Below are 115,343 nucleotides of genomic sequence, written 5' to 3'. Positions count from 1 at the left end.
GCGAGCTCGCGACGCTCAAGGAAGCGCGCGTCGTGACGCAGCGTTCGGGGGTCGTGGGGGACTTGGATGCTCTGGACGCGGCGGGCGTTGCGCTTCGCTGGCTTCGTCATGTCTGTCCGCCGCGAACGCCAGAGCCCCGCGCGTGGGACACGATGAATACCTTGCTCGATGTGCTCGACGCACGGGAGCAGCCGCCACGTTCGGCATTGGCCGCCGCCGCATTGCGCCTTCTCGCGGACGTGGGCTACGCCCTCGAGCTCGAGCAGTGCGTGCGCTGCGGAAGGCCCTGTCCGGCCGGCAAGGCGGCCTTCGTCGATCCATCGCGCGGCGGCCTCGTGTGTCAGTCGTGTGGCGGAGCGCGCGTTCGGCTCGGTGGCGAGCTACGTTCGCGCGCGTTGGAGATTGGCGCTGGGGGCAACCCTGCGTTGACGAAGGAAGAAGCGGAGGAGCTGCTCGTGTTGGTCGATGCCGCGATGGCCGTTCATGCCCCAGGACTCGAATGAAAGCACCTTATGACGTCATCACCTTTGGCGAGGTGCTCTGGGACCTCTTCGACGAGGGAGAGGACAATTACCGCCGCTTCGTGGGCGGCGGCTCGTCCAACGTGGCCGTGGCGCTGGCCCGCCAAGGACGCCGCGTCGCGGTGGTCGCCGGCGTCGGGCGGGATCGCTTCGGGGACGAACTGATCCGACGTCTCGACGAATTCGGTGTCGACACGCAGTTCATGGTTCGCCTGGCCGACCGCACCGCGCTCACCTTCATCGCGCGCAACCCGAACGGCGAGCCGCACTTCATGAACTACCGGCATGCGTCGGCCAACCTGGCGCTGGCGGCGCGGCACATCACGTCGTCGATGGCGCGCGCGCGGTGGGTTCATCTTGGAACGTGCAGCCTGATCGCCAACGGCAACGGCCTCGTCGAGGCCACGCGCGCCTTCGAGACGCACGCTGGCCGGCACCGCGCGTACAAGTCCATCGACCTGAACGCGCGACCGAACCTCTGGGCCAGCCAAAACGCGGCCCTCGACGAGCTGGAGCGGCTTCTGCCCGGGTGTTCGCTCATCAAAGCGTCGCTGGGCGATCTGGTTGCGTTCGGCATCGGCATCGGCGACCTGCGCGACATCGCGCCCGACGCCGTCGTTCTGGTGACCCGCGGCGCGGAGGGGGCGACGGCCTACTTCGGCAACGGCGGTCGCGTCTCCATCGCCCCGACGCCCACGACCTGTGTCGATGCGACCGGGGCGGGGGATGCCTTCGTCGCTGGGGTGCTCGCGCACCTCGTCGAAAAGGACGTGGGGCCAGGCTCTGCGGGCTGGGGCGACGCAAATCTCTGGACGGAGGCGCTTTCGCGTGGGCATAGCCTTGGCGCGATCGCCGTTTCCAAGCTTGGAGGGACCTGAACGTGGCCGACCCGAAAATCAAATGCCTCAAGGTGCGCTCGCCGCGCGGTGCGACGGTGACCGAGATCGACTGGGGCGACGGCCACAAGGGCATCTACCCGCACGACGTCCTGCGCGGTTACTGCCCGTGCGCCGGCTGCCAAGGCCACTCGGCGACCATCCGCTTCATCGAATGTTCGGGCGTGCAGATCGAGTTGGACGACCTCGAGCCGGTGGGCAACTACGCCCTCGCGCTCAAGTGGTTCGACGGCCATAACACCGGCCTGTACTCGTACCGGTACCTGCGCGCGCTCTGCCACTGCAACGAGTGCCAACCGAACTACGCCGAAAAAGAGCGTCTCGAGCTCACGCGGATGTAAAACGCGGACTCATGCAGGGGCAGCGCGAGGAGGGCCGCGAGGAACGGAAGAAGCTGGTCGCGCGGGCCGGCATCGTGGGGGCGGGGACCTTGGTGTCGCGGGTGCTCGGCCTGGCGCGCGACATGTCGTTCGCGGCGCTGTTTCGCGTGCAGGAGACCGACGCCTTCTTCGTGGCGTTCACCATCCCCAACGCGCTTCGACAGCTCTTGGGCGAGGGCGCGATCTCCAGCGCCGTGGTGCCCGTGCTCAGCGGAAAGCTGGCGACGGAGGACGCCGAGACGACCGGCGAGAAGAATGCGCGCGCCTTCTTTGCCAATGTGCGCGGCGTTTCCCTGATTGCGCTGCTGGTGACGACGGTGCTGGGCGTCGTGTTCGCGCGCCCGCTGACCGAGCTTTTCGCCGGCGGGTACCGGACGAGGCCCGTCGACTTCGAGCGAACCGTGCAGTTTACACGGGTCGTCTTCCCGTACATCTTCTTCATGGGCACGGCGGCCCTGGGCATGGCCGCGCTCAACGCCAAGCGACGCTTTGCCGTCGCCGCCTTCGCGCCGGGGCTGCTCAACGTCGCGTTTCTGCTCACCGTGTTCCTTCTTCCAGGGCCGTTCGAGCGGGCGGGGATCGATCCCGGGCATGCGATGGTCGTGGGGGCGCTTTTGGGCGGCCTGCTGCAGGTGGTCGCGCAGTGGCCTGCGCTCCGGGCCATTGGGTATGCGGGGTGGCCGCGGTTCGATTTTTCGGATCCGGGGGTGCGCGAGGTCTTTCGGCGCATGGTGCCCATGACCTTCGGCATCGGCGTCTATTACATCGACCTGATCGTGTCGCGTCGGTTCCTCTCGGAGCTCGGTCCCGGCGCGCAGAGCTATTTCTCGTGGGCCATGCGCCTGTGCGAATTTCCGCAGGGCATCTTCGTGTTGGCGCTGTCCACCGCGGCGTTGCCGTCGCTGTCGGCGTTTGCTGCCCGCGGCGATCTGGAGGAGCTCGGAAAGACGTACGCGCACGGGATGCGGTTGTCGCTGTTCGTGACCATCCCGGCGAGCTGCGGGCTAGCGTTTCTCGCGGAGCCCATCGTGGCCACCTTGCTTCAGCGCGGCGAGTTCAGCGCGTTCGCCGCGAGCGAAACGGCGCGCGCGCTGATGTGGCAGGGCGGGGCGATCTGGACGGTGGCCGCCGTGCGGCAGCTCGTGCCGGTGTTTTTCGCCCTGGGAAACACGCGCACGCCGGTCATCGTGAGCGCGCTCGATCTGGTCGCGTTCATCGCGTTGGCCGTGGTGCTGCGCGGCCCGCTGGGGCACGCGGGCATCAGCGCGGCGGTGGCTGGCTCGAGTGCGGTGCAGATGGTGCTGCTGTTCGTGGCCTTGCGCTGGCGTCTGCCGGATCTGCACCTCGGGGAAATCGGGCGATCGGCGGTGCGGACCTTGGCGGCGTCGTTGGTGGCGGCGGCGGCCGGGGCGCTCGCGGCGCGGGGGACGGCCATGCTGGGCCCGGTGGGCGGGGCCTTCCAGCGCGCGGCGCCGGGGGTGGTGGCCATGGTGGTCTTCATGGCGGCGTTTCTGGTCTGGGCGCACCTCTTTGGCTCGCCGGAGCTCGCCCCGCTCGTGTCGGGGGTCCGCCGGCGGCTCGCCCGTGGTAAGGCTGCGCGATGACCGAGCCACGCATCGTCTCCGCCGCCTTCGTGGCCGCGTCGAATGACCCCGGCAAGCTGCCCGCGCCCACGCTCGCCGAGGTGGCCTTCGCCGGCCGTTCCAACGTTGGAAAATCCAGCCTGCTCAACGCGATGATGCAGCGCAAGAGCCTGGCGCGCACCAGCCGCACGCCCGGCTGCACGCGGCAGGTCAACATGTTCGAGGTGGCCTTCACCGATGGCCTCCATGTGCACCTCGTCGACCTTCCGGGCTACGGCTACGCGAAGCGATCGCGAAGCGAGAAGGCGAGCTGGGGCCCATTGCTCGAGGGCTACCTCTCGACGCGCTCCGTTCTGCGCGCGGTGACGATCCTCGTCGACGTCCGCCGTGGTCCGGAGGAGGACGATCTCGATCTCGTCGAGTTCCTGCAAGCGCTCGAGACGCCGCCGCGCATCCTTCTCGCCGCGACGAAGATCGACAAATTGTCACGGGCGCAACAGAAGCCCGCAATAGAGAAAGTGAAGCGCCAATTCAAGGGCCCCATCATCGGTTTTAGCTCGGTGACGGGCGATGGCCGCGACGCCCTCTGGCAACGTCTTCGTCACGCGATCGCCAACGAACGAAGCGACAAACCCGAGTGACCATCGCAGAGTTGCACGACGTGATCTCATTGTTGGAAGAATGCGGGCGACCCACAGTTGCGATCTCTCGAGAAAACGAAGCGTCAGCCGTTGGCACCATCTTAGCAATGACGTTGGACGGGCATCGCGCAGACGGCTCTCCCCCCCCGGGCCTCTGAGTGGTGCCTTTTTTCATTTTGTCGATCTCGTGATCCTCTGCGTCGGTTCGATCGAACCGGCCCGTGCGATGCTGAGGAAATGCGATGGCGTTTTCAGGATCCGAACGACGCCCGTGAGGCCGCGGAGCGCGCTTCGGTCCGCGCGAAGATCGATGCGTGGTGGCGCGCGTTCGGCGAGGTCTCCGGCGAGGTGTCGGCCCGTTTCACCAAAGGGGGAGCCTTCGATGTTCTCGCCTTCATGCAGACGTACTTGCAGCCCATCGACGCGAATCTCATGTGGGAGTTCGGGCCGGCACGCAAGGCAACGAACCGCCATCGCTTGGTGATGACTCCGGAGTCGCGTCGGTTTTTGCGACCCCTGGTCAGCGAGATCCTCGAGCGTGCGCCGTCGCTTCCGCAGTGGGAATTCTACCCGTATCGACTGGCCGAGGAGCTTACAGATGCCGTTCGAACGGTGGAGGGGCGTGCGAACGTGGACGTCACGCCGTTCGAGGTGGACGTTCACCGTGGTGAGCTTCATGCCGTCGATCTCACGTGGCTCATACCACCCGGCATCGACCGCAACGTCGCCCGCGGTGCTGCGTTCGTGGCCACGGAAACGATCCTGGGCGAGGAAATGCTCGATACGTGGATTGGCGAGATCTCCGTCGAGGTTCGCCCGCGCCCTGGCTTGTTCGCGCGCATGTTCGGTGGCTCGAACGGTAGTTCCACGGCCGATCGCTCGATCGGCTCGCTGCGGACCCGTGTCGAATCGGCCATCGAGCTCGTTCGAAACGGACTTCCCACTGCGCCCCGAGCGCTGCTCGACAACGAGGGAGAAAGCGTGGTCTTCGAAGTGAAGCCCACCGAGGCCGACGATTATCCGCGCCAGAAGGATCTCTTCGTGGGGGTATCCCATGGCATGAAGGAGATGTGGCAGGCCGCTCATATGGCCGCGCCGTTCTCGTCCCAGCGCTTTTCGAGGCACGGTGAAACGTTTTGCTACTTGAAGCTCGACGGAGCCGAGGAGCTCGAAGGGTCGAAATTCGCCGATCGCGGCGCCATCGAAGAGGCGTTGGACGCCGCGCTCCGCTCGCGCGGATTGGGGATCGCCGTCGGCGGCGGGACGGGGCTGCGCTACTCGTACATCGACCTCGCACTCGCTCGACTCGACGAAGGTTTGGCCGAAGTTCGTCGGGTTGCGCGCGAGGGCCGACTGCCCAAGCGCTCGTGGCTGCTCTTCTTCGACGACATCTGGCGCGACGAATGGCTGGGAATCCACGAGGATACCCCTGCGCCGTGTCTCGAGTGACGCTCGTTAAGAGAAACGTAAGATCTCGCGATGCATGCTCGTGATCCAAAGGAGGTCACGAGATCATGTTTCACTCACTGTCGTTTCTCGCGGGCACCGCGATGCTCGGGTTCGTTCTCGCGTCGGGTGACGCGCCGCCACCGCCCCATCATGGCCCCCCGCCCGAAGCCTTCGATGCGTGCACGGGCAAGACCGAAGGGGACGCGTGCACCGTCACCTTCCGCGACAAGTCGCTCGAGGGCAAATGCCTCGCACCGCCCAAGGACGCGGGCGAGCCGAGGCTATTTTGCGCCCCCCCGCATCCCCCGCCGCCGCCCGATCACACGTAAAAGCAGAGGAACGGCCAGAGAATTTCACAGGAAGACGGGAAGAAAGGAAGGGCTAACGGCGTGATGCGGCGTGGAACGCGTTCTTGCTGGTTTCCAACTTGCCCACTGGGCGGACTGGAAACTCAAAAACTTCCCGTCTTCCCGTCTTCCTGTGAATTCTCCTCTCAGGTGGAGCACCCGCACGATTGGCGGTGCATGAACGTCGGGGCCAAGCGCACGATCTGCGGCGGGATGGTGGGATCCTCGATGCGGGCGAGGAGCATGCGCACGGCGGTGCGGCCGATTTCGCGGATGGGTTGCGCCATCGTCGTGATGGGCGGCTCCACGAGATCGGCCCATTCGACGTCGTCGTAGCCGACCACGGCGAGGTCTTTGCCAATGCGCAGCTTGCGCTCGCGGACGGCGTGGAGGACGCCCACCATCATGGCGTTGTTCGCGGCGACCACCGCGGTCGGCGGCTTCGGCGTATCCAGCAGACGATGGAGCGCGGTGGCGCCCAGCTTGGAGACGGATTTGCCGGAGACCACGAGCTTCGGATCCCAGGGGAGGCCCGCGCGCTCGAGACCGAGGCGGTAGCCGTTCACGCGCTCGGTCGACGTGCTCAACCCCGAAGCTCCGCGCACCAGACCGATGCGCCGATGGCCGCGATCCGCCAGGTGTTGCACCAACGTGGCCGTCGATTCCACATTTTCAGGACCGATGCAGTCGAAGGGCGAATCGTCCGGGATGCGGTCGACCAGCACCACGGGCAGCCCGAGGCGCGGTAGCTCGGGCAGCACCGTGCTTGCGCGTGAAGGAAGCAGGAGCAACCCGTCGACGCGGCGCGCCTTGAGCATGCGCACCGCGTCTTGCTCCGTGTGCGCCTCATCGTGCGTGTCGACCAGCAGCAGGGTGTGACCCGCCGCCGATGCCGCGCCCTCAATGGCCTTAATCAGCTCGGCGAAGTACGGATTGGCTACCAGCGAGATGGCCACCCCGAGCGAGCGCGTGCCACCGCCGGTGACCAGCGAGCGCGCAATGGCGTCGCCCGTGTAGCCGGTGCGGGCCACGGCCTCCAGCACGCGGGCGCGGGTCGACTCCGAGACGACCCGCGTGTCGTTCACGACGTGCGATACGGTCGTAATCGAGACGCCGGCCAACGCGGCGATGTCCTTCATGGTTACCAAGGGAGCGCCCGTCGTTCCTTCCTAGCGTTGCGCAAACGTTTGCGCCAGCATATAACGAAAATATCGTGCCCGAGAAGCCCTGTCGCGACCCGATTCGCGAACGGAGCACGAGGGCCCTCAGCGAGGAGGTAACGATGGAACGGTGTTCTCGGTTCGCCATGGCGTTGACGATGGCCCTGGCCGCCTTCGGATGTACCAAGGAACGCACCGGCGGTGATACGGCCCCCGCTGCCGGAGGGTCCGCCAGCGCAGAGGCCAAGCCGCCGGCGCGCGCCAAGGTGGGCCTGGTCACCAAGACGGATAGCAACCCATTCTTCGTGACCTTGCGCGAGGCGGCGAGGGCGGAGGCCGGCAAGCTGGGGGCGGATTTCGTCGCACTGGCCGGTAAGTTCGACGGCGACAACGATGGGCAGGTTACCGCCATCGAGAACCTGGTTCAGCAGGGGGTCACCACGATCCTCATCACGCCGAACAGCTCCACGGGCGTGCTCGGGGCCATCAAAAAGGCGCGTGACAAACAGGTGCTGGTGATCGCGCTGGACACGGAGACCGATCCGCCGAGCGCGGTGGATGCCACGTTCGCCACGGACAACACCGCGGCGGGGCGCAACCAAGGTGCGTACGTGAAGGCGGCCCTGGGCGCGAAGGCGCCCGACCTCATCATGCTCGATGGCACGCCGGGATCGTCGGTCGACACGCAGCGGCATACCGGCTTCTTGCAAGGCATCGGCATGGCCGACGGCGATGCGCACATTCGCGGACGTCAGTCGGTGAACGGCGACCAGAACAAGGCGCAACAAAGCATGGAGAATTTGCTCCAGCGCTCTCCAAAGATCAACGCGGTCTACACGCTCAACGAGCCGACCGCTCGTGGCGCCAATGTGGCACTCAAGGCGAAAGGGCTCGCCGACTCCGTGGTCGTCGGTTCGATCGACGGCGGCTGCCAGGGCGTGCAGGACGTCAAAGAGGGCAAATACGCGGTCACGGTGATGCAATTCCCCAAGAAGATGGCCGAACTCGGCGTGGACGCTGCCGTGGAATTCGCAAAGAGCGGCAAGAAGCCGAGTGGCTTCCAGGACACCGGATCGATGGTCATCACCGACAAGCCCGTCGCGGGCGTCGAGAGCAAGGACACCGCGTGGGGACTGGAAAACTGCTGGAAGTGAAGCTGGAACGCGATCGCGGGGGCGTGCTCGAGTTCGTGCTGCGCACGCCGGGGGTGGGGCCGGCGTTGGCGCTCGTGGTGGCCATCGTCGTCTTTTCGCTCACCACGAGCACGTTCCTCGCGGTGGACAATCTGTCGCTGGTCATCGAGCAGTCGCTGGTCGTGGCCACGATGGCGCTGGGGCAGACGTTGGTCATCCTCACCGCGGGGATCGATCTCGCCAATGCGGCGACCACGGTGCTGGCCACCTTGCTCATGTCGAAGCTCGCGCTCTCCAGCGGAGGGGGCGTTGGCGCGTTGCTGGCCGGGTTCGCGCTCGCGGCCGCCATCGGGGGCGTCGCCGGCTCGTTGGTGACGCGGGTGAAGCTTCCGCCGTTCATCGTCACGTTGGGGCTTTTGACCATCGTGACGGCCGTCGGGCGCATCTATTCGCGCGGGCAGAGCGTGCGGGTCACCGATCCGGTGCTCGGCTTTCTGGGGACGCGGCAGTTTCTCTTTGGGCGCATCGAGATCACGTATGGCATGCCCGTGGCACTGGGGATGTTCGTGCTTCTCTGGTACGCGCTGACCCGCACGGCATGGGGCCGCCACGTGTACGCGATTGGCAACGAGCCCGAGGCGGCGCGACTCTCGGGCATCCACGTCCCGCGCACGGTGCTCAGCGTGTACCTGATCGCCGGGCTCGTGTACGGCGTGGCCGCGTGGCAAGCGCTGGGGCGCGTGCCCAATGCCGATCCCAATGCGTACCAAACGGGAAATCTCGATTCGATCACCGCTGTGGTGCTCGGCGGCACGAGTCTCTTCGGTGGGCGGGGGAGCGTGTTCGGCACCTTGGTGGGCGCGCTCATCGTCGCCGTGCTCCGCTCCGGCCTCACCCAAGCGGGCATCGACGATCTGTACCAGGATGTGGCCACCGGCGTGCTGGTCATCGCGGCGGTCGCCGTGGATCGATTCTCCCGCACCACGAGGCAGCGATGAGCGCCGCACGGGAGAGCGTGCTCTCGGCACGCGGGCTGGTGAAGCGCTATGGGAACGTGACGGCCATCGACGGGGCGGATTTCGATCTGTTCCCCGGAGAGGTGCTCGCGGTGGTGGGCGACAACGGGGCAGGGAAGTCCAGCCTGATCAAGGCGCTCTCCGGCGCGCTCGTGCCCGATGCGGGCGAAATCCGCGTCGGTACCGAGCGTGTGCACTTCCGTGGTCCGCTGGATGCGCGCAAGCACGGCATCGAAACGGTGTACCAGGACCTCGCGCTGACGCCGGCGCAAGACATCGCATCGAACTTGTTCCTGGGGCGCGAGCGGCGGTTGCCGGGTTTGCGGGGATCGGTGCTGCGCATGCTCGACGTCGGGGGGATGCGCGACGAAGCGGAAAAGGTGCTGCGCGATCTGGGCATCGGCATCCGCTCGATGACGCAGCTCGTGGAGACGCTGTCCGGCGGCCAGCGGCAGGGCATCGCCGTGGCGAGGGCCGCGGCCTTCGGCACGCGCGTGGTGATCATGGATGAACCCACGGCGGCCTTGGGGGTCACGGAGTCGGGCAAAGTGCTCGAGCTCATCGGGCGCCTGCGCGAGCGCGGCCTTCCCGTGGTGCTCATCAGCCACAACATGCCGCACGTCTTCGAGATCGCCGATCGCGTGCACGTGCACCGATTGGGCAAGCGCATCGCGGTGGTCTCCCCGCGCACGCACACGATGAACGAGGTGGTGGGGCTGCTCACCGGTGCGGTGCGCCCCGACGACGACCACCGGCTTCAGCCTTCGAACCCCGGCTGACGGTCTGGTCCCCCGAGCGGGGCATGGCCGATGCCTTGCCATGCCGTGTGGAGGTTTCGCATGGTGGATATCAAGGTCATCGGCGCCCGTTCGGGCAACCTCGAGATCGCAGTGCGTGTGGCGGGGCATCCGGACCGTCCTGCCATCGTCCTGATCCACGGGTGGCCCCAGAGCAGCCGCGCATTTTCGCGGGTGATGCAGCATCTCGCGGACGAGTTCTACGTCCTGGCCCCGGATCTCCCCGGTGTGGGCGCCTCGAGGGTACCTGCTGCATCGGGCAGCAAGAGTCTGCTCGCGCGGCACGTGCGCGATGTCGTTCAGGCGTGCGGCGCGCGTCGGGTCGTCGTTGCGGGGCATGACGTCGGGGGCATGATTGCATTCGCGTACGTGCGTGGCTTCGCCGCCGAGCTGGAAGGCGTCGTTATCGTCAACACGGTCATCCCTGGCCTCGAACCGGCGTGGTCGAAGGTTCTCTCGAATCCCTATGTCTGGCACTTCGCGTTCCACTCCATCCCGAAAATGCCCGAGGTTCTCGTGTCCGGGCATCAACGTCCGTACTTCGATTTCTTCTTCGATGCGATTTCGCGAACCCCCAAGGCCATCACCGACGAGGCGCGCGATGCCTACGCGCGCGACTACGGGCACGTCGAGGCTCTTCGCGCCGGCTTCGATTGGTACCGCGCCATGTCCAAGGACGCCGAGGAGAACGCGAAGCGAATCGAGGTGACGACGCCCGTTCTAAACGTCCGCGGGGACGCCGATCCTGGCCCGATGCGCGATTACCTCGAGGGGCTATCGGCGAGTGGACTCACGCACGTTCGGGGCGAGACCCTCGAGGGCTCCGGCCACTTCGCCGCTGAGGAAGCGCCGGAAGCGCTCGCCCGGCTCCTACGCATATTCGCGCGTGACTGCGTCGGAGCCGTTTGACCCTTCAGCCCTCGAGGTGCTGCGCGAGCATCGCCGCGAACCACTTGCGAAACTCCCGCCCGCTGCGCGTGCGATCGCTGAAACCGGCGGCGCCCAGGGTGGAGTCGCCGACGATGGCCTGACCGAACAGCGCGAGCGCCGAGAGCACCACGGTGAAGCGTGTGTCGCGGTAGCTGGGCGCGTCGCCACGTTTTCGCCCGCGCGTGCGCAGCGTGTGGGTGATCTCGGCGATTTTTTCCCAGCCCGAGCGGGCCGCCTCGGAGTCGAACGGATCGTAGCCGGATAGAACGAGCCACGCGATGAGCCGCGCGTGGCCGCGCTCGTAGAGCACCTCGAAGACGCGGTCGAACAAGGCCATGCCATTGGGCACGTCCTTCGTCTCGGCAAGCGTCGCCAGAAGATCGCTTTGCAGCCGCTCGATGGCGCGCTCGACGACGGCCCGAACGAGCCCCTCGCGGTTGCCGAAGTGGTGAAGGACCGCAGGGTGCGAAATGCCCACGTCGGCCGAAACCTCTTGCAGGCGGATGCTCGCGGGGCCGGCTTCACGCAGGCGTCGCTCGGCGGCATCGAGGATCATCTGACGCGCTTCGTCGGCGCTTCGTCGGGGTCGTGGCATTCGCTGGGTCCGTTATTGACAATCTTGTAAGTGGAGCTACTTACAAGATTGTAACAAGGAGGACGTCATGATGGATGCCATTGCGCGCCTGTACCTCGGGCGCCTTTTGGGCTCGCCGCGAGGTCGGGCCTTCATGCTGCATTTCATGGTCCAAGCGGAGGAGGGCGACGAGTTGGGCGTCTTCGACACGCTTCTCTCGCGCGTGGACGATCCCGAGCTGAACAAGCTCGTGCGCGTGCACCGCGACGACGAGACGCGCCACGCGGCCATGCTGCGCGAGTGCCTCCAGAGGAACGGGGTGGACCCCGAACCGGTTCCGCCGGAGCTCCATGTGGTGGCTCGCATCGGGCATCACGCCGGTGGTACCGGGGAGTCGTTCGTCGACGGCCGCGCGACCGTGATGCAGATGTACCTGCTTCTGCAGGTCATCGAGGAACGGGGCGTGCGGCAGTTTCCCAAAATTGCCAACGCGATGCGCCCCTTCGATCCCGAGAGCGCGGCGGTGATCGACCGCATCACCCGCGACGAAGAGCGCCATGTGAAGTACGCCAAAGCGATCAGCCGCCGCTACGCACCGGACGACGCGACCCTCGAGCGCGAGCTCGCGCGCTTCCGTGCCGCCGAACGGCGCGCCTTCGAGGAAAACGGCCGCGCATTGCTGGCCTTTTCCCTATCGCGCGGCCTCGACGCCACGCGCGGGCTCGAGCGCCTCGCATGGCGGTTGCTCATTTCCCGTAACGCGCCGGCGTCGTTCCGACCAGCCGCCGAAAATGGCGCGTAAACTGCGCTTGATCGTAGAAGCCAACGAGGAAGCGTAGTCCGCGAGGCTAGCCAGGGCTACGGCTGCCCCGTTGCGAAGGGAATCGACGTCGATCCTGGCTCCGAGCTTTCCGTCTTGATGGGGTGCGCCTTCCGCCGCGAGAATCGGTCCATGTACAGGTAGATGACCGGGGTCGTGAACAGGGTGAGCATCTGCGAAATGAGGAGGCCACCCACGATGGCGATGCCCAGGGGCCGCCGCAATTCCGACCCCATGCCGTGCCCCAATGCCAGCGGCAAGCCGCCCAGCAGCGCGGCCAACGTGGTCATCATGATGGGGCGAAAGCGCAAGACGCACGCTTTGTAGATCGCGTCGTGCGGGGACAGATTTTCGTCGCGTTCGGCTTCGATGGCGAAGTCGATCATCATGATCGCGTTCTTCTTCACGATGCCAATCAGCAAGATGATGCCGATCAGCGCAATCACGCTGAGCTCCGTCTTGAACGCCAACAGCGCCAGCAGCGCACCCACGCCGGCCGACGGCAAGGTCGACAGAATCGTCACCGGGTGAATCAGGCTCTCGTAGAGCACCCCCAGCACGATGTAGACCGTGAACAACGCGGCCAAAATGAGAATCGGCTGGCTCGAAAGGGACGCCTTGAAGGCTTGCGCCGTGCCTTGGAAATCCGCGTGCACGCTGGGCGGTAGCCCGATTTCGAGTTCGGCGCGATGAATCGCGTCCACGGCTTGGCCCAAGGCGATGCCCGGCGCCAGATTGAAGGAAAGCGTCGTCGCGGGGAACTGGCCCTGGTGCGGAATGGACAGCGCCGTCGGGCGCGAGGCCCGCTTGGTCAGGCTGCTCAACGGAACTTGGCTACCGTCGGCCGCCCGGATGAACATGGATTCGAGGCCGTCGAGGTTCTTCTGCAGCTCCGGCTTGATCTCCAAAATGACGCGATTCTGATTCAGCTGCGTGTACACCGTGGCGACCTGCCGCTGGCCGTACGCGTCGTACAACGTGTCGTCGATGTTCTGCGGCGAGATGCCCAGGCGCGAGGCCGTGTCGCGATCGATGTCGAGCCCCAGCTCGATGCCCGCGGTCTGCTGGTCCGATGCGACGTCGCGCAGCTCGGGCAGCTTCTTCAGGCGCTCCACCATCTTCGGACCCCACTCACGCAGCTCCTGCAGGTTCGCGTCCTGCAGCGAATATTGGTACTGCGTGCGGGTGGACCTTCCGCCCATGCGAATGTCCTGCACCGACTGCAGGTAGAGATTGACCCCGGGGATCTGCCCCAGCTTGGGGCGAAGGCGCGCGATGACCTCGTCGGCCGTGGACTTGCGCACGCCAAGCGGCTTCAACTCCACGAACGCGCTGCCCGTGTTCACGGTACCGCCGCCGCCGATGAAGGAGAGCGCCTGCGCCACGTCGGGATCGGCCTTGAGGATCGCGTTGACCTGCGCTTGCTTGTCGCGCATCGTCGGAAACGAGGTATCCTGCGACGACTCCGAGAAGCCAGCCAGCGATCCGGTGTCCTGTTGGGGGAACAGGCCTTTGGGCACGAGGATGTAGAGTGCCACCGTGACGACCAAGGTCGCCAAGGTGACGAACAAAGTCAGTCGGTGGTGGCCGAGCACCCACTTGAGGCCGCGCGAGTAGACGTGGAGCATGCCCTCGAAGAGCCGCTCCGAAGCGCGGTAAAATTTCCCCTGATTCTCCTCGTGTTTGTGCCGCAGAAGGCGCGAGCACATCATCGGCGTCAAGGTGAGCGACACCAGGGCCGACACCGCGATGGCCACGCTCAGGGTCACCGCGAACTCGCGGAAAAGCCGGCCGATGATGCCGCCCATGAGCAAAATCGGAATGAACACCGCGATGAGCGACACGGTGATCGAGATGATGGTGAAGCCGATCTGCTTGGCGCCTTTCAGCGCCGCGGTCATCGGCGAATCGCCCAGCTCGATGAACCGCGTGACGTTCTCGGTCACCACGATGGCATCGTCGACGACGAAGCCCGTCGAAATGGTCAGGGCCATCAGCGACAGATTGTCCAGGCTGTAGCCGAGCAGGTACATCACGCCGAACGTGGCGACGATGGAGAGCGGCACGGCCGCGGTGGGAATGGCCGTCGCGCGGAGATTGCGCAAAAAGGCAAAGACGACCAGCACCACCAGCCCGACGCTGAGCACCAGGGTTTGCTCGACGTCGCGCACGGAGGCGCGGATGGTTTGGCTTCGATCGAGGGTCACCGCAATGTTCACGGCGGGCGAGATCGAATCCGCAAGATGCGGAAGGATGGCCCGCACGCGCCCGATGACGTCGATGATGTTCGCGCCCGGTTGCCGCCGGACGATCATCAACACCGCGCGCTCATTGTTGGCCCAGGCTGCAACGCGGTTGTTCTCGACATCGTCGACCACGCGCGCCACGTCTTTGAGACGCACCGTGGCGTTGTCTCGGTAGGTGACGACCAGCTCCTGGAACTGCTTCGCGCCGAAGAGTTGGTCGTTCGCCGACAGCGAGTGCGACTGATCCTCGCCACTGAGTCCGCCCTTGGGCTGGTCGACGGTGGCTTGCGAAATGACCGTGCGCACGTCCTCGAGGTTGAGGCCCATCCCGGCCAAGGCCGCCGGATCGACTTGTACGCGCACCGCAGGTTGCTGGCCACCGCCCACGAAGACCTGCCCCACGCCCTGCACCTGCGAGATCTTCTGCGCGAGGATGCTGTTCGCCGTGTCGAAGATCTGCGAGAGAGGAATCGTATCGCTCTTGAGCGAGATGATCAGAATCGGTTGGTCCGCCGGGTTGATCTTGCGGTAGTTCGGGCGGAAGGGAAGGTTGCTCGGCAGCTCGCCCGCGGCGGCGTTGATGGCCGCTTGCACGTCCCGCGCAGCCGATTCGACGTCGCGATCGAGATCGAATTGCAACTGTATCGAGGTCGTACCGAGCGAACTGGTCGACGTGATCTCGTTCAACCCGGCGATGCGCCCGAAGCGCCGCTCGAGCGGTGTGGCCACGGCGGAGGCCATGGTCTCCGGGCTCGCGCCCGGCAGCGACGCCGACACGTTGATGCTCGGCATGTCGACCCGCGGAAGCGGGGCCACCGGCAGAAAGAGGTACGCGGTGATCCCCGCGATCAACACCGCCGCCGCCAGCAGCGACGTGGCAATGGGGCGCTGAATGAACGGGGCCGAGATATTCACTCTGGCCTCCGGCCGTCGTAGGCCTCGGTTCGGGGGTTCCCAGTCTGCGGGCGGTTCATCGCGCCTACTCCGCCGCCGCCTCGGCCGCCGGGGCCCGACTGCCCTTCACGAAGCGCGCGAAGCGCTCCATGTACAGGTAAATCACGGGCGTGGTGTACAAGGTGAGCACCTGCGAGATGAGCAGGCCGCCCACGATGGCGATGCCCAGCGGCCGCCGCAGCTCGGAGCCGGTGCCTTGCCCCAACGCGAGCGGGATGCCTCCGAACAAGGCCGCCAACGTGGTCATCATGATGGGCCGGAACCGCAAAAGGCACGCCTTGTGGATGGACTCCTGCGGCGACAGACCTTCGTCGCGCTCCGCCTCCAAGGCGAAGTCGATCATCATGATGGCGTTCTTCTTCACGATGCCGATGAGCAAGATGATGCCTATCAGCGCGATGACGCTGAACTCGACCTTCATCAGCATCAACGCGAGCAACGCACCCACGCCGGCGGAGGGAAGGGTGGACAGAATCGTGATGGGGTGGATGTAGCTCTCGTAGAGAATGCCCAGCACGATGTAGACGGTGATGAGCGCCGCCAAGATGAGAATGGGCTCACTGGCCAGCGATTCCTGGAAGGCCGCGGCCGCACCCTGAAACTCCCCGTGGATGCCCGGCGGCAGACCGAGGTCGTGCGTGGCCTTCTCGATGGCCTCGACGGCGTGCCCGAGCGACGATCCGTCGGCCAAGTTGAACGAAAGCGTCGCCGCCGCGAACTGCCCCTGGTGCATGATGGAGAGCGACACCGGCTTCGGCTCGAAGTGCGTGAACGCGCTCAGGGGTACTTGCACCCCGCTGGCGGCCTTCACGTAAATGCGGTCGAGCGCCTGCGGGTTGGCCTGGAACTCCGGCTTCACCTCCAGAATGACGCGGTACAAATTGAGCTGCGTGAACACCGTGGAGATCTGCCGCTGGCCGAAGGCGTCGTACAGAACGTCGTCGATGGCCTGCGGCGAGACGCCGAGGCGTGATGCGGTGTCGCGGTCGATGGTGAGCGCCACCTGGAGGCCGGACACCTGCAGATCGCTGGCCACGTCGCGGATTTGCGGCAGCGTTTTCAGCTTGGCCAGCACCTGCGGCGTGTACGTGCGCAGCTCCTCGATGTTCGCATCCTCGAGCGTGTACTGGTACTGCGTGCGCGCGATGCGGTTGTCGATCTGCAGGTCTTGAACGGACTGGAGGTAGAGCGCAATGCCCTCGACGTGGGCCAGCTTCGGCTGGAGGCGCGCGATGACCTCCTCGGCGCTCGACTGGCGTTCGTGGCGCGGCTTCAACGTGATGTTCAGACGCCCGCTGTTCATCGTGGCGTTCGTCCCGTCGGCGCCGATGAACGAGGCCACGGAGGCCACATCGGGATCTTGCAGCACCACGTCGGAGAGCGCGCGCTGGCGATCCAGCATGCGCGTGAACGACACGTCGGCGGGGGCCTCGGAGACGCCGGTGATGACGCCGGTGTCCTGCTGCGGGAAGAAGCCCTTGGGGATCATCAGTGCGAGCACCGCGGTGAGCGCGACCGTCGCCAGGGTGACCATCAAGGTGAAGAATTGGTGCCGCAGCACCCAGCGCACGCCCACGTCGTAGACGCTGATCATCTTCTCGAAGAACGCTTCCGACGCCTTGTAGAAGCGCCCTTCGTTCTCAGGCTCGTGCGGCTTGAGCAGGTGGCCGCACATCATCGCGGTGAGGGTGAGCGACAGCACGGCGGACACCGCGATGGCCACGCTCAGGGTGATGGCGAACTCCCGGAAAAGACGTCCGATGAGCCCTTGCATGAACAAGAGCGGGATGAGCACCGCCACCAGCGAGATGGTCAGCGAGAGAATCGTGAAGCCGATCTGCTTGGCGCCCTTGAGCGCGGCCTCGAACGGTGGCTCACCCTCCTCGATGTAGCGCGCGATGTTCTCGATCATGACGATGGCGTCGTCGACGACGAAGCCGGTCGAGATGGTCAGCGCCATCAGGGACAGGTTGTTCAAGCTGTAACCGAGCAAGTACATCACGCCGAAGGTGCCGATGAGCGAAAGCGGCACGGCGATGCCCGGGATGATCGTGGCGCGGAAGCTGCGCAAAAAGAGGTAGATGACCGCGACGACCAACGCCACCGTGAGCACCAAGGTGAACTCGACGTCCTCCACCGAAGCCCGCACCGTCTCCGTGCGATCGCTCACGATTTTGACGTCGATGCCCTGGGGCAAGGTGGCGCGGAGCTGCGGGAGCAGCGATTTGACGCCGTCGGCCACCTGAATGACGTTGGCGCCCGGCTGGCGCTGCACGTTGAGGATGATGGCCCGCTTCTCGTTGGCCCAGCCGGCGAGCTGCGCATTCTCGACGCCGTCGATGACCGAGGCGATGTTCGAGAGCCGCACCGGCGCGCCATTCTTGTAGGCAATGACGATGGGCCGGAACGACGCGGCGTTGGAGAGCTGGTCGTTCGTCGCGAGGGTGTAGTCCTGGCGCGCGCCGTCGATGTTGCCCTTGGGCTGGTTCACGTTGGCGGCCACCACGGCAGCCCGCACGTCTTCCAAGCCGAGCCCCAGCCCCGAGAGCGCCACCGGATCGACCTGGATGCGCACGGCGGGCTTCTGCGCGCCATTCAAGGTGACCAGGCCCACGCCCGACACCTGGGAGATCTTCTGGGCCAGAATCGAGTCGGCGTAGTCGTTGACCTGATCGAGCGCGATGGTGTCCGAGCTCACGCTCAAGGTCAGAATCGGTGTGTCGGCGGGGTTGCTCTTGCTGTACGTCGGGGGGACGGGCAACGTCTTCGGCAACAGGTTCGACGCGGAGTTGATGGCCGCCTGCACGTCCTGCTCGGCGGCATCGATGTCGCGATCGAGCGAGAACTGCACGGTGATCTGCGAGCTACCGAAGCTCGACACCGACGTCATCTGCGTGAGCGAGGGCATCTGCCCGAACTGGCGCTCCAGCGGCGTCGTGACCGCGGAGGCCATCGTCTCGGCGCTCGCGCCGGGCAGCATGGTCGAAATGACGATGGTCGGGTAGTCGACCTGCGGCAGCGCCGACACGGGCAGCTGCCGAAAGCCGATGAGGCCCGCGAGCATCAGGCCGACCATCAGCAACGACGTCGCAACGGGACGCCGGATGAACGGCTCGGAGATGCTCACGGTGCCGCCCCCGCGCTGCTGCTGGGCGCGGGTTTCGCGTCACCCTGCCGGGTGGCGGTGGGCTTGTCCGACGTGCGCGGGGCCAACTTCGATCCGGGGCGCAGTTGGAACTGTCCATCTTGCACCACGCGTTCGCCGGCGTTGAGCCCTTTGGAGATGATGGTCCAATCGCCCTGCGTGAGGTCGACCTCGATGGGGCGCATCTCCGCCGTCTGATCGGGCTTGGCCACATAGGCGAAGGCGCCTTGGGGCCCGCGTTGCACCACCGGCGTGGGCACCACGATGGCGCCGCGGCGGTTCGTGAGCAGCAAGCGCGCCTTGACGAACAGGTTCGGCCAGAGCTTCTTGTCCGGGTTGGGGAAGGTGGCCTTGAGGCGGATGGTGGCTGTGGCCGTGTTGATCTGGTTGTCGATGAGCATCACCGTGCCGCTGCCGAGCGACTGATCGCCGTCGCGGCTGAAGGCCTCCACGGTGAGCGGGCCGTGGCCCATGGCCTCCGACACGCGCGGCAGATCGTCCTGCGGCAACGTGAAAAAGACGGCAATCGGGTCGAGCTGCGTGATGACCACGATGCCGTCGGTGCCGTTCGCCTGAACGAGGTTGCCCGGGTCGACGTTGCGGATGCCGGTGATGCCGTCGATGGGCGACGTGATGCGCGAGTACTCGAGCTGCAGGCGCGCGTTCTCGATCGCCGCTTGGTCCGAACGCAAGGTCGCATCCGCGGTGTCGGCCGCCGCCTGCTGGTCGGTGAACTGCTGCTGCGAGATGAGCTTTTGCCCCACCAAGCTTTGGTATCGCTCCAGATTGAGCTTCGCGTTCTTCGCCGTCGCCGCGTCGCGCGCCAAGGCGGCCTCCGCCTGGTGCAGCGCAATGGTGAACGGCCGCGGGTCGACCTGGGCGAGCACGTCGCCCTTCTTCACGGCCTGCCCCTCCTTGAAGAGCACTTGCTGGAGCCGCCCATCGACCTGCGACTTCACCGTGACCGTGTAGAAGGCCGTCGCCGTGCCGAGACCGTACAGGTAAATCGGCATGTCTTTCGACTGGACGTCGGCCAGCACCACCGGCACCGGCCGATTGGCCGCCGCCGATCCCGATGCCGCCGCCTCGGGCGGGCCACCGCCAGCCGCCCCGGCGTCTTTCTTCTTCGCCTGGTACTTCACGTACCCGAAGACGACGGCCCCGATGACCAACAAGCCTACGATCCACCGCCACGCGCGCATGGGAGCTCCGTTCATGATCGACCCATGGCGGCAAGAAGCTGAGCGCGGGCCGTCGCCAAATTGTAATCCGCTTGAATCACTTGTGCCGCCGCGGTCGTAGCGGCCACTTGAGCATCGTTCAGCTCGATGATGTTGCCCGTGCCGGCTTGGTACCGACCCTCCGCCAGCCGAAGCTGCTCGCGCGCATTGGTGAGCGCTTCCTTCGCCGCGTCGATGGCCTCTCGGTTCGCCTTTACCTGGAGCCAGGCCTGCTGCACGTCGAAGCTCACCTGAAGCTGCTGCTGATCGACCTGGGCCGCGATGTCATTCAAAGATGCCTCGGCCTCGTGCACGGCGCCGTGCGTCTGCCAGCCCGACAAGATGGGCCAGTTGAGGGCGGCGCCCACGCTCCAATTCGGTCCCAGGCTGCCGAGCTCCGTGCCCACCGCGGTCAGGCCCGCCGTGGCGTTCAGCGTGGGGCCGTAGGCTCCCTTCGTGGCGCGGATGGAGATCTCTTGCGCCTCTTTCTGCTTGGCCAAACCCGCGAGCTCGGGGCGCTGCGCAATGGCTTTCCTGATCAGCGCGTCGACGGGCATGTCCTCGTCCTGAAGCGGCCCGACGTCTTCCTCGCCCACCTCGAAGTTCGTATCCGCAACGACACCCATCCGCTGATTGAGGTCGGCCTTGGCGATCTCGTAATTGTTTTGCGCCGTGATGAGTCCCACGCGGCCATTGGCGTATTGGGTTCGCGACTGCACGACATCGATCTCGGGGCGCGTGCCGACTTGGACGAAGGCCTGGCTTTGCTGCACGTGCCGGTCGAGATTGGCCAGCGTCTCCTCTTGCACCTTGATGAGGGCTTTGTTGGCGCGCACGAGGTAATAGGCACTCTTGACGTTGACCACCGTCGCGATGCGCGTGGTCCGCTCGCTGGCTTGCGAGACTTCGACGTTCACGTCCGCTGCATGCCACTTGCCGTTGGTCTGGCCAAAGTCGTATATCAACTGCGTGGCTTGCAAACCGAAATTGAACGAATTGTAAGTGTCGGTCCAACTGATATTGCTTTGAGCGCCGGCAGCGCCTCCGGGGGTGGGCGCGGAGTTGCCGGTGCGGCGTTGGTACGAGGCCGTGCCGGTGAGCTGGGGGAGGTAGCCCGAGCGAGCCTGTTCCACGCGCGCCTTCGAAACGGCGGTGGTTGCCCGCGCCCGGCGCATGAGGGGCTGGTTCGTCGTCGCCGTGTCCAATGCCTCACGAAGCGTGAGAATTCGAGGAGGCGGCACGGCAGAGACGGCTTGCGCGAAGAGTAGGGGTAGAAGGACAGCGGGCATGATGGGGAAGAATCACGACGACGAGTAACTGTCGAGTGAAGAACGGCGAAGGGTGGAAGGTGGGTGGCGAGGGGTTTGAATTCGATGGCGAGAGGGTTTGCCGCTCTCTTCGCTCGAGCCACCGGATAAATTTCACGCCCTTACAGGGATGATGGACTTGGCACCCTGCGTCGGTTGCCCTAGTCGAAAATGCGCATGAACGAGAAGATTGACGATATCGCGACCATCGAGAACCGCGTCCACGCCCATGCACGCGCCGTCGGAGCCGATTTCGAGGTGCTGCCGTGTGATCCGGCCCTGGCGGATACGGCTGCGTTTTGTGCCCATTACGGAATTGAAATGGAAGATTCCGCCAATGCAATCTTGGTGGCCAGCAAAGGCGAGCCGCGCAAATACGCGGTGTGCGTGCTCCTGGCGACCACGCGGCTCGATGTCAACAAGGCCGTGTGCCAGCAGCTCGCATGCAAACGCGCCTCTTTCGCCGACGCCGACGAAACCGCGCGCATCACCGGGATGATTCTCGGCGGCGTCACGGTTTTCGGTCTGCCCCCGGACTTACCTCTCTTCGTCGATGCCGCGGTGATGGCCCGCGCGCGGGTCGTCGTGGGCGGGGGAAGCCGCTCGTCGAAGCTGCGCATCGACCCCGCGATCTTCCGCACCATGCCCGGCGTCACCCTCGTCGAAAACCTGGCAAAGGGGCCCTAGCTGCGCTGGAGAGGATTGAACAGGAAGGGGGGAAGGCGGGAAGGTTTACGGCACAAATCCCACCGCGCACCGAGGCTGGTTTGGGTTTTCAAGTTGGCTCACGAAGCCAACTGAAAACCAAAAAAAGCCTTGGCACGCGGTGGGATTCGCGTTGTTTCCCTTCCCGCCTTCCCCCCTTCCTGTTCAAATTCAGGTTGCGCGAAGTGGGCTCACTCGCGTTCCGTGGGGGGCCATTCTTCGCGGTTCATGCAGAAGGTCGTCGACGAGGTGATGCGGCGGGCCGCGTCGGCGCCCACGCGGCGCGCGAGGTCGGCCTCGAAGTCCTTCAATTCGTGCGTCTTGGCCAGGTAGTATCGCTCCAGGGGACGGCCGTGGGTGGCGCTTTCGTTGCGCGAGCCCGCGCGGACCTCCGCGACGTGGCGGAAAATGTCCTCGTCTTCTTGCGCGTGCTGGTCGAGCAGCGATTCGCATGTCTCCGGACCGATGCGCTCGGCCACCCGGGCATCGGCGCCGAGCCATTCGGCACAGCTCTCGCGGGTGCGCTCCCACGCGCGCGCATTGGCCGCTCGGAAGGCGTCGGCCACGCTCCGGGCGTCGCGCGCCTGCAGCCCCACGGACTGCATGTCGCCCTCGCCAGGCTCCCAGTCCTCGCCCATGATGCACGGCCGACTCAGTTTCACCTGGCCTCGCTGGGCGAGGCGGCGCCATTCGTCCGGGGATGGGTCGAAGCGATCGTCCACGGGCGCGGCCGGTTGGGCCGGGGCGGTGTCGAGCGGCTCACTTGCCCCAGTTAGCTCTACCGTAGACCGCTCATCGGACAGGCCGCCGTTCAGCGTCCGCGTCAGCTCGTCTTGGCAGCGGATCAGCGAGTCCGCGAGTTGCTGCCGAGCATCCTCGATGCCCGCGGCGCCGGCGGGCTCGGCCGGCGCCTTTTTGGAATCCTTCGCGATGGGGGCGTGTCGGCTCCTTCCGAGGGCTTCCTTCCCCTCGTAGACCGCTACGGTGGACAACACCCCCAACGCGCCGGCGACGATGTACCGTTTGAGCATCGGAAACCTCGTACGTCGCTCCCCGACGTAGGATCTACGAAGGGCAGACACCGTCGGTACGCCGAAGTTCCCGAACGCATTCCCGCCAACCAGGACGGGGTGGCTACCAGCCCGTTTGGCCGCGTGACGCGATGGAGCGCATCGCGTCCCCCGTGGGGCCACTGCTCAGGCGCCAGTCCACGTTCTTGGTTCCGATGGCGTCCCAGTAGAGGAACATGAAGAAGCCCTTCTCGCGGAGGTAGGTCTCGGTCGCCAGGAGGTCGGTCGCGCGCGCGCCGGGGTCGTCGGGGTTTTCCAGTCGACCGAATTCGACGACGGCCAGCGGCTTTCCTTTGGTCTTCGCCCAATTGTACCAGCGCTGGAACTGCGGATCGTTGCCCGCGTTGGAGCGCTTGCTCTTGGTGGCCTCGTTGTAGTCGTCGACGCCCAGAAAGTCCGTGGAGCCTTCGCCGGGCCACCAATCGTCCTGGTTCTTCGTCGAGTCGGAGCCGGGGCGCCACTGATAGGACATGGCCACGTATCCAATTTGGATATGCGAGTTCGCCCCCTTGGCGACTTCATAGAAATGTTTGAAGAGTTTCACGAACGTCGGCCCATCCATGTCATTTTCGGGCTCGTGGTACATCGTGAGGTACGTCGTGTGGTCCGTGGGGAACGAGGCGGCGAGCGAACGAATCTCCTCGTCGTATTTCCCTTTGGCCACACCATCGATGGTCGGCGGCTTCACCGACAGGAACGAAATCACGTTGTTCTCGGCATCCTTGGCCGCGGCCGATCGGCTGATATGGTCCGGCAAACCCGGATTGAACGAGCGGCGAATGCGCCACGGTCCGAATTTGTCGGAGTCGGCGAGCCACGAGCCGACTTTGTTGTCCGGCTTGCTCACGTTGGCGCCAACCCACATCGTCGACGGGCCCGCGATCGGGCCCTCCGTCGTATTTCCTTCGTCCACATCGCCCGTCGCCGCACACCCCGCCGCGAGCACCAATAGACCGATACCCAAAGCCACACGCAGTGTCATTCGCCTCTCCTCCAGATTGTGAGGGCCCCCGTTTGGTTTCAATTCGAAGTAACATGCAGTGGCGATGAGTCAAAGTTTAAATACGTAATCAACGAATACGAAATATATCCACTATTCGCATTGCGCGATGCCTGCGTGACGTGGGCGAAGGTTGCGCATGCACTGAGCGGCTGTTGCTCAACCGGGACCGTGGAGCGCCTCATCCGGCCGCGGGAAATGGGCGCAAACATGCCGCAGAGTCGCACCCTGTAACCAGAGGGCGCCATCGTACATGGTGAAGTGGCACTCGATCTAAGGTGGGGGGACCCGGAAGCGCTTGCGGCTTTAGCTAACCTCTACGAAAAACAGCAGATGTGGCGGGACCTCGTCGAGGTCCTCGAACGGTCGCTTGCCCTCGTCCCCAACGAGGACGACCGACTCAACATACTGACCCGGAGGGCGAGGATCTTCCTCGATAAGCTCCACCGGGACGACAAGGCGATTGTCGACTACCAACGCATTCTCGAAATCGATTATGCGAACCTGGTAGCGCTGCGATCGATTGCGGCCATTCGGCGCCGCCAACAAGATGCCAATCAACTGGTCGTGGCCCTTCATCAAGTCGTCGGGCGCGCTTCCCACCTCCTCGATCCGGAGGAGCTCAAGGAAATCTACCGCGAACTCGCGATGATCTACAGCCGTCACCTCGGCCGGCACGAAGAAGCCGCCCAGGCCTGGCGCAAACTCCTCGAGGTGGAGGCCGATCCGCAGGCCTTGGATGCGCTCGAGACCATGTACCGCGACATGCAGAGTTGGCCTGACGTCGTGCAGGTCAAAATGATGCGCGCGGACCTTCTGCGCGACCGTGCCACCAAAATCGAAGAATACCGAAGCATCGCCACGATTTGGACTCAGATGCTCCGCCAGCCCGACGCGGCGACGACGGCGTACGAAAAAATTCTCGAGCTCGACCCACACAATTCGGAAGCCTTCGAAGAGCTGGAGCGCCGGCACCGGCGGGCCTCGCGCTGGCCGCAGCTCATCGATCTGCTCTTGGCCCGCCTCGATGCCGGCCCCGAAAAGACCGAAAAAATCGCACTTCTGCACAAAATAGCCCAGGCCTGCGAGGAGGGGCTCGGCGACGCCAACGAGGCGTTCGTCGCGCTCATGAGCGCGCTGGAAGAGGACGTGCACGATGGCGAAACCGCGCGCTACATCGAGCGCGTCGCCAATGCGACCGGACAGTGGGACGAACTGATTCGCACCGCCACCGGCTGGCTCGAGGAGCGCAAAGGGGAGAAGGACCAGATCCGTATTCTGCTCCACCTGGCCAAATGGCATGGCCTCATCGGCCACACGCAATATGCGCACGCGTATTACGCGCAGATCGAACAGCTGATGCCCAACAACGCGGGCGCGCTCGAGGTCTACCGCGAGGTGTTGCACGCCGATCCGTCGAACCTGCAGGCCATGCTCGGCCTGGCCCGCGTGCACGAGGCGCTCCATCAGTGGACGGAGCTTCAGCGCGTCCTCGAGGCCGCGATCGAAGTCTCGGAGACGGCGAGCGAGCGCATCGAGATCTTGCTCCGCGTGGCCAAGTTGGAGGAGGAGCACTTCGTTCGCCCGGAAAACGCGGCGCGCCGTCTGGAGCAGGTGCTCGAAATCGACGATACGCACGAGGATGCGTACGCGGCGCTGGAGCGCGTGTACCAGCGATCGCGCAAGTGGCGTGAGCTCGTGCGAACCTACGAGCGGCACTTGGAGATTGCCACCAGCCGGGAGATGAAGGTCCAGCTGTACGCGGCCATTGCCAAGATCCACACCGACGATCTGCCCGATCCCAAGCGGACCATCGACGCGTACCGCCACATCGTGGCCATGGACGATTCCAACGTCGAGGCCAACGCGGCCCTGGCCAAACTTTACGAAGGGCAGGGCAATTCCAATCAGTCGCTCGAGCACATGACCCGCCTGGCGGAGCTCACGCGCGATCCGAAAGAGCGCGCGGAAGCCTTTTTCAAGATTGGAAAGGCGCTGGAGCAAAAGGTCGGCAACCGCCTCGAGGCGCAAGATCGCTACGATTTGGCCATTGGCTTCGATCCGACGCATGTTCGCGCCCTGGCCGCGGCGCGCAAGATCGCGATGGATAATAGCGATTACGAGCGCGTGATTCGCTACCTCGACCAAGAGCAAAGCAACACGCCGCATGCGCGCACGCGCTCGAAGCTCCTCGTGGAGCTCGGGACGCTGCACAAGGAAAAGATGCGCGATGGGTCCAGTGCGCTGCTCGCCTTCGAGGCGGCGTACCAGGCCGACGACGACAACGAGGAGGCGGCGCTGCCGCTGATCGAAGAGTACATCGAGCGCAAAGAGTGGGCGAAGGCCGACGGGCCCATCGAGCTGGTCATCCGAAAGGGCGGCAACAAGCGCCCGCGCAACGAGCAGCATGCACTGTTCAAGCAACAGGGCATGGTGGCCTTGGCGCTCGGAAAGAACGACAAGGCGCTGAAGGCCTTCACCTCGGCCTACCGCTTCGACGTGACCGACTTGGAAACGGTGCGCGGCCTCGGCGATGCCGCGTTCAACCTGCGCGATTGGAACGCGGCGCTCACCAAGTACCACAAGCTTTTGACGTCGCTCCCGCCGGACGAAAAGGAAATACGCGCCGACGTGTACTTCAAATTGGGGTGCATGAAGCGCGAGCAAGGCTTTGCCAAACAGGCGATTGCCAACTTCGAAAAGGCCTTCACCTCGAACGAGGTACACCAGCCGACGCTCGAAGCGTGCATCAAGCTCTATACGGATCAGAAGGACTGGAAGCAGGTGGCCGGGCTCAAAAAGCGTCTGCTCGACAGCGAAAGCGATCCCGAAAAGCGCTACCAGATGCTGCTGGAGATGGCCGATCTCTGGGAGCAGAAGGCCAAGGACCTGTTCAAGGCGCTGGAGAGCCTCGAGGACGCGCTGAAGATCAAGCCGGATTGCTATCCGCTGATGCACCGCATCGTCGCGCTCTGCCAGCAGACCGAGAATTGGCCGAAGGTCATCGAGACCATTTGGACCATGGCCTCGCTCGACCGCGATCCCACGCGCAAGAGCAAATACATCTACGCCATTGCCCAGGTTTACCGCGACAAGTTGAACGACGAGGCGAAATCCATCGAGCTCTTCAACGAGGTGCTCGATCTGAATCCGAAGTTGCTCGAGGCCTTCGAACGCATCGTCAAGATGCTCACCACGAACAAGGACTGGAAGGGGCTCGAGCGCTCGTTCCGGAAGATGCTCCGGCGGCTCACCAAGAGCAGCGACATGGAGCTGCAGAACAACCTGTGGCACAGCCTGGGGCTCATTTACCGGGATCGTCTGAACGACGTGCCCAGCGCCATCGAGGCGTTCAAGCTCGCGGCGCGGGCAGGGGAGACGGCCCACCCCGAACGCACCATGGATCGCGAGATCCTGGCCGAGCTCTTCGAGGCCACGGATCAAACCGACGCGGCCATCGCCGAGCATGCGCGCATCCTCACCAAGGATCCCATGCGCATCGAGCCGTACCGCGCCATGTGCAAGCTGTACTTGCACCGTCACGAGTACGATCGCGCCTGGTGCATGTGCGCGGCGCTATCCTTCTTGCACAAGGCCGACGAGGGCGAGCAGCAGTTCTTCGAGAGCTATCGCCCGCGCCGCATGCTCCAAGTGCGCAATCGCCTGGGCAACGAGCAATGGGTTCGCAGCCTGTTGCACAACGAGGAAGATCTCTACGTCGACAAGATCTTCGAGATGCTCGTTCCGGCGGCCATCGTGGCGAAGTTGAATACGCTTCGCGCGCAGGGGCAGCTACCGGTGCTCGACCGGCGCTACCGGCAAGATCCGGTGACGAGCACGGTGACCTTGGCGAAGACGTTCGGCTGGGCGGCCCAGGTGCTGGGCGTGCCGGCGCCGGAGCTCTACGTCCGCCCCGACATCCAGGGCTCGCTGCTCGCGGTGCCGTACTCGCCGCCGGCGAGCGTCGCCGGGCAGACGATCCTCAGCGGGTTCACGCCGCAGGAGCTCACGTTCATCGTGGGCAAGCACCTCGCGTACTACCGCGGCGGGCACTACATGCGGAATTTGTTCCCGTCGATGACCGAACTCAAGGTGATGTTCTTCGCGGCCATCAAAATCGCCAAAGCCGATTTCAACGTGCCGCTCGAGATCGCCGAGGCGGTGAAGGGCGCGGCGCAGGAGCTGGTGAAGTACATGCAGCCGATTCAACGCGATTCGCTTCGCGTGGTCGTGCAGCGCTTCATCGACGATGGGATGAAGGTGGACCTGAAGAAGTGGGTTCAGACCGTGGAGGTCACCGCGGTCCGCGCCGGGCTGCTGCTCTGCGCCGACCTCGAGATCGCCAAGAAGGTCATCATGGCCGAGCCGCAGCTTCCGGGCGACATGGCTCCTTCGGACAAATTGAAGGAGCTGGTCGTCTTCAGCGTGAGCGAACCCTACTTCAACTTGCGCGAGACATTGGGCATCGCCGTCGCCGCTTGAACGGGCAGGCGGCGCTGGATGAGGCGCTCGATGTCGGTGAGGAGCGGGCGCTCCTCGCGATCGCAAAAGGAGATTGCGCGGCCGGAGGCTCCCGCACGCCCCGTGCGGCCGATGCGGTGCACGTAGCTCTCGGCGACGTTGGGCAGGTCGAAATTGATGACGTGCGAGATGCCGTCGATGTCGATGCCGCGCGCGAACACGTCGGTGGCGACGAGGACGCGGGTTTGGCCCGTCCGGAAGGAATCGAGCGCCCGCTCGCGCGCGCTCTGCGTTTTGTCGCCGTGGATGGCGGCCGCGGCGATGCCTGCGCGGTCGAGTTGCGCGGAGAGGCGGCTGGCGCCGTGCTTCGTGCGGGTGAAGACCACGGCGCGTTCGACGTCGGCCTCGCGGAGCACGCTCTCGAGGACCTTTCGCTTGTCCGCCCGGTCGACGAACATCACCGATTGATCGACCCGCTCGGCGGTGGTGACCTTCGGCGTGATCGCCACGCGCGCGGGATTGCGCAGCATGGTGCGCGTGAGGGCCTCGATGGCCGGCGGCATGGTCGCGGAAAAGAAGAGGACCTGCTTCGTCGGCGGTAGCTCGGCAAAGACGCGGCGCACGTCGGGCAGAAAGCCCATGTCGAGCATGCGGTCGGCTTCGTCGAGGACGAAGTGCGTGACCCCATCGAGCCGGACGACGCCCTGGCGAATGAAGTCGAGCAGGCGCCCCGGCGTGGCCACGAGCACATCGGGCTGCGTGCGCAGGGCGAGCTCTTGCCGGTTCGGGTTCACGCCGCCGTAGACGACGCCGTGGCGCAGTTTGAGGTAGCGCCCGTACACGGACACGCGCTCGGCAATCTGCGCCGCCAGCTCGCGCGTGGGCGTCAGCACGAGGGCTCGGATCGGCCGCCGGGCGGGCGGGTGCGACGGCGGCGGCTGCGCGGCGAGCTGCTGAAGGATGGGGAGCACGAAGGCAGCCGTCTTGCCGGTGCCAGTTTGTGCGCACGCGAGCACGTCGCGTCCGGAGAGTGCGTGCGGGATGACTTCCGCTTGAACGGGGGAGGGGGATGCGTATTTCTCGTCCAGAACAGCGCGCAAGAGCGGCGTGGACAGACCGAGCGGCGCGAACGCCGAGGCTTGGAGGGTCACTATAAGGATCTACTCTTTCTCGTATCGCTTACAGGCTGCGGCGGAGGCCGGCACGCTCTGTAAGTGCGCGCTCGCTCTACTCCACGGAGTGACGACGGTCAAGGCCGTGTTATATGCCTGCGCCCATGCACGCGCCACTTTCACGTCTTTCGCGCGCCGCGCTCGTTACCGGGGGCGGCCGCCGAATCGGCCGGGCCATCGCCCTCGGCCTGGCCCGCCGCGGCTTTCGGGTCGCCGTGCACTACGGCCGCTCCCGCGACGAGGCGGAGGCCGTCGTTGCGGAGATCACCGGTGAGGGCGGCCATGCCGTGGCGCTCGCTGCGGATCTTTCGCGCGAGGAGGAGATGCACACCGTCGTCCCCCGCGCCATCGCGGCCATCGGTCCGCTCGGGTGCCTGGTGAACAACGCCTCCACGTTCGAATACGACACCATGGCGAACGCCACCCGCGAATCGTGGGATTTCCACATGGAGACCAACCTGCGCGCGCCCTTCGTGCTCTCGCAGGACTTCGCGCGGGCGCTCCCGGAGACGGACTCGGGCTGCATCATCAACCTGCTCGATCAGCGGGTGTGGAATCTATCGCCGAACTTCATCTCGTACACGGTCAGCAAGTCCGCCTTGTGGACCCTCACGCGGACGATGGCCCAGGCCCTGGCACCGCGCATTCGCGTGAACGCCGTGGGGCCCGGGCCCACCTTGCCGAGCGTGCATCAATCGCTCGAGCAGTTCGCGCGCCAGGTCGAGCGGCTTCCGCTCCAGCGCGGCGCCAGCCCGGAAGAGATCAGCCAGGCCGTGAATTTTCTCATCGAATCCCACTCCGTCACCGGGCAGATGCTCGCGCTCGACGGGGGTGAGCACTTGGGTTGGGCCCCCCCCGGCCCGGATGACCTCGAGGAATGACCATGTACGAGCGACACACGATGGCCGATGCGGGGCAGAAGCTCCGCCACGTCTTCATCCGTGACTTGATGATCCCCTGTTTCATCGGCGTGCCGGCGCCCGAGCGCGAACAAGCGCAGCGACTGCGCGTGAACATCGACCTGTCGGTGCGGGAGGAATCGGGCCCGGTCGTCGACGAGCTTCACGCGGTCGTCGATTACGAAAAAATTGTGAAGCGCGTTCGCGCGTGCGTGCGCGCGGCCCGGGTCAAATTGTTGGAAACGCTCGCCGAGCAGATCGCCGACATCGGTCTGGAAGATCCGCGCGTCCGTTTGGTGCGGGTGCGGCTCGAGAAGCTCGACGTGTTTCCCGATGCGGCGGCCGCCGGCATCACCATCGAGCGCCAGCAGACGGAGTAGACCATCGTGGAGATTTTCAAAGAGTTTCGCTTCGAGGCCGCGCACCATTTGCCGCACACCCCCGACGGGCACAAGTGCCGGCGGCTGCACGGGCACTCGTTCCGGGTGGAGATCCACGTCGAAGGCCCGCTCGCGCAGCCCCAAGGCTGGGTGATGGACTTCGCGGATCTCACCAAGGCCTTCACACCGATCCATGCCAAGCTCGATCACTACCTTTTGAACGAAATCGAAGGCCTCGAGAACCCGACGAGCGAAAACCTCGCCCGCTGGATCTGGGATCGCCTCAAGCCTGGCCTCTCGGGCCTCAGCCAAGTGGTGGTGCGCGAAACCTGCACGTCGGGCTGCGTTTACCGTGGCCCCTGAGAGGCCGGCGATCACCATCGACGAGCACCTTCGCGCCGACGGCTCGCGCCAGATCACGCGCCTGGCCGCGTGTGAAGGTGGCGTTCGCATCGTCATCGACGGTGAGCTCGACGCCGAGTTGCCCTTCGCCGTGCTCGACCAGGTGATGGCGCGCTATGGCAAGCCGCTGGCCGAGGACATCGCGCTTTCGGGCCCGCGCCTCACGCTGGCGAACGGAGGTGCACTCTGCATGCTGCGCCATCGAGCACGCTACGATGTCATTGCGCGCGACTTCCTCGTGTACGTCCGCGCACACGAACCGCCGTTGGTGGAACTGTCGACGAGCATTGCCGCCGCCCTCGCGCATTTGGCGCGCGCTGTCGGATCGAACACGCTTGTGCGGGATGATCATCTTCAATAAGAAGGGCAACGAAGCTTTCGTATCCCTTCTTTCACCCCGCAAAACATGCGCCTGGAGCCCGGACTCGAAGTCAACGGATACGACGCCGTTGCCAATGTCATCTCCGCTTTTCGATTGATACCAAAAATCGCGTATCGCATTTTCGCGAAGCACGGTTTGGGCACCATCGAGAAAGAGGGCAAATTCGTCCCCGATCCGCGCAACTGGTGGCCGATGGAGAACTATCTGGCCGCCCTTTTCGAGATCAGCGAGGCCGTCGGGCCGTCGAAGACGCTCACCATTGGCAAGCGCATTCCCGAGAATGCCGCACTCCCGCCGACCATCGTCGACATGCAAAGCGCCTTCGAGTCGATCGACGTAGCCTACCATTTGAACCATCGCAAAAATAGCAGGCTCATGTTCGACACGGTCACCGGCAAGATGACCGAGGGCATTGGCCATTATTGGTACCATCCGCACCCGGGCGAAAAGCGCATCACCATCGTGTGCGAAAATCCGTATCCGTGTGACATCGACCGCGGCATCCTTTTTGGATTCGCCCTGCGCTTCGAGCCCTACGCCTTCGTCGAACACGTGCGCACGAACACCTGCCGCAAGCAGGGCGCTGGCAGCTGCGCCTACTCGATCACCTGGTGATAGGCTCGACGTTGACGTGAACGTCTGACGTCAACGTCTGACGTTGACGTCTTCCGCGTGATCGCATGTTCCTAGCCAGACTGCGCTTTCCGCTATCTCGCGATTTCACCCGAGTCCCACACGATCTGACCGTCCACCACGGTGAGCACGCTGGTCGTGCTGGGGAGATCCTCGGGGGGCGCGCGAAAGATGTCCTGCGAGAGCACCGCGAAGTCGGCGAGCATCCCCGGTGCGAGCGTGCCCTTCTCGTGGTCGGCGAATTCGACGTATGCGGCACCGCGCGTGTAGGCGACGAGGGCCTGCTCCAGCGAGATGGCCTCGGATGGATGCGTGGGGTGCGTGGTTGCGAAGTACATGTCGAGCCACGGGGAGGCGACGGCACCGATGGAGTCGGTGCCAAAGGCGAGGCCGATGCCGCGTTCGAGCAGGGAACGAAGCGGCTGCATCGTGGACGCACGCACCGGGCCCAGGCGCTCGTGCATCAAATCGGGCAGCGCCAGGTGGAGCGGGTTCTGGACCACCGTGGCACCGATGCTGCGCAGCGCGGCGAAATGCCGAGGGAAGATGAGGTCCCCGTGCTCGATGCGAAAGCGGCGACCACGCCAGGCCTTCGCGCCGAAGCTCCGCGCCGCATCGAGCACGTCGTCCAGCGCGCCGTCGCCCACGGTGTGGAAGATGGGCTGCTCGCGGTCCTCTTTCCCGCCCTCACCGCGTAGACTGCGACGGAGCATGGCGCGCAAAGCCGTGTCGGAGAAATTGAAGACACCACGAAAATCGGGCGCGTCGGCGTAAGGTTCCTCGAGGAAGGCGTTGCGCTCGAGCGGGGTCCCGTCGGTGATCCATTTCAGACCGCTCAGCGAGGTCTTCCCCGATGGAGAGGTCCCCGCCGGCCATTGCCGATCGCAGGCCTCGTCGACCGTGAGCGGAAAACAGATGGATCGCACTCGAATCGGAAGTGAAGCCATCGATAGGATTTTTGCCGCGCGCTCCCGGGTGAGGCCCAGGGGGATGTCCTGGATGCTCGTGTAGCCGACCCTGACGGCTCGTTCGGCGAACGCGCGGTACGAGGCCACCAGCTCCGCGTCGCTCGTTCGCTCGAAGAGCCTGCGGTTCAACAGGTGCTCGGCGTACTCTTGCACGACGCCGTCGAGGACGTTCGACCCGGCCACGCGCACGTAGCGGCCGCCGAACGGATCGGGCTCCGTTTCGGAGATGCCCAGGGTGCGCATCGCCTGGGTGTTGATCACCGTGCCATGCCCGGTCCACGAACGAAGGACCACGGGATGGTCGGGCGCCTCCGGATCCAACGCAAAGCGCGTCGCATCGGGATCGGCCAAAATGGCCTCGCCCACGGTCACCACGAGCCAGGTTCCCGGCGGATGCGCCGTCGTTCCCCGACGGACGATGTCCTTCACCTCGTCCAGAGCGGGGCCCGGACCGGGCACGAAGTCGCCGGTGTTCAACCGGGTGCCGGGGATCCCCAGCACGTGGGCATGCGCATCGTCGATCCCCGGCACCACGGTGCGTCCGCCGAGGTCGACCGTGTCGTAGCGGCGCTCGCGGAAGTCTCGCGCATGCCCGACGAAGGCGATCGTCGAGCCGCACACGCCGATGGCTTCGGCACGCCCCTCGCCGGTGAAGATCTTCCCGTGGTAGAAGAGCGTGCAGGCTTTGCGGTCGTCCAAGGATGTCGTTTGGACCGAGGGGTCGATTTCTTTTTCGGTGCAGCCCGGGATGCCCGCGAGGATGACGACCGAAGCCAAGCCAATCCCTTGGAGAGTCCGCATTCGAGAGCACGACAGATAAGGCGAAACATTGCCTAGTAGGTAGTGCATTCGATGTCGTCACGACCTAATGAGTAGTTGGACATGCGCACCACGATTACTCCGCCGCAGCCCCATCCCGGTCCCCGCTGGTTGTACTTGCACGGATTCGCCTCGGGCCCCCAATCGTCCAAGGGCGTGGCCATCGCCAACCATTACGCCGAGCGTGGCATCGCCGTCGAGCGACTGAATCTGCGCGTTCCCTCACTGGAGCATCTGCGCCTCTCGGCCATGATGCGCGTGGTGCGCGACGCCATGGGCAGCGACGCCGATCGCTCGGTGCTCTTTGGATCGAGCCTCGGCGGGCTCACGGCATGCCGTGTCGCGGAAGAAGACTCGCGCGTGTGCGCACTGGTTCTCCTCGCGCCGGCGTTTTGCATTGCCCCGCGCTGGCGCGCCCGTCTCGGGGAGGACGACTGGCGCCGCTGGCAAGAAACCAACGCCTTCGAAATCGACGACCACGCCGAGAAAAAGCGCACCCACGTCGACTTCGACTTCATCCGCGATCTCGAATCCATCGACACCCGCTCGGGCGGCTGGCCCCAAGTGCGCGTGCCCACGTTGATCGTGCACGGCGTTTCGGACGACGTGGCCAGCATCGACTTGACGCGCGCGTGGGCCAAAGGCAAGCGCCACGTGCACCTCGTGGAGGTGGACGACGGGCACGAGCTCGTGAAGTCCCTGGGGCGCATCTGCGCAGAAGCCGACACCTTCCTGGCGCCTTTCCTTCGGTAAGCGAAAGCGAAAACCGGACGAAAACCAGAGCAAAACCAGAGCAAAACCAGACAAGGGGTTCCGCCCGCCGAGAGGCCGCGGTAGCGTTCCTCCCGATGATCGACGCGGGGTGGTGCATCGCGAAGTCCAGCGCCCGATCCGCCGAAGATGCCATTTTGGAAATCGCCGGGCGGCTGGTCGCCCGCGGTAGGGTGCGCGCGTCCTTTGGGCATGCGTGCGTCCTGCGCGAGAAGCATTCGCCCACCGGCCTGCCGTTCGATACGCCCGCCGTGGCGCTTCCCCACGTGGATGCGTCGCACGTCCTCGCCTCGAGCATCGCCGTGCTCACGCTCGATGCGCCGGTGGCCTTTCGCGAAATGGGCGCGCCCGAATCGGTGCTCGACGTGTCCATCGTCATCGTGCCGGCGTTCGCCACCGCCGAGACGGCGCGCGAGCTCGCCGAGCTGGTGGCCGCCTTGCAAGATCGGGCGTTGCGCCACGCACTGGCGGACGCTGGCGACGCGGACGAACTCGCGCGCGTGCTCAGGGAGGCCTTGAAGGGGGGGTGACCATGTTGGAGGCGACGGTCCGCTACATCTTGGACTTGGGGGCGCCCGTGATGATGCCGATCTTCATCACGCTGTTCGGGCTCGTGCTCGGGCAGGGGATCGCCCGCTCCCTGCGCGCAGGACTCACCGTCGGCGTTGGTTTCGTGGCCATCGGCCTCGTGGTGGGCCTCCTGGTCGGTGTCGTGGGCCCGCGATCCATGGCCTTTGCTACCGTGCTGGGCCTCAAGCTCGACGTGCTCGACGTGGGCTGGCCCATGGGCGCCGCGGTCTCCTTTGCATCGCCCATCTCGGCGGCGCTCATTCCTTCGGTGTTCGCGCTCAACGTCATCCTGGTGGCCACCCGCGTCACGCGCACCGTCGACGTCGACCTGTGGAACTATTGGCACTTCATCTACACCGGCGCCCTCATCCATGCGGCGACGCACTCCATCGGGTTGGGCGTCCTGGGCGCGTGCCTCACGGCCTTCATCGTCTTCAAGCTGGCCGATTGGACCGCGCCGGCCATCGAGCACCATTTCGGCCTGCCCGGCATTTCCCTCCCGCACACGGAGAGCGTGAACTGGGCGCCGCTCATGTACGCGCTCGAGCGCATCGAACGGCGCATCCCCGGCCTTTCGAAGCTGGAAATCCGCCCCGAAACGATTCGCGGGCGGCTCGGCATCATCGGGGAGCCCATCTTCATGGGCGCGGCCTTGGGCGCGTTGATCGGAGCCCTCGGGGGGATCTCTCTGTGGCGAGAACATCGCTACGGCGCGTGGTTCAAGGAGATCTCCACCCTCGCGGTGACCATGGCCGCGGTGCTCATCGTGCTGCCCAAGGTGGTGGCCATCCTCATGGAGGGCCTCATCCCGGTCTCCGAGGGCGCCCGCGAATACTTGCGCAAACGGCTTCCGGGGCACGACCTGTTCATCGGTCTCGATGCCGCCGTGGTTTTCGGGCACCCCGCCAACATGGCCGTGGCGCTGCTCTGCGTCCCCATCATGCTCGTCGTGGCGGTGCTCCTGCCGGGCAATCGCCTGCTGCCCTTTGCCGATCTGGCCACGCTTCCGTGTTTCGTCCTTTGGGCGGTGGCTGCCTCGCGCGGCAATATGGTGCGCGGGCTGGTGAATGCCATCCTCGTCATGGTGCCCATTCTCTGGATCGGCACCAGCTTGGGCCCGTTGACCACGGAGCTGGCGCACACGGCCGGCGTCCGCCCCGAGGCCACGACGCAGCTCGCATCGCAGTACCAAGAGTGGTCGGCCTTGGATCTGGGGAGCCACATCCTGCCCTGGATCGTGCTCAACCTCTTTCAGCCCGGCACACCCGGCTTCTGGCGGGCCGTCGTCGTCGGCATGATTTACGCCGGTGCCTGGTATTGGGTGCGCGGAGAAATGCGTGCACAATACAAGGACGAGACGCGCGACATGGAGGACCCGTGACGGACGAGGAGGCGATCGACATCGAGCTCTCCGAGCCGTTGCATGCGCGCCCCGCAAGCATGCTCGTGCGGCTTGCGTCGCGTCAGACCGCGGCCATCGAGATCGCCTTCGAGGGGCGATCGGCCAATGCCAAAAAGATCCTCGAGGTGCTCAAGCTGGGCGCCATCCGGGGCAGCACCGTGCGCCTGGTCGCGCGCGGAGAACACGCCGCGCTGGCGCTGGAGCGCCTGTCCGACTTGATCCACCACGGATTTTCCACCGACGCGCTGCCCGAAATCGCCACGGCGGCCGCACCGGGCATGGCCATCGGACGCGCGTCGCTGCTCCTTAGCACCGTGGCGGATGCGGCGCCGGAATCGATGCCCGGCTACAGCATCTCGGACGACATCCCTTCGAGCCGACGCCGCGTGCACGCCGCCTTTGGACGCGCGCAGAGCGAGCTGCATCGCTTGATCGCGCGCCTCCCGCCCCCCGAGGCGCAGCTCTTCGAGCCGCTCTCCGTCATCTTGATGGAGCTGATGAACGCGACCTTGCCCAACCTCGAAGCGGGGATGAGCGCGGTGCTGGCGCTCGACGTCGCCGCGGCCTCGGCGGGCACCGCACGGAGCGATCTCGTTCGCGATGCCCTGGAGCGCGTGCGCGCGGTGCTCCTCGGCGTCGATCTGGTGACCGCGGAGCTCCTCGCGGGCGAGGGCGATCGTATCCTCGTTGCGCGCGTGTTGACGCCGTCGCTGCTCGTCGGCTTGCCGCGATCGTTTCGCGGCATCATCGCGGAAGGGGACACCGGCCCTGGCTACACCTCGCACGCGGCCATCCTGGCGCGCGGCCGAGGGCTCCCGTTGGTGTTCGCCCCTGCGCACGTGGTGTCGGCCATTCGCCGCGACGAGACCATCGTCATCGAGTCCACCGAGACCTCGTGCCAATTCTGGAGCAGCCCAAGCGCGGAATTCCTCCAAGGCGCACGCGCACGGCACGACGCCTGGCTCGCGCAGAAGCGGCGTGACGAGGAGCTTGCGCGCGCGATTCGCTCGGACACCGCGGTACGGGCCAACGTCGGCAGCCTGGACGAGCGCATCCCGCCAAGCGCCGACGGCATCGGCCTCGTGCGAACGGAGCTCCTTTTCAGCGGCCGCCTCTCGCCCCCCGGTGAAATGGAGCAGGCGAGCGTCTACGCCGCCTTGGCGAAGGGCGTCGCGGGCAACCCCTGCATCGTGCGTCTCTTCGATGCGGGCGGCGACAAGCCGATACCGTGGTTACCCGGCGAGGGCCGCGGCATGGATCTCTTGCTCGCGCACCCGCACGTGTTCGAGGCGCAGCTGCGCGCCATCGACCGCGCCCGTGAACACGGGGACGTTCAGGTCCTCGTTCCCATGGCGCGATCGGCCGAGGACATCGAGCGCGTGCGCGCCGGCTTGGCGAGCGATGCCCCCGTGGGCGCCTTGATCGAGACGCGCGAGGCGGCCGACGCCATCGAGGCGATCGCGCGCGTATCCGATTTCATCTCCGTTGGCACGAACGATCTCGCCTCAAGTGTTCTTGGCGTCGATCGTGCAGTATTGCGTTGGGAGGGGACCGAAGCCTTCTTGCGCGATGAGCGCCTTCTCGTCGTCGTTCGCACCATCGTCGAACGCGCCCACGCAACGGGTCGAAAGGTCACGGTTTGTGGAGAACTCGCAGGGCATCCGGAGATGGCACGGGAGCTCGTAGCCCTCGGGGTGGACGCCCTTAGCGTGGCATGTGAACGCATCGCGTCGGTCAAGGTAGCTTTGGGTGCACGGAATCGGTGACAACCCCTTGCTGCGGCATCCATGCTCGGCGATTCTTGGAACGTGAAGAAAATCTTGGTTGCTTGCGGATCGGGGATCGCAACCTCCACGGTGGTCGTTCAAAAGCTGAACGAACTTCTTCGTGCGCGCGGATTGTTCGTTCGCATCGAGCAATGCAAAGCCTCGGAAGTGGAAAGCAAGATCTCCGGCTTCGACTTGGTCGTCTCCACCACGGAGGTGGGAGATTCCAAGGGGAAACCTATCGTTCGAACCGTGAGCTTTCTCACCGGCATCGGCATCGACAAGGACGTCGAGCGCATCGTGAAGCTTCTCAGCGCGTGAGCGCCGAGCGAGAGCGCTAGCCCGAGATGCGCCGGTTTTCCTACGCACCCCCGCGCTATTACGCCTCGCTCGTCGCGCAAGATGCGCTGCTCGCCGCCGTGTTCATCGCGCTCCTCGCGTGGACGCCCGAGGGAACCCTCGGCCGCGTCGCAGTCGCGCTTCGCGTGGCCATTCCCTTGGTCCTCGCCTGGGGCGCGCTCACGCTGCACTTTCCGAGTCGGATCGAGTTGGACGATGCCACACTGACATTCCGTCGCTATGGACGTCGGCACAGTTTTGATTTGCACCGCGTCGAATCCATTCGCGTGCGCCGGTTCCTCGTTCGCGATCGCGTGTTGATCCGCATCGTCCCCGCACCGTCGTGGCAGGGCCGCTATTGGATCCTTCGCGACCTGGAAGGCTTCGACGAACTGGTGCGCACGCTCGAGAGGATCGTTGAAGAGAGAAATTTACAGGGAGATCGGGAGACCGGGAGGGTTTAAGGATTTCCGCTGGGACCGGTTTCCCCAATCAAAAAAACTCCCGACCTCCCGATCTCCCTGTGAATTTCTCTGGGAAGTGGCACGGCGGCTCCATGGATTTGACGCTGGTCGTTTGTTCAGTATCTTCAGGGCTATGATGCCCCGTCGGTACTGGCCTCCATTGTTGACCCGTCTTGCCGTTGAAATCGAAGGTGCCGCGCGCGATTTGCGAACCCTCTCGCATGAAGCGCAATCGACACCCTTGGCGAAGTGCCCCGCGCCGGTCTCGACGCTTGCAGAGCAAATCGAGGGTGTCGCATCGCGTCGCGGATTGCAGAGTGAGCTTCATGTCTACGAGGGGCGCGTCGGAATGCGTGATGTATGGATCTTCGAGCTAACGGTGTTCACTCCCGACTCGTCGGAACAGAAAAAATTGAGAAATTGGAGGTAGTCCCGACCGTGCGTGCGGTGAGAAGCTGCGTCTTCCGACCATGATTTCCGCCGCAGAAAAGAAGCCTCTCTACAAGATACTGTACGTTCAGGTCCTCTTCGCCATCGCGTGCGGCGTGGTCCTCGGCTACGTGCGTCCCCAGCTCGCCGTCGAGATGCGCCCGTTCGGCGATGGCTTCATCAAGTTGATAAAGATGATCATCGCCCCGGTCATCTTCTGCACCATCGTCGCCGGAATTGGCGGCATGCAGGATATGAAGAAGATTGGGCGCATCGGTGGCAAAGCGCTTCTGTATTTCGAAATCGTCTCCACCTTCGCTCTGGCCATTGGGTTGATCGTCGCCAACCTGGTCAAACCCGGCGCGGGCTTCAACGTCGACCCGCACACGCTCGACACCAAGGAAATCGCCGAATTTACCACCCGGGCCAAAGGGCAGCACACGGTGGATTTCCTTCTGAACATCATCCCCACCACGGTGGTCGACGCCTTTGCCAAAGGCGAGATCTTGCAGGTGCTCCTCCTCGCGGTCCTCTTTGGTTTCGCGGTGAGTGCACTCGGCGAACGCGGTAAAGCGATTTTGCATTTCATCGAGCTTGCGGCAAAAGCCATATTCGGGGTGGTCAATATCATCATGAAGGTGGCGCCCCTCGGCGCCTTCGGCGCCATGGCCTTCACCATCGGCAAGTACGGCATTTCGTCGCTGTTGCCGATGGCCAAGCTGATGGGCTCCGTCTACATGACGTGCATCCTTTTCGTCGTGGTGGTGCTCGGCACCATTGCCCGCATGTCGGGATTCAGCATTCTCCGGTTCATCGTCTTCATCCGTGAGGAGCTGCTCATCGTGCTCGGGACGAGCTCCTCGGAGAGCGCCCTGCCCAAGCTCATGACCAAGCTGGAATGGGTGGGGTGTTCCAAGTCGGTCGTCGGGTTGGTGGTTCCCGCGGGCTATTCGTTCAACCTCGACGGGACGAACATTTACATGACGATGGCGGCGCTGTTCATTGCGCAGGCCACCAATACGCACCTCACCTTGGGGCAGGAGCTCACCATTTTGGTGGTGGCCATGCTCACGTCGAAGGGCGCCTCGGGCATCACTGGCGCGGGCTTCGTGACCCTGGCGTCGACGCTCGCCGTCGTGCCCGACGTTCCGGTGGCCGGCATGGCCCTCATTTTGGGCATCGATCGCTTCATGAGCGAGGCGCGCGCCCTGACGAACATCATCGGCAACAGTGTGGCCACCGTCGTGGTCGCCCGCTGGGAAAATGAGCTCGACCGCGAGAAGTTCGCCGAGCGCATCAAGCTCGATCCGGAGCGGGTCGACATGGCGGCGGATGTCGCGGAGGAAGCGTCAGCTCGCCCAGCAGCGGAAGGGATATAGGACCATGGTCACCGCAGACGCTACGCCCTCCGAGAAAGCGCGCGAGCGCGATTCCCACGACATGGGCTGGCGTCTGCGCGCCATTTTCGGCGGATCCATCGGCAACCTGGTCGAATGGTACGATTGGTATGCCTACTCGGCGTTTTCTCTGTATTTCGCGCCTGCGTTCTTCCCAAAGGGCAGTCAGACGGCGCAGCTTCTGAACACCGCGGCCATCTTCGCGGTGGGCTTTCTCATGCGCCCCATCGGCGGCTGGATCTTCGGCCGCTACGCCGATCGCGTCGGCCGAAAAGCGGCGCTCACGTCGTCCGTGTTTCTCATGTCGTTCGGTTCGCTGATGATCGCGCTCACGCCGGGCTACGCGAGCATTGGCATCGCCGCGCCCGTGATGCTGGTCACGGCGCGCCTTCTTCAGGGCCTCTCGGTGGGCGGTGAATACGGCACCTCGGCCACGTACTTGAGCGAGGTGGCCACGCGCGATCGGCGCGGCTTCTATTCGAGCTTTCAATACGTCACCCTGGTGGGCGGCCACCTCGCCGCCCTCGCCGTGCAGCTGGTGCTGCAACGCCTGGTGCTGACCCCTGCGGAGTTGTCCGCGTGGGGATGGCGCATCCCCTTCGTCATCGGCGCCGTGCTCGCGGTGGTGGCGCTCTATCTGCGCCGCCGCCTCGAGGAAACGGAGTCGTTCAAGGCCCAAAAAGGGGAGGGCGAGCGCGCGCAGCGCAAAGGCACGATCGCCGAATTGATGCGTCACCCGAAGGCGCTGCTTCTCGTGGTGGGCCTCACCTTGGGCGGCACGGTCGCGTTCTACACGTACACCGCGTACATGAAGAACTTCCTCGTGAACTCGGTGGGTCTGCCCAAGGACACGGCGACGTTGCTCGCCTTCGTTTCGCTGTTCCTCTACATGCTCATGCAGCCGCTGTTCGGGCTCGTGTCCGACCACATCGGCCGGCGCCCGCTGCTCCTCGGCTTCGGCATCCTAGGCACCCTCGGCACCGTGCCGATCCTCACCGCCTTGAGCGAGACGAAGAGCGCCTGGGTCGCCTTCGCGTTGATGATGGTCTCGCTGGTCATCGTCAGCGGCTACACGTCCATCAACGCCATCGTGAAGGCCGAAATGTTCCCCACCGAGATCCGAGCCCTCGGCGTCGGCCTCCCTTATGGCGTCACCGTCGCCATCTTCGGCGGCACGGCCGAATACGTGGGCCTCTGGTTCAAAGACCACGGCCACGAGCCGTATTTCTTCTGGTACGTGAGCGCGTGCATCTTCGTGTCGTTCATCGCCTACCTGGGGATGACCGACACGAAGAAGACATCGCTGCTCGATCGCGAGAGCGCCGAGACTACTGATCGCTGAAGTCCGTCGGCTTGTAGCGGGACCCGTTCCCGGAAAGCACTTGGAAGTTACCGTTCTTGAAGATCCACTTCACGTAACCCGCTTTCACGTCGCCGTTCTCGTCGAAATCGACCGGGCCCGAAGCTCCCTGGTAGTTGATCTCGCTCCCACTGGCGAGCGCACTGAAACCTGCGTCGATGCCCCGAGGGGTAACTTGCACGCCGCTCCCTGCTGGCTCTCCACGCGAGACTGCGACGAGTGAGTTGCGAATCTCATAGGGGTCGTCGGGCTTTCCGGAACGTTGAATCGCAAAGGCCACGAGGACCATCGCGTCGAACGCATTGGACGCGTACGACGGCGGATCAAGCAGCACGCCGCCATCCGCCGTCGGGGTATGGGCTCGAAAGATCGCCTTGAACTCTTCGAACGGCGGATAGTCCTCCGGGATCGTGTCGGGCTCGACCCCTACCATGTCGAGCGTTCTCGTATCGCCCACGATATCCAAGAAGCTGCTGTCGAAGGTGGCATCCGTCGCAAAGAATTTCGTCGTGATATTTGCCTGCCGGAATGCCCGAACGACCTGCGCCGAGACGTCGGCATAGGTCACCAGGGCGACGCAACCCGGTGTCGTGGGCGCTTTTTTGAACTTGTCGATCGTAGCCGCATAGCCTTCAGTTTGTTGGCCCGTTTTGACAGCGCTCTTGTATGCATCCGTAAGGCCCTTTACCTCCGTTCCGTACTGGTTGTAGGTCTCGCCGAGGGGGTCTTGGGCATAGACCAAGAAGGGGTGTTCGCACGAGATCGGCCCCACGCCTCCATCGCCCAGGACCGTCGGCTCTTCCATGCGCTTCCAGAGTGCTTGGCGCTGATAGAAGTCGGAGGGAGGTGTGCGATAGAGAAAGCGATCTGGAAACGCCGGCCATTGATCCGTCAACGTCGGAGACGTTGCCCATGCCGAGATGAGAAGCGTTGGCGTCTTGTCGGACGGGATCTTCGCGCCCTTCACGCCGCCGTTCGGGTACGTGATTTCCATGGCGGTGCCGACTTGCACGGTTGCACCCGGGCCGAGGATCGCCGAGACCTTCTCGGCGCGGAATTTATTGATGATGTCCTTCAGCAATCTGGACCCATCGCGATCCGGATTGCTGCTCTTGTCGTCCTCCTCGAGAAGCTGGATGGGCCTACCGAGGACACCTCCGCGCGCGTTGATGACGGCGGCCGCCGCGCGAATGCCCGCTCGAATGCCCTGGCCCGTACCGCCGTAGGGGCCGTCGAGCGCGGCCGACACGCCGATCTTGATGGGATTCTGACTGGCAGGGGGAGGCTCGTCCTTCGAACACGCCGTCGTCTGCAGCCCCAGGGCCGGAGCAACGGTTGCGAGCGCAAGAAGGCCACCCACACTCAAGAAAGTTCTCGTCGTCTTCATGGGATTCCCTCGTTACTGACACGTGCCGCCGCTGCAGCGGATAAGCGGATTGATCTGCTGCGTGGTCGCAGGATCGTTGGGACGGGCGAGGAAGTAAGCCGCGGCCGCGCCGCCTAGGATCACGGCGCCCGCGACCACCCAAAACACAGGGCTCGCAAACACCGACTTGCTGTTGCGATCCGAACCATCGACCGAGTTCAACGCACCATCGGGCGCTGCGGGCGGGGCCTCGGTCACGATGGGCTTGGTGGGGCTGCCGCTCTCGAACAAGACTCCATCGTTCCCGTCGAGCGCTTGAGCGTAGACCTCGAGGTATGTTGCCTTGTCCTTTGGTGGCGGAACGACAAGGGTCGTCGTTGCGGTGGCTCCCGAAGTCTTCACCGTAAACGGATCGCTTCCCTCCCAGTGGTAACCGACCACCACTTTGCTCGCCATCCGGGTGGGATCGCGGAGGGTGACCACGATGCGGCTATCACTCCCGCGGTGTACCTGCGAGCTGGCCTCGATGCCTGGTTTGATCGATTGTGCGCTCCAAGATCCCCTCGCTTCGAAATACGGGGCTTTGACGCGCGGGCTCATGTTCTGATCGATCTTGAAGTCGGGATCGATCGCAATGAGCTTCACGAAGATGTCGCGAGCGACATTGGCATGACCCACGACGGCGTGTGCTGTAGCGAGGTTGCGGTAAACGCGAATCAATTGCTCGTGTGAGAGCCCATTGCGCTTCGAGATGCGTTCCAGCACTGGAATCGCTCCTTCGAAGTCGACGTTGGCGATCAACTTTTCCGCGTCGGCGAGTTCGTCGTCGACGCCGCTCGCGGCCGTGACGGTTTGCGCAAAGCTCGCGGGGGCCGAAAGCTGCGAGGCACACGTAAGCAGGGCAACGAAGATCTTGGCTCTATGTTTTCTTGGAATCGATAAGCTTTTCATGTCGTCCGCACCTTCCGCACCGGGATGAAAGCCTCCTCGCATGGAGGCTCCGCCCCTCGTCCCCTCGAGGCGGGGCGTTTCGAGTCGACACATCCTTGATCGCGGAGTCTCTCAAAAGGTGGGCATCGCTGCAAGTTTCAGCGATGATAGGAGGTCGTCATGGTACGTTCGACCAAAGGGGTGACATCCGTGCGAGTGACTTCCTTCCTCGTCTCTTTCATCGCGCCTACGCTTCTGGTTTGCGCGGGGTGCAGCGCAAAAGAAGATCCGCCCGAGCAGGGGAACTTGGATCTGAACTTCCCAACGGTCGAATCGGCCGTTGTCACAGAGACAATCAGCCTTTACGTTTTCAACGCGTCGGGCCCCGCCAATCGCGATCTTTGCCAGCGTTTGATCGCCTCACGCACCACTGCGCCCGGCAATTGGCCGACAGGGGTCGCGCCCGTCGCATCCATCGAGCGGGTTCGCACGTGCGACGTGTACACGGCTCCGAATCGCATCAAAATTCCGGAAGTATCGTTTGGCGAGCGGGCTGTCGCGGTGGTCGGATTCGCCCAAAGCGGGCAGGAAATCTTGCTGGGTTGCACTCCGTTGACTACGGGGCAGGGAAACTTCGGCGTGCCCGTCACGTTGGCTGCCGTTCGCGCTGCCGATCTCGCCGTGCTCGAGGATCAGACTGCATGTCCCACCCTGAGCGCCCGGTGCTCGAATCAATGCCAGTAGACTGGCCATTCTCCCGCCCCTCTCGACGAGCGAGGGGCAGGAGTCAGGCGGTCGGAGAGCCTATTTCAACCCAAGACGCTTATTGAGCGTCTCGCCGCTCTTAATCGTTACCGGATAGGTCTGCTTCAAGCCCTGTTCCGGATTCTCGAGGACGAGAACGTGGTCGCCTGCGGGTAGGGTAAGGTGCACGATGGGCGTTTGGCCCAGGACCTTGCCGTTCTCGGAGACGTGGGTCCACGGGTAGGTGTCGAGGGTGAGGAAGCCCGGAGGGGCCGAGGGCGTCGGATCGACGGACGGCGCGGGCTCTTTGGCTGCGGAGGCTGCGCCCTTGCTGCGCGAAGGGCGGGACCACGTCGACGGGGCGTCGGACTTGTCCTTCTCCAGCACGACGAGGGCCTCTTTGTCGGCTTCCAACGTGATGCCGATGGTTTTCGGCGCGTAGCCCTTGGCCTCGGCTCGGATCGTGTGGACCGAGTTTTTCACCAGCGAGAGAATCTGCGGGTTCGCATCCAGCGCCGTGACGCTGTCGTCGAGATAGATCTTTGCGCTGCTTGGCTCGGCCCGGACGAAAACGGTCACCTTCAACGCATTGGGCTCCTGCGTCGAAATCTCCGCCGTCGCGGGGAGCTTTTGCTCGGTGGCGGAGGCTTTGCCCGTGCCCTTGTCGGCAACCTGCTCGTTCTTGCGCACGAAAAGGAGCCATATGGCGACGAGCCCGGCAAAGGCCAGCACGCCCAGCGCGAGGAAGGCCATCTTGTTCCGGCCCGGCGGTTGCTGCGCCATGACCCGGGAGCGACTCATCGTCGCGCCGGATGCCGAGGCCAGGTCGGGGTAGAGCGATTGTCCCACCGGAAGGTGCGGATCGCTCTCGCTCCGCGCGGCGGAAATCAGCGGGATGGACGGGAGGATCCCGACCTGGGATGCCGAGGTGGATCCCAAATGCGGGTACTCGCCGGTGAGCAATTCGGCCTTGGCGAGCTGACGCTCGATGAGCGCCTGGCGTTCGGCCCGGGGCTCGGCGAAGAGCATCTGCATGTAGCCGACGATGGGCTTGAGACCCTTCGCCCCGGGTAGGGAAGCGAGGTACGCCTCGAGATCGGCCTGGAGATCGAGACAGGTGGGGTACCGGTCCTCTTTGCGATGGGCCATCGCCTTGCGGCAGATGAGATCGATCGCGTGGGGAACGTCGGGGTTCACGTCGCGCGGCATGGGAACTTCGCCCGCGAGGGTGGCCCCCATCACCTCGATGTCGCTCTTGCCCCTCCAGAGCGGCTCGCCGACGGCGGCCTCCCAGATGGCGACCCCGAGCGCGAAGACATCGGCCCGGCGATCCACGTTGTTGCCCGTGAGTTGCTCGGCCGGCATGTAGCGCACCTTGCCCTTGAAGGTGCCGACCTCCGTCTCGTGGGTCGAGGTGCGCGCCTTGGCGATGCCAAAATCGAGGATTTTGACCTGCCGATCAAACGTCACGAAGATGTTGTGGGGCGAGACATCCCGATGAACTAGGTTGAGCGCCGAGCCGTCGAAGTCCTTCGCTTCGTGGGCATAGTGCAGGCCGGTCATCGCATGGATGAGCACCTCGTAATGCATCCACAATGGAAGCTGCGACCCCAGCTTTCGCCCTTGGGCGATGACTTTGCTGAGCGGGTACCCGTCCAGGTACTCCATGACGATGATGTCCCGCTCTTCTTCGTGAACCACCTCGTACGTCTGGACGACGTTCGGGTGATTGAGGCGGGCAGCGACCCTCGCCTCGTCGATGAACATTCCCAGCAAGCCCGGGTTCGCTGCGACGTTGCTGCGGGGCACTTTCAAGACAACGAGCTTGTTGAAGCCGCGCTGTCCCATCATGACCGCGAGGTACACCTCGGCCATGCCGCCCGCACCGAGCTGCGCGATGATTCGGTAACGACCGATTGTCGGAAGCACCATGCTGCTACTGGCCCGGTTGGGCTCCCCCATGCCACCTCTCCACTGCCGCTAGAACGCTTAGAACGGAGCTGCTCGGGATAATCCCCATAAAATACTTCGGCATTAGGCTAACACGACATTCTCCGTAACGCTCAAAAGCTGAGCAGACTACCCCCAAAGTTTTTTCGGGGTGGGAGGCGGACCGAGGTGGCCCAAGGCCGTCTCCAACGAGCATCGAGAGCAGCGGAGCCGCAGAACCCTCGAAAAATAGGCCATGCAACGCTCGGATGGTCACTCGAGTTGCCGTTAGTCCGATTGCATTGTCGTGGGGTCCACGTCGGATTGGAGTTCGCGTGCGAGGTTGGTCTGGCTTTGCGTCATGTTTTCCGTCACCGACGCGAGATGTGCTCGTGCGTGCTCCAAAATGGCTTCGTTGTCGGTTCGCAATGCCCACTCCGCCACCAATGCGGGGAACGATGCCCAGCGCTCCGCGGCATGGTCGACGAGCCGCGGCCACGTTCTCCCACCCCACATGGCGAATCGCTCCACGAGCCGTTCCAGGGGCCTGCGGCCGAAGCAGCCGAAGAACATCGCAAAATCGATGCAAGGATCGGTCACGCACGCTTCGGTCCAATCGAGGATACCCGAAAGACGTCCCTCGGCATCGAGGAGCATGTGGCCCGGATGGAGGTCGCCATGAACCAAGGTCAGGTAATCCGGCCATAAGCCATCGTTTTCCAACCAGGCATGCCAGCGTGCCCAAATGGCATCGCTCGGGGCAAGCGCGGCCCGCGTTTCATCCATGGACCGGGCGAGGGCCAGGCGGGCTTCGTCGATGGGCTTGGTCGGGATGCCGGCGGCCCGCGCACCTGCCTCGTCGATGCTTTGCAATGCGGCGAGCGCTCCGGCGAACGAGTCGAGGAACAGCTCCGACGGGGCCGAAGGATCGAGGTGCCATTGTGGCGCACCGGATGCATCGAGGGTGACCGCGGGGGTCCCCGGCAGACGCGGATACGCAATGACGTCGTCGGCGTGAATCCTCCACTCGGGAATCGCCACCGGCAGCTTCGGCGCGAGGAGTTGCAGTGCGCGTCCTTCGAGGCGGGCGGTCTCGAGAAGCTCCGGGCGACGCGGCGTGCGCACCACCCAGCAGGTGCCCGATGCGTCCTTGGCGTGCACCACCAGAAAATCGAGCCCGGACTTGTCGAATTCGTCGCGATCGGCCGTGAGCTCGAGGCCATGCTGGCGGGCGGCATCGAGGAGGGCTTGAACCGTTTCGATCATCGGCGCAGCCGCGTCCCGCGCATCCTTGCTTCCACCATCAGGCAGCGATCCTGCACGACGGTGATTCCACTCTCGGCGAGGCGCTCGGCGAAGGCATCGTGGCGGATGCCTTGTTGGAGCCAGACGCTCGCGGGCTTGGCGGCGAGGATATCGTCGAGATGGGGCATCAGATCTTCGGGACGGCGGAAGACGTTCACCATGTCGACCGGGGGCGGCACATCCGCAAGACGGCGGACGACGGGGCGGCCGAGGATGATCTTTGCATCCGGGTAATAAACGGGGACGGGGATGACGTCGAAGCCGGCGTTCACGAGGTACTGCGGCACGTAGAAGGCAGGCTGGTTGGCCTGCGCTTCCGTCTTGATGCCGAGCACCGCGATGCGGTGAGTGCGTACGAGCAGCTCTTCGATCCCCCGCGGCTCGTCGATGACCTTCTCATGCATGCATCTTCCATAGAGCATCGGGCCGGCCCTAGCATCTCGAACATGACGAACCACTCGTGGGCTGTGGTGGATGAGTACATCGCGAACGCGCTGATTCCGGCCGACGCTGTGCTCGACGCCACGCTGAAGGCAAGTGTCGCGGCCGGTTTGCCCGAGATCCAGGTCTCGCCGGCGCAGGGGAAGTTTCTGCATCTGCTCGCGCGCATCGCGGGGGCGAAGTCCATTTTGGAGGTCGGCACGCTCGGCGGATACAGCACGATTTGGCTCGCGCGTGCGCTTCCCGCGAATGGGCGCCTCGTCACGTTGGAGGCCGATGCCAAGCACGCGGAGGTCGCTCGCGCGAATTTTGCGCGCGCCGGTCTCGACAAGGTCATCGACCTGCGGCTCGGCCTCGCGCTGGAGACGCTGCCGAAAATCGAGGCCGAGAAGCTGGGGCCGTTTGACCTGGTGTTCATCGACGCGGACAAGACGAACAACGTGGGCTACTTCGACTGGGCGCTGAAGCTCGCCCGCCGCGGCACCATCATCGTCGTCGACAACGTCGTGCGGCAGGGGGCCGTGGTCGATGCGACCAGTACGGACGCGGCCGTCCGCGGCGTGCGACGGCTGTACGAGCGCCTTTCTGCTGAAAAACGGGTGAGCACGACCGCATTGCAGACCGTCGGGATCAAGGGCTACGACGGGTTCGTGCTCGCGCTCGTCGAGTAGGAAACTCCACCTGAGGATTGGACAGGGAGATCGGGAGATCGGGAGGTTTTCTGATTCAGATCTCCCGATCTCCCGATCTCCCGATCTCCCTGTTCAAATCCACCGGGCCCACCCTGTGCAGCGCGCACTAGGCCTTGGTGAATCGGACGTCGTGTTCGGCGTCGGGGGCGGCGAAGTCGAGCAAGGCTTTGCCTTCGCGTTCGAGGGCGGCTTGGTCTTTTTTGGCCAGACGTACGAAGGAAGCGATGGCGAGGGAGGCGCGGCGGCGGGTTTGGGTAAGCTTCCAGGTGGCGCTCACGATGCCGTCGACGAGCACGGCGGGACGCATGCCGTTGGCCACGTAGACGTGCCGGCGGTGTTCGTCGGCAATGAGGTGCGTGCGCACGGCGTGCGACAAGAGCAGATTGTCGTACTCGGGCAAGAAGCGGGGCGGGGCAGGGGTGTCGGGATCGGGGCGGGGCGCGTCGGGGAGGTCGAACAGCTCGCGCCCTTCCGCGCTGTCGAAGGTGCGCAGCCGCGGGCGGAGGCGCTCGAAGGCGTCCTGCAGCTTGCCGAGGCCCGACCAGATCTGCGCATCGCGCACGCTGGCGGGCCCGAAGGCGGCGAGGTAGCGCAGGATCATCGCGTCCGGGCGGGCCGGCTCCGTGTCGAAGCGATCGAAACTGCGGCCGAGCCAGGACTCGGCGGTGGTGCAGAGCGCCTGGCCACCCTTGCCCCAGACGCCGCGCGGAGGCACCTGAATGAGCGGCACGAGCAGGCGAACGGCGTACGCGAGCGCGTGCGCATCGTAGGTCGGCCAGCGGCCGCGCAAAAGCTCGCCCAGTTCCGCCAAGGTGCGAGGTTGTTGCTCGAGCAACGCCCGCGCGGTGGCCACGAGCTCGCGCTCGTCGACGCCCGCAATGTCGCGGCCGTACGTCGTGCCCACGGTGAGCGCACGCATCGCCACGGTGCCGACGATGGGGCGGAAGGCGAGGCAATCGCGCGCCGTGACCAGATGCACCGTGGAACGCATCAGCGCGATGCGCACCGCGCGGCGTTTCTCGATGAGCGCCGACAAGGCCGTGGGCCGAAAGCCGGTCAGGCGCGTCCACAAGCCGAAATAGGGCGCGTACGGTGACTGGGCCTGCATCCCGGCGAGCCGTTCCAGCGCCTTGGTGGCGGTGAGCTCGTGACGCTGGAGCAGCATTTGTCGCTCGAGAAGCGCGCGGTTCAACGCGCGCGGGCCGAGCACTTTCTTTCGCGCCGCGGGCATGGCATGCACATTATTCATGGTCTCCCACGCCCACGTGCTCGAAATCGTCGATCTCTACGCCGAGCGATTCCCCGAGCGTGCCGCCGCTCTCGCGCCGCTGCGCGCGCTCCTTGCAGAAAGCGCGGATGTGACGTCGCGCCTCGAGTTTCGCGGGCACGTCACATGTGGGGCGGTCGTGCGCGATGCCGAGGGGCGCGTGCTCTTGGTGCACCACCGCGCGCTCGATCGGTGGCTCATGCCCGGCGGGCACCTGGAGGCCGGCGACCGCACGTTGCTCGGCGCCGCTGCGCGCGAGCTGGTGGAAGAAGTCGGCTTTCCGCCCGATGCCCTGCGGGTGCCCTTCGTGTGGCACGAGGTGCCGGTTCATATCGACTGCCATGGGATCCCGGCCAACCCGAAGAAGGGCGAACCGTCCCACGAGCACTGGGACTTCCGCTACGTGTTCGAGGTCTCCGATGCGGCGGCGATCACCTTGCAGGCCGAGGAGGTGCTCGATGCCGCCTGGCGCTCCCCGGCGGAGCACTCGCAGCAGCTGGTCGACATCTTGAGCGCCGCCGCCGCGTTCAACCCCGCGTTGCCTCGATGAGCCAAGCCTTGGGCTGCTTTCCAGCAGGAAAGGCGCCGAGCTCCAGAGGCCGCCCGTAGCGCAGGGCCAGTTCGTCGTGGGGTGAGACCCGCGAGACCCAGCCGAGTCGCGCCATCCAGGCATCCGGGTTCTCGATGAACGATTGCCACGGGGCGCCGCCCTGCGCGAGCCGCGAAAGAACGGCGGCCATCACGTCGATGGTCGCGTGGTTGACGTGCTCCGCACCGAGCCAGCTTCCCGGCGCAGAGAGCTTCGTGACGCGTTGGAGCAAGCGATCGCCGTCCTCGTTGGTCAGATAGAAGAGGAGCCCCTCGACCAGCCAAGCCGTGGGGACGGACGTATCGAAGCCCGCCTCGACCAGGGCCGCCGGCCAGTCGTCGCGCAGATCCGTCGGAACCAGGACCCGATCGCATTCGCGCCGCGCCCGGAGCGTCGAGAGCACGCTCTCCTTGAAGCGCAGCATGGTGGCGAGTTCCACCTCGAAGAGGCGCACCCCCCGCGGCAGTTGCAGGCGAAAGGCCCGCGCATCGAGGCCCGCGGCCAAGGTCACCATCTGCCGACACCCCGCATGGACCGCCTTCAATAGGTACTCATCGAAGAAGCGCGTGCGCACGGCAAAGTAGTCCGTGGGCGCGGCCGGCATCGTGTCGCTCGCGATGCCCTCGGCCTGCGCCGCCTCGACGAAGGCCGCCGCGAACGGATCGGCGAAGAGCCGATCCGGCCGCGCGTGCTCCAACGAGCGATGGTACGCGACGATCAGGGCCGTCGTTTCGATGAAGGAGAGGTCATTCGAACCAGTTTCGGAAGGTACGAATTTCGTTTTATTGCCCGACATGATTTCACCTTTTGCGCAATGGAGCGCTCAGACTTTGCTCGCAATCTTGCGAAACAACTTGATGAACGTGCCGCGATCGTCCCCGTTGGGCAGCGCGTCCAGGATGCGGCGCATGATCATGCGCTCGACGCGATGGTGCTCCTGCTGGAGCTCCGTCCCTTTCTCGGTCAGCTCGATGCGGAAGGATCTCTTGTCCGTCGGGTGGATGGCCCGCCGCAGGAGGTCCCGTTTTTCGAGCCGATCGATGATGCTGGTGAGGGTGCTCTGCGGGACTTGGAGAAACTCCCGCATCTCCGCCAAGGTGTGGTCGGGTTTTTCCTCGGCGAAAGACAGCGCGTGCAAATCGAGGTAGCCGATGCCGGTAAGCTTCTCGGACCAAAGATCCAAACGGGCGACGTGCATGCGCAAGAGCAGTGCATGCACGGCTTCGTTCAGCTCTTCGACGTCGCGATCGACCTTGGGCATCGCCTCTCCGATTGATTCTACGAAGTTCGTAGCAACCGATCTACGTAACGTCAAGGTCACATGCGATTCAGTTGCGATAAGGAGGGCCTTTGAGCTCGACCACGTTGCCATCGGGATCGCGCACGTAGATCGAAGGCCCTTCGCCCTCGGCGCCGAAGCGGGCGGCGACCTCGCCCGCATCGATGCCGAAGGTGGCCAGGTGCGCGACGATGCCCTTTTCGTCCCAGGGATCGATGCGGAAGCAGAAATGGTCGACGTTGCGCCCTTCCTCGCCAGGGGGAGCACCGCCGGCGCCCCCGAGCTTTCCGTCGAGGGGCACCAAGTCGACCATGGAGCGGCCGGCGCGGAGTTGGATGAGTCCGATTTCGTCCTGGCGCCGTTCGATGCGACAGCCGAGGACGTTGCAGTAGAAGCGCAGCGATGCGTCCAGATCGACGACGCGCACGACGAGGTGATCGATTTCTCGGATCTGAATCATGAGGAGACTCCTGGGTAAGTCGCGTGGCTCTTGCGCAGACGCAACGGGCGATGCTTCCACCGGTCATTCCGTTTCGCAAAGTTGGAAGGCACGATGTCACTTTTGAAAGGATTCAAGGCGAGCGCAATCGCTAAACATCGAGAAATTCGCACCTGCGCCCCTGGCACGCGGTTCGCTCTATAGGCGGACGGCATCGCGTTGACGGCCTTCCCCCCCCGGGCCCTGCGCGGTGCCTTTTTTATTTTGTTCGGTTACCTGCTCACCTTGACGATTGTTCAATATAACGGATGATTCCTCCGTCATAACGGAGGAGGCGTCGTCATGAGCAAGGTCCGTGAAGAAGTTCTCCAGGCCAACGCGGTGTACGTGCGCGACTTCGGCGAGAAGGGAAAGCTCGCCCTGCCGCCGGTGCGTCGGTTCTCGATTCTGACGTGCATGGACGCGCGCATCGATCCGGCGAAGCTCGCTGGACTGCGGGAAGGCGATGCGCACGTCATCCGAAATGCCGGCGGACGCGCGAGCGACGATGCGATCCGCTCGCTGGTCATTTCGTACAAGCTCCTCGGGACGCGGGAGTGGTTCGTCATCCACCACAGCAACTGCGGCATGGAGCTCTTCACCGACGAGATCATCCGCGAGCTTTTGGCCTCGAGCCTGAAGACGTCGAGCCACGACGGGAAATCGTGGAAGGATCCCGGAAAGCGCGAAGGCTCGCGCCAGGGTGATTTCATCGACTGGCTCACCATCCGCGAGCAAGCCGAAAGCGTCACCACCGACGTGGAGCGCATTCGGACGCATCCCCTCGTTCCCGGGGATATCCCCATCTATGGCTACGTCTACCAGGTCGAGAGCGGCCGCCTGGTCGAGGTCCCGGACGCGACGCAGGCAGGCCAGGCGCGGTAGTGCATTCAGGCAAGGGCCGGCGGTCGGCGGTGGCGCCAAGGAAAGCGCTCTTCGATTTGGCGCGCCACCGCCAGTAGCAGGCCCTCCGAGAACATGCGGCCGGCGATTTGCAGTCCGAAGGGGCGCCCGTCCTGCATCAGGCCGATGGGCAGGCTGATGGCGGGTAGCCCCGTCAGGTTGAAGATCGCCGTGTAGCCTGCGATTTGGGCGGCGGCGGCGAAGCCTTGCTCGGGTGGCAAATCGCGGAAGGCGCCCACACGCGGGGCCGGCTGGGGAACGGTGGGCGTGAGCCAGAGATCCACGCTTTCGATCACCGGGCGCCAGCGCGCGTCCAGTGCGGCGTGAAGCTCGCGCATGGCGGTAGGCTCGTGCTTTCGGCCCGATTCGACGAGCCAGCGTGTGATGGGCTGCGTCTTCTTCCAGCGTGCGAGCGGGAAGGTGCCGACCAGGGTTTGCCAGAGCGGCGCAAATTCCTCCACCGAGCCATCGAGCTGCGGGCCGGGTTCGACGTGGTGACCGAGGTCCTGCAGTTCCTTGGCTACCCGTTCGACGGCGGCGGCGATTTCGGGGTGCGTTTCCGCGAGGGGCGTGCGCGTGAGGACGCGGATCTGCAGTGCGGACGGACGCTCGCGCGCGAGCTCTGCGAAGGGACGGGGCGGGGGCGGTGCCCAATGCGGGCGGCCGAAGGTGACCTCGGACATGACATCGAGCATCGCGGCCGCATCGTCGACGGTGTGGGCCATGGGGCCCGAGGTGTACAGAATGCTTTGATCGGGAATGCCGTACGAATTGCGCAAACGCCCGCGCGAGGGCTTGAGGCCCACCAGATGGCAAAAGGCAGAGGGGATGCGAATGGATCCCCCGCCGTCGGAACCTTGTGCGACGGGAAGCATGCCCGCCGCGAGCGCCGCACCCGATCCGCCACTGGAACCGCCGGCGCTGTGCTCGAGCGACCACGGGTTGCGCGTGGGCGGGTGGATGTCCGGCTCGGTCACCGGCATGGCCCCGATTTCCGACGTGGCCAGCTTGCCGAGGAAGACGAAGCCCGCGCGCCGCAGAGGCTGCACGGTGTAGTCGTCCACGGGAAGAACCACGGGCAACGAGCCGCCCGAGCCCCACCGCGTGACGGTGCCGCGGACGATGTTCAGATCCTTGATGCCAATGGGGACGCCGTGAAAGGCGGGCAGCTCGCTCTTGTCGTGCTTGCTGCTACGACGGAGAAGCCGATCTTTCCAGCGCGCGGAGGCGATCGCCCGGCGCGCTTGGACGCTGACGAAGGCGTGGATCTTCGGATCGAGCCGCTCGATCCGTTTCAAGTAGCCGCGGACCAGTTCCTCGCTGGAAACCTTGCCGTCTCGCAGAAGTTCGACTTGCTCGAGCGCGCTCGCATCCAGAACGTCATCCATGGTGCGCCACAATATGAGGGGAGCCTCACGTTTTGGCAAGCCGCTTGGCGCGCTGAGCATTCGCAACGAAGGCGAGGCCCTGGGCATTGAGCTCCACATCGAGCGAAAGGTGCTTCTTTTCGGCCTCGCTGAAGGCGGGGGCCTCTTCGGCGATGGCGTCTTGCCAGGCGCGCGCGAGCCGGGCGGTCATCTGCTCCAGCGATTCATCCCCGCGCGAGGCTTCTTCGACCCAGGCCCCCGCGCGCTCCACGAAGCGAAGGAGCTGGGCCGCGATGGCGGACAGGTTCTCGAACGGGCCGAAATGCGTGGGGCAGACGTAGCGCTCCCCGAGCGAGAGAACGCGATCGATGCTGATTTTTGCCGCCGCCGCGTCGAAGTTCGTCGGGCTGGTGGAAGGGATGGCAAAGAGGCCGTGGGTCTGCAGGGCAGGGTAGATGACCCCGAACGTGTCGCCGCTGTAGACGGTCTCGAGCTTCGGATCGTCGACGATGAAGTGGTGATTCGCGTGGCCCGAGGTGTGAAGCACGGTCAACGTGGCGTCGCCGAGTTGCACGCTCTCCCCGTCCTCGAGGGCGCGCACCCGCTCCTTGGGGATGGGGGCGACCTCGCCATAAAGCTGGCGAAAGCGCTCCTTGCCATAGACCGCGGTGGCGCTCTGCACGAGCTTTTCCGGGTCGATGAGGTGCCGCGCGGCACGCGGGTGCGCGAGCAAGATGGCATTTGGACACACCGCAACCAGGGCACTGGCACCGGCCGCGTGATCGAGGTGGGCGTGCGTGACGATGATCCAACGCACATCCTCGGGCTTTTTTCCCTGGGCCCGCAGCGCGGCGAGCAGCTTTGGAAGCGCGTGGGCCGTGTGCGCTTCGATGAAAGCGCACTCGTCACCGGCGGTACGAAGGTAGCAGGCGGTGAACTGGGGGATGATGTCGCTGTCGACGGTGATGCGCTCGTGCTTCGTCATGGGGCGAGTTTAGGGCCTTCTCGAGGCCCTCGACATCGCCCTCTTACAACGTGAGCTTCGGACGGGTGGCGAGGGCGTTCTCGATGACGGCCAGCGCCTCGCGAAGTTCGTCGCCCTCGAGGGGAAGCCGGGGAGGCCGCACGCGCGAGGCTCCGCGTCCAACGCGCTCCTGCGTCAGTTTGATGAGCTGAACGAACTTGGGGAGCGTATCCATCCGCAAGAGCGGGGCGAACCAGCGATAAAGCTCCGAGGTTTCGCGCTCGCGGCGCTCCTGGGCATACCGATAGAGGGCGACCGACTCAGCAGGGAAGGCGTTGACGAGGCAGGCAATCCATCCGCTGGCACCGGCGCGAACGGCTTCGACGACGGTGTCCTCGACACACACGACGATCTCGAGCCGGGGGCCGAGCAAATCTCGGATGGCACCGATGCGCGAGGTATCGATCACCGGCTCCTTGAGCGCTTCCAGGTGCGGGAACTCCGCCGCGAGCTCCGCGATGTGCTCGGGCCGGAATTCGACCCGATGCGGCGGGCGGTGGTTGTACAACATGCACGGCAGATCTGTGGCGCCCATGACGGCGGATACGTGGGCGCGAATCTCGCGCCAGTCGTTCCCGTGATCGTAGGGTGGGGTCACCATCAGGCCGCGGCACCCTACGGCGCGCGCATGTTTCGCCATGGCGATGGCCTCGGGCGTTCCAAGTGCCGAGATTCTGGGCAGAACCGGTACACGTTCGCCGACAGCACCGACACAGGTCTCGAGGACCTGGCGCTTTTCGGCATGCGACAAGGTCGACGACTCCCCCAACGAACCCACGGGCACGATGCCCACGACGCCGTGATCCGCGAGCCAGCGGCAATGATCGGCGAGTGCACCATGATCGATGGTCAAATCCGCATTGAACGGTGTGGTGATGGCGGAGATGACGCCTTTCCACACGGCGCGTGCTGTCCTGCGTCTACCTCTAGAACTTGGGGCCGAGGAGGGGCCACGACCCGGTACGGAACTTGGGACGAGTTCGGAAGACTCCAGCTTCATGGGAAACAACCTCCCCGACTCTTTCGGTGAATCCAAAAGATTCCAATTGGATCTGTAATTCACTCAAGGTCTCGCGCTACGCGGTGCATCACGCCCAGAGCTTGGAGGTGATGCGAGACGTCGCGAGATGATGCCGGGTATCCCGCAAGGGCATCCGCAGAATAGGGGTGGAGCTCACATTGCACCACTGCAGATCCTCTCATCCGGAACAGCCTTGCGCTGTTTAGCATAGGTTGCACCTAGTCGATTAATTATTTCACGAATGTTTCGAGTTTGGAGTCGGAGTTTGTATTCAGGTGGATATCCAATTATGCCAGCGATAAGGATGTGCCCCTCGTTGACGCAATGCGCCCGAGCGCAGGTGTGCACCTCGCCGCAAGGCGCAACCGAAATCGGGAAAGTTCACCGATTGATGATTTGTTGCTCAGGCCAGCACGAACGTATGCTAAGCGAATAGGGTCGTTCCGGATGAGCGGGTTTGCAGCGGCGATGCGATGTGGGCTCGCGTCGAGAAGCTGCGGATACCCTTGCGGAACGATGGTTTCTCCTTTGCCTTCTTTGGCTTGCGCAAAGGCTTCGTGCCCGCCCTGAGCACGAGCGGCGCCTAAAAAAAAACGCTCTAGACAGAGCGAGCCGACTCGCGGAAGCGAGGAAGGAGCTGTGTGCCATGCGTAACGCGATCGTGGGGGCCTTACTGCTCGGGGCGTGCCTGCTGAATGCATCGTGTACTGCGGAAGGATCCGCGCCGACGAACGATGCACCCGCGGCACCGGAGACTGCACGGGGGCCGCTGCAAAGCGGCTACTTTCCAGTTGGACGAAATGGTGTCGTTCAGAAGGTGACCTACGCCGCCGTCGAGGGAGAGAAGGTTTTCGAGGGAGATATCATTCTGGATAATAGAGGCGGCGGAGAGTCCGCGGGCGGGTTGCAGGTCCAGGGGGTCGCGATCTCGGGGAGTTCGCGGCGGTGGGCAAATAAGGTGGTGCCGTACGCGGTCGATTCGGGCCTCTCCAACACCGCGCGCGTGACCGATGCCATTGCACATTGGCACAGCAAGACGGACCTCACGTTCGTGAAGCGAACGAGCTCCAATGCCAGCAAATATCCTGATTACGTGGTCTTTCGTTCGGGGAGCGGGTGTAGCTCCACGGTCGGTCGAAAAGGCGGTGTGCAGTACGTCAATCTCGCGAGCAGTTGCAGCACGGGCAACGCCATCCACGAGATTGGCCACGCCGTGGGCCTATGGCACGAACAATCGCGCGAAGACCGCGATAGCCACGTGACCATCCACTGGGACAACATCGAGGAGGGGATGGAGCACAATTTCGATAAGCACGTCTCCGACGGCGAAGATATCAACGGCTACGACTACGGCTCGATCATGCACTACGGCGAGACCGCGTTCTCGAAGAACGGCGAGCCCACGATCACGACGAAGAACGGCGCCGACGTCGGCCAGCGCTCGGGCCTGAGCTCCGGCGACGTCTCCGCGGTGGAGACCTTGTACCCGTAGCCTCGTTCTCGCATCCTGATTGAACCGCAAGACGCCAAGGACGCCAAGATAGGTTGGTTTATCCAACCCCCGAACCTTGGCGATCTTGGCGGTTCGCCTCTCTTGACGGCGACGCGTCTAACGCCAGACGGCGCGGCGGGGGATGCGGTGTTTGGCGTAGCGGGCGCGCTCTTCGTCGTCCGCGTCTTGCGGCAGATCGAACTTGTGCGGGGCGGCGCGGTACTCGGCGAGCTTTTGCGCGTCGGAGTGAGCTCGTTCGATCTGCAGCTTGTAGTCCCAGCGGTACATCATGATGAGGTAGCGACCGATCGCGGCGATCACGATGCCGACCGCCACGACGCCCAGCGCCACCCATTTCGAGGCGAACAAACCGAAGGGGGCGAGGACGATGGTCACCGGGACCATGTAATCGAAATAACGAAGGTTGCGCTCGAGCGTCTCGCGTCGGGTCTCGAGCTCTTTGATCCAAGCCGCATACTTCGCTTGTTCTTGGTTCATCTCACCCGGTATTTTTAGGTCCGCTCGGGCATTCTGGCAACGGGTGGCGGGCGCCCAAAAATCGCTTGAAAGTCCGCTCGCGGTGCAACGGTCACCGCAATGTCCAGGGCGTGCTCTCCGCCGCCGAGAAGGACGCCCCGGAGCGGGATGACGTCGTCGTAGTCGCGACCCCAGCCGAGCGTGACGTGTTCGAGCGACGGAAACACCGCGTTGGTCGGATCGGCATCGACCCAACCCACGTCGGGGCAGTACACGGAGACCCACGCATGGGAGGCGTCGGCGCCGACCATGCGCGGACGCCCCGCCGGCGGTCGCGTGAGAACATAGCCACTGACGTAGCGCGCGGCGAGGCCCATCGAGCGCAGGCACGAGAGCATCAAGTGCGCGAAATCTTGGCAGACGCCGCGGCGTAGGGCGAACACGTCCATGACGGGGGTGGAGACGGTCGTGGCCTTCGGGTCGAAGGTGAACTCGTCGTGGATGCGGTTCATCAGCGCCCGGACCCCCGCGAGAAGCGGGGTGCCGGGCGGGAAACAGGCGCTGGTCCATGCGGCGAGCTCGCGCTTGTTGCGCACCCGGCGCGATTCGAAGAGGAAGCGCGCCGCCTCCAGATCGGCAGGGTGCGGTCGCTGACGGGCACGGTAGGTGAGTCGGGTGCGGACCTCGTCCCAGGGCGGTGTGTCGTCGTCCTCCGGGTAGATGCGCTCGGTGATGCCCACCCAGGACTCGGCGACCACCGACAGCGCCCCGTGGTCGGCTTCGATGCAGAGCGACGTGGCGGGGTTGCCGAACGCGTCGTGGTCGATGGCGAGGATTTCCGGCTCGGGGGTGACCACCAGCGTGTGGGCCCGGCAGACTTGGTACGGGGTCTCGCGCGGGGCCAAATGGACGATCTGGCGCGAGAGGCCCACGGGCTGATCGTACCGGTAGTGCGTTTCGTGGACGACGACGTACTCGCGGATCACTGCGCCTCGATCCCCACCGGCACCGGGGTGCCCGCGTGGGTGAAAAAGCGGCGCTGCAACTCGTCGGACAGGCCGAAGGCGGCGCGCTCGATGCGAAGAAGGAGCGCGGCCAGCTCGGTGCACGAAGCTTCGAGCACCGCGCCGGCCTCCGCCTGGAAGCCCCCGAGCGGCGTATGGCGCAACGCCTCGCCCAGCGGCGCCAGGGCGTGGAGCCCCAGATCGCGCTCTTGGACGAGCAAAAGGTCGCGGATCTGGAAGGCCACCGCGTGCGGGTTGGTGTCGTCCAGAACGACGAGGTGCAGCACCGGCAAAAGCTCGGGCGTGCGGCGGTAGAGCGCGCGGAAGGTGACGATGCTGTTCGTCGCCTCGAGCAGCCATTCCAAGGCATCGCCGCGCTCGGCGGCGGGGGAGGCGACGACGTGGGCCACGATGCCCGCCACGTGGGCGAGTCGCTCGAGGCGGCGCCCCAAGACGAGGAACTGCCAGCTTTCGTCGCGGGTCATGTCGTCGAGCGCGAAGCCGGCCAGCGACACGCAGGTCATCATGACGTCGTCGAGCGACTCCAAGGCGTAGCCGAGGGAGGCATCGGGGCCGGGCAGCCGCTGCTGCAGCCGGTGAAAGAGGTGCCAGTTGTCCGTGGACATGCGCTCGCGCACATGGTTCGCACAAGCATGCAGGCGCAGCACGTTGGCCGCGAGGCCGCCTTGCACCTGCGGATCGACCACGGCGGCGATGAAGTCGCGGGCATCGACTTCATCCCGTTTGGGGAAAATTTTGAGCTGATCGCTCACCGACGCGAGCGATCGAAGCGCGGGCTCGGACTCGGGATCGGCATCTGCGAGGCGCACGAGGGCCGCGCGGAGCAGGCGCGCGATGCTCTCGCAGCGCTCGGTGTAGCGCCCCATCCAGTACAGATTTTCGCCGACCCGCGAGGGGATGAACGCCACGCTGCGCACGACGTCGTCGGGGCCGAGCCTCGGGCGCCGGAGCGAGACGCGCGTGACCGGCCGATCGGCGAGCATCCACGTGTCCTTGCTCGAGCCGCCCCACTGCATGGAGACGACGTCCCCATCGTATTGGGCGACGCGGGTGAGGGCCCCCGGCATGACGGTGTACCCGTTCGCCGTGGCCACCGCGAAGACGCGCAACGTTGCCGAGCGCGCGAGCAGGCGCCGGCTTTTCGACGCCGAGCCCTCCTCACGGCCCCACGTGGGGGCATGCGACAGGCGCACCCATTCCTGGGCCACGTACGCGTGGGGCTGCGCCTGCAGCCGCTCGATGAGCCGTGCGCGGGCGGGCTTGTCGAGCTTGTGGCCGAACACGGCCTCCATGCGGATCGACGGGTACGATGGCTTGATGACCAGCTCGTCGAGGTGCTCCACGACGTACTCCAGCGCCGGCGCCTCGCCGCACCACCACGTGGCAATGGACGGCATGGCGAGCTTCTCGCCAAAGAGCCGCTCGCTCACCGCGGGGTAGAAGCCGGCCAAGGCGCCCGTCTCGAGCACGCCGCTTCCCAGCGCATTCGCGATGACCACGGTGCCTGCGCGGATGGCGTGCAGGAGCCCGGGAATGCCCAATGCCGAATCGGCGCGCAGTTCGACGGGATCGCAGTAGTCGCCATCGAGGCGGCGCAAGATGGCGTGGACGCGGCGCAGGCCGCGCAGCGTCTTCAGGTAGACCGAGTCGCCGCGCACGATGAGATCTTGCCCCTCGACCAGGGGAAAGCCGAGGTAGCGCGCCAGGAACGAGTGCTCGAAGTACGTCTCGTTGTACGGGCCCGGGGTGAGGAGCACCGCGAGCGGAGCCTCGCCGCCACGGGTGGGCGAGAGGCGGTACAGCGAGTCTTGGAGCGCGCTGAAAAACGGCGCCAGGGGCTCGACGTGCAGCTCGCGGAACGCGTCCGGGAAGGCGCGCGACAAGGTCATGCGGTTCTGCAGCGCGTAGCCCGCGCCCGAGGGCCCGCCGGTGCGGTCCGCGAGCACCCACCAGTGGCCATCGGACGAGCGCGCCAGATCCGCCGCGTAGACGTGCAGCCCCGTGGCGGAGGTCACGCCGTGCAGCGGCCAGAGAAAACTGCGCTGTCCGAAGACGAGGGCCGGCGGGATGAGCCCCTCCGCGAGCAAGGTCTGCGGCCCGTAGAGATCCGCGAGCACCGCATTGAGAAGGCGCGCGCGCTGCGCCACCGCGGAGGCGATGGCGCGCCATTCGTTCGCAGGCAAGATGAGCGGGAGCAGGTCGAGCTCCCATGGACGGCTCGCGCCCTTGGGATCCGCGTAGACGTTGTACGTCACGCCGTCGGAGGCGATGGCATCGTTGACGAAGCGACGGCGCCGCTGCATCGTCTCCTTCGGCAGCGTGTCGAGGTGCGCGAGGAACGCGCGCCAATGCGCCCGCGGGACGCCGGAGTCGTCCAGCATTTCGTCGTAGCGGTGCTCGGCCATCGCCTATGATTTACGCAGATCCAGCGTGAACGGGAAGTCTGGGCTGGCAACGGCAGGTCGCACTTCCATGCGGCCGGGGGTGTGCCCGAGGCGGAAGAAGCGCGCGCGACGGCGCCCCTCGGCTTCGAGCGCGTTGATGGGCCGGATGTCGTGGGAGCGCCCTCCCGGGTGGCTCACGTGGTACTCGCACCCGCCGAGGCTGCGCTTCGTCCAGGTGTCGACCAAGTCGAACACCAGCGGTGCGTGCACACCGATGTGCGGATGCAGGCAGCGCGGCGGTTGCCATGCGCGGTAGCGCACACCGGACACGAATTCACCGTTGGTGCCCGTCGGGTGGAGTGGCAGCGCCTGGCCATTGCACGTCACGACGTAGCGCTCGGGCGCCATGCCCCGGGCGATGACCTGCAGCCGCTCGAGCGACGAGTCGACGTAGCGCGCAGTGCCGCTCGCCGTCGCATCCTCGCCCATGACGTGCCACGGCTCGAGCGCGCCGCGGAGCTCCAGCTCGACGGCGCGGGTGGCGAAGTCGCCGTACTTGGGAAAGCGGAACTCGAAGTGCGGTGCGAACCACGCGGTCTCCAGCGGATGGCCGCCGCCGCGCAGTTCGGTGATCACGTCCTCGAAGTCCTGCCAGACGAAGAACGGGAGCATGAAGCGATCGTGCAGCTCGGTGCCCCAACGCGCGAGCCGCTCCGGCGCGTACGGCGTCTTCCAGAAGCGCGCCACCAGGGTGCGCAAGAGAAGCTGCTGCGTGAGGCTCATGCGCGCGTGGGGCGGCATCTCGAAGGCGCGCAGTTCGAGCAAGCCATGGCGGCCGGTCACGCCGTCCGGGGAGAACAGCTTGTCGATGCAAAACTCCGCGCGGTGCGTGTTGCCCGTGACGTCCGTGAGCAGGTCGCGGAAGAGGCGATCGACCAGCCAGGGCGGAACGTCGCCCGCCTCCGAGTAGCCGCGCAGCTTGCGCGAGACCTCGCGGAAGGCGACCTCGATCTCGAAGATGGAGTCGTTGCGGGCCTCGTCGATGCGCGGTGCCTGCGACGTCGGCCCGATGAACATGCCGGAAAAGAGGAACGACAGCGACGGGTGCTGATGAAAATACGCGAGCAGGCTGCGCAGAAGGTCCGGCCGGCGCAGAAACGGCGAATCGTTCACCGTCGCGCCGCCGAGCACCACGTGGTTGCCGCCGCCGGTTCCCACGTGGCGGCCATCGAGCATGAACTTTTCCGCCGACAGACGCGATTGGCGGGCGGCCTCGTAAAGGTGCGTCGTGTGATCGACGAGCTCGTCCCAGTTGGTGGCGGGGTGGATGTTCACCTCGATGACCCCGGGATCCGGCGTGACGCTCAACTGCGCGAGGCGCGCATCGCGCGGCGGCGGGTAGCCTTCGACGAGGATCGGCACCTGGAGCGACTCGGCCGTGGCCTCGATGGCGGCCACCAGGGCGACGTAGTCGTCCAAGGTTCGCGCCGGCGGCATGAAGAGGTACAGCACCCCATTGCGCGGCTCCGCGCACAAGGCGGTGAACGGCGGGTAGCCGTGCTTGATGCCCGTCCCCTCGGGAACGGGCGCGTCCGGCCGCTGAAAGCGCAGCTCCGCACGCGCAGGAAGCCGGGTGACCGGCTGCGCAGGATCCGGCGGCGAGATCACCTCCCGATCCCCTGGCGCGATCCAGGTCCGCGCATCGAGCGGCAACCGGAGGCCCATGGGCGAGTCGCCCGGCACGAGGTAGCAGCGCTTCGCGCGGAACTCCCACGGCCCCGTTTGCCACCCCGACCCATCGCGCTCGATGGGAAGCGCGTAGCCGACGACCTTGTCGAGCCCCACGGAGAAGATGCGCCGCAGGCGCTCGCGCTCCAGCGGATCGTCCAGCTTCGAATCGAAGGGGTCGACGTTGATGGGCAGCTGCCGCTCGCGCCACAGGTAATAGTAGACGTCCTCGAACGCCGGGAACGCGCACCCCGGATCGACACCGAGGCGCGTGGCCACCTCGTGCAAGAAGCGCCCGGCCAGCGCGTCGTCCGCGCCGCTCGGTGCCTGTTCGTCGGCCACGAGTGCGCGCTCCTTCCAGAGCGGCTCGCCGTCGCGGCGCCAGAACAAGTTGAGCGCCCAGCGTGGAAGCGGCTCACCCGGGTACCATTTGCCCTGGCCGAAATGCACGAGGCCCTGCGGCGCGTACTGGTCGCGCAGCCGGTGGTACAAATCGGCCGCGAGGCGCTTCTTGTTCGGCCCCATGGCCGCGGTGTTCCATTCGTCGCCGTCGAGGTCCTCGGACGACACGAACGTGGGCTCTCCGCCCATGGTGAGGCGCACGTCGCCCTGCGCGAGCTCTGCATCCACCGCGTGGCCCAACTCCACGATGGATCTCCATTGTTCGTCGGTGTACGGCTTTTGAACGCGCGGCGTCTCGACGATGCGCGTGACCTTCATCTCGTGCTCGAACGTGGCCTCGCACTTCTCGAGCACACCGCTCACCGGCGCCGCGAGCTGTGGCTCCGCGGTGCACGCGAGCGGCAGATGCCCTTCACCGGCGAGAAGCCCCGACGTGGGGTCGAGCCCGATCCATCCCGCGCCGGGCAAGTACACCTCGCACCACGCGTGCAGATCGACGAAGTCTTGGCTCGGTCCCTCGGGCCCCTCGAGCGGTTTGACGTCGGCCGTGAGCTGCACCAGGTAGCCCGACGTGAAGCGCGCGGCGAGGCCGAGGCGCCGCAGGATTTGCACGAGCAGCCAGCCCGTATCGCGGCACGAGCCCGAGGCCTTCTCCAGCGTCTCCTCGGGCGTCTGCAGCCCCGGCTCGAGCCGGATGTTGTACGCGATCTGCGTGCACAGCCGCTGGTTCAACTCGACCAGGAAGTCGTTGGTCGAACGCGCTTCGCGCGAAACGCTGTCCACGAAGGCCTCGAGCCGCGGCGAACCCGGGCCCACGCGCAAATAGGGCGCGAGCTCGTCGCGCAGCACCGGATCGTATTCGAAGGGCCACTTCTCGGCGGCCGGTTCGAGGAAGAAATCGAACGGGTTCATCGCGGCCATCTCGGCCACGAGGTCGACCTCGATGGTGAACTCGCCCGTGCGCTCCGGAAAGACCAGGCGCGCGACGTAGTTCGACTGCGGATCCTGCTGCCAATTGACGAAGTGCGGATCGGGCAGGACCTTGAGCGAGTAGCTCAGGATGCGTGAGCGACAATGCGGCGCCGGTCGAAGGCGGACGCTTTGGGGGCCCAGCGTTATGGGACGATCGTAGCGATAGCTCGTGCGATGATGGAGGGCGACGTGGATGGACATCGGCTGAGGTCAATCTACGCGCAAAGCCGAGCGATCGATGAAAGTTTTCCACTGCGATCATTGCGACCAGCTTCTCTTTTTCGAGAATGTTAACTGCGTGCGCTGCGGACGCGCGCTCGCCTACGTGCCCGAGGTGGGCCTGACCTCGCTGGATCCAGCGGGCCGACATCGCTGGACGTCGCCGGTGGCGCCTGGAACCATGTTTCGGCTGTGCGCGAATTACTCGCAGCACAATGTATGCAACTGGGCCATTCCCGTTCCGAAGCGCGGCAGTAAAGGGGAGGCCACTAACGCTCTCTGCCGTGCGTGCCTGCTCACACGGACGATCCCCAACCTCTCGCAAGAAGGAAACATCCGCCTCTGGTACAAGCTGGAGGTGGCCAAGCGGCGCTTGGTCTACACGCTCGATCAACTCGGGCTGCCGTACCAGAGCAAGCACGAGGATCCCAAGGCGGGCCTCGCGTTCGAGTTCCTGGAGGACGTGCCGAACGGGCCCGACGGGCAGGGGGCCTGCGTGCTCACGGGCCACCACGATGGAGTCATCACGATCAACGTCGCCGAGGCCAACGATGCGGAGCGCGTGAAGCGGCGCACGGAGCTTGGGGAGCCGTACCGCACCTTGCTCGGTCACTTCCGGCACGAGGTCGGGCACTATTACTGGGATCGGTTGATCCGCGACGATCCTCCGCGGCTCGAAGCCTTTCGCGCGCGCTTCGGCGACGAGCGCGCGGACTACCAGGCCGCGCTGAAGCGCCACTACGAGCAGGGCCCCGCGAAGAACTGGCAGGATCGCTACGTGAGCGCGTACGCGACCATGCATCCCTGGGAAGACTGGGCCGAGACGTGGGCGCACTACCTGCACATGAGCGACACCTTGGAGACGGCGGCGGCGTGCGGCATCGCACTCGTGCCCTCACGGCGCGACGAGCCCACGGTGAAAAAGGTGCCCGATCCCATCGCCGAGGACGTCTCGTTCGAGCGCATGATCACGAGTTGGAGCGCGGTGACCTATGCGCTCAACAACTTGAACCGCGGCATGGGCCACGACGACACGTACCCGTTCGTGCTCTCGACGGAGGCGGTGGCCAAGCTGCACTTCGTGCACCAAACCGTGGGCGCGGCCACCTGAATCACGGCTTGCGCGCGCAGCGGAAGCCGATCTCGGGTGTGGCAAAAATCGTCGGCTCCGCCCTTGCGACGTTGAAAACCACTTCACGAAGGGTCGAGCGCAACGCATCGCGAAGCTCGCTGGACCAGCTTCCCCCGCGCAGCATGTCCAGATCGGAAAGCTCGGGGAACTCGGGAATGGGCTTCGTGTTCGCGGCGGTGCACAACGGATCGCTGAGAAACCCTGCGTCGGGCACCTGCCAGCACGGGTCCGTTTTGACGCTGACGACATCGAGCACGTACTCCTGAACGTTGCCCGCGAGATCGGAAACGGGCCCCGTGGCGACTTGGAGCACATCGAGCTTTCGCGCGTCGGCGCGGCTCCACGCCACGGGTCCGGTTGGGGGCGTCGTCTCGGGGCACGTGAACGTGTTCGGCCGCACGCCCCATACGGCATCGCCACATTTGGCCGGGGCGCGGCCCCAGACGAAGGGATAGGCCTTCATACCACCGCTCACGTATTCGAGTTGCGCCTCGGTGGGCAGGGTCTTTCCCTGCGATTGACAGTATTCGAGCGCGGCACTTCGGATGATGCAATTGATGGGAAGGTCGGGATCCTTTCGGCCATACGTGCAAAAATTCGTTTCTTCCGCCGTGTCCTTGTCGTTCCACGCGACCAAGATCTTCGTGGGATCCTTCTTCGCTCGGGCGATCCACTCGGCGATGGCGCCGATGGTGACCTCGTGTTGGTCGAGAAAGAAAGGAGAGAGTGAGACCAGTCGCTGCGGGAGGCTCAAGAGCCCGTCGTCGCCCCGACTCGATCCCATGAAGTACGCACCGCCCGCGATGCACGCCTCGTCCTTGTGAGGGCGCCCGACGCATGGGGTGCGGAGCGCCGGCGGCCACGTGCCCACGTGCCCGCGATCGAGGGAACCGAGTGGGGCCGCAATGGGATCGGTCAAGGTTCCATTGGGCCGGCCGACGCGGGCGGTCTCGAGGAAGACGTTCGCCGACACGGAGCCTTCACCCGGCATGCGCGGGAGCTTCGCCACCACGTCGATCGTGGTGCGATCGGAGAAGACGCCGTCCACTTGATCCGAGGGGCGATAGAGGCGCACCCTCACGCGGTCCAGGTTGCCGCGCACGGTGACCGAGGCTCCGTAGGTGAAGAGGTCCTCGGTGGCATCGAATTCGCGGGTGCAGCACGGCTCTTGGTCCGTCGGAGAGAAGAACTCGACGCGAAGCTTCTCGAAGAGCGCGGGGGCGCGCAGCTCCGGTTGCGGGGTCCTCGATTTGGGAAGCAGCGGCGCGTCCGTGTCGATGTAAAAGACGATGTGTCCCTCCTGTGGGCTGTCGGAGCAGGCCACGGCCGCGACCACCATCGCCGCCGCGACGAGGCGCGCGCCCATCATGGCCCCACCACGCCCCAACCCAGGCTGCCGCCGCCGACCGGCTCGCGGTTGTCGGGTCTCACGATGGCGTACGTGCCCACGACGGCGCCGGTTACCAGGATGGCCGCGCCGGTCCAGAACCACCATCGGCTGAAGATCGAAGGGCTGCTCTCGACCAGGCTGGCCCGAAGGTCCGTTTGCTCGCCGGCACGCAGGTTCACGCGCGCCTCGTAAGGCTCGAAACCGGGGTACTTGACCACCACTTTGTAACTGCCCGCGGGGCGAAGGACGTCCACCGGCGCAGGCCCCACGTCGGTGCCGTCGACCCGAACGATGGCGCGGGGTTGGGTCGACGAAATGTGGATCTGGGCCGGAAGCTGGGTCAACTCGATGCGTTGCGCGACCGCATTGCCCGGCGGGAAGCTGCGGCGGAGCACCACATCTTCGAACCCGGGGCGCGCGAAGGTGAGCACGTGCATGCCGGGATCGAGCAGCACCACGAACGGGCCGCGCGGGCTGGGATCGCCCACACCCGGTGGGCGGATCCCCGCCACGTACTCGGCTCCCTTCGGGATCGCCTCCAGGGGCCGGCCGTCCACCGTGACGCGCGATCCCTCCGGCGTCACCACGAGGGAGAGACGCACCAGGAGCCGATCGAGTTCACCGAGGTAGCCTTTGGCATCGGATGCGAGCACGGGGGGCAAGGCCTTGCCGCCGGCCGCCGCATTCTCGTCCAGGGCCCTCGCAAAGGTGCGAAAGGCGCGCGTGTAGCGCCCCATTGCGCGCTCGCACGCGGCCACGTTGTACGTGGTGACGGCGTGCGGCCGCAGCTCGTAGGCCCGCTCGAACGCGGCCAACGCCTCGGCCCATTGCGACTTTTGAACGAGCGTGGCGCCTTGCATGAAGGCCGCATCGGCCTCGGTTTCTGGGCCCTTCGATTGCGCGAAGGCCAGCGAGGAAGACTGCACGAGAAGAAAAGCAACGACGGCGAGGGGACGCATCCAAGTTTCCAAAAGCTATGGTCGGTAAGGAGATTCTCCATACACCCCACCGGGCAGGCGTGGGTTGGACCCGTTCGGCGCGGCGCCACTCGAGGGCGGCGCGGCGGGGGCCCGCCGGGGCGGCGACGCGTGCGCACGCGGGCTCGAAGCCGCTTTCGCGGTGGTTGCCGTCGTTGCGGGCGCCGCCGCATCAGCGGGGTCGGGCAGCGTGGCGGGCGATGCGGTCAGCGCCGAGGGCTCGACGATGGACGATGCGACGGGCGCCACCTTCGGCGGTGGTGCGGGTGCGGCGGCCGGCGCAGGTTCCGCGCCCGGCTGCGCCGGCAGCAAGAGAAACGCACCCGCCATGGCCGTCGCGGCGAGCAGCACCCCGAGCGCCCAAAGAGCCTGCGACGTGCGCGTCCGGCGGGCGGGCGTCAGGTGGGTCGGCGCCGTGGACTCCACGCCGGAAATCGTCGAGAGCACCCGGATCAGGCCCGAGAGATCTTTGGGCCGCTGCTCCTTCTCACGGGCCAGCATGCGATCCACCAGCGACGTCAGATCGGCCGGCAGATCGCGGCGCGCGCTGGCGAGCGGCGTGACCGCGCCCATGGTGATGGCTTTGAGGATCTGGCCCACGTTCTCGCCGTCGAAGGGGCGCCGCCCGGTGAGGCATTGATGGAGAATCACGCCGAGGGACCAAATGTCGGCGCGGTGATCCATCTCTTTGTCGCCGAACACCTGCTCCGGCGCCATGTAATAAGGAGTGCCCAGCAGATCGCCCGTGGTGGTGAGCCCCGCGGTCTTGGCCGCATCGCCCGACACGGCGGTGAGCTTGGCGATGCCGAAGTCGAGCACCTTCACCTCGTGGGGGGACTCGCGGCAGAGGAAGATGTTCTCCGGCTTCAAGTCACGGTGCACGACCCCGTGCCGGTGCGCGGTCTCCACGGCATCGGCCACCTGGGTCATGATGCGCGCGAGATCGCCCAGCGGGATCGTCCCTTCGCGGGCGAGCCGGCTGCTCAAGGGCTCGCCGACGAGCCAGTCCATCACCATGACGGGCGGGTCGTCTCCCTCGTGCAGAATGTCGTAGATCGTCACCACGTTGGGATGCTTGAGCGCTCCCACGATGCGCGCCTCGCGCAGGAACCGCCGCGCGTGTTCGGCCCCTTTGCGTTTGAGAAATTTGAGCGCCACCGGCCTGCGCGTCACCGTGTGGTGCGCACCCCAGACCGCGCCCATTCCGCCTTCGCCGAGCACGGCCTCCAATTCGTAGCGCCCATAAACGACCGCGCCGGGCGCGAGCAACGTCGCGCCACTCGAAGCACTCGCAGGAGACGGGGACCGACCGCGGATCAAGGGTAGGTATGTTAGCTTGAGGTAAGAACGGCGTCGATTTCCCCAAGCGAGGGTCGCTTGGTTCGTTCGACCGATAGCATGCGCGCAACCAAGCTCGTCACCGGCGGGGGCAGATGCGGAGCGACATCGGCGAGCTGAAGGATCGTGCCGCTCGAGAAAGCCCGGATGGCGTGGCCCAAGGTGCGTCCCTCGATGGGACGCCGCCCCGAGAGGCATTCGAAGGCCAGAACGCCGAGGGACCACACGTCGGCCCGAACGTCGATGTCCTTTTCGCCGAAGACCTGTTCGGGTGCCATGTAGGTGGGCGTACCCAAGATGTGACCGCTGCGGGTCAACTCGGCGGTGGCGGCGCATCCGCCTTCGATGGCGGTGAGCTTGGCAAGGCCGAAGTCGAGCACCTTCACGGTGTCGCCGGTGAGAAAGACGTTCTCGGGTTTCAAGTCGCGGTGGATGACACCGCGCGCATGCGCCGCCGCGAGGGCCGCCACGATGGGCCGAAGAAGGGCGGCGGTCTGGTTCCACGGAATCGTGCCCATGCGGCGCATCGGCCCGCGCAGGGGTTCACCGTGGAGCAGGTCCATGACGATGACCGGCGGCAGGCCTGTGGGCTCGAACGCCTCGTGCACGTGCACGATGTTCGGGTGGCGAAGCGCCGCGGTGACCCGCGCCTCACGAAGGAAGCGCTTGGCCCGGGCGGACTCGCTCGTCCGGAGGAATTTGAGCGCGAAGTCGCCGCCATGCGTCACGTGGGTCGCGGCCCAAACGATCCCGAGGCCGCCCTGACCGAGGAACCGTTCGAGCCGGTACGGTCCGACGATGGCGCCTCCCCAGAGCGCCCGAACGTCGGTCGCTTCTTCCACCGTGGCCGGCCCCGCAAGGGGCGCCGTCGACACCATGCTGCCTTCTTCCGCAAGGCACCGGGCCAACTCGGCCACCAGGTGGCGGCAGTCCGTGCACACATCCAGGTGGGCGTGCAAGGCCTTTTGACGGCTGGTCTCGGCCGCGCCCTCCTCGAACAGAGCCATCAGATCGTTGTCGTCGAGGCATTCGGACGAAGCCATCGGAGCCACATAGCGTACTACACTGAGACGCATGGTCCCCGTCTCCGGTGTCTCGTCCCTCGCGGCGTCGCTTCTTGCGCATGCGGAAGGCGGGCTCGGCGACGAACTCCGCAAGGTCGAGGACCTGGAGGGGGTCCTCGTCGACCTGGTGGCCAAGGCACGCAGGGCCTGGCCGGATCTCGAGGTGACCGAAGAGGCGTTCCTGCGGCACATCGCGGCCGTGCTGGAAACGGCCGACGCCTTGCCCCTGCTGTTCGCGGCCGATCTGTACTTGGCGCTCGGGTGTGCCCAAGGACATCCCCGGGCGCTCGCGCATTTCGATCGCACCTTTTTGAAGCCTGCCTCGGTGCACGTGCGCAGCGCGAAAATGAGCCACGTGGACCCGGCCGACGTGGAGCAGCTGCTGCGCGAGAAGCTTTTCGTGGCCGACGCGGCGAACCACCGGCCGGCCAAAATATCGACGTATGGCGGGCGCGGTCCGCTCGCGGCCTGGGTGCGCGTGGCCGCCACACGGGTGGCCCTCAGTCTGCAGCGAAGTGCGACGACCAAGGCCCACGACGCTGACATGGAGGCGCTCTACACCTTCGCGGCGGCGGACAATCCCGAGCTGGATCACGTGCGGGCGACCTACACCGACGCGTTTCGCATCGCCTTCCTCGATGCGCTGGCCGATCTCACGTCGGAGGAGCGCAACGTCCTGCGTCTCTCCATCGTGGACCGCCTGCCGGCCGAGGCCATCGCGCGCATCTTCAGCGTCCACCGCGCCACGGTGACGCGGCGGATCGCGTGTGCGCGCGATGCGCTCTTCGACGGCATGCGCCGCCGGCTGGCCGAGCGTTTGCAGCTGAATCAAGCCGAATTCGAGAGCGTGATGGGTGTGCTCCTGAGCGAGTTCGACGTCAGCGTGCAGCGGGTGCTCGCCGAGATGAAGAGCACCGTGTAGCGGCTACTCGGAATAGGGCCGCGTCGCGTGGTCGATGCTCGCGACGAGATCGTCCAGCTTGGCGTTGCCCGCGACGGCGGCCGGCCCGGTGCCTTTTTGCGCTTCGATGGCGGTGCGCGCGGCGAGAAGCTTCAGATGGGCGTCTTCCGTCTGCAGCTTCTTCAGCACGACGACGGCCGCCCGGCGCACGGGGATGGCGTGTGCTCCGACCAACGCGTCGAACGCGTCCTGCGCGACCTTCCGTGCAAGCGGCTCGTCCTGCGGCGGCGGCGGCACCTTGGGGTCGGCGTACAGCGCGCGGAACGTGGCGGTCAGCGCGGCGTCGATCCGTTCCGGCGCCGCCCCGGCGGTCACCCCGGGTCGCAAGGCCGCGAGCAGGAATTCCCACGCTTGAAGCTTCTGGGCCCGACGCCGCGTGCGCGCCACCGCATCTTGCGGGAGCTCGGCTTGGAGCCAGCTGCGCACGGCCCCGAAGTTCGCTCCCCACGCATTGGCCTTTCCCGTGAGGAAGGTCGTCAACTCCGCCTGGTAGCCTGGGCCTTTGTCCTTGGCCAGCGGATCGTCCGTGGTGTCGAAGGGCGCGCACTCCGGATCGAGGATGGCCTGCTCGTCGGTACAGAACGGCTGTGCGGGGAGGGCCGCCTTGGCGTGCAGGCCATACAGAAAGGCCAGTGCGTCTCGATCGTAGGCGCCGGGGCTCGTCATGCGAACGCTGTCGTTCACGGTCAGGTAGTCCATCACCGACGACGACGGCTCCACCAGAGAACCTTTGAAGTTGTGCCGCAAGCCGAGGGTGTGCCCAATCTCGTGCAAGATGACGTAGGTGATTCGTGCCTCGACTTGCTCCTTCTTCGACATGTCCGCCGGGGCGTCCACCGGCATGGAGCAGAGGCCTTGGGCGTCGAAGGTGCCCCATTGGGTGATCGCCGTGTTCGAGGCCGGGCGAGGTGGGCTCGCGGACGGGAGAAAGGCCGAGCTGAAATAGACACTCGCCCCACGAACCTCGCCCGTATTCGGATTGGTGCGCCAATTGGCAAAGGCGTATCCGGCGCGCGGATCGGTGTCGAAGTAGACGACGTTCGTGTCGTCGTCGTCCACGAATTCCCCCTCCTTGGCCACCTCGGCGGTCAGCGCCTCGAAGCCAAAGGCCTCATTCCAATTGGTAATACCTCGCCGGACGGCGCCAACGATGTCGTAGTGCGGATACGCCTGCTGCACCTTCGCGAACTCACTCGAAAGGACCCACCGAATGGGCTTCATCCCCGCCCGGATGGCCCAATGGGCGACGCGCATGCGCGTCGAACCGGTATCGCGCTCGAGGTGTGTGTCTCCGCTGAAATAATGGGGCACGTCGGGAGGGACCATGCCGATGAACGAAGGCGTCTCCGCATAGCGCCGGAACGAGAGCCCCAGGGTTCCCGAGGCGCGCAGGGCATCGCGGTCGAGCGCCGCATCGAGGGGGTTGGGCTTTCTTCCGCCGTCGGTCCGGAGGTCTTCCCGCGGAACGGGTGACGTGCTCGAGCCGGTGAAAATCTCTTCGAAGGTCGCGCCGTCCTGCAGCGATCGGAAATTCTGCGAAAAGGCCAATTCGACCTTGAACGGGGTGATCGCAGGCTTGTTCATCACGACGCTTCCGGCCTCAGTCACGCCAAAGCGATGCATGCCCGCGGCAGGGTCGATCACGACGTAGCCCGGGGGAACCGTGACAACTTCTGGGGATACGACCGGATAGGCCTCGACCATCAGCGCCGGATCGAAGGTATCGGAATTCGCATAGTTGTCCGATGCATCGAAGACGTACACCTTCCCATTGCGTTCGCGGAAGGTCACCACGCGCGTGCCCAAGCTGCGGGCCGCACCGTTGACCACCGCACCGGGGAAGTATTGCTTCAGAAACGCGCTGAGAAACCACTTCTCGTGCAGCGCCTTCTCGCTGATCGCGAGGTAAAATGTCGTCGCGCTGTCGGCCCCCGGCACGCTGCGGAGTGAAAGCGCTGCGGAGGAAAGGCCGGGGGCCTTCACCTCGTTGGCGCGCGTGATCGCCAAGAAGGGAGGGGCTTGCGCAGGCGCGTTGTTTCCCGACCCCGAATCCGAGCAGGCCGCAAGGGGTGCGGCCAAAGACAAGACGAAAAAACTGACCGTCTTGAAACTGCGACTCATGAACTGCTCTCCTCGGAGAGAAGACGCCGCTTCGAATCATCTGGTGCACCGAATCGAAAGAAATCGAAAGAGTCAGCGCCCGCCGGCCACCTGACCGAGCGGAAGTGCACGCGCCTCTTTCACCGTGCGCAGCACGAAGCTCGAGTTCGCATCGGCCACGCCGGCGTCGTTGAGCAGCTTGTCGAGCAGGAAGCGCGAGAAGTGCTCCAGATCGGTCACGCAGACGTGGAGCAGGTAATCCATGTCGCCGGTGAGGGCGTAACAGGCCACGACCTCGTCCCACGTGTTCACCCGCGCGACGAAGCGCTCGATGATCGCCGTGCCATGCTTCTCCAGCTGCACGCGGACGATGGCTTGCAGCCCCAGACCGATGGCGCGGGGATCGAGTTGGGCCCGGTAGCCGGTGATGACGCCCTCGCTCTCGAGGCGTTGAAGGCGCCGCAGGCACGGGGAGGCGGAGATGCTCACCCGCTCGGCAAGCTCCGCATTGGTGATGCGCCCTTCGCGCTGGAGCACTTCGAGAATGCGAACATCGGTGCTGTCGAGTCGGCTAGAGGTCATTTTATGCCCCGCAGATGGTTGAATGAGCAATAATATTGCTCATGGTTGGAATTAGCGGGCAATAAAGCAAGGAAATTGCGAGGGGTAGGCACTAAGTTCTCCTCATCGTGAACACCACCACGCCGTCAGCTTCTCCCCGCCGCGTCGAGTACCGCCAAACGGACAACGGGTTCGTCCCCAACTATGCGACCGAGGTCGTCGAGCAGCCGTGGTCGTCGTATACGCGGACGGACAACGAGGTGTGGGCCACCCTCTTTCGCCGCCAGCACGAGCTGCTGCCGGGCCGGGCGTGCCGCGAATTCGTGGAGAACATGGGTCGGTTCGGCATGGGGGCGGATCGCATTCCGCGCTTCGACGAACTGAACAAGGTGCTTCACCGCGCTACCGGCTGGGAGCTCATCGCCGTCGAAGGCCTCTTGCCGGAGGTCACCTTCTTCGAGCACCTCTCCATGCGGCGGTTCCCCGTCACCTGGTGGATCCGCAAGCCCGAGCAGCTCGATTACATCGCCGAGCCGGACCTTTTCCACGACTTGTTCGGGCACGTCCCGCTGCTGCTGAACCCCGTGTTCGCCGACTACGTGGCGGCCTATGGCGCGGGCGGCGTGAAGGCCGCGCGCATCGGGAAAGAGGCGCTGCTCAACCTCGCGCGTCTCTACTGGTTCACCGTGGAGTTCGGCCTTTTGCGCACCGACGAGGGGCTGCGCATTTACGGTGCGGGCATCGTGAGCTCCAAGTCCGAATCGATCTACAGCTTGGAATCGGCGTCGCCGAACCGCATCGCCTTCGACTTGGAGCGCGTGATGCGGACCAAGTACCGCATCGATAGCTTCCAGAAGACGTACTTCGTCATCGACAGCTTCGAGTCGCTCTTCGAGGCCACCTTGCCCGATCTCGCGCCGACCTATGCCCGGCTGCGCGGCGTGCCCGCGTTCGGCGCCGGCGATGTGCTCTCGAGCGACCGCGTCCTCCACCGCGGCTCGCGCGAGGGCTGGCCCAACGACGCGGACTTCTAAACGCGGGCCTCGAGAAAGCGGGTGACCGTGGAGCAGAGCTCCCCGTAAGCCGGTGATTCGAGCGGCGCGTGGCCGCCGTTCGAGAGGACGACCAGCTCCTTGGCCGTCGGGACCTGCTCGTACACGGGGAGGCTCATCTCCACCGGGGTCCACGTGTCGGCGCCGGGATGCACGAGAAGGAGCGGGCAGGGGAGCTCGAAGTCGTCCCGCTCGGGCGTGTACGTGGTGATCGTGCGAAAGCAACGCGCCTGGGCCCAGCGCTTGCCGAGCAGAGGATCGCTCAGCAAGGCGCGGGCAAGTTGCACGTCCGGGGTCAGCCGCTCGACGGGGACGATCAACGACAGCGGGAACGACACGGCGTCGGTGAGGCTCGGAAGGAATCGGAACGCCGCCAGCGAGAGGTACCCCATCCACGGAGCCCGCGTGGCGCGAACGAAGGTCCGCGGGTCACGGAGATCGATCAGCGTGGTCGCGGCCACACCCGAAACCTTGCGCGCGCGCTGGGCAGCCCAGAGGCAGGTCATCCCGCCGACGCTCAGCCCGAAGAGAAATACGGGGCCATGTTGCGCGGCTTCATCGGCGAGGCCCGCCACGAGGGCGACCCATTCGTCGTATTCGGCGCGCGCGCCCGGACGCATGCGGGTAAGCCCGTACCCCGGAAGATCGGGCACGCGCACCGCGAAGCCGGCCTCGCGCAGGGGCGCCGCGAAGGGCGCGAGAAGGCGTCCGTACCCGCCCGCACCGTGGACGAGGATCACGGTGGCACGAGGCGCGCCTCGGGGGCGCCAATCGTCCATGTGCACCTCGTGACCGCGCCAGGGAAGCCATGTCTCGGTGGGCTTCTCCGTGAAGGCGATGCCAAAGGCGTAGGTCACGTGCTGCCGGTACGTGTTCGTGGCGGGAAAGTCATCGTAGGTGGGGCGGGTCGGTACGAGCGAAGGCATACGAGCAATATTGAGCTTTGACTCGGATTCCTCTACTCGGGTTCCAGCATGCCCCGAACGACGCCCAAACGCCCCGCGCGCCCCGCCCGAAGAAAGCCGATTCAAGAGCGCTCGCAGGAGACGGTGCGCGCGATCGTCGACGCCGCCGCTCGGATTTTGCCGCGCCGCGGCTACGCCCACACAACGACGAACGAGATCGCCGCCCGCGCCGGCGTCTCCATTGGCTCGCTGTACGAGTACTTTCGCGACAAGGACGCCATCGTGCGCGCGCTGATCGATCGGCACTTCGCCGAGGCGGAAGCGATGTTCGAGGAACGCGTCGCCTCCGTGGCGCCGAGGGTCACCACCATGCCGCTCGAGGACGTGCTCCGCGTGCTGGTGCAGGCGTTTCTCGACTTCCACGCGGACAATCCGCGGTTGCACACGGTGCTCTCCCTGGAGGTTCCGCTCTCTCGGGCGCTGGTCCGCCGCGTCGAGCAATTCGAGCTGCGCATCGTCGAGGTCCTCGAGTTCGTCCTTGGCGGGCACCCGGAGTCGCAGGTGCGTTCGCCCCGCCTGAGCGCCCAGCTCTGCGTCCAACTCGTGGATGCCCTGGCGCATCGATGGGTCACCGACAAAGCGGGGGAGCCGGTTGGGGCGCAGGAGCTCGCCGACGAGATGACCAAGCTTCTCTCGGCCTACGTAAGGGCTCCCAGTTGACGGGAAGGCCAGGACGCCCCTAGGGTAGCAGGCGTGTTGGTGCCTTTGGCCTCGTTGGCCACGGGCTGAAAAGGGAACCCGGCGAACATCCGGGGCTGCCCCGCAGCGGTAATCGAGATCGACATCCACGCAGCGCACTGGGCGCCAGTCCTCTGGCCCTGGGAAGTGGTGGACGTAGGAAGGCCGGCAAACGCCGGAAATGCTCGTAAGCCCGAAGACCTGCCAGCACTCGGCGCCGGGAGAAATCCGTCGCCGGTCCCCCTAAAGCCTCGCGGGAGGCGGAAAAGGTCGGTCACCGTGCTCGCAACGTGTCTCGGTCATCCTCGTATTGGTGTCGCTCGAGAGCTAAAAAAAGCGCTCGAAGATCATTGGTCCAAAAAGCTCTCGTCCACCGCACTGGAGGCCGTCGCCTCGGAGCTGCGGCGCCGGCACTGGTCGGCGATGAAGGCGGCGGGGCTCGATCACATCCCGAGCAACGATTTTTCTTTGTACGACCACATGCTCGATGCGGCGGTCTCGTTTGGCGTCGTGCCGGCGCGCTACCGCGGCATCCGCGATCCACTCGCGCGCTATTTCGCCATGGCGCGCGGGCTTCAAGATCGCGAGGCCGGTCTCGATGTTCCGGCGCTGGAGATGACCAAGTGGTTCGATACGAACTACCACTACATCGTGCCCGAGCTCGAGCCCGGGCAGCCGTTCACCTTGGACACGTCGAAGGTGCTCGGCGAGGTCGACGAGGCGCGCTCGCTCGGCATCGAGCCTCGTCCCGTTCTCGTGGGGCCGGTGACGTTCTTGATGCTCGCCAAGATGGAAAGCGGCGTGGCGCTGGAGCGGCTCGACGCGCTCCTGCCTCTATACGAAGAGTTGTTCGCCAGGCTTGCCGACAAGGGTACTTCCTGGGTCCAGCTCGATGAACCGTGCCTCGTGCTCGAGCTCGACGATGCGCAGAAGCGCGCCTATGCGCGGGCCTTCGAGCGGCTTTCCGCGTGCCGCTCGCGTCCGCGCGTGCTCCTGGCGAGCTACTTCGGCGCGCTCGGGGACAACCTCGGGCTTGCCGCGCGCTCGGGCCTGGACGCGCTGCACGTCGACGTGGTTCGCGCCCCGGACCAGCTCGACGGCGTGCTCGCGGCCATCCCCGCGTCGATGGCGCTGTCCGTGGGCGTCGTCGATGGGCGGAATGTGTGGCGCACGGACCTCGATGCGGCCCAGCGCATCGTGGATCGGGCGGTCCACGCCCTCGGTCCGGCGCGCGTGCTCGTGGCGCCTTCGTGCTCGCTGCTCCACGTGCCCGTCGATCTCGACGCCGAGCGAAAGCTCGAGGGCGAGGTGCGGAGCTGGCTGGCCTTCGCCAAGCAAAAGCTCGCGGAGATCCGCGCGCTCGCCGGCACGGCGGATACCGCGCTTTTCCTGGAGACGCGCAAGGCCCTCGAGGGCCGCCGCTCTTCCCCGCGAACGCGGCGCACCTACGTGCGCGCGCGGGCTCTGGCGGTCTCGCCGGCGATGTTTCAGCGTGCGTCGCACTTTCCCGAGCGCGCGCGCAAGCAGCAGCAGCGCTTTCAGCTGCCGCTCTTTCCCACGACGACCATCGGCTCCTTTCCGCAGACGGGCGACGTGCGCGCGGCCCGGGCTGCGTGGCGGACGGGCAGGGTCACCGCGGAGGAGTACCAGGCGTTCCTCGAGGCGGAAACACGCCGGTGCGTCGAGCGGCAAGAGGCCATGGGCCTCGACGTTTTGGTGCACGGTGAATTCGAGCGCAACGACATGGTCGAGTATTTCGGCGAGCAGCTCGAGGGCTTCACCTTCACCGAGAACGGCTGGGTGCAAAGCTACGGTTCGCGCTGCGTGAAGCCGCCGGTGCTCTTCGGGGACGTCTCGCGGCCGCAGTCGATGACCGTCGCATGGTCGCGCTACGCGCAGTCGCTGACCAAGCGCCCCATGAAAGGGATGCTCACGGGTCCCGTGACCATCTTGCAGTGGTCCTTCGTGCGCGACGATCAGCCGCGCAGCGAGACATGCCTGCAGCTGGCGCTGGCGTTGCGCGACGAGGTGGTCGATCTCGAAGCGGCCGGCATCGGCATGATTCAAGTGGACGAGCCGGCCATCCGCGAGGGGCTTCCCCTGCGCCGCAGCGACTGGCCGGCCTATTTGCGCTGGGCGGTGGATGCCTTCAAGTTGGCCACCAGCGGCGTGGCCGACGAGACGCAGGTTCACACGCACATGTGTTACTCGGAGTTCGGCGACATGCTCGAGGCCATCGCCGACATGGACGCGGACGTGCTCTCCATCGAGAGCTCGCGCTCGAACATGGAGTTGCTCCACGACTTCGCGCGATTCCGTTACCCCAATGGGATTGGCCCCGGGGTTTACGACATTCACTCGCCGCGCGTTCCCACCGTCGACGAAATGGCTGTTCGCCTCGAGGGGGCCGCCGGCGTGCTGCGCGCCGGGCAACTGTGGACGAACCCGGACTGCGGGCTGAAGACGCGCGGTTGGACCGAGGTGGAGGCGGCCCTCCGTCGAATGGTCGAGGCGGCCCGCCGCGCGCGAATCAGCCTAGCGCCTGCATCGTAGGGGCAAACACCCGCGCACGGTCGCCAGGAAGCGGTTCGCCGTAGATCATCACGGCGGTTTGAAAGCTGTTCTGGAGGCCGTGCGCTTCGGCCCACGCGCGCAGACGCGGAAACCGATGGTCCGCATCGACCCGCACGCGTCCCGGTGTGTCCCGCGCCAGATCGGCGAAGAGGCCCAGGGCAGCATCCATGTCTTCCGCGACGACCGGCGAGAGGCATGCCGTCTGGGTGCTCCGCCACGAAGCTCCGAACCCCGTAATGCCGCCCGGCGAATCGATCACACGAAAGACTTCGGCACGCCCCATCAGCCGTGTCAGCAGCTCCTTGCGCGGGGCACCGAACGCAGCCCCGTCGAGGGCGAGGATGCCGGGAAGATCGGTCTCGGTGGCCCTTCGGGAAATCGGCTCGCCCTGCGGCACGGGCTGAATCTCACCCATGTACGTGGTCATCTCGCTGGCGACGCGAAAGCCCAATTTTGCATACAGCGGCTGCCCGAAGGCGGTGGCGGTCAACCAGGTGGTGGCCGTGCCGGCCTGCTCGATCGCATGGCGCATCAATCGCCCACCGAGACCGCGCCGTTCGTGGCGGCGGGCGACGACCATCATGCCAATGGCCGAGACTTCGCGCCCGTAGGGCGTGCACACGACCATGCCCGCGAGCCCGCCCGCGGGATCGTCGATGCCGTACACCGCACCAATCTCGAAGAGAAGTCGCCACTTCTTTTCTTCGATGGGCCAATCGCGGTCCGTCGCCAAATGAAAACAGGCCGGCATATCTTCAAGGGTCAATCGGCGAATGGGCGCCGTGGTGGCGGCGAATGCGTCGGAAGCCATGGACAATCGAGCATAAAGCTCCAATCCCTGCGCGTCGAGCCTCGTCGGTTGGGTGGCACGCACGATGCCTTGATGATCGAAATGGCATCCCATCCGAAAAAGCCGCCCCGCCCGCCCGCACGCGAGCCGGCGCACAAGAAGCCGCCCGTCAAGGAACCGCCGAAGCAGGGACCGCTCCCGCCTCCTCCCTTGGGTGATCCGCCCTTCGGACCGGAGGGCGATCCGATGCGGCAGATCAAGGATCCGCGGATTGCCGCCAAGTAGCGTGGCAATCTGACGCGGTGTCTCAGAATGGAGAATGGACATGCGTGCGAACGAGCCCATGGTGCCCGCGCTTGCGGGCGAATTGCACGGTCACGCCAAGCGCCTTCGAAAGCGGCTGCGGCGAGCCCAAAAAGGGGACCCGCAGGGCGTCCATGACGCGCGCACGACGGTGCGGCGCCTCCGGCTCGAGCTCGACGTGCTCGCGCGCCACGCGTCGAATGCCGCGATGTTGCATCGGCTCGAAGACCGATTGCACGCGTTGGACAAAGTCTTGGGGGACATTCGCGATCAAGACGTCCTTCGCGAAGATGTCAGAACGAAACGCGGCCTCCGTCCGCTGGTCAAACGGCTAAAGCGCACGAGAAAGAAGAAACAGCGGGAAGGGCTGCGTACTATGTCGAAGGGGCGGTCGCTGGTGCGCAAAGTGCGCCGCTGCGAGCCGGATGCCGATTTGCGGCTCGAACCGCGCGCGGGCAAGGTTCACCCCGTGCTGGTGCGCCATCTGGGCCCCGAGGAAATCGCGCGCGCCTTCGACGCCGTGCTCGCGTACGAAACGGCGCCCGTCGATCACGAGAGCCTGCACCGCTTTCGCGGAGTGTGCCGGCGATTGCGCTACCTGCTGGAGCTCTTCGAAGAGGCGCCGGCGGACAATGGGCGGATCATTTCCGAGCTGCGTGACGCCCAATCGCAGCTCGGCGATCTCCACGACCACCATGTCGCGGTGTTGCGTATTGCCCGATGGCTCGAGGACGGCCGCTTGCCCCACACCCCGGAGCTCGAAGCCTACCTCGTCGAACGGGTGCGCGCCGACAAGCGCCTCCTGCGCGAAGCCCACGAGCATCGGCGCAAGATCCTCGGCGGGGCCTTTCGCGCACGTGTGGCGGCGGTGCTTATGGGCACGCCGCCCACGCGTCAGAGTGCGTGACGCCTCACGCTGCGCCAGATCGCCGTGAGGCCGATGGCGCAAAGCCCTGCAGCGAGAAGCCAGAGGCGCCCCCCCAGAAACGTGCTCGCGCCTTCCACGGCCACGCGCGCCGACGCTGCCGCGGTCGAGCGCCGCGGCATGGTGGCGCGCAGCACCTCTCTGGCTCGAGCCGGATCGGCCGCGCGAGGCTGTGTCGTCACAGCGTGCTCCTACGCCCGACGAGCAGCGAAATGACCGCGAGGATCAAAAAGCCGACGAAGAGGAGCTTGGCAATGCCCGCCGCGCTCGCCGCAATTCCGAAGAAGCCGAAGATACCGGCCACGATGGCAATGATGAAAAAGACGGCTGCCCAATAAAGCATGAGAAAAACGACCTTTCTCCCCCGGGCCAACGGCTCACTGTGTCTCCCATCCCGTAGTGCAGACGGCGTGCCGCGCTTGCGCACTAGATGCTGGCCGTCTCCAACCACTTCGGATTTTTCGCTGTTCCATCGAACTGCTCGCTCGTTTTGAACTTTTCGTATTTGCCCTCGGCGGCCGCGGCGCGTGTCTTTTCCAGGAGGGCTGCGACCTCGGCTTTGTCCATCGCTTTGAACGAAATGGCCGCCGAGATGGCTTGCTCGAGCACGCCCATGCTGTCGCAACCGGTAATGACCACCGACGTGGGCAGGTTCATGGCGTAGTGCAGGCATTCGACGGGTGTGACCGTTTTGCTCTCGAGCAGAATGCCCGAGCCCATCGACTTCATGCCCAAGACGCCGATGCGCTTTTCCACCAGAACGGGGAGCACGTTGCGTTCGAAGCTGCGAAAGTGCGCGTCCATCACGTTGAGCGGCATCTGCACGGTGTCGAAGGTGAAGCCGTGGGTATCGGCGGCCCGCAGCATCGCGAGGTGGATGTTGGGATGCTTGTGCCCCGTGAATCCGATGAAGCGGATCTTTCCCGCCTTTTTGGCCTCCACGAGCGCCTCCACACAACCGCCATCGCGAAAGCATCGCTCGGGATCGCTGTCGCGAATCACCTCGTGGATTTGCACCAGATCGATCCTGTCGGTGCCGAGCCGGCGCAGCGACTGTTCGAGTTGCTCCCGGGCGGACTGCTTGGTGCGGCCGTCCAATTTGGTCATCAAAAAGGCTTTCTCGCGGTAGCCATCGCGGAGGGCCTTGCCCATGCGCTCTTCGCTTTTGCCTTCGTGGTAGTCCCAGCAATTGTCGAGAAAGTTGATGCCGCGGTCGAGCGCGGTGCGCACGATGCGGATGCCCTCCTGTTCGTCGGGCTCACCAATGTGGAATCCGCCAATGCCCACGAGGGACACGGAGACGCCCGTCTTTCCGAGCGGGCGCATGGGCATCGCCGAACTCGTCGCCGATGCCGGCGGAAGGCCCACGCTGCCCTCCGGCGGACGCGAGTCTTTCTTGCACGCTGCTGCGAGGAGCGACGCGCCCGAACCGAGAAGAAGGGCGCGCCGAGGGAGGTCGTTCTTCATGATCGCCACACCTCGCATGGTGCGTGCCGCTTTGCCTCATGCACGGACGGCCCAGCGATTGCTTGAATGACGCCCAGGAGGGGTCCTCACCGTGAACCTGTCGAAACTGCCTATCTACTCCGAAAAGCAACTCAACGTCGTCGTCGAAACGCCGCGCGGATCGCGCATCAAAATCGCTTATGACAGCGAGTATGGCGTATTTCGATATCGACGCCCTCTCGTGCTCGGTGTCTCGTACCCGTACGATTGGGGATTCGTCCCGAGCACCTTGGCGCCCGACGGCGATCCGCTCGATGCGATGATTTACCACGGGGGGACGGGCTTTCCGGGGCTCGTCGTTCCGTGCCGCGCCATCGGTGTCGTCGAGTTGTCGCAGGCCGCCGAAGGAAAGGCGGAACGGCAACGCAACGATCGCCTCATCGTGGTGCCGGCACACGAGGAGCGGTGGACGGACGCGACGCAGTTCACACGACGAATCCAGGAGGAACTCGAGCAGTTCTTTTTGCTAGCCACGCTCATGACCGACAAGGAGGCACGCATCGAGGGCTGGAAAGGTCCCGATGCGGCCGGGCGGCTCATCGAGGCGACGGGCACCACCTTCCGAAAGAAGGAGAAAGGTTTACATGGCACGGACCGTTAGCGATTTCCTGGTGCAGCGCCTTGCAGCCTGGGGCGTCGATTGCGTATTCGGATATCCCGGCGACGGCATCAATGGCGTGTTGGGCGCGCTTCAACGGCACGAGGCGCAGGACCGGCGCGTGCGCTTCGTTCAAGCGCGGCACGAGGAGATGGCAGCGCTCATGGCCTGCGGCTACGCGAAATTCAGTGGCCGGGTGGGGGTGTGCCTCGCCACCTCGGGCCCTGGTGCCATCCATCTGCTGAACGGGTTGTACGACGCCAAAATGGATCATGCTCCGGTCGTGGCCATCGTCGGGCAGGCGGCGCGCACGGCCATCGGGGGCGATTACCAGCAGGAGGTCGATCTGGCGAGCCTGTTCAAAGACGTGGCGCACGAATACGTGCACACGATCATGAGCCCCGAGGCCGCGCGCCACGTGATCGATCGGGCCATTCGCATCGCGTATGCGGAGCGCACGGTCACCTGTGTCATCGTGCCAAAGGACATTCAGGAAGCGGCCGCTGTTCCCGTACCGCCACATGAGCACGACACGGTGCACACCAGCGTGGGCTATGCGCCTGCGCACGTGACGCCGAGCGAGACGGAGTTGAAGCGTGCGGCGGACGTGCTGAACGCGGGCGAGCGCATCGCCATGCTGGTGGGCGCCGGTGCCGCGCAGGCCGCCGAGGAAGTGATGGCCGTCGCCGAACGCTTGCGCGCCGGTGTAGCGAAAGCGCTGCTCGGCCGGGCAGTGTTGGCCGATGATTTGCCGTACGTGACGGGCGCCATCGGGCTTTTGGGGACGCGCCCGAGCTACGATATGATGCGCGATTGCGACACCTTGCTGGTCGTCGGGTCGAGCTTTCCGTATGGCGAATTCCTCCCGAAGGAGGGGCATGCGCGCGGGGTTCAAGTCGACATCGACGGCCGCTTCGTGGGGCTTCGTTATCCGATGGAAGTGCACCTCGTGGGCGATGCGCGCGATACGTTGCGCGCGCTGTTGCCGCTTCTGCGCCCCACCCAACAAAGCGCACACGAGGGCGCCCGGCATGAGTGGCGCGCCCGCATCGAGGGTTCGGTCGCGGAATGGTGGGAGCTCATGAACGAGCGCGCCCTCGAACCGGCAAACCCGATCAACCCGCAGCGCGTGTTCTCCGAGTTGTCGCCGCGTCTTCCCAATGGCTGCATCCTCACCGCCGACAGCGGCTCGGCGGCGAACTGGTTCGCGCGCAATTTGAAGTTGCGTCCGTCGATGATGGCCAGCCTCTCGGGCTCGCTCGCCACCATGGGGTGCGCGGTGCCCTACGCCATTGCCGCCAAGTTCGCCCACCCCGATCGCCCGGTGATCGCGCTGGTGGGCGACGGCGCCATGCAGATGAACGGCAACGCGGAGCTTCTCACGGCATTTCGACATCGCAAGGAGTGGAGCGATCCGCGCTTCATCGTGGCGGTTCTGAACAATGGAGATCTCAACGAGGTCACCTGGGAGATGCGCGCCATGGCCGGTGATCCGCGCTTCGCGGCGTCGCAGGATCTTCCACCGTTCCCGTACGCGGCGTACGCATCGATGATCGGCATGCGCGGCATCCGCGTCGATCGACCGGAGGACGTGGGCGATGCGTGGGAGACTGCGCTCGCGGCGAAGGGCCCGGTGCTTCTCGAGATGATGACCGATCCTGACGTGCCACCACTTCCACCTCACATCACCTTGAAGCAGGCGAAAGCATTCGGCGCGAGTCTGCTCGAAGGTGACAGCGAGAAGGGGGGCGTGCTGCGACGCACATGGAGACAACTGTTCGCAGGCTGATAGAGTCCGGGCCCATGAAACTCTTGCCCGGATCGTCGTATCCGCTTGGCGCGACGTGGGATGGTGCCGGTGTCAATTTCGCGCTCTATTCCGAGGGTGCGGAAGCGGTCGAGCTGTGCCTTTTCGACGCTGCAGGAACGGAGACGCGCTTTCCGCTGTCGCATCGCACGGCGTTCACGTGGCACGCGTACGCCCCAGGTGTGGGCCCAGGTCAACGGTACGGCTACCGCGTGCACGGTCCATATCGGCCCGAGCAGGGACTTCGTTTCAACCCCAACGTGGTTCTGCTGGATCCTTATGCCAAGGCCGTCGACGGGGTGGAGCGATGGGAGGCGGGGTGCTTCGCGTACCGCGTGGGCGATCCCGCGGGTGATGCCACGCGGCTCGAGACCGACGTGCTCGGTGTGCCCCGCGGCATCGTCATCGACGGTGAGTTCGATTGGGAAGGCGACACACCGCTGCGCATCCCGCTGCATCGCTCGGTGATCTACGAGGCGCACGTGCGCGGCCTCACCAAACTGCACCCCGAAGTGCCCGAGGCGCTCCGCGGCACCTACGCCGGCATCGCGCACCCGGCCATCGTGCGCCATTTGCGCGAACTCGGCGTGACGGCCATCGAGCTGATGCCGATTCACGCGTTCATCGACGACAAGGTGCTCCTCGACAAGGGGCTGCGCAATTATTGGGGATACAACACCATCGGCTTTTTCGCGCCGGACGTGCGCTACCGCCTGGGGACGGAGCTCGGCAGCGAGGTGCGCGAGTTCAAATCGATGGTCAAAGCGCTGCACCGCGCGGGCATCGAGGTGATTCTCGACGTGGTGTACAACCACACCGCGGAGGGCAATCAACTCGGCCCCACGTTCAACTTCAAGGGAATCGACAATGCCACGTATTACCGACTCGTCCCCGAGGACCCTCGGTACTACTTCGATTACACGGGCACGGGCAATACGCTCAACGTGCGGCACCCGCAAGTGCTCGCCCTCATCATGGATTCACTGCGCTATTGGGCATCGGAGATGCATGTCGATGGCTTTCGCTTCGACTTGGCGTCGGCGCTGGCCCGGCAGCTCCACGATGTGGACCAGCTCTCCAGCTTTTTCACGCTCATCCATCAATCGCCCGAATTGAGCGAGGTCAAACTCATTGCCGAACCCTGGGACGTAGGAGAAGGCGGCTATCAAGTCGGCAATTTCCCCATTCGTTGGGCCGAGTGGAATGGGCGCTACCGCGATGCGGTGCGCGCGCTCTGGCTGCGCCGGAGTGGCAAGGTGATTGGCGAAATGGGCTTTCGGCTCACGGGTAGCAGCGATTTGTACGAGGATGGACGGCGGCCTTCGGCGAGCATCAACCTGATCACCGCCCATGATGGGTATACGCTGCGCGATCTGGTCAGCTACGAGCGCAAGCACAACGAGGCCAACGGCGAGAACAACCAGGATGGCTCGAACCACGAATCGTCGTGGAACGGCGGGGTCGAGGGGCCGACGGACGACCCCAAGGTACGCACGCTCCGGCAGCGGCTCGTGCGCGATTTGCTCGCGACCTTGGTGCTCTCGCAGGGCACCCCCATGCTCGTGGCCGGCGACGAATTCGGCCGCACGCAGCGCGGGAACAACAATGCCTATTGCCAGGACAACGAAGTAAGCTGGCTCGATTGGAATTGGTCCGAGGAGGGGAAAACGCTCTTCGAGTTCACCAAGAAGCTTTTGCGCATCCGCCGCGAGCACCCGGCGCTGCAGCGGTCCAAATTCTTCCACGGCCGCGACATCCACGGCACGCAGTTGCCCGACTTGGCCTGGTTCCGCGACGATGGACAGCCGATGTCCGACAAGGATTGGACCGATCCTGGGCGGGTGCGCTTGGTCATGTTCCTCGCGGGACGCAACATCGACGAGGTCGACGAAACGGGGCGGCGGCTGGTGGACGACAATTTGCTGTTGCTGCTCAATGCATCACCGGCCGAAGCAACGTTTGCGTTGCCGCGGCTCGAGCAGGTGCGCGAGCCATGGCAGCTCCTGGTGGATACCACCGACGACCGCGCCAAGGAGGAGCGCGCCCCCGATGGCTCGACCCGGATGGCCGCGCACTCGCTGAAGCTCTTTCGGGCGCCGTCGCGCGTGGTGCGCAATGGGGGCGCGTTGCACACCTTGGGGACCACGTACCGGTTGCAGCTGACGCCCGATTTCGGCTTTCAAAAGGCCGTTGGCGTCCTGGACTACCTCGTCGACCTGGGCATCACCGACGTGTACTCTTCGCCCATCTTCTCGGCGGCGCGTGGGAGCATTCACGGTTACGACGTGGTCGATCACGAGCGCATGAACGCGGAGCTGGGGAGCGAGGCCGATTTTCGGGCGTGGAGCGACGAAATCAAAAAGCGCAACATGGGCCTTTTGCTCGATTGGGTGCCGAACCATATGGGCATCCCCGCCGGGCAAAATCGCACGTGGGACGACGTTCTGGAGAATGGGCGCAGTTCGCTCTGCGCCGAATACTTCGATATCGACTGGTGCCCGCCCAAGGCAGCGCTGGAAAACAAGGTGCTTTTGCCCGTGCTGGGCGATCAGTACGGCGTCGTCTTGGAGCGCGGGGAACTGACGCTGGTCTGGGAGGGACGTTTCTTCCGGGTCGCGTACTTCGACAAGCGGCTTCCGCTGGCGCCCGAGACGCTGATGCCGCTCATGGAGTCCGCTCTGGCCAAGATGACCTTGCCCGAGGACGCGGACGCGCGGCTCGAGTTCGAGAGCATTTTGTCGGCGATGCGCCACCTCCCGGATCGGCGGTCGACGGCGATGGAATTGCGCAAAGAGCGGGCGCGAGAGAAGGAGATCATCAAGCGGCGGTTGGAGGATCTGGTGGCGCGCGCATCCGAGATCAAAATCGCCATCGACAGCGCGCTGCAGGAGATCAACGGTTCGTCCGACGATCCGCGGAGTTACGATGTGCTGGACGACATTCTGCAGCAGCAGAGTTACCGCCTGGCATCGTGGCTCGTGGCCGCGGAGGAGATCAACTACCGGCGCTTCTTCGACGTCAACGATCTGGCGGCCATCCGCATGGAGCTTCCGCAGGTGTTCGAGCGCGCGCATGCGCAGTTGTTTCAACTGCTCGACGAAGGTCGCGTGCAGGCGCTGCGGCTCGATCACACCGACGGGCTCTACGATCCCTTCGCGTACTTCGAGGGACTTCAGCAGCGCTTTCACCGCGTGCCCGGCGTGGATCTGGCCGAGGCCGGGCCCGACGATTTGGCGCGGCCGCTGCCGCTCCTCATCGAAAAGATCCTCGAGCCGAGCGAAACGCTGCCGCCGTCGTGGCCCGTGGACGGCACCACGGGGTACGATTTTCTCTTCGCGGTGCGCACGCTCTGGGTCGACCCGCGCTCGGAGCCGGCGCTCAACCGGATTTATCAGCAGTTTACCTTGGACGGGCGGTCGTTCAAGGAGCACGTCTACGAGAGCAAGCGCCACATCATGCGCTACAGCCTCGCGAGCGAGATTCAGCTCATCGCGCGCGATTTGGAGCGCATCGCGGGGAAGAACCGGCGGTGGCGCGACTTCACCTTGGTGAGCCTCTCGCGCGCGGTGACCGAGATCATCGCGGCCTTCACCGTGTACCGCACGTACCTGCGTGAGAACGAGGCGCCTGCGGAGGACGATCGACGACGCATCGCGCAGGCCGTGGCCACGGCGCGACGGAACAATCCGTCCATCAGCGAGACGGTGTTCGCATTCTTGGAGGATGTGCTTCTCGTGCGTGCAGAGGCCACGCCGGAGGAGCGGCAAGAGCACGTGCGGTTTGCACTGCGCTTCCAGCAGCTCACCGCGCCCATGATGGCCAAGGCCGTCGAGGATACGGCCTTTTATCGATACAGCCGGCTGCTCTGCCTGGACGAGGTGGGCGGGCTGCCGTCGAAGTACGGGACCACGACGGAGGAGTTTCACCTGCAGAACGTCGACCGCGCACGGGCGTGGCCCGTGTCCATGGTGACGACGTCGACGCACGATACGAAGCGGGGCGAGGATACGTCCGCGCGCATGGCGGTGCTGACGGAGATGCCCGAGCTGTGGCAGCGCACGGTGCGCCGCTTCAGCGAGCTGGCGAGCAAGATGAAGACGGTGGTGGACGGTGCTCCCGCACCGAGCCGCAATCAGGAATACCTGTTTTACCAGACGCTGATCGGCGTTTGGCCGGTGGGATGGGATGGGCAGCAGGGCCGCGACACCTTCGCGCGACGGTTGGAGGGCTTCCTTTTGAAGGCCGCCAAGGAGGCGAAGCAGGAGACGTCGTGGACGACGCCGAACGCCGCGCAGGACCAGGCGGTGCGGAGTTTCATCCGGCGGCTGGCGGGCAACGACGCCTTTTTCGAGGACGCGCGGCGCTTTTGCGAGCGCATCGCGACCTACGGCGCGGTCAATGGACTCGCGCAGTGCCTGTTGCGGTTCTGCGTGCCGGGTGTCGCCGACACGTACCAGGGCTCCGAGCTGTGGAATCAGAGCCTGGTGGATCCCGACAACCGGTTGCCGGTGGATTACGAGGTGCGGCGGCGGCTTCTGCGGGGCATCCGCGAGCGCATGTCCGACCGGGCTGCGCTCAGCCGGGACTTGCTCGAGAATTTCACCGACGGTGCGGTGAAGTTGTACGTGACGCACGTGGCGTTGGAGACCCGCCGCCAAAAGCGCGAGCTGTTCTTGCGCGGCGACTACGAGGGTCTCATCGGCGGGGAGCACGTGGTGGCGTTCGTGCGCGGCTTCGAGCAGGAGCAGGTTCTGTGCTGCGTGCCGCGCTTTTCGTATCTGCTGACCCGCGGGGAGACGCCGTGGCCGGTGGGGAGCGTCTGGGGCCAGGAGCGGCTGCGCGTGCCGCAACCGGGGACGTACCGCAATGTGCTGACCGGCGCGACGTTGCGCATCGGCGAGGAGGTGAAGGTGGCCGACGTTCTCGCGACGTTCCCGGTGGCGCTGCTCTTGCGCGAGTCGTCGGAGGCGCGATGACCACGACGCGCTTCCGGGCCTTCGTGACGACCAGCCCGACGTGCACGCTTTGTCTCTATGACGAGGCGCAGAAGCTCGTTGCCGAGCACGCGATGGCCGCCCAGGGGGATGGCCATTTCGAGGTCGCGTTGCCCGGCGCAGGGCACGGCACCCTGTACCGGTTTCGCGTGAACGACCGCGAGCTGCCCGATCCGTGTGCGCGCTACCTTCCTCATGGCGTGCACGGTCCCGCGATGGTCGTGGAATCGGCGTACACGTGGCGCCATGGCCCCGGTGTTGCGCGGCCGCTCGCGGAACAGGTGATTTACGAGCTGCACGTTGGAACCTTCACCCGCGAGGGCACGTACGACGCCGCACGCGCGCGCCTGCGTGACTTGGCGGAGCTGGGGGTGACCACGATCGAGCTCATGCCGCTGGCGGCCTTTCCCGGGCAGCGGGGATGGGGATACGACGGCGTTGCGCTGTATGCGCCATTTGCGCCGTACGGCACGCCGGACGACTTGCGTCGGTTCATCGACGATGCGCACGGCCTCGGGGTCGGTGTGCTGTTGGATGTGGTCTACAACCATTTCGGCCCGTCCGGGAACTACTTGTCGGCGTACAGCGAGCATTATTTCAACTCCGACATACGGACGGCGTGGGGCGATGCTCCGGATTTCTCGCATGCAGCCATGCGTCGCTACGTGCTGGACAATGCGCGCTATTGGCTTACCGAATTTCGCTTCGACGGGCTGAGGCTCGATGCCGTGCACGCCATCGTGGACGATGGATCGTACCCGATTTTGCGGGAGCTCTCGGACATGGTGGCGACCATCGAGCCGCGCAAGGTGCTCATCGCCGAGGACGAGCGCAACGATCCAGGGCTCGTGACGACCCTCGGCATGGACGCGGTTTGGGCCGACGATTTTCATCATCAGGTGCGCACGACGTTGACCGGCGAGCAGGATGGTTACTACCGTGCCTACACGCCCGGCATTTCAGGAATTGCCGAAACCGTCACACGCGGATGGCTCTACCAAGGCGAAATCTACGCGCCGAAGGGGAAACCTCGCGGCAAGAGCGCGGGCGAACTGTCCGCGCATGCGTTCGTGTATTGCATTCAGAACCACGACCAAATTGGCAATCGGGCCCTCGGCGACCGCCTCACCGCGTCCGTTTCGCTCGATGCCTACTGCGCGGCCTCCACCTTGCTGCTCCTCTTGCCCATGACGCCGCTCCTCTTCATGGGCCAGGAATGGGCAGCCTCGACGCCGTTTCTGTATTTCACCGACCATGAGGAGCCGCTCGGCCGCGCGGTCTCGAAGGGGCGGCGCGAGGAGTTCAAGTCGTTTTCCAACTTTACCGATTTCCCCGATCCCCAAGACACCGACACGTTCGAGCGGTCCCGCCTTCGCTGGGAGGAGCGCAACGAATCAACGCACGTACGCGTTCTGCAGTTGTATAGGGAGCTCCTCGAGCTTCGCCAACGAGATTCGGTATTTCGCCACGGTTCGAGGGAGCGGCTTCGGACGACGAACGAAGGCGGGCTGCTCATCGTGCACCAATGGCGCGAAGAAGATCGGCGCGATCTCGTGGTGAACTTCGACCGAGTCGCCAAGCCGCTCCCCAGCGCATTCCAAGGCCGCCCTGCCTCGTTCACGAGCGGGTCGCCGCTGGACGATAACCGAATCCCTGCTTCGACGGCCGTGGTTCTCTAGAATCTACCGCAGAGAGAGAGATTCACAGGAAGACGGGAAGACGGGAAGATCAGAGGGATTTTTGTTGGTTCCAGATTATCAAACTAAAAACCTCTTAAACCTTCCCGTCTTCCCGTCTTCCTGTGAATCTCTCTCTTTCTTTCAGCGCGCGCTGCCGAGGTTGCGATCGCGTTCGTGGCCTTCCAGCATGAGGGTGGTCTCCTCGACGCGAAGGAAGCGGCCATCTGGTGCAAATTCGGCAAAAAGGTACACCTCCGTTCGGACCGTGGTGCCATCGGTTTTGACGACGGAGACCGTGTGACGATCGGCGTAGAGATTTCCCTGGGTCAATTCCTCGTGGACTTCCAGGCCTCCGCTCGCCACGACGCTGCGAAGGTGCGCCATGTGCTCGACGAACTCGGCGCGATTGGTCCATTGGCCGTCGGTGCGCTGGCGATACTCGGGGGAAAAGTGCCGATCGATGGCCTCCTGGAGGTCCAGGTCGGGCCTGAACAAGACGTCGTGGAGGGCCGCTTCGATGTTCGTGGTGCTCATGATGCAACCACGTTAAGCCGTGAGGCTCCTCGAAGCTGTCGCGTTGTTGCCAATCGATACGGCGAACGCGCCACGCGGATAGGTTTTCTTTCCTAGGGCCCGAAATACCGGCCTGGGGTCGTGCCGAGTGTGCGCCGGAACATGTCGATGAACGCGCTGACGTTGTCGTAGCCGAGATCCAGTGCGACCGCCGTCACGGGCTTCCCGTCGGCGAGCCATTCGAGTGCCCGCAGTAGACGCGCGCGCTGTCGCCAGGCGCCGAAGCTGAAACCCGTCTCGGCGATGAAGCGACGACTCAAGGTCCGCGATGGGATGCCTGCCCACTTCGCCCAGGCTTCCAGACGACGGCCATCGGACAGGTTGGCTGCAATGGCGTCGGTGATTCGCAGCAGGCGCGCATCGCGTGGCTGCGGCAGGCCAAGCGGCTCGCGCTCGGCCGCGCCGATCTCGTCCAGGATCACATGGGCGATGTGCACCTGCCGCGCGTCGAGTTCGGCCTTATTCCAGGTAGCGGCACGGCGTACCGCTTCACGCAACAGACTCGAGACCTTGATCGTGCAAGGCTGCGCCCCGAGCTCGGTGCAGGCGCCCTCGGCGATGTACACGCTCCATCCGGAAAAAGGGCCGTGCGAGCGCAACGAATGGGCACAGTGCGGTGGCACCCATGCGGCATGGCTCGCAGGAACGACCCACTGCTGCCCCTTCACGCCGACCGAAAGCAGCCCATTCATCGCGCCAAGCAACTGCCCTCGCGCGTGACTGTGCCATTTCGTCGAACGAGGGGTGGTCTGCCTGAGTTCGACGGCGAGCAGGAACGGGCCATCGGACGACGAGGCCAAAGATCGAGGGATGACGGGGGCGGGCATCGGCGCTGCGACCTATCGAATAAGGGAAACCGCCAAGACGCCAAGGTCGCCAAGATGGGGTGAGGTGCTCAAGGGCGAGGAGCGCCAGGTTCACGAACCTTACCCCTTGGCGCTCTTGGTGTCTTGGCGGTTTCTCCTTCGGAGGATCGCGCTCGCCCGTTCAACCGCCGAAGAAGGGCGCGACCGGCGTGCACTCGGTGGAGCTCGCGTGCTCCGGATCGAGCGCATTGAGCACCTCGCGCAGTGCGATGTGATCGAAGGCCAGCGCGATGTGATCCGCATGGTCGAGCGAGCACTTGTCCTGCACGTAAACGTTGGTCACGTTTTCGCCCGAGAGAAACTGCGAGGCCACGGGCGTGACCACCTGATCGTAGTGGGTCGCGATGACCGTGTAGCGAATGCCGGAAACGGTATCGGGCACGCTGTTCAGCTTCTTGATGAATGGCGAATCGAACTTTTGATCGACCCCGCCGGGCGCGAACTCGCCCACGATGTTGTACACGAAGGCCGCGAGCCCCGGAAACGCCTGCGTCAATGCATTCGCGAGGTGAAGCAGACCGCTCACGTCCGTGCCGTGGTTGTCCGGGGCGAGGCCGACCATGGAGTGCACCTTGGGCGCGCCACCGAGGAACTTGATGTAGTAGTTCGGCATCATCCCGCCCTGCGAGTGGCCCACGATGTCCACCTTGGGCGCGTGCGTCGCCGCGAGCACGCGGTCGACGAAGGCCGACAGCTCGCCCGCCGATTCGGTGATGGGGCCGAGCGCGTTCACCACACCCGCACTGAGGTTCGTGACGATGTTCGCTCCGAAGTTGAGAGCATAAACGCAATAGCGATTGTTCTTGAGCAGCGGCGAAAGCGCATTCCAATTGAGGCGCATGTTCGCGCCCGTGCCATGCACCAGCACCACGGGGTAGGGGTGTGCGGCGCTCGGAGCACAATTCCAGTCATTGGCACCGGGCGGCGGAGAGTCTGGGGCCGCGATGCCCGGCGCTGCTGCGAGCGCGTTGTAAACAACGGGCAAATCTGCGACCTCCGCAGCTTGCGCTTCCAATACATCGCCGCCGACGAAGGACACGCCCAATGCGATCAGGCCCGCGCACACGTACTTTCGCATGATTCCCTCCTTAAATACCGCCGCGTACTTCGTTTATCATTAATGTACGCGCGCGTACTTAATTTGCTAAATTTCGAATCGAAATGACCAAACCGTCGCAACGCGGCGCGGCAAAAATTCCCTATGTGCTTCCCCGCGGCACGCACCACTTGAGTCGAGACGTCGTGGAAGCGTCGCAGCGCGAGCGTATGCTCGATGCCATGACGGAATTGTGCGCCACCAAAGGATTTGCGCAGGTCACCGTGGCGGAAATTGTCGGATGCGCCAGTGTGGGCAAAACCACGTTCTACGAATTGTTCGACGACAAGGAGGCATGCTTCATCGCCGCCTACGATCGCGCCGTGCAGCAAGCCGTCGCCGTCATGCAGGCGCAAACGGAAGGCCGGCTGCGCCCCGAGGAACGCATTCGCGCGGCCATTCGCGCGATGTTGCGCTTCGTCGCGGAGGACGAACATCGCGCGAGGCTCTTACTTCTCGAACCCTTCGCCGCCGGCCCCGCCGCCACCGCCAGAATGATGGCCACCCACCGCATGGCCGAACGGATTTACATCCAGGGCCGCGCGGCAGCCCGCGCGCAATGGCCCGAATATCCACCCATCAGCGAGGTGCGCGCCCAAGCCATCATCGGCGCGATGAACGCCCCGATGACCGCGGCGGTTCAGGCGGGGCGCGCCCGCTCCGTGCTCGCACTGGAGGACGAGCTATTGCGCACCATCACGGCGATGGCGCTCGCGCCGTGAAGAGCCGCGCGGCCAGCCGCACCTTCGCCCGATCGGTGACCACGTAAAACGCCGGCACGACCACCAGGCTCAGGATCGTCGACACCGTGAGCCCGCCGAGCACCGCCGCGGCCATCGGGCTGCGCGTCTCGGTGCCCGGCCCGAGCCCCAGAATGGGGGGCACGGCGGCCATCATCGTCGCCACGGTGGTCATCAGAATGGGCCGCAGACGCAGCGGCCCTGCCTTTTTCATCGCCTCGGCGGCATCCAGATGTGGTTCCTGCTCGCGCACGTGGTTCGCATATTCGACGAGCAAAATGGCATTCTTTTTCACGATACCCATCAAGAGCAAAAGGCCAATCATGCTAAATAGATTGAGCGATTTGCCCGAAACCACGAGCCCCATCACCGCCCCGGCCACGGCCAGCGGAAGAATGGTCAGCACCGTGACGGGGTGAAGAAACGAATTGAACTGGCTCGCCAGCACCATGTACGCGACCAAGATGCCGATGCCGAGCGCGAACCAAAGGCCGCCCGTGGTTTCCTCGAGCTGCGAGGCCTGGCCCGTGGCCACCACGTGAATGCCCATGGGCAAGGCTTTGGCGAGATCCATCACCTTGGTCATGGCCTCCGCCTGCGAGTGCCCCGGCCCCACGTTGCCGTTGATGCTGATGGCGCGCTCGCGATCCAGATGGCTAATCGTCTGCAGCACGGGCTGCTCGCGTTGGGTCACCACCATGGACATGGGAACCAGCTGCCCGGTGGCGGCGCGCATCTGGATCAGCGAGAGATCTTCGGGCCGCGAACGCTGTGAGGCCAAAAGCCGCATGCGAATGTCGATGCGCCGCCCCTCCGTGGTGAACTTGCCCACGGTGTTGCCGCCCACCAGCGCGCTCACGGTGCTGCCCAAGTCGGACACCGAAATGCCCAGCTCCGTGGCCCGCGCGCGGTCCGGAATGATTTGCAGCTCGGGCGAGCCAATGCGGTAATCGGAGTTCAAATCCACCGCGACACCGCTGGCCTCGAGATCCTGCTGCAGCTTCGTCGACGCCGCGACCAGCTGGTCCCAATCCGAGCCGCGCACCGTGAAGGCCACCGGCGAGCCTTTGGCGGCGCCAAAGCTTTGCTGCGAAGGATCCTGAATGGATGCCTTGACGCCGGGAATGCCCGAGAGCTCTTTGCGCAGCACGGCCATGAGCTGCTGCGCGCTCGCTTTTCGCTTGTCCGGCGGCACCAGGTTGAGCGTGTACTGCCCATTGGCGGCCGAGAGCGTCACCATGGCGTGCTCGATCTCGGGGTGCTTCGCCAGGCGCTCTTCGACCTTCGCCAGGAGCGGCGCCGCCGCCTCGATCGACGAGCCGCCCTCCGTCTGCACGCGCACCGTGAGCCGGCTCTGATCCTGCGATGGCACGAACTCCGTCGGCACCAGCTTTACCAGTGCGAGCGACGCGCCCAGCACCGCGATGGCCGCCACCAGGACCGTGTTCGGCCGCTTCAACGCGGCGGCAATCACGCGCGCATAGAACCGCTCGAGCCACGAGAACGCGGCATCGGCCGCGCGCCCCACGCGACTTCGGCCTTCGCGGGACGTGGTGAGCATCTGCGAGCAGCGCGCGGGCGCCAGGGTGATGGCCTCGAAGTACGAGAGCATCACCGCCACCGAGAGGGTCACGCCGAATTGGAAGAAGAAGCGGCCGATGACGCCCTTCATGAAGACCACCGGCAAAAAGATGGCAATGACCGCCAGCGTCGCCGCCAGCGCCGCGAAGGTGATCTCCTTGGTGCCGTCGCTGGAGGCCTTCTTCTTGTCCTTTCCCATCTCCGCGTGGCGGAAAATGTTCTCCATGACCATAACGGCGTCGTCGACCACGAGGCCGACGGCCAGGGAGAGGCCCAGCAAGGTGAACGTGTTCAAGGTGAAGCCGAAGAAATAGACCACCGCGATGGTGCCGAGGAGCGACATGGGGATCGCGAGCACGACGTTCAGCGTGCTGGAGAGCGAGCCGAGAAAGAGCCAGCACACGAAGGCGGTGAGCACCACGGCCATGACCAGCTCGAGCTCGATCTCGTGGACCGATTCCTCGATGAAGGTCGTCGAGTCGAAGAGGATATCGACCTTCATCCCGTCGGGGAGGCTGCTCTGGATCTCGGCGATCCGCTGGCGCACGCCGGTGGCCACGGCGATGGCGTTGGTGCCGCGCTGCTTGAGAACGCCCAGCGCCTGAAACGGCACGCCGTCGAGCAAGGCGATGCTGGTGGCGTCGGCAAACCCGTCTTCGACGCTCGCCACATCCTCGAGGTAGACGGGGGCGGGCTTGGACCGTTTGATGACCAGGTGCCGGAAGCTCTCCAAGTCGAGCGCCTCGCCGAGCAGGCGCACGTCGAGCGCGCGCCCGCCGCTCATCAGCTGCCCGCCCGGCACCTCGACGTGCTCGCGCGAGATGGCGCTGATGATGTCGTTGGCGACGATGCCCTTTTCGGCGAGCTTGCTGGCGTCGAGCCAGATGCGTACGTTGCGGTCGACGACGCCGTTCAGGGTGATTTGCCCCACGCCGGGCACGGTCTGCAGGCGCTCTTGCACCTGGTAGCGCGCGGCATCGGCGAGCATCTGGCGCGAAAATGGCCCGGAAACGCCGATGGTCAGGATGGCCGTGTCGTCGGGGTTCGACTTGGAGACGGTGGGCGCCTGGACGTCCTTCGGGAGCGATCGCTGCGTCTGCGCGACGCGCGCTTGAATGTCCTGCAGGGCGAGGTCGACGTCGCGCGACATGTCGAACGTGGCGGTGATGCGCGCGCTGCCCGAGCGCGCCTGCGAGGCCAGCGATTGGACGCCCTCCACTTGGGAGATGGCCTGCTCGATGGGTTCGACGATCTGCCGCTCCACGGCGGGCGGCGAGGCGCCGGGCCAGGAGAGGGAGACGGTGATGTTCGGGTTGTCGACGTCCGGATATTGGCTCACGCCGATGCGGGTGATGGCCACGACGCCGAAGAGCACCGTGCAGGCCATGAGCATCCATGCGAACACCGGGTTCTTGATGGAGACATCGGTGATGTTCACGGCGCCGCGTCTCCGGCTCCGCGCCGCTTTCCGCCTCCGCCCTTGCCGCCGTCACGGTCGCGGGCCCCGGCGTCGAGATCGAGCGGAACCTCCGGTGCCGACGCATCCAGCGAGTCCACTTTGTTGGCCGTCACGCGCGCGCCGTTGCTCATCGACTCGACGCCGCGCACGACCAGCAGTTCGCCGGCCGAAAGCCCATTGCGGATTTCCACCCAGCCGTCCTTCGTGTTCATGCCCAGGGTGACCACCTTCTCCGCGGCGGCGTCGCCCTCGATGACGTACACCACGTAGCCATGGTCCGTCGCCCGCGTGGCCGCGCGCGGAATCACTGGGGCTTCGCGCCGGGCCCCCACGTCGATGGTCACGTCGCAGAACGAGCCCGGGCGCAGCCAATACCGCTTGCTGTCCGCATCGACCTGCGCGGTGACCGCCACGGTGTGCGTCGCAGGATCGGCGGCACCGGCCACCAGGGAAATTTTCGCCTTGTACTCGTTTTGCGTTTCCCGAATGGAGAAGTTCACGGCCATGCCCGGTTTGAGCCGCACGGCATTCTCCGGGTCCACCTGAAAGCGCAAGAGCAAGGGATCGGCCCGGAGCAACGTGGCCATCAGGTACCCCGTGTTGACGTATTGCCCGGTCTCTACGGTGCGCGTCTGAATGGTGCCCTCGATGGGCGCGCGCACGAAGGCGTCGCGCAGATTGAGCTGGGCGACCTTGAGCGCCTCCGTGGCCACCGCCGTGTCGGCCTTGGCGGTCAAGGTCTTCGTCTTGTAGGTCTCCAGCTCCTCGCCCGGGATCAGTCCCGGGTGGGCATCGCTCGCGCCCTGGCGTCGCGCCACCATGGCCTCGACGTCGCGTTGCGAGGCTTGCACCTTCTCCAGGCCTGCCTTCGCGCTGTTCACCGCGAGCTGGTAGCGCTCGGAGTCGATGACCACCAGCACATCGCCCTTTTTGACGTTCTGCCCATCGGTGAAGGCCACCTTGTCGACGACGCCCGCCACGCGTGCGGTCACCTCGACCCGCTCGAATGCCTCCAAGGTGCCGGGCGCCTGCACGATATAGTCGACGGTTTTCGACTGCACCGGCATCACGTCGACCGCGAAGGCTGTCGCCCCCCGTGCGCCGCGCGGCGCTCCGCCGGCGGATTTGGGCGGAGCGGGCTCCTCCTTTTTGCAGGCGATCAGCAGGACCAACGCCACGAGGACGAAAAGACGATGGCTCATGGCTCCGTCCCCCGATCGGCATCGAGCGGCCCGAAGCCAAGCGCGTTGCGCAGATCCAGGTAGGCCTGCTCCATCGCCAGCTTGGCCGATTCGCGGGTGACGTCGGCCTCGAATTGTTTGTCGTTGGCGTCGTTGACCTCGATGGCCCTCGCCAGGCCTTGTTTGTACAAAATGGCCGTCTCCTCCGAGTTTTTCTGCGCCGCGGTGGCCGCAGCCAAGGCCGCATTGAAGTTCTCCCGCGCCGCATGCAACGCGGCGAGCGCGAGCTCGATGTCGTTCTGCACCGACCTTCGCAGCAGCTTCTCATCGAGCCGCGAGCTCTCGAGCTGCGCCAGGCGCTGCCTTCGGTCGGCGTAGCGAAAGCCCGCATCGAAGATCTGCCACGAAAGGTTCAGCGCCACTTGCTCGTCGACGCCCTTTTCACCCGGCAGCGGATCGGGCACGAACCGGAGTTGACCCGATGCGCTGAGCGTGGGAATGAGCCGGTAGAGCGGCTCTTTGGCCGATGCCTGCAGGGCCTCGTTGCGTTCGTGGAGCGACTGCACGTCGGGCCTCCGATCCTGCGCCGCCCCCACCGCGTGCTCGCGTCGGTTCAGGGCGGTCTTCACCTGGTTGGCGCGCGATTGCTCGAAGCGCTCGGCCGCCTTGGTGGTGTTGTCCGGCGGAACGAGCGGTCCCTCCACCGTTTGTCCGACGAGAAAGGAAAGCTGAATGTACGCGCGGCGAACATTGCCTTGCGCATTGGCAATTTGCCCCTCCGACGTGGAGACCTGAAGCTGGGCCTTCGTCACGTCGTTGGTGCTGGCCAGCCCGGCATCGGCACGCGCCTGCGAGGTCTCCAGGTTGATGCGCGCGCTGTCGAGCTTGCGCCGCGCGGAGGTGAGCACATTCTCGGTGGTGAGCGCTTGAATGAAGGCTTTGGCGGTCTCGAACGCGAGCTGCCGTTTGTCCTGCGCGGCGCCCCATTTTTCCGCCTCGCGATTGTGGCTTTGCTGCGAATACTGCGGAAACGCACTCGGGTTGAGCAGCGGCTGCGTCAAGGTCGCCGTGCCGCTGTTCGTCGGGTTGGACCGCCCCGTCGCGTCCGGTCGAACCACACTCGATCCTTGCGCAGCGAGCGTCGGGAAGAACGCATCCCGCGCGCGGTCGAGTTGGCCCTGGGCGACCTCCACACGCAGCGGCGCCTTCTGCGCGCGCTCGTTGTTTTGAAGGGCGAGGCGCACGGCATCCTCGAGGCGAAGGGGGCTCGCGGCGGCCGCCACCGAAGGCCAGAGCAACACGAGAAAGCCGAATAGACGACGTTGCCAGATCACGAAATCGTTCTCCGTATTATGGTTCGAGCATGCGCTCTGCCGCGATGGTCTTCGCGCTTCTGACGCCTCTCACGCTCGGCACGGGGGCGACGACGCTCGGCGCCTGCTCGTCGTCGAACACGGATTGCACGTGCGCCGTCGAAACCAACGGCCAGGGGCGCATCCTCGCATGCGGCGAAACGGCGTGCGTGGGCGGCGTGACGACGGCGTGCGGCGACAAAAGCCAAGTCGTTCAAGGAGGAGCTTGCACGGCGACGGCACCGCCGCCGGAGTCGCCGGGATTCGACGCCGGAGGCACGCCGAATCCCACGCCGGACCGAAGCTGCGACGATTTGCGCACCTACTGCAGCACCAGTTGCACCAACCCGGCTTCGGTCGCCGCGGATTGCCAGGCCACGGCCAGCGCGGGCGATCCTCCATCGTGTGCGACATGGCCATGGACGAACGGCGTGGTCTGCCGTCCGTGACAGCGAGGTCCGAGGCCTCATTTGCCCCGTATCTTCGCCAAAATCGACGCAGGTGTCACCCGCGCTGAAGCGCGACCGCTCTCGTAAAGTTGCGTAAGGTTAGTAGAGATCCCGAGAAACCTTGGCGACGGGTACCACGGTGTCGTAGGCCGCGCCCACGACGTGAACGTGGAATCCTTCAGGCTTGCCCTTCGGCCTGAAGGCGAGAACCTTGGGCTGCCCGGCGGTGACATGTGCCGTCGCCGCAACCGTCACCGCATCGCCGTGGTGATCGAGCGCGGCGACGCGCACGTCTCCGAGGTCCTTGGGGCTCCGCACGACGATGCGCACATCGTCCTTGCACGTGGCGACGGTGGTCGAAAGCGGTGGTGGCTCCGGCGCCGCCACGAAATACGAGGCTCCCCACGGTGCCTTTTTCCCTTGGGCCTCGCGGGCCTGCTCGTCGTTCAATCGATCGGAAAGGGACGTGGCGATCTCGTACCCCTTGGCGACGGGGCCGACCATCACCCGGGGCTCGCCACCCACGTCCACCACGAAGGCCGCGAGGCGCGGGGACTCCGCACCGAGGTGCGCGACCTCGCCGGCATTGGTGAGCGTGAAATAGTCGGCCACGAAGTCGGCGTCGGCCTCGGCCCCATGGCCGCGATCCGGGAACAGGTCGAAGTACCACCCGGTGAACGACGGCGGCCCGCCGGAATCGCCGAGGCCCTGGGGGGCATATTCGGTCACCATTCCCAACCAACGCCGCTGCGGCTCGGAAAGCGGCGCGCCGGAAAGTTCCGTGACCACGATGGATCGCAACGTGGACAGCACCGTCTCGACCCGCGAGAAATACCGCGCCGCCTGCGGATCGATGCGTTTGGCGGCGCGCGCATACGCGATCAACGCGTCGTAGGTGCCCAGTGCGGGCTCCACCCATCCGTCCGGGATTTCGCAGCCCCACGAGTCATATCCTTGTCCGGCGACCAAAACGTAATTGTGCCGGATTTGCCCATATCCAACCAGCGCGCTGTTGAGTCGCATATCCGCATAGGCGTCCTTTTTCATGAACGAGGGCAATACCCCGCGCGGTGTCTCGGCCAGCCGCTCGACAGCGCGGAGCCAAAGACCATAAAGGTCACCCTTGCCCGCCACCGCACCATGAAATTGCGTGCGAGCCTTGCCCAGCGCCGCCTCGAGCCCCGGCACCTTGTCCGCGAGGTACGCCGCCGCGCGATCGTGGCCCAGGACGAATCCCACGTCGCCCGCCCCCAGATGCGTGCGATTTGGAAGCGCATCGTGCACGACGGCGGTGAGCGGAGCGATGTCGGGGACGATGCGCGGGCCAAAGAGCGTGGCGATGGCCGGCAGCACCGTTGCATCTTGCGGCATGTAATGGATGCGCGCATGCCGCTGAAACCCCTGGCCGATGGCCGCTGCGAGCTTCGGTTGTGCGTTGGGGTCGTTTGGGCCGATCCCTGCTTTTCGCGTCAGGTTCAGAAGGTCGAAGATGGAGACGTCTTCCCGTGCACCCGCGAATGTCGAATACACCGTTTCGAATGCGCGGATGTCGTCGAGAACACCGGCGCGCGCAGCGAGATCGGCCAGGGCGAGAGCATCTTTTGCCTCCCGCGGCGTCTCCGTCGGATCCGGGCTCGCACCGGGCTGGGAGCTCCGGCACGAGCGCGACACCAGATTGAACTCGAGGCGGGAGAGCCACATCATCGACCGGAAATATTGCTCCAGGGTGACGTAGCTGGAGTCCGGCCCAATTCGGTCGGCCCCATTGGTGGCGTAGTGTCCGCGCGGTGCGAACTGTCCAAAGTCGACGACCCGCGTTCGTCCGAAGAGCTCCACGTCCGCGAGGCCCTCGGCACCGAATCCTCGGTGCGCGAGGTCGGAGATCGGCTCCTCGTTATCGAAAAGCGATACCGGCTTGTCCGAAGCGTACCCGTGCAGAAGCGCGTACGCCACCCCCAGGTAGACATCGAGATCGCCCGCGGTCTCCTTTCCGTAGATCGCGCGGGCATTTCGCAGCGTCTTTCGCAGGCGGTCCAGTGACTTCACGAGCTTTGGGCCGAGCTGCGATATTTCGATATCCCGAAGGAGGACGCCGTTACCTCGGAATATAGTATGCAATATCGAATCGATGCTCACGTAAACGGGAAGCTGCTCCTGGAATATATTGTGGTACGCGAGCATGTACGTCGAGTTCGTGAAGCGGTCGAGCGCCACGAAGCCGTTGGTGCGAAGTCGCTCTTTTTCCTCGGCCGTAAAGTGCAGATGCGCAGCCACATGATCCATGTATTGGACCGGCCTCGATCCATCCCACGGCTTGGAGGCTTTGGACGCTAGCGCGGGGGTTGGACGGGCTGCGCGCATTTCGCGCTCGGCTCGGGCGATGTTGGCATTCGCGACGAAGCAGAGGTCCTTCGGGTCCGGTGGTGTGTCGACGCTGGAGCAAGCCATGGTGCCCTCGGTGTCTCCGCAGATGGCCCAATCGGGAGGAGGGGAACGCCGTGGGCCCGGTGGCGGCTCGACGCGTACGCTCGGGGGAGGTACCGGCTGCCCACCGGGAAGTGCCTCCCCAACGGCCGCGGGGGTCGCCGCGCAGATTTCCTCGCGTGTGAGCTCGGCTGGCGCCGGGGCCTCGGCATCTTCCGCGTGCGAAGGGGCCGCCGCGGGAGCACGCGAACAATCGGATGCCACAACCGCAACGAGAGCGAGGCAGGCGAAACGTCGGCACGACGAGGGCAGGTGGGTCATGGTGGTTTCCAGGTATTTGTCGTCTCGGTCCCGAATCCGTCATACGGGCGGGTCGACACGTTCGAAACCGACGAGGCCTGCGTTTTTGCTTGTCGCGATGCTTGGCGGTGACTAACTCCGAGCGCCATGCCATCTCGATTCGCCTTCGCGACCCTCGGTGCCGTTGCCTTCGCCCTTGCCGCCTGCGGAGGTTCCAACGCGCTGCCAACGCGAGAAGCGCGAGCACCGATGCCGCGCACGGGCGCCTCGAGGGGGGTGCACCAGCCCGAGCTCGCGGATTTGCTCGAGCGCCATTGGGAGTGGTACCTCGTCGAGAACCCGGACTCGGCGACCAATTTCGGTGAGCATCGGTTCGACGATCGCCTCCCGGACATCTCCGCCGCGCACCGTGCGGATGCCCGCGCGCGCCAGCACGCGTTCCTCGACGAGGCCAAGGCACTTCGCGCCCGCCGCAGCCTCTATCCGACGGACGCGGTCACCTTGGACGAGCTGGTGGGGCAATTGGAAGCGTCCGCCGGTGCCGACGATGCGTGCCGCCTCGAAGAGTGGAATGTCGCCGCATCGGCCAATCCGTTCGATGCGTGGAACACCTTGCCCGATTTTCAATCCTCGAACACGGTGGCGGAGGCCAAAAAGCTGCTCGCCCGCTATCAGGCCGTCCCCGCATGGATCGAGGCGAGCATCGAGAACCTCTCGCGCGGGGCCCGCGCGGGAATGTTCGCCAACGCGATGTCGGCGATCATCGCACTTCGCATGGTGGACGGTCAGCTCGCACAGCCCGATTCGAACTGGGCATTGTCAGCGCCCAAACGAGCCGGGCATGCGAATTGGTCCGAGGCCGAGCGCCAATGGTTCGACGCCGAGATCACCGCGGCCGTCGGCGCGATTCGCAAGGCCGCCACGCGGTGGCGCGAATTCGTCGCGACGCAGCTCTTGCCCAACGCGCGCCCCGACGCGCGGGGAGGCTTGCGCGACGTTCCCGGTGGCGTGGCCTGTTACGCGGGGCTGATTCGCCGACACACCAGTCTTTCGCTGGACGCCGACGAATTGCACCAGCGCGGGCTCGCCGAAACGGCCCGGGCCAACGAACAGATGCGCGCGCTCGGGACGGTGCTTTTCGGCACGAATGATCTGGCCACGGTGCTGCGCCATCTGCGGAGCGATCCCTCGATGTTCTTCCGCACGGAGGACGAAATCGAGAAAAAGGCCATCGGGAGTCTCGCGGCGGCCAAAGCGAAGGTACCGCAGTATTTCGGTCTTCGGCCCAAGGCCGACTGCGTCGTGCGCCGTGTTCCCGATTACAGCGCGCCGTACACGACCCGCGCTTATTACCGGTCGCCGAACCCCGATGGCTCCAAGCCCGGCGAGTATTTCGTCAATACGTACCAGCCGACGACGCGCCCTCGCTACGAGGCCGAGGCACTCGCGTACCACGAGAGCATTCCCGGTCACCATTTGCAGATTGCCATTAGCCAAGAGCTCCCCGAGCTGCCCTCCTTTCGCGCATTCTTGGGATATCCGTCGTACTGGGAGGGCTGGGCACTCTACGTCGAGCGCGTGGCGGACGAGATGGGGCTGTACACCGCCGATCTCGACCGCATGGGGATGCTCAGTTTCGATGCATGGCGCTCCTCGCGCTTGGTCGTGGACACGGGTCTGCACGCGAAAGGCTGGAGCCGGGAACAAGCGGTGACTTACTTGCTCGAACATACCGCGCTGCCAGAAAACGACGTTCGCAACGAGGTCGATCGTTACATTACGTATCCGGGGCAGGCGCTCGCGTACAAAGTCGGCCAGGGGGTGATCCTGGGGCTTCGGGAAGAAGCCCAAAAGAAGCTGGGAACGCGCTTCGACCTCAAGGGCTTCCACGACGCGCTCCTCCGGCCCGGCAAGGTCTCGATGCCCACCCTCGAGAAACTCGTTCGCGATTGGATCGCAAACCAGCCGTGAGGGATACCACAACCTCAATATTCACAAGATGCGAGTCGTCCGCGACACCATCACCGCAGCGGGGGGGATCCCTATCTACCTACCCACCTACAGCCCCGAATTGAATCCTATCGAAAGGCTCTGGGCCGATATGAAGCGACAGCTACGAACGCTCGCTCTCAACATCGACTCCGAGCTCCTTCACGCCATCCGTCGACTCCGAGCCTCAACTCCGATCGCTAAAATCGCGGGCTGGTTTCGCCATTCCATTGCTGAGGCTCAGAAAACTGATTACGGTGTTAATAGCGGATCACTCGCCATCCGCCGCGTCACCGGAGTCCGCCGCGTCGCCCGCGTCCCCGGTATTGCCCGCGTCATAGGATGGTGAGGAGCAATACGGGGGGCACGTGTATTTCGGTGGGGGCTGGCACGTCCAATTGGACTTGTCGTCGCAGAAGAGGCCCTCGTCGCACGCGGAGTGGCCCCAGTCGCCACATCGCTCGCCCTGCCTCAATGTGTTCGAGCACCCCGCGATGGAAACGAGAGCCCAGCCCACCGAGAGAAACGCAACGACGTATCGCATGGCTGGAACATGTCACTGGGCGCGCCGGCGACCAAATGACAGCAAATGACACCAGGAGCGGCTCGATCAGCGACCCAGCTTCGTCCGCCCGTCTTCCTCGTGGGGAGGGCCGCCCTCGCTGCCGCTGCCGCTGTCGCTCCCACCGGGCCAGCTGCCCGGGGCGATGCGATCGGGCCAGTTGTAGATGACCAGGCGAACGTGGCGCTGCGAGAACGGCGTTTCGAAGGGCCCGGTGGGGTTCGAGCGATCGATGGCGTGCAGGGCGAAGCCCTCTTTGATGGGCACGAGGAGCACGGCGCCGGTTCCGGGCGGGGCGCCGGCGACCACGCCCATGGCCACGAGGTTTCGCTTGCGGAGGGCGGTGCGGAACATCTGAAAATCCACGCGATCGTCGGCGCTCAGGGCGGTGACGATCCAGTAGAGACCGGTGTTCGGATCGGGCGGGGCGAGCTCGCGCTGGGAGGCCACGCCCACCACCCGAAGGACACCCGGCACCGGATCGGCCTTGAGCGGGCGCCCGTTGGCCCGGGCGAATCCATCGACGGGGCGCACGATGACATCGATGTTTCGTTCGGGCGGGGAAGGGGCCACGAAGAGCCTGTCGGCCCTCGAGCTCGACCCGTTGCGTTCTTTCGCGTCAGGACGGCAGCAACGGCATGGCCAGCCCGAGGTCCACACCCAGCTTCGTCACCGTCGCAAGCACCGTCGAGCGCTCTTCATGGCGAACGCCCAGGTGGCGAAAGGCCCCGTCCCACTCCGTTTCCGAGAAGACCCTCCAAAGCGCGTGCGTCTCCGGGCGCGCTTTGTACATGGCCCGCACGTAGACGGAGGACGTCACCACCGCACCCAGCACGCCGAGAACCCGCGGCGGCATTCGATTCAGGCGCTCGCGTTGTGGGATCGTCGACGCCCCGCCCTGCGTGTACACGAGCACCGCATCGACGCGCGGCATGTGCTGCACGCGGTACTTCAAATACGCGTCCCACTCTTCGTCGGTCGGCGATGATGGCGAATAGACATTGATGCTCAACCGACCGACCAACACGTACGCCATCGACCCCATCCCATCTCGACGGATATCACGGATGGCGGTCCAATTTGCCCGCGGTAGCAATTTTGTACTCTTCAAGCCCACCCATTCGAAACGGTTGTGGTGACCACACGCGTGCCTGGCGCCACCCCTACTTGGCACTTCGTGCGCCACGATTGCGCCACTTCTGCCACGTGGGGCCGTCGTACAGCAGCGGGATGAAGACGCCGCCCACGACGGATCGGGCCTGAAAACCGCGCTGGTGCGCGTCGGAGGTCATGAACCAGTCGGACATGGGGACGCGATCGGGGGTGTCGTTCAGGAACTGGGCCACGGGTGCCACCAGCGTGTCGAAGTCCGCGCGGTTGCCCGTGAGGGTGGCGGTCCAAATCGTCCAATCGAGCTTGGTGTACGTCTCGCGGTTGTCGAGGGGGAGCCCATACGCGAGCATGCGCGTGCGCGCATAGGCAAGTTCCTTTTGCGCCACCGAATCGGGGAACAAGCCCAGGCCGAGAATGCGATCCCAAACGAGGTTGTATTTCTGGCTCCACGTGCCAGCCTTGTCGAAGGCTAGCCGCGTGTGGTCGCCGTCGTTCGCCTGCTCGAGCCACTTGGTGGCGAAATCCTTGGCCACCCCGCGCACGCGCGCCGCCTCCTCGGTCATGCTCCGCGCTTCGAGCAGTTGTGCATAGGCCCCGAGCGCGACGATCGCCTTGGCCGAGAGGTTCACGTTGTGGGCGAGGTGACCGGCAAAGTCGTCGGTGCAGAGCTGACTGCCCGGATCGAATCCCGTTTTCTCCAGGTACGCGCTCCATTTGACCAGCAAGCTCCAATACCGAGTTGCAAAGTCGGTATTGCCCTGCGCCTTCGCCAGGGCGGCGAACAGGAGCACCATGTTGGCCGACTCTTCGACGGGCATTTGATTCTCTTCACTGGTCTCACCGCCGCCGTACACTTGGCCATTGGCAATGGGGTACGTGCCGAGATCGTGCGGGGCGAAATCGAACCTCCAACGTGTCGAAGCCGCATAATCCGCGATGGGCGCGAGCATGCCTTCGAGCAAGGTCGGATTGAGGAGAAGGTACAGCGGCGCGGACGGATAGGTGACGTCCACCGTGGCGATGCAGCCATTGCTGAAGTTCTCCTTCGAGAAGAACAGCGGTTTGCCATCGGCACCGGCGACCAGCTTGTGCGCGGCCATCGCTTGCCGGTAGGCGAGGGCGCCGATGCGCACCAAATTGGCCCCGCCCGCGTGCTCGAGGTCCTCGACGAAGTCGGCGTCGAACGCCTCGCTCCGCGTGCGCAAGGCGGCATAGTCCGATTGCGCGGCCTTCACGAGATCGACCGCGCCGGCGCCGTTTCGGCGCCAATAGGGCCGCAGGCGGGTGCCCATGTGCTCGATGGCGTATTCGTCGTCGTAGGCAAGGAGCAAGGTGCGCGAGGTCCACTCCGCGCCCACGCCCGGGAGGGCGAACGTGGTCGCCATGACCGGCCACGCGTCGTTGGCGGCCCGGGGTTTTCGCGGGTCGTCGCTGCCGGGCAGCTCTTGATTGGCCGCAAAGGCACCGCGGGTGTCGACATCGGCCGCGACCACCTGCTTCACGCCGGGGGCCGCGGGCGCGGCCTGGTGGAGGTAGCCCCAGTCGATGCGCAGATTGTCGCCCTTCTTTTGCAGCACCGGCTGCTCGACGGTGCCCATGCGGTGCACGAGCATGCCGTCGACCGTCACGGCGTCCCAGGTGACCTGCTGCGAGGCCGTATCGACCACGGATTCGGCCGAATTGTCGAAGTACACGGCGACGTCGTGCGGCTTGCCGTCGTTCGCGCGCACCTCCCAGGTGACGTACGACGCCGAGCGCGAAAACACGTCCAGATCGTCGGTGAGGCGCGGGCTGAGAAACGTGAGCCGCACATTGACGTTGGCCGCAATGAACTCGTAAACCGTGCGCGTGGGGGTGACCTTGACGCTGGTCTGCGTTGCACAGGGCACGCCGTCGGGGGCGAGGCCCATGAGCCGGTAGCTCCGCCCGTCGACGCGCACCATGCTCTCCAAGGCTTGCGTGGAGCCCGTCCAATGGCGGGGCCAGCTCTGACAGAGATTGTCCGAGAAGGACCAAATGCTGAAATACGGGTCGGAGGCAATGAGAGGATACGCCGGTGCGCGCCACGCTTGAATGGCCGGGGGGATGAACGGCGGCGGCGTTTCGGCGGCGGAATCGCCTCCGGCCTCGAGCGCCGATTGGGCACTGTCACCTCCCGCATCGAGCGCCGATTGCGCCCCACTGTCGTCCTGGCCGTTCGAACGAGCCGGCGAGTCCGTGGAGGAGCATGCCGCCAACGCGGCCATGGTTGGAAGTGCGGTGGCGAAAATGGCAATGCAGCGTTTCGGCGGAGTGGGGTTCATGCGCGTGGTCGCAGCATAATCCTTTTATCGCGCCGGCGAAGAAGATTGCCAAATTGGATGATAGCTCGGATGAATCAAATTCGTTCGATCGGTAGTAAGTCTGGAATCGGGACACCGCATGATCACGGCGATCATGCATACATGATCGCCGTGATCAGGGGACGCGATGCCATTCCTCGACGTGCAGCGACTCTCGAATTTGCAATTCTCATTTCGCGAAGGATTGATGTCCTGAATGCCCCAAAGCTCGTTTGCGACCGTACGTCGGATGACTTTCGCCGATTCGTTGGCGCGAATTGGCCCACTCGCCCCGCCGTCTGGTAGGGGATCGGCATGCGGAAACACTTCTTCTTGGCTTCGCTTCTCGTGGTTTTCGGGGTTGGCACGGGTTGCTCGCAATCGATGCCCGGCCAGGCCGCGACGCCGCTCGGGCATTGGGAACCTTCGAAGCTGGCGGCCGACCGCCGCGCGAAGTTCGAGCAGCTCGTCCCCAAGTTGGACAAGCTCTTTTCGGACGAGCAGCGGGGCAGCCACGTTCCGGGAATGGGCGTCGGCCTCGTCGTCGGCGGGGAGGTCGTCTATGCCAAAGGCTTCGGCCTTCGTGATGTCGAGCGGCAGCTCCCGTTCGAGGCCGATACACCGTTTCCCATCGCGTCGGTCACCAAGAGTTTCACGGCGATGACGGTCTTGCGGCTGCGTGACGAAGGAAAGCTCGATCTCGACGTGCCGGCCGAGCGCTACTATCCGCCCCTGGGTCGGATTGCGCGGGCCACACGGGACTCGCCGGCCGTGACGTTGCGCATGCTTCTTTCGCACGGGAGCGGCATGCCGGAGGACAATCCGTGGGGCGACGTGACCGAGCATCTGAGCGAGCAGGATCTCGCGCGGATCTTGGATGGCGCCACCATGTCGCGGGCGTCGGGGACGGCGTTCGAATATTCGAATCTCGCATGGGGGGTCATCGGTCGCATCGTCGAGCGGGTGAGCGGGATGCCCTTGCGCGAGGCCATCCGGCGCACGGTGTTCGAACCGCTCGGCATGACCCGCACCGACTGGAGCCCGAGTGCGTTCGCGAAGGGAACCGTTGCCGTGGGCTACCGCGGCCACGATGGAAACGAGGACATGCTCGCGTCACGCGAGATCGCCCCGCCGGCGGAACTCGGTGTTCTGGATGCGGCCGGGAGCATCCATACGACGGTGCGCGATCTGTTGCGCTACGCCTCGTTCCACGTGTCGGCCTGGCCAGCGCGCGACGAGGCCGAGCGCGGCCCCCTTCGACGGAGCAGCGTGCGGGAGATGCAACAAGGGATACGCGCCCTCGGCCAGAACGAGTACGTGCACGCCTTGACTCTGCGTTCGCCGCCCGCGATGGCACGCTTTCAGGACGGTCATCTCCGGGTCGACTCCCCCGCGTACGGCTTCGGTCTGTTCTCGCACCGCACGTGCGAGGAGGACGTTCAAGTCGACCACACCGGCGGCCTTCCCGGGTACATCACGGTGTTGACGATGGTGCCGCAAAAGGGCTTTGCGCTGGTGGTCTTTCTGAACGACGAGCGCGCAGCGGTGCGCTTGGCCGCACGCACCTTGCGCATGCTGCGCGAGGCGGACCTTCTCACCGCGCCCCGCATCGATCCCGTGCCGGAGATGGCCGCGGCGCCGGCAACGGTGGGCGAGCTCATGTCGAATTGGAACGACGCGCGGGCGCGCGGGCTGTTCGAACCGACGTTCTTTCGGTATCAGAGCCTCGATGCCTTCCGGGAGCGGATCTCCCGGCTCGCCCGTGAACATGGCACGTGCCGCCTCGACGGCGAGCCGCAATTCGTGAACCGCATGCGCGGCCGGTGGCATGTCGCGTGCGAACGCGGATCCATCACCTTTGCCGCCGGGCTGGGGCCGGGACCGAAGCCGCACCTGCAGGCGCTCGAATTGCGCGAAGACTTTCCGCCCAGCCCCGCGCTCCGGCGCGCAGGGGAGGCGAGCGTGGAGCTTCTCGCGCACTGGGACGACAACACCGCCGCGGCCTTGTTCGCGAAGGACGCGGAGCTCCCGCGCATCAAAAAGACGTTCGCCCAGCTGTCGCTCGCGCACGGCCGCTGCGGCCTCGAGCGAGCCGTCGAGAGCGATGGCACATCGCGCGCGACCTTCGCGCTCACCTGCGCGGATGCGCCCATGGAATGGACCGTATCGCTCGACGCCGCGGGCCGTGCGACGGATGCGGCCGGCCGATCGCCGCGTTCCGAAGCCGCCCCGAACTGCGCCGAATAGATAGATATCCGGCGCACCAAGCCACTGCGTCGCGCGGCCGTCGAAATGACACACGAGCCGCGCGGGGCAGTTCACCGGACGTACGACGCGGCAACGTCCGCATTGCGAACAACGTCGTTCGAGATTCCCATGGCGGCGTCTACATCAAGTCGATCGCGGGCCGCCCGCTCGCCACGATCGAAATCGTGGACAACGCCTCCAATGTCACATTTCCCCCGGGAACGACGCCGGGCTGCTCGTAGCGGGCCCCACGTCTTTACTTGGAAGAGTCCGCGAGAGCGTGATTCATCAAGTTGGCATATTGGCCATCCCAGTTACGGCATCGTGTCCTTTTTCATCCCGCGATGGCCGGTGCGCGGCGGATGAGTATGGCGCACGGAGCACGGTAATATCGTTTCAAACGATTTACGTGACGGCAACGTGTGCCTTGGACATTTGGCTAACGCGGTTTTGGATCGAGCTCGACGAACGAAATGCCGTCTGGCGCGCCATGACGTCTCCTATCGTGCATATGGTCTGCAATGCCAATTTGACCCAACATCATTGAGTGAGTCGAAAAATCTGTTTGTGTTCGGCTTTCTTACGCGTAATAGATGTTGAGATCAGTCAATTCTCTGTGTCGTGCGGTTTCGGGTCAGCGCGTTCGTTGCGCACCGCCGGCCACGATCCAAATTCGAGTTTGCTTCATTCGCTGGAGCGCCGCTTTCGAGGACATTTGGAGGGTCATGCCTTTCGTTCAACCATCGAGGGGCCGGTCCGATGACCGGAATTCGACTTTGCGTGAATGGCTGCAGTCGGAAATGGCCAATATCCTCGGCATTTCGATCGCCAAGTCCGATGACTTCACAAGATTTCATCAGCTCGGTCTGGATTCCGCAAATGCGACCAGGCTTGCCAGTCGTCTTTCCGGTAGGCTCGGCCAAGCCATCTCTCCAACCATCATTTGGGAATATCCCACTATCGACTCGCTGGTCGCCCACGTGAGCGCGGGTATCGAGAAAGAACCGGCGCCGCGAGCCACGGCGCTCGCGGACCAAACGCAGGCGACGGTGTCGAAAGAGCCCATCGCGATCGTGGGCATGGCGTGCCGATTTCCCGGTCGGGTGGACTCTCCCGAGCAATTCTGGGCATTGCTTTGGGAGGGCGTGGACACG

Annotated in this window: 94 protein-coding genes, 1 pseudogene and 1 riboswitch (2 of these 96 only partly in view); of the genes and pseudogenes, 47 read left to right on the top strand and 48 right to left on the bottom strand. The window is 65.2% G+C overall.

Annotation, left to right across the window (positions count from 1 at the left end; genetic code table 11):
• From recO to LVJ94_20800, 7 genes are all read left to right on the top strand, one after another.
• Positions 1-503: the 3' portion of a DNA repair protein RecO gene (gene recO, locus LVJ94_20830; GenBank protein ID WXB09662.1), read on the top strand. Its footprint begins 196 nt before the window's first position; 503 of the gene's 699 nt are visible here — the last part of the coding sequence; the start codon falls outside the window, past its left edge; it ends in the stop codon at positions 501-503.
• Positions 500-1,399 (top strand): carbohydrate kinase, encoded by a 900-nt coding sequence (locus tag LVJ94_20825; GenBank protein WXB09661.1) that lies wholly within the window; start codon positions 500-502, stop codon positions 1,397-1,399. Before recO ends, LVJ94_20825 begins: the two co-directional genes overlap by 4 nt.
• Positions 1,400-1,401: 2 nt before the next feature.
• The gene (locus LVJ94_20820; GenBank protein WXB09660.1) at positions 1,402-1,758 is read left to right on the top strand and encodes a DUF971 domain-containing protein; all 357 of its coding nucleotides are present in this window, start codon (positions 1,402-1,404) and stop codon (positions 1,756-1,758) included.
• Between the two features lie 11 nt (positions 1,759-1,769).
• Positions 1,770-3,401, top strand: a complete 1,632-nt coding sequence (gene murJ / locus LVJ94_20815) for a murein biosynthesis integral membrane protein MurJ (GenBank protein WXB09659.1) — start codon at positions 1,770-1,772, stop codon at positions 3,399-3,401.
• Positions 3,398-4,021: a ribosome biogenesis GTP-binding protein YihA/YsxC gene (yihA, locus tag LVJ94_20810; protein WXB09658.1), complete on the top strand. Its 624-nt coding sequence runs from the start codon at positions 3,398-3,400 to the stop codon at positions 4,019-4,021. Before murJ ends, yihA begins: the two co-directional genes overlap by 4 nt.
• A 237-nt stretch (positions 4,022-4,258) precedes the next feature.
• Positions 4,259-5,470 (top strand): hypothetical protein, encoded by a 1,212-nt coding sequence (locus LVJ94_20805; GenBank protein WXB09657.1) that lies wholly within the window; start codon positions 4,259-4,261, stop codon positions 5,468-5,470.
• A gap of 65 nt (positions 5,471-5,535) precedes the next feature.
• Positions 5,536-5,799: a hypothetical protein gene (locus LVJ94_20800; GenBank protein WXB09656.1), complete on the top strand. Its 264-nt coding sequence runs from the start codon at positions 5,536-5,538 to the stop codon at positions 5,797-5,799.
• 164 nt (positions 5,800-5,963) lie between these two features.
• Here LVJ94_20800 and LVJ94_20795 read toward each other — a convergent pair whose 3' ends face one another.
• Positions 5,964-6,956 (bottom strand): LacI family transcriptional regulator, encoded by a 993-nt coding sequence (locus LVJ94_20795; protein ID WXB09655.1) that lies wholly within the window; start codon positions 6,954-6,956, stop codon positions 5,964-5,966.
• Positions 6,957-7,099: 143 nt separating this feature from the next.
• Here LVJ94_20795 and LVJ94_20790 point away from each other — a divergent pair, with 143 nt between their 5' ends.
• From LVJ94_20790 to LVJ94_20775, 4 genes are read left to right on the top strand one after another with little or no spacing between them, the layout of a single operon-like run.
• Positions 7,100-8,131 (top strand): substrate-binding domain-containing protein, encoded by a 1,032-nt coding sequence (locus tag LVJ94_20790; protein WXB09654.1) that lies wholly within the window; start codon positions 7,100-7,102, stop codon positions 8,129-8,131.
• Positions 8,104-9,108 carry an ABC transporter permease gene (locus LVJ94_20785; protein WXB09653.1) on the top strand — a complete coding sequence of 335 codons (1,005 nt, stop codon included), beginning with the start codon at positions 8,104-8,106 and terminating at the stop codon, positions 9,106-9,108. Before LVJ94_20790 ends, LVJ94_20785 begins: the two co-directional genes overlap by 28 nt.
• A complete protein-coding gene (locus LVJ94_20780; protein WXB09652.1) occupies positions 9,105-9,905 on the top strand; it encodes an ATP-binding cassette domain-containing protein in 801 nt (266 codons plus the stop codon). Before LVJ94_20785 ends, LVJ94_20780 begins: the two co-directional genes overlap by 4 nt.
• Positions 9,906-9,965: 60 nt before the next feature.
• Positions 9,966-10,832, top strand: a complete 867-nt coding sequence (locus LVJ94_20775; GenBank protein WXB09651.1) for an alpha/beta hydrolase — start codon at positions 9,966-9,968, stop codon at positions 10,830-10,832.
• Between the two features lie 4 nt (positions 10,833-10,836).
• Here the strand turns inward: LVJ94_20775 and LVJ94_20770 are convergent, their stop codons facing one another.
• Entirely contained in the window at positions 10,837-11,448 is a 612-nt protein-coding gene (locus tag LVJ94_20770) for a TetR/AcrR family transcriptional regulator (protein ID WXB09650.1), read from the bottom strand.
• Between the two features lie 67 nt (positions 11,449-11,515).
• Here LVJ94_20770 and LVJ94_20765 point away from each other — a divergent pair, with 67 nt between their 5' ends.
• Positions 11,516-12,229, top strand: coding sequence for a ferritin-like domain-containing protein (locus LVJ94_20765; GenBank protein WXB09649.1), 714 nt, complete (start codon positions 11,516-11,518; stop codon positions 12,227-12,229).
• Positions 12,230-12,285: 56 nt separating this feature from the next.
• Here LVJ94_20765 and LVJ94_20760 read toward each other — a convergent pair whose 3' ends face one another.
• The 4 genes from LVJ94_20760 to LVJ94_20745 all read right to left on the bottom strand — a co-directional run bounded on the left by LVJ94_20760 (position 12,286) and on the right by LVJ94_20745 (position 21,101).
• Positions 12,286-15,408, bottom strand: coding sequence for a multidrug efflux RND transporter permease subunit (locus LVJ94_20760; protein ID WXB09648.1), 3,123 nt, complete (start codon positions 15,406-15,408; stop codon positions 12,286-12,288).
• Positions 15,409-15,472: 64 nt separating this feature from the next.
• Entirely contained in the window at positions 15,473-18,523 is a 3,051-nt protein-coding gene (locus tag LVJ94_20755; GenBank protein ID WXB10739.1) for a multidrug efflux RND transporter permease subunit, read from the bottom strand.
• 47 nt (positions 18,524-18,570) lie between these two features.
• Positions 18,571-19,794 (bottom strand): efflux RND transporter periplasmic adaptor subunit, encoded by a 1,224-nt coding sequence (locus tag LVJ94_20750; GenBank protein WXB09647.1) that lies wholly within the window; start codon positions 19,792-19,794, stop codon positions 18,571-18,573.
• Positions 19,795-19,805: 11 nt separating this feature from the next.
• Entirely contained in the window at positions 19,806-21,101 is a 1,296-nt protein-coding gene (locus tag LVJ94_20745; protein WXB09646.1) for a TolC family protein, read from the bottom strand.
• A gap of 195 nt (positions 21,102-21,296) precedes the next feature.
• Here LVJ94_20745 and LVJ94_20740 point away from each other — a divergent pair, with 195 nt between their 5' ends.
• On the top strand, positions 21,297-21,806 hold the full coding sequence (locus LVJ94_20740; GenBank protein ID WXB09645.1) for a hypothetical protein: 510 nt from the start codon (positions 21,297-21,299) through the stop codon (positions 21,804-21,806).
• Between the two features lie 209 nt (positions 21,807-22,015).
• Here the strand turns inward: LVJ94_20740 and LVJ94_20735 are convergent, their stop codons facing one another.
• Positions 22,016-22,855: a hypothetical protein gene (locus tag LVJ94_20735; protein ID WXB09644.1), complete on the bottom strand. Its 840-nt coding sequence runs from the start codon at positions 22,853-22,855 to the stop codon at positions 22,016-22,018.
• Between the two features lie 103 nt (positions 22,856-22,958).
• Positions 22,959-23,876, bottom strand: coding sequence for a hypothetical protein (locus LVJ94_20730; protein WXB09643.1), 918 nt, complete (start codon positions 23,874-23,876; stop codon positions 22,959-22,961).
• A 351-nt stretch (positions 23,877-24,227) separates the two neighbouring features.
• On the opposite strand from LVJ94_20730, the gene LVJ94_20725 reads away from it, so the two are divergent.
• Entirely contained in the window at positions 24,228-28,376 is a 4,149-nt protein-coding gene (locus tag LVJ94_20725; GenBank protein ID WXB09642.1) for a hypothetical protein, read from the top strand.
• On the opposite strand, the pseudogene LVJ94_20720 reads toward LVJ94_20725, so the two are convergent.
• Positions 28,376-29,506 (bottom strand): annotated as a pseudogene (locus tag LVJ94_20720) (DEAD/DEAH box helicase). The gene LVJ94_20725 and the pseudogene LVJ94_20720 overlap by 1 nt on opposite strands.
• Before the next feature lie 125 nt (positions 29,507-29,631).
• On the opposite strand from LVJ94_20720, the gene LVJ94_20715 reads away from it, so the two are divergent.
• Genes LVJ94_20715 through LVJ94_20695 form a run of 5 tightly spaced genes read left to right on the top strand, consistent with a single transcriptional unit; the run spans position 29,632 to position 32,205 of the window.
• Positions 29,632-30,408, top strand: a complete 777-nt coding sequence (locus LVJ94_20715) for an SDR family oxidoreductase (protein WXB09641.1) — start codon at positions 29,632-29,634, stop codon at positions 30,406-30,408.
• 2 nt (positions 30,409-30,410) lie between these two features.
• Positions 30,411-30,806, top strand: a complete 396-nt coding sequence (locus LVJ94_20710) for a dihydroneopterin aldolase (protein WXB09640.1) — start codon at positions 30,411-30,413, stop codon at positions 30,804-30,806.
• Between the two features lie 6 nt (positions 30,807-30,812).
• Complete coding sequence (gene queD, locus LVJ94_20705) at positions 30,813-31,169, top strand: 6-carboxytetrahydropterin synthase QueD (protein ID WXB09639.1); 357 nt, start codon at positions 30,813-30,815, stop codon at positions 31,167-31,169.
• The gene (locus tag LVJ94_20700; protein ID WXB09638.1) at positions 31,159-31,569 is read left to right on the top strand and encodes a hypothetical protein; all 411 of its coding nucleotides are present in this window, start codon (positions 31,159-31,161) and stop codon (positions 31,567-31,569) included. Before queD ends, LVJ94_20700 begins: the two co-directional genes overlap by 11 nt.
• Positions 31,570-31,614: 45 nt before the next feature.
• A complete protein-coding gene (locus tag LVJ94_20695; GenBank protein WXB09637.1) occupies positions 31,615-32,205 on the top strand; it encodes a hypothetical protein in 591 nt (196 codons plus the stop codon).
• A gap of 92 nt (positions 32,206-32,297) precedes the next feature.
• Here LVJ94_20695 and LVJ94_20690 read toward each other — a convergent pair whose 3' ends face one another.
• A complete protein-coding gene (locus LVJ94_20690; protein WXB09636.1) occupies positions 32,298-33,968 on the bottom strand; it encodes an amidohydrolase in 1,671 nt (556 codons plus the stop codon).
• Positions 33,969-34,073: 105 nt separating this feature from the next.
• On the opposite strand from LVJ94_20690, the gene LVJ94_20685 reads away from it, so the two are divergent.
• The 8 genes from LVJ94_20685 (at position 34,074) to LVJ94_20650 (ending at position 42,490) form a co-directional block, all read left to right on the top strand.
• Positions 34,074-34,763, top strand: a complete 690-nt coding sequence (locus tag LVJ94_20685; GenBank protein ID WXB09635.1) for an alpha/beta hydrolase — start codon at positions 34,074-34,076, stop codon at positions 34,761-34,763.
• A gap of 95 nt (positions 34,764-34,858) precedes the next feature.
• A complete protein-coding gene (locus LVJ94_20680; protein ID WXB09634.1) occupies positions 34,859-35,311 on the top strand; it encodes a PTS sugar transporter subunit IIA in 453 nt (150 codons plus the stop codon).
• Between the two features lie 2 nt (positions 35,312-35,313).
• The gene (locus LVJ94_20675) at positions 35,314-36,732 is read left to right on the top strand and encodes a hypothetical protein (GenBank protein WXB09633.1); all 1,419 of its coding nucleotides are present in this window, start codon (positions 35,314-35,316) and stop codon (positions 36,730-36,732) included.
• Positions 36,729-38,519 (top strand): HPr family phosphocarrier protein, encoded by a 1,791-nt coding sequence (locus tag LVJ94_20670; protein ID WXB09632.1) that lies wholly within the window; start codon positions 36,729-36,731, stop codon positions 38,517-38,519. Before LVJ94_20675 ends, LVJ94_20670 begins: the two co-directional genes overlap by 4 nt.
• A 42-nt stretch (positions 38,520-38,561) precedes the next feature.
• Positions 38,562-38,840, top strand: a complete 279-nt coding sequence (locus LVJ94_20665; protein WXB09631.1) for a PTS sugar transporter subunit IIB — start codon at positions 38,562-38,564, stop codon at positions 38,838-38,840.
• Between the two features lie 26 nt (positions 38,841-38,866).
• Complete coding sequence (locus LVJ94_20660; protein ID WXB09630.1) at positions 38,867-39,322, top strand: hypothetical protein; 456 nt, start codon at positions 38,867-38,869, stop codon at positions 39,320-39,322.
• A gap of 470 nt (positions 39,323-39,792) precedes the next feature.
• Positions 39,793-41,130 carry a dicarboxylate/amino acid:cation symporter gene (locus tag LVJ94_20655; protein WXB09629.1) on the top strand — a complete coding sequence of 446 codons (1,338 nt, stop codon included), beginning with the start codon at positions 39,793-39,795 and terminating at the stop codon, positions 41,128-41,130.
• Between the two features lie 4 nt (positions 41,131-41,134).
• Positions 41,135-42,490: an MFS transporter gene (locus LVJ94_20650; protein ID WXB09628.1), complete on the top strand. Its 1,356-nt coding sequence runs from the start codon at positions 41,135-41,137 to the stop codon at positions 42,488-42,490.
• Here the strand turns inward: LVJ94_20650 and LVJ94_20645 are convergent.
• The 5 genes from LVJ94_20645 to LVJ94_20625 form a co-directional block, all read right to left on the bottom strand.
• A complete protein-coding gene (locus tag LVJ94_20645; GenBank protein WXB09627.1) occupies positions 42,477-43,895 on the bottom strand; it encodes an ABC transporter substrate-binding protein in 1,419 nt (472 codons plus the stop codon). The two genes, LVJ94_20650 and LVJ94_20645, sit on opposite strands and share 14 nt — an antisense overlap.
• Positions 43,896-43,907: 12 nt before the next feature.
• Complete coding sequence (locus tag LVJ94_20640) at positions 43,908-44,825, bottom strand: hypothetical protein (GenBank protein WXB09626.1); 918 nt, start codon at positions 44,823-44,825, stop codon at positions 43,908-43,910.
• A 783-nt stretch (positions 44,826-45,608) separates the two neighbouring features.
• A complete protein-coding gene (locus LVJ94_20635; protein WXB09625.1) occupies positions 45,609-47,510 on the bottom strand; it encodes a serine/threonine protein kinase in 1,902 nt (633 codons plus the stop codon).
• Between the two features lie 255 nt (positions 47,511-47,765).
• Positions 47,766-48,743: a macrolide 2'-phosphotransferase gene (locus tag LVJ94_20630; protein WXB09624.1), complete on the bottom strand. Its 978-nt coding sequence runs from the start codon at positions 48,741-48,743 to the stop codon at positions 47,766-47,768.
• Positions 48,740-49,186, bottom strand: a complete 447-nt coding sequence (locus LVJ94_20625) for a CoA-binding protein (GenBank protein ID WXB09623.1) — start codon at positions 49,184-49,186, stop codon at positions 48,740-48,742. The genes LVJ94_20630 and LVJ94_20625 overlap by 4 nt, the downstream gene beginning before the upstream one ends.
• A gap of 42 nt (positions 49,187-49,228) precedes the next feature.
• Here LVJ94_20625 and LVJ94_20620 point away from each other — a divergent pair, with 42 nt between their 5' ends.
• Positions 49,229-49,894 carry an O-methyltransferase gene (locus LVJ94_20620; protein ID WXB09622.1) on the top strand — a complete coding sequence of 222 codons (666 nt, stop codon included), beginning with the start codon at positions 49,229-49,231 and terminating at the stop codon, positions 49,892-49,894.
• A gap of 127 nt (positions 49,895-50,021) precedes the next feature.
• Here the strand turns inward: LVJ94_20620 and LVJ94_20615 are convergent, their stop codons facing one another.
• Entirely contained in the window at positions 50,022-51,164 is a 1,143-nt protein-coding gene (locus tag LVJ94_20615; protein WXB09621.1) for a winged helix DNA-binding domain-containing protein, read from the bottom strand.
• Here LVJ94_20615 and LVJ94_20610 point away from each other — a divergent pair.
• Positions 51,163-51,732, top strand: coding sequence for an NUDIX domain-containing protein (locus LVJ94_20610; GenBank protein WXB09620.1), 570 nt, complete (start codon positions 51,163-51,165; stop codon positions 51,730-51,732). The genes LVJ94_20615 and LVJ94_20610 overlap by 2 nt on opposite strands.
• On the opposite strand, the gene LVJ94_20605 is transcribed toward LVJ94_20610, so the two are convergent.
• The 3 genes from LVJ94_20605 to LVJ94_20595 all read right to left on the bottom strand — a co-directional run bounded on the left by LVJ94_20605 (position 51,710) and on the right by LVJ94_20595 (position 53,510).
• Complete coding sequence (locus LVJ94_20605) at positions 51,710-52,567, bottom strand: SAM-dependent methyltransferase (GenBank protein ID WXB09619.1); 858 nt, start codon at positions 52,565-52,567, stop codon at positions 51,710-51,712. The genes LVJ94_20610 and LVJ94_20605 overlap by 23 nt on opposite strands.
• A 27-nt stretch (positions 52,568-52,594) precedes the next feature.
• Complete coding sequence (locus tag LVJ94_20600) at positions 52,595-53,032, bottom strand: MarR family transcriptional regulator (GenBank protein WXB09618.1); 438 nt, start codon at positions 53,030-53,032, stop codon at positions 52,595-52,597.
• A gap of 67 nt (positions 53,033-53,099) precedes the next feature.
• Positions 53,100-53,510, bottom strand: coding sequence for a VOC family protein (locus LVJ94_20595; protein WXB09617.1), 411 nt, complete (start codon positions 53,508-53,510; stop codon positions 53,100-53,102).
• 321 nt (positions 53,511-53,831) lie between these two features.
• Here LVJ94_20595 and LVJ94_20590 point away from each other — a divergent pair, with 321 nt between their 5' ends.
• The gene (locus LVJ94_20590) at positions 53,832-54,413 is read left to right on the top strand and encodes a carbonic anhydrase (protein WXB09616.1); all 582 of its coding nucleotides are present in this window, start codon (positions 53,832-53,834) and stop codon (positions 54,411-54,413) included.
• Positions 54,414-54,418: 5 nt separating this feature from the next.
• Here LVJ94_20590 and LVJ94_20585 read toward each other — a convergent pair whose 3' ends face one another.
• From LVJ94_20585 to LVJ94_20575, 3 genes are read right to left on the bottom strand one after another with little or no spacing between them, the layout of a single operon-like run.
• On the bottom strand, positions 54,419-55,819 hold the full coding sequence (locus LVJ94_20585) for an amidase (GenBank protein WXB09615.1): 1,401 nt from the start codon (positions 55,817-55,819) through the stop codon (positions 54,419-54,421).
• A 25-nt stretch (positions 55,820-55,844) separates the two neighbouring features.
• Positions 55,845-56,783: an MBL fold metallo-hydrolase gene (locus LVJ94_20580; protein ID WXB09614.1), complete on the bottom strand. Its 939-nt coding sequence runs from the start codon at positions 56,781-56,783 to the stop codon at positions 55,845-55,847.
• 43 nt (positions 56,784-56,826) lie between these two features.
• Entirely contained in the window at positions 56,827-57,723 is an 897-nt protein-coding gene (locus LVJ94_20575; GenBank protein WXB09613.1) for a dihydrodipicolinate synthase family protein, read from the bottom strand.
• A 766-nt stretch (positions 57,724-58,489) separates the two neighbouring features.
• On the opposite strand from LVJ94_20575, the gene LVJ94_20570 reads away from it, so the two are divergent.
• On the top strand, positions 58,490-59,335 hold the full coding sequence (locus LVJ94_20570; GenBank protein ID WXB09612.1) for a M12 family metallopeptidase: 846 nt from the start codon (positions 58,490-58,492) through the stop codon (positions 59,333-59,335).
• A gap of 117 nt (positions 59,336-59,452) precedes the next feature.
• Here the strand turns inward: LVJ94_20570 and LVJ94_20565 are convergent, their stop codons facing one another.
• The 4 genes from LVJ94_20565 to LVJ94_20550 are packed head-to-tail and all read right to left on the bottom strand — an operon-like array spanning position 59,453 to position 66,524.
• Positions 59,453-59,833: a hypothetical protein gene (locus tag LVJ94_20565; protein WXB09611.1), complete on the bottom strand. Its 381-nt coding sequence runs from the start codon at positions 59,831-59,833 to the stop codon at positions 59,453-59,455.
• A 14-nt stretch (positions 59,834-59,847) separates the two neighbouring features.
• On the bottom strand, positions 59,848-60,798 hold the full coding sequence (locus LVJ94_20560) for a transglutaminase family protein (protein WXB09610.1): 951 nt from the start codon (positions 60,796-60,798) through the stop codon (positions 59,848-59,850).
• The gene (locus LVJ94_20555; protein ID WXB09609.1) at positions 60,795-63,242 is read right to left on the bottom strand and encodes a circularly permuted type 2 ATP-grasp protein; all 2,448 of its coding nucleotides are present in this window, start codon (positions 63,240-63,242) and stop codon (positions 60,795-60,797) included. The genes LVJ94_20560 and LVJ94_20555 overlap by 4 nt, the downstream gene beginning before the upstream one ends.
• A 3-nt stretch (positions 63,243-63,245) precedes the next feature.
• Entirely contained in the window at positions 63,246-66,524 is a 3,279-nt protein-coding gene (locus LVJ94_20550) for a transglutaminase family protein (GenBank protein WXB09608.1), read from the bottom strand.
• Positions 66,525-66,561: 37 nt separating this feature from the next.
• Between LVJ94_20550 and LVJ94_20545 the strand changes: the two genes are divergently transcribed.
• The gene (locus LVJ94_20545; GenBank protein ID WXB09607.1) at positions 66,562-67,653 is read left to right on the top strand and encodes a putative zinc-binding peptidase; all 1,092 of its coding nucleotides are present in this window, start codon (positions 66,562-66,564) and stop codon (positions 67,651-67,653) included.
• Position 67,654: 1 nt separating this feature from the next.
• Here LVJ94_20545 and LVJ94_20540 read toward each other — a convergent pair whose 3' ends face one another.
• From LVJ94_20540 to LVJ94_20525, 4 genes are read right to left on the bottom strand one after another with little or no spacing between them, the layout of a single operon-like run.
• Positions 67,655-69,043, bottom strand: a complete 1,389-nt coding sequence (locus LVJ94_20540; GenBank protein WXB09606.1) for a formylglycine-generating enzyme family protein — start codon at positions 69,041-69,043, stop codon at positions 67,655-67,657.
• Complete coding sequence (locus tag LVJ94_20535) at positions 69,040-70,023, bottom strand: PEGA domain-containing protein (protein WXB09605.1); 984 nt, start codon at positions 70,021-70,023, stop codon at positions 69,040-69,042. Before LVJ94_20535 ends, LVJ94_20540 begins: the two co-directional genes overlap by 4 nt.
• A gap of 15 nt (positions 70,024-70,038) precedes the next feature.
• Entirely contained in the window at positions 70,039-71,361 is a 1,323-nt protein-coding gene (locus LVJ94_20530) for a serine/threonine protein kinase (protein WXB09604.1), read from the bottom strand.
• An 11-nt stretch (positions 71,362-71,372) separates the two neighbouring features.
• A complete protein-coding gene (locus LVJ94_20525; protein WXB09603.1) occupies positions 71,373-72,422 on the bottom strand; it encodes a serine/threonine protein kinase in 1,050 nt (349 codons plus the stop codon).
• A 31-nt stretch (positions 72,423-72,453) separates the two neighbouring features.
• On the opposite strand from LVJ94_20525, the gene LVJ94_20520 reads away from it, so the two are divergent.
• The gene (locus LVJ94_20520; GenBank protein WXB09602.1) at positions 72,454-73,365 is read left to right on the top strand and encodes a transcriptional regulator; all 912 of its coding nucleotides are present in this window, start codon (positions 72,454-72,456) and stop codon (positions 73,363-73,365) included.
• Positions 73,366-73,368: 3 nt separating this feature from the next.
• Here the strand turns inward: LVJ94_20520 and LVJ94_20515 are convergent, their stop codons facing one another.
• Positions 73,369-75,525 (bottom strand): zinc-dependent metalloprotease, encoded by a 2,157-nt coding sequence (locus LVJ94_20515; protein ID WXB09601.1) that lies wholly within the window; start codon positions 75,523-75,525, stop codon positions 73,369-73,371.
• A 72-nt stretch (positions 75,526-75,597) separates the two neighbouring features.
• Positions 75,598-76,086, bottom strand: coding sequence for an Lrp/AsnC family transcriptional regulator (locus LVJ94_20510; GenBank protein ID WXB09600.1), 489 nt, complete (start codon positions 76,084-76,086; stop codon positions 75,598-75,600).
• Positions 76,087-76,193: 107 nt separating this feature from the next.
• Here LVJ94_20510 and phhA point away from each other — a divergent pair, with 107 nt between their 5' ends.
• On the top strand, positions 76,194-77,099 hold the full coding sequence (gene phhA, locus LVJ94_20505; protein ID WXB09599.1) for a phenylalanine 4-monooxygenase: 906 nt from the start codon (positions 76,194-76,196) through the stop codon (positions 77,097-77,099).
• Here phhA and LVJ94_20500 read toward each other — a convergent pair.
• The gene (locus tag LVJ94_20500) at positions 77,096-78,043 is read right to left on the bottom strand and encodes an alpha/beta hydrolase (GenBank protein ID WXB09598.1); all 948 of its coding nucleotides are present in this window, start codon (positions 78,041-78,043) and stop codon (positions 77,096-77,098) included. The genes phhA and LVJ94_20500 overlap by 4 nt on opposite strands.
• A 48-nt stretch (positions 78,044-78,091) precedes the next feature.
• Here LVJ94_20500 and LVJ94_20495 point away from each other — a divergent pair, with 48 nt between their 5' ends.
• On the top strand, positions 78,092-78,742 hold the full coding sequence (locus LVJ94_20495) for a TetR/AcrR family transcriptional regulator (GenBank protein ID WXB09597.1): 651 nt from the start codon (positions 78,092-78,094) through the stop codon (positions 78,740-78,742).
• Positions 78,743-78,762: 20 nt separating this feature from the next.
• A riboswitch (cobalamin riboswitch) is annotated at positions 78,763-78,984 on the top strand.
• A 55-nt stretch (positions 78,985-79,039) separates the two neighbouring features.
• Entirely contained in the window at positions 79,040-81,313 is a 2,274-nt protein-coding gene (gene metE / locus LVJ94_20490) for a 5-methyltetrahydropteroyltriglutamate--homocysteine S-methyltransferase (GenBank protein WXB09596.1), read from the top strand.
• On the opposite strand, the gene LVJ94_20485 is transcribed toward metE, so the two are convergent.
• Positions 81,291-82,145 carry a GNAT family N-acetyltransferase gene (locus tag LVJ94_20485; GenBank protein ID WXB09595.1) on the bottom strand — a complete coding sequence of 285 codons (855 nt, stop codon included), beginning with the start codon at positions 82,143-82,145 and terminating at the stop codon, positions 81,291-81,293. The two genes, metE and LVJ94_20485, sit on opposite strands and share 23 nt — an antisense overlap.
• Before the next feature lie 81 nt (positions 82,146-82,226).
• On the opposite strand from LVJ94_20485, the gene LVJ94_20480 reads away from it, so the two are divergent.
• Together LVJ94_20480 and LVJ94_20475 are read left to right on the top strand one after the other, a co-directional pair.
• Positions 82,227-82,409, top strand: a complete 183-nt coding sequence (locus tag LVJ94_20480) for a hypothetical protein (GenBank protein ID WXB09594.1) — start codon at positions 82,227-82,229, stop codon at positions 82,407-82,409.
• A gap of 40 nt (positions 82,410-82,449) precedes the next feature.
• A complete protein-coding gene (locus LVJ94_20475; protein WXB09593.1) occupies positions 82,450-83,334 on the top strand; it encodes a CHAD domain-containing protein in 885 nt (294 codons plus the stop codon).
• Here LVJ94_20475 and LVJ94_20470 read toward each other — a convergent pair.
• From LVJ94_20470 to LVJ94_20460, 3 genes are all read right to left on the bottom strand, one after another.
• Positions 83,322-83,534 carry a hypothetical protein gene (locus LVJ94_20470; protein ID WXB09592.1) on the bottom strand — a complete coding sequence of 71 codons (213 nt, stop codon included), beginning with the start codon at positions 83,532-83,534 and terminating at the stop codon, positions 83,322-83,324. The two genes, LVJ94_20475 and LVJ94_20470, sit on opposite strands and share 13 nt — an antisense overlap.
• Positions 83,531-83,695, bottom strand: coding sequence for a DUF1328 domain-containing protein (locus LVJ94_20465; GenBank protein ID WXB09591.1), 165 nt, complete (start codon positions 83,693-83,695; stop codon positions 83,531-83,533). The genes LVJ94_20470 and LVJ94_20465 overlap by 4 nt, the downstream gene beginning before the upstream one ends.
• An 83-nt stretch (positions 83,696-83,778) precedes the next feature.
• Entirely contained in the window at positions 83,779-84,684 is a 906-nt protein-coding gene (locus LVJ94_20460; GenBank protein ID WXB10738.1) for an aldo/keto reductase, read from the bottom strand.
• A 226-nt stretch (positions 84,685-84,910) separates the two neighbouring features.
• On the opposite strand from LVJ94_20460, the gene LVJ94_20455 reads away from it, so the two are divergent.
• Genes LVJ94_20455 through treZ form a run of 4 tightly spaced genes read left to right on the top strand, consistent with a single transcriptional unit; the run spans position 84,911 to position 93,936 of the window.
• Positions 84,911-85,459 (top strand): inorganic diphosphatase, encoded by a 549-nt coding sequence (locus tag LVJ94_20455; GenBank protein ID WXB09590.1) that lies wholly within the window; start codon positions 84,911-84,913, stop codon positions 85,457-85,459.
• Positions 85,443-87,245, top strand: a complete 1,803-nt coding sequence (locus LVJ94_20450) for a thiamine pyrophosphate-requiring protein (protein WXB09589.1) — start codon at positions 85,443-85,445, stop codon at positions 87,243-87,245. The genes LVJ94_20455 and LVJ94_20450 overlap by 17 nt, the downstream gene beginning before the upstream one ends.
• Before the next feature lie 14 nt (positions 87,246-87,259).
• Positions 87,260-92,239, top strand: coding sequence for a glycogen debranching protein GlgX (glgX, locus tag LVJ94_20445; protein ID WXB09588.1), 4,980 nt, complete (start codon positions 87,260-87,262; stop codon positions 92,237-92,239).
• The gene (gene treZ, locus LVJ94_20440; protein WXB09587.1) at positions 92,236-93,936 is read left to right on the top strand and encodes a malto-oligosyltrehalose trehalohydrolase; all 1,701 of its coding nucleotides are present in this window, start codon (positions 92,236-92,238) and stop codon (positions 93,934-93,936) included. Before glgX ends, treZ begins: the two co-directional genes overlap by 4 nt.
• A 141-nt stretch (positions 93,937-94,077) precedes the next feature.
• Here treZ and LVJ94_20435 read toward each other — a convergent pair whose 3' ends face one another.
• The 3 genes from LVJ94_20435 to LVJ94_20425 all read right to left on the bottom strand — a co-directional run bounded on the left by LVJ94_20435 (position 94,078) and on the right by LVJ94_20425 (position 96,453).
• The gene (locus LVJ94_20435) at positions 94,078-94,470 is read right to left on the bottom strand and encodes a nuclear transport factor 2 family protein (GenBank protein ID WXB09586.1); all 393 of its coding nucleotides are present in this window, start codon (positions 94,468-94,470) and stop codon (positions 94,078-94,080) included.
• A gap of 92 nt (positions 94,471-94,562) precedes the next feature.
• The gene (locus LVJ94_20430) at positions 94,563-95,309 is read right to left on the bottom strand and encodes a helix-turn-helix transcriptional regulator (protein WXB09585.1); all 747 of its coding nucleotides are present in this window, start codon (positions 95,307-95,309) and stop codon (positions 94,563-94,565) included.
• 187 nt (positions 95,310-95,496) lie between these two features.
• On the bottom strand, positions 95,497-96,453 hold the full coding sequence (locus LVJ94_20425; GenBank protein ID WXB09584.1) for an alpha/beta fold hydrolase: 957 nt from the start codon (positions 96,451-96,453) through the stop codon (positions 95,497-95,499).
• 83 nt (positions 96,454-96,536) lie between these two features.
• Between LVJ94_20425 and LVJ94_20420 the strand changes: the two genes are divergently transcribed.
• Complete coding sequence (locus LVJ94_20420; GenBank protein WXB09583.1) at positions 96,537-97,193, top strand: TetR/AcrR family transcriptional regulator; 657 nt, start codon at positions 96,537-96,539, stop codon at positions 97,191-97,193.
• Here LVJ94_20420 and LVJ94_20415 read toward each other — a convergent pair.
• Genes LVJ94_20415 through LVJ94_20405 form a run of 3 tightly spaced genes read right to left on the bottom strand, consistent with a single transcriptional unit; the run spans position 97,168 to position 102,766 of the window.
• Positions 97,168-100,230, bottom strand: coding sequence for an efflux RND transporter permease subunit (locus LVJ94_20415; protein ID WXB09582.1), 3,063 nt, complete (start codon positions 100,228-100,230; stop codon positions 97,168-97,170). The two genes, LVJ94_20420 and LVJ94_20415, sit on opposite strands and share 26 nt — an antisense overlap.
• Positions 100,227-101,453 carry an efflux RND transporter periplasmic adaptor subunit gene (locus LVJ94_20410; protein WXB09581.1) on the bottom strand — a complete coding sequence of 409 codons (1,227 nt, stop codon included), beginning with the start codon at positions 101,451-101,453 and terminating at the stop codon, positions 100,227-100,229. The genes LVJ94_20415 and LVJ94_20410 overlap by 4 nt, the downstream gene beginning before the upstream one ends.
• A complete protein-coding gene (locus LVJ94_20405) occupies positions 101,450-102,766 on the bottom strand; it encodes a TolC family protein (GenBank protein ID WXB09580.1) in 1,317 nt (438 codons plus the stop codon). Before LVJ94_20405 ends, LVJ94_20410 begins: the two co-directional genes overlap by 4 nt.
• Positions 102,767-102,795: 29 nt before the next feature.
• On the opposite strand from LVJ94_20405, the gene LVJ94_20400 reads away from it, so the two are divergent.
• Entirely contained in the window at positions 102,796-103,233 is a 438-nt protein-coding gene (locus tag LVJ94_20400) for a hypothetical protein (GenBank protein WXB09579.1), read from the top strand.
• Positions 103,234-103,332: 99 nt separating this feature from the next.
• Here the strand turns inward: LVJ94_20400 and LVJ94_20395 are convergent, their stop codons facing one another.
• Entirely contained in the window at positions 103,333-105,978 is a 2,646-nt protein-coding gene (locus LVJ94_20395) for a DUF3160 domain-containing protein (GenBank protein ID WXB09578.1), read from the bottom strand.
• A 126-nt stretch (positions 105,979-106,104) separates the two neighbouring features.
• Here LVJ94_20395 and LVJ94_20390 point away from each other — a divergent pair, with 126 nt between their 5' ends.
• Positions 106,105-107,928, top strand: a complete 1,824-nt coding sequence (locus tag LVJ94_20390) for a DUF885 domain-containing protein (protein ID WXB09577.1) — start codon at positions 106,105-106,107, stop codon at positions 107,926-107,928.
• 289 nt (positions 107,929-108,217) lie between these two features.
• On the opposite strand, the gene LVJ94_20385 is transcribed toward LVJ94_20390, so the two are convergent.
• From LVJ94_20385 to LVJ94_20370, 4 genes are all read right to left on the bottom strand, one after another.
• Positions 108,218-108,490 (bottom strand): hypothetical protein, encoded by a 273-nt coding sequence (locus tag LVJ94_20385; GenBank protein ID WXB09576.1) that lies wholly within the window; start codon positions 108,488-108,490, stop codon positions 108,218-108,220.
• A 66-nt stretch (positions 108,491-108,556) separates the two neighbouring features.
• A complete protein-coding gene (locus tag LVJ94_20380) occupies positions 108,557-109,081 on the bottom strand; it encodes a hypothetical protein (GenBank protein ID WXB09575.1) in 525 nt (174 codons plus the stop codon).
• 46 nt (positions 109,082-109,127) lie between these two features.
• Positions 109,128-109,544, bottom strand: a complete 417-nt coding sequence (locus tag LVJ94_20375) for a hypothetical protein (GenBank protein ID WXB09574.1) — start codon at positions 109,542-109,544, stop codon at positions 109,128-109,130.
• A 127-nt stretch (positions 109,545-109,671) separates the two neighbouring features.
• A complete protein-coding gene (locus LVJ94_20370) occupies positions 109,672-111,924 on the bottom strand; it encodes a DUF4965 domain-containing protein (protein ID WXB09573.1) in 2,253 nt (750 codons plus the stop codon).
• Positions 111,925-112,257: 333 nt separating this feature from the next.
• On the opposite strand from LVJ94_20370, the gene LVJ94_20365 reads away from it, so the two are divergent.
• Both LVJ94_20365 and LVJ94_20360 read left to right on the top strand, forming a co-directional pair.
• Positions 112,258-114,189: a beta-lactamase family protein gene (locus LVJ94_20365; GenBank protein WXB09572.1), complete on the top strand. Its 1,932-nt coding sequence runs from the start codon at positions 112,258-112,260 to the stop codon at positions 114,187-114,189.
• A gap of 980 nt (positions 114,190-115,169) precedes the next feature.
• Positions 115,170-115,343 carry the 5' end (the start) of an SDR family NAD(P)-dependent oxidoreductase gene (locus LVJ94_20360; protein WXB09571.1) on the top strand. The gene runs 7,590 nt beyond the window's last position, so only the first 174 of its 7,764 coding nucleotides appear in the window; it begins with the start codon at positions 115,170-115,172; the stop codon falls past the right edge of the window.

It is taken from the genome of Sorangiineae bacterium MSr11367 (assembly GCA_037157805.1).
Lineage (GTDB): Bacteria > Myxococcota_A > Polyangia > Polyangiales > Polyangiaceae > Pendulispora > Pendulispora rubella.
Note: the sequence above shows the minus strand (reverse complement) of the source record. Positions and strands in the feature narration are given on the sequence as shown.

Coding starts and splice junctions, on each gene's coding strand:
- LVJ94_20725 (WXB09642.1), top strand. CDS start 24,228: ATGTGGCGGGACCTCGTCGAGGTCCTCGAACGGTCGCTTGCCCTCGTC.
- treZ (WXB09587.1), top strand. CDS start 92,236: ATGACCACGACGCGCTTCCGGGCCTTCGTGACGACCAGCCCGACGTGC.
- LVJ94_20385 (WXB09576.1), bottom strand. CDS start 108,490: ATGCGATACGTCGTTGCGTTTCTCTCGGTGGGCTGGGCTCTCGTTTCC.
- LVJ94_20765 (WXB09649.1), top strand. CDS start 11,516: ATGATGGATGCCATTGCGCGCCTGTACCTCGGGCGCCTTTTGGGCTCG.
- LVJ94_20525 (WXB09603.1), bottom strand. CDS start 72,422: ATGGCTTCGTCCGAATGCCTCGACGACAACGATCTGATGGCTCTGTTC.
- LVJ94_20475 (WXB09593.1), top strand. CDS start 82,450: ATGCGTGCGAACGAGCCCATGGTGCCCGCGCTTGCGGGCGAATTGCAC.
- LVJ94_20395 (WXB09578.1), bottom strand. CDS start 105,978: ATGACCCACCTGCCCTCGTCGTGCCGACGTTTCGCCTGCCTCGCTCTC.
- LVJ94_20590 (WXB09616.1), top strand. CDS start 53,832: ATGAGCAAGGTCCGTGAAGAAGTTCTCCAGGCCAACGCGGTGTACGTG.
- LVJ94_20640 (WXB09626.1), bottom strand. CDS start 44,825: ATGAAAAGCTTATCGATTCCAAGAAAACATAGAGCCAAGATCTTCGTT.
- LVJ94_20790 (WXB09654.1), top strand. CDS start 7,100: ATGGAACGGTGTTCTCGGTTCGCCATGGCGTTGACGATGGCCCTGGCC.
- LVJ94_20535 (WXB09605.1), bottom strand. CDS start 70,023: ATGCGTCCCCTCGCCGTCGTTGCTTTTCTTCTCGTGCAGTCTTCCTCG.
- LVJ94_20750 (WXB09647.1), bottom strand. CDS start 19,794: ATGCGCGCGTGGCGGTGGATCGTAGGCTTGTTGGTCATCGGGGCCGTC.
- LVJ94_20685 (WXB09635.1), top strand. CDS start 34,074: ATGCGCACCACGATTACTCCGCCGCAGCCCCATCCCGGTCCCCGCTGG.
- LVJ94_20485 (WXB09595.1), bottom strand. CDS start 82,145: ATGGCTTCCGACGCATTCGCCGCCACCACGGCGCCCATTCGCCGATTG.
- murJ (WXB09659.1), top strand. CDS start 1,770: ATGCAGGGGCAGCGCGAGGAGGGCCGCGAGGAACGGAAGAAGCTGGTC.
- LVJ94_20515 (WXB09601.1), bottom strand. CDS start 75,525: ATGAGTCGCAGTTTCAAGACGGTCAGTTTTTTCGTCTTGTCTTTGGCC.
- LVJ94_20675 (WXB09633.1), top strand. CDS start 35,314: ATGTTGGAGGCGACGGTCCGCTACATCTTGGACTTGGGGGCGCCCGTG.
- LVJ94_20420 (WXB09583.1), top strand. CDS start 96,537: ATGACCAAACCGTCGCAACGCGGCGCGGCAAAAATTCCCTATGTGCTT.
- LVJ94_20645 (WXB09627.1), bottom strand. CDS start 43,895: ATGAAGACGACGAGAACTTTCTTGAGTGTGGGTGGCCTTCTTGCGCTC.
- LVJ94_20520 (WXB09602.1), top strand. CDS start 72,454: ATGGTCCCCGTCTCCGGTGTCTCGTCCCTCGCGGCGTCGCTTCTTGCG.
- LVJ94_20630 (WXB09624.1), bottom strand. CDS start 48,743: ATGATCGAAACGGTTCAAGCCCTCCTCGATGCCGCCCGCCAGCATGGC.
- LVJ94_20745 (WXB09646.1), bottom strand. CDS start 21,101: ATGCCCGCTGTCCTTCTACCCCTACTCTTCGCGCAAGCCGTCTCTGCC.
- LVJ94_20615 (WXB09621.1), bottom strand. CDS start 51,164: ATGAATAATGTGCATGCCATGCCCGCGGCGCGAAAGAAAGTGCTCGGC.
- LVJ94_20695 (WXB09637.1), top strand. CDS start 31,615: ATGCGCCTGGAGCCCGGACTCGAAGTCAACGGATACGACGCCGTTGCC.
- LVJ94_20780 (WXB09652.1), top strand. CDS start 9,105: ATGAGCGCCGCACGGGAGAGCGTGCTCTCGGCACGCGGGCTGGTGAAG.
- LVJ94_20580 (WXB09614.1), bottom strand. CDS start 56,783: ATGACGAAGCACGAGCGCATCACCGTCGACAGCGACATCATCCCCCAG.
- LVJ94_20735 (WXB09644.1), bottom strand. CDS start 22,855: ATGCTCAAACGGTACATCGTCGCCGGCGCGTTGGGGGTGTTGTCCACC.
- LVJ94_20605 (WXB09619.1), bottom strand. CDS start 52,567: ATGTCGGGCAATAAAACGAAATTCGTACCTTCCGAAACTGGTTCGAAT.
- LVJ94_20715 (WXB09641.1), top strand. CDS start 29,632: ATGCACGCGCCACTTTCACGTCTTTCGCGCGCCGCGCTCGTTACCGGG.
- LVJ94_20600 (WXB09618.1), bottom strand. CDS start 53,032: ATGCCCAAGGTCGATCGCGACGTCGAAGAGCTGAACGAAGCCGTGCAT.
- LVJ94_20370 (WXB09573.1), bottom strand. CDS start 111,924: ATGAACCCCACTCCGCCGAAACGCTGCATTGCCATTTTCGCCACCGCA.
- LVJ94_20710 (WXB09640.1), top strand. CDS start 30,411: ATGTACGAGCGACACACGATGGCCGATGCGGGGCAGAAGCTCCGCCAC.
- LVJ94_20595 (WXB09617.1), bottom strand. CDS start 53,510: ATGATTCAGATCCGAGAAATCGATCACCTCGTCGTGCGCGTCGTCGAT.
- LVJ94_20480 (WXB09594.1), top strand. CDS start 82,227: ATGGCATCCCATCCGAAAAAGCCGCCCCGCCCGCCCGCACGCGAGCCG.
- LVJ94_20565 (WXB09611.1), bottom strand. CDS start 59,833: ATGAACCAAGAACAAGCGAAGTATGCGGCTTGGATCAAAGAGCTCGAG.
- LVJ94_20655 (WXB09629.1), top strand. CDS start 39,793: ATGATTTCCGCCGCAGAAAAGAAGCCTCTCTACAAGATACTGTACGTT.
- LVJ94_20540 (WXB09606.1), bottom strand. CDS start 69,043: ATGATGGGCGCGCGCCTCGTCGCGGCGGCGATGGTGGTCGCGGCCGTG.
- LVJ94_20740 (WXB09645.1), top strand. CDS start 21,297: ATGAACGAGAAGATTGACGATATCGCGACCATCGAGAACCGCGTCCAC.
- LVJ94_20545 (WXB09607.1), top strand. CDS start 66,562: ATGAAAGTTTTCCACTGCGATCATTGCGACCAGCTTCTCTTTTTCGAG.
- LVJ94_20660 (WXB09630.1), top strand. CDS start 38,867: ATGCGCCGGTTTTCCTACGCACCCCCGCGCTATTACGCCTCGCTCGTC.
- LVJ94_20550 (WXB09608.1), bottom strand. CDS start 66,524: ATGTCCATCCACGTCGCCCTCCATCATCGCACGAGCTATCGCTACGAT.
- LVJ94_20450 (WXB09589.1), top strand. CDS start 85,443: ATGGCACGGACCGTTAGCGATTTCCTGGTGCAGCGCCTTGCAGCCTGG.
- LVJ94_20375 (WXB09574.1), bottom strand. CDS start 109,544: ATGGCGTACGTGTTGGTCGGTCGGTTGAGCATCAATGTCTATTCGCCA.
- LVJ94_20795 (WXB09655.1), bottom strand. CDS start 6,956: ATGAAGGACATCGCCGCGTTGGCCGGCGTCTCGATTACGACCGTATCG.
- glgX (WXB09588.1), top strand. CDS start 87,260: ATGAAACTCTTGCCCGGATCGTCGTATCCGCTTGGCGCGACGTGGGAT.
- LVJ94_20460 (WXB10738.1), bottom strand. CDS start 84,684: ATGCCCATGCGCCCGCTCGGAAAGACGGGCGTCTCCGTGTCCCTCGTG.
- LVJ94_20770 (WXB09650.1), bottom strand. CDS start 11,448: ATGCCACGACCCCGACGAAGCGCCGACGAAGCGCGTCAGATGATCCTC.
- LVJ94_20800 (WXB09656.1), top strand. CDS start 5,536: ATGTTTCACTCACTGTCGTTTCTCGCGGGCACCGCGATGCTCGGGTTC.
- LVJ94_20510 (WXB09600.1), bottom strand. CDS start 76,086: ATGACCTCTAGCCGACTCGACAGCACCGATGTTCGCATTCTCGAAGTG.
- LVJ94_20585 (WXB09615.1), bottom strand. CDS start 55,819: ATGGATGACGTTCTGGATGCGAGCGCGCTCGAGCAAGTCGAACTTCTG.
- LVJ94_20400 (WXB09579.1), top strand. CDS start 102,796: ATGCGCTCTGCCGCGATGGTCTTCGCGCTTCTGACGCCTCTCACGCTC.
- LVJ94_20435 (WXB09586.1), bottom strand. CDS start 94,470: ATGAGCACCACGAACATCGAAGCGGCCCTCCACGACGTCTTGTTCAGG.
- yihA (WXB09658.1), top strand. CDS start 3,398: ATGACCGAGCCACGCATCGTCTCCGCCGCCTTCGTGGCCGCGTCGAAT.
- LVJ94_20495 (WXB09597.1), top strand. CDS start 78,092: ATGCCCCGAACGACGCCCAAACGCCCCGCGCGCCCCGCCCGAAGAAAG.
- LVJ94_20680 (WXB09634.1), top strand. CDS start 34,859: ATGATCGACGCGGGGTGGTGCATCGCGAAGTCCAGCGCCCGATCCGCC.
- LVJ94_20650 (WXB09628.1), top strand. CDS start 41,135: ATGGTCACCGCAGACGCTACGCCCTCCGAGAAAGCGCGCGAGCGCGAT.
- LVJ94_20625 (WXB09623.1), bottom strand. CDS start 49,186: ATGCATGAGAAGGTCATCGACGAGCCGCGGGGGATCGAAGAGCTGCTC.
- LVJ94_20825 (WXB09661.1), top strand. CDS start 500: ATGAAAGCACCTTATGACGTCATCACCTTTGGCGAGGTGCTCTGGGAC.
- LVJ94_20755 (WXB10739.1), bottom strand. CDS start 18,523: ATGGTCGGCCTGATGCTCGCGGGCCTCATCGGCTTTCGGCAGCTGCCC.
- LVJ94_20635 (WXB09625.1), bottom strand. CDS start 47,510: ATGGGGGAGCCCAACCGGGCCAGTAGCAGCATGGTGCTTCCGACAATC.
- LVJ94_20410 (WXB09581.1), bottom strand. CDS start 101,453: ATGAGCCATCGTCTTTTCGTCCTCGTGGCGTTGGTCCTGCTGATCGCC.
- LVJ94_20805 (WXB09657.1), top strand. CDS start 4,259: ATGCGATGGCGTTTTCAGGATCCGAACGACGCCCGTGAGGCCGCGGAG.
- LVJ94_20555 (WXB09609.1), bottom strand. CDS start 63,242: ATGGCCGAGCACCGCTACGACGAAATGCTGGACGACTCCGGCGTCCCG.
- LVJ94_20365 (WXB09572.1), top strand. CDS start 112,258: ATGCGGAAACACTTCTTCTTGGCTTCGCTTCTCGTGGTTTTCGGGGTT.
- LVJ94_20390 (WXB09577.1), top strand. CDS start 106,105: ATGCCATCTCGATTCGCCTTCGCGACCCTCGGTGCCGTTGCCTTCGCC.
- LVJ94_20730 (WXB09643.1), bottom strand. CDS start 23,876: ATGACACTGCGTGTGGCTTTGGGTATCGGTCTATTGGTGCTCGCGGCG.
- LVJ94_20465 (WXB09591.1), bottom strand. CDS start 83,695: ATGCTTTATTGGGCAGCCGTCTTTTTCATCATTGCCATCGTGGCCGGT.
- LVJ94_20425 (WXB09584.1), bottom strand. CDS start 96,453: ATGCGAAAGTACGTGTGCGCGGGCCTGATCGCATTGGGCGTGTCCTTC.
- LVJ94_20620 (WXB09622.1), top strand. CDS start 49,229: ATGACGAACCACTCGTGGGCTGTGGTGGATGAGTACATCGCGAACGCG.
- LVJ94_20610 (WXB09620.1), top strand. CDS start 51,163: ATGGTCTCCCACGCCCACGTGCTCGAAATCGTCGATCTCTACGCCGAG.
- LVJ94_20570 (WXB09612.1), top strand. CDS start 58,490: ATGCGTAACGCGATCGTGGGGGCCTTACTGCTCGGGGCGTGCCTGCTG.
- LVJ94_20500 (WXB09598.1), bottom strand. CDS start 78,043: ATGCCTTCGCTCGTACCGACCCGCCCCACCTACGATGACTTTCCCGCC.
- LVJ94_20775 (WXB09651.1), top strand. CDS start 9,966: ATGGTGGATATCAAGGTCATCGGCGCCCGTTCGGGCAACCTCGAGATC.